The sequence below is a fragment of the Polynucleobacter necessarius genome (assembly GCF_900095185.1).
Lineage (GTDB): Bacteria > Pseudomonadota > Gammaproteobacteria > Burkholderiales > Burkholderiaceae > Polynucleobacter.
This window is the reverse complement of record NZ_LT606948.1, coordinates 1,531,961-1,647,303: the sequence shown is the minus strand read 5'-3', so window position 1 is coordinate 1,647,303 and position 115,343 is coordinate 1,531,961. Positions and strand designations below refer to the sequence as shown.

At 45.3% G+C, this 115,343-nt stretch carries 106 protein-coding genes, 3 tRNA genes and 28 pseudogenes (2 of these 137 running past the window's edge); 101 read left to right on the top strand and 36 right to left on the bottom strand.

Translation table 11 applies throughout. The features are described 5' to 3' along the window. A protein-coding gene (locus tag DXE31_RS09535; RefSeq protein ID WP_114698590.1) for a hypothetical protein crosses the window boundary here: on the top strand, positions 1–214 show its final stretch. 551 nt of this gene lie to the left of the window's left edge; 214 of the gene's 765 nt are visible here — the last part of the coding sequence; its start codon lies beyond the left edge, outside the window; it ends in the stop codon at positions 212–214. A 21-nt stretch (positions 215–235) separates the two neighbouring features. Here the strand turns inward: DXE31_RS09535 and DXE31_RS11805 are convergent, their stop codons facing one another. From DXE31_RS11805 to DXE31_RS09515, 4 genes and pseudogenes are all read right to left on the bottom strand, one after another. Continuing rightward, positions 236–397, bottom strand: a complete 162-nt coding sequence (locus DXE31_RS11805; RefSeq protein WP_231969561.1) for a phage holin family protein — start codon at positions 395–397, stop codon at positions 236–238. Between the two features lie 405 nt (positions 398–802). Then, complete coding sequence (locus DXE31_RS09525) at positions 803–1,024, bottom strand: hypothetical protein (protein WP_114698589.1); 222 nt, start codon at positions 1,022–1,024, stop codon at positions 803–805. Between the two features lie 333 nt (positions 1,025–1,357). Continuing rightward, entirely contained in the window at positions 1,358–1,516 is a 159-nt protein-coding gene (locus DXE31_RS11800) for a hypothetical protein (protein WP_231969516.1), read from the bottom strand. Between the two features lie 28 nt (positions 1,517–1,544). Then, positions 1,545–2,102 (bottom strand): annotated as a pseudogene (locus DXE31_RS09515) (YaeQ family protein). Between the two features lie 124 nt (positions 2,103–2,226). Here DXE31_RS09515 and DXE31_RS09510 point away from each other — a divergent pair. From DXE31_RS09510 to DXE31_RS09495, 5 genes are all read left to right on the top strand, one after another. Beyond that, positions 2,227–3,840 (top strand): NAD(P)/FAD-dependent oxidoreductase, encoded by a 1,614-nt coding sequence (locus DXE31_RS09510; RefSeq protein ID WP_114698588.1) that lies wholly within the window; start codon positions 2,227–2,229, stop codon positions 3,838–3,840. A gap of 325 nt (positions 3,841–4,165) precedes the next feature. Next, a complete protein-coding gene (locus tag DXE31_RS11795) occupies positions 4,166–4,414 on the top strand; it encodes a radical SAM protein (protein WP_231969515.1) in 249 nt (82 codons plus the stop codon). Between the two features lie 9 nt (positions 4,415–4,423). Then, positions 4,424–4,975, top strand: coding sequence for an oxygen-independent coproporphyrinogen III oxidase (locus DXE31_RS11790; protein WP_231969514.1), 552 nt, complete (start codon positions 4,424–4,426; stop codon positions 4,973–4,975). A 106-nt stretch (positions 4,976–5,081) separates the two neighbouring features. Next, on the top strand, positions 5,082–5,276 hold the full coding sequence (locus DXE31_RS11785) for a hypothetical protein (RefSeq protein ID WP_231969513.1): 195 nt from the start codon (positions 5,082–5,084) through the stop codon (positions 5,274–5,276). A gap of 167 nt (positions 5,277–5,443) precedes the next feature. Continuing rightward, a complete protein-coding gene (locus tag DXE31_RS09495; protein ID WP_114698586.1) occupies positions 5,444–6,112 on the top strand; it encodes an OmpW/AlkL family protein in 669 nt (222 codons plus the stop codon). A 41-nt stretch (positions 6,113–6,153) separates the two neighbouring features. On the opposite strand, the gene DXE31_RS10700 is transcribed toward DXE31_RS09495, so the two are convergent. Next, positions 6,154–6,459, bottom strand: coding sequence for a hypothetical protein (locus tag DXE31_RS10700; protein ID WP_231969512.1), 306 nt, complete (start codon positions 6,457–6,459; stop codon positions 6,154–6,156). Positions 6,460–6,823: 364 nt separating this feature from the next. Between DXE31_RS10700 and DXE31_RS09485 the strand changes: the two genes are divergently transcribed. Then, positions 6,824–8,728, top strand: a complete 1,905-nt coding sequence (locus tag DXE31_RS09485; protein ID WP_114698585.1) for an ATP-binding cassette domain-containing protein — start codon at positions 6,824–6,826, stop codon at positions 8,726–8,728. A gap of 59 nt (positions 8,729–8,787) precedes the next feature. On the opposite strand, the gene DXE31_RS09480 is transcribed toward DXE31_RS09485, so the two are convergent. The 5 genes and pseudogenes from DXE31_RS09480 to DXE31_RS09460 all read right to left on the bottom strand — a co-directional run bounded on the left by DXE31_RS09480 (position 8,788) and on the right by DXE31_RS09460 (position 12,419). Beyond that, on the bottom strand, positions 8,788–9,054 hold the full coding sequence (locus DXE31_RS09480) for a chaperone modulator CbpM (RefSeq protein WP_231969511.1): 267 nt from the start codon (positions 9,052–9,054) through the stop codon (positions 8,788–8,790). After that, positions 9,051–10,031: pseudogene (locus DXE31_RS09475) on the bottom strand (DnaJ C-terminal domain-containing protein). The gene DXE31_RS09480 and the pseudogene DXE31_RS09475 overlap by 4 nt, the downstream one beginning before the upstream one ends. Before the next feature lie 78 nt (positions 10,032–10,109). Then, positions 10,110–10,742, bottom strand: a pseudogene (locus DXE31_RS09470) (altronate dehydratase); the annotation flags it as partial. A gap of 55 nt (positions 10,743–10,797) precedes the next feature. After that, positions 10,798–12,072, bottom strand: coding sequence for an NAD(P)/FAD-dependent oxidoreductase (locus tag DXE31_RS09465; RefSeq protein WP_114698584.1), 1,275 nt, complete (start codon positions 12,070–12,072; stop codon positions 10,798–10,800). Positions 12,073–12,086: 14 nt separating this feature from the next. Then, positions 12,087–12,419 carry a c-type cytochrome gene (locus DXE31_RS09460; protein WP_114698700.1) on the bottom strand — a complete coding sequence of 111 codons (333 nt, stop codon included), beginning with the start codon at positions 12,417–12,419 and terminating at the stop codon, positions 12,087–12,089. A 217-nt stretch (positions 12,420–12,636) separates the two neighbouring features. Here DXE31_RS09460 and DXE31_RS09455 point away from each other — a divergent pair, with 217 nt between their 5' ends. The 3 genes from DXE31_RS09455 to DXE31_RS09445 are packed head-to-tail and all read left to right on the top strand — an operon-like array spanning position 12,637 to position 16,201. Continuing rightward, on the top strand, positions 12,637–14,322 hold the full coding sequence (locus tag DXE31_RS09455) for an ArnT family glycosyltransferase (RefSeq protein ID WP_231969510.1): 1,686 nt from the start codon (positions 12,637–12,639) through the stop codon (positions 14,320–14,322). Next, complete coding sequence (locus tag DXE31_RS09450; RefSeq protein WP_114698582.1) at positions 14,319–15,581, top strand: sialidase family protein; 1,263 nt, start codon at positions 14,319–14,321, stop codon at positions 15,579–15,581. Before DXE31_RS09455 ends, DXE31_RS09450 begins: the two co-directional genes overlap by 4 nt. Then, a complete protein-coding gene (locus tag DXE31_RS09445; RefSeq protein ID WP_114698581.1) occupies positions 15,581–16,201 on the top strand; it encodes a hypothetical protein in 621 nt (206 codons plus the stop codon). The genes DXE31_RS09450 and DXE31_RS09445 overlap by 1 nt, the downstream gene beginning before the upstream one ends. Before the next feature lies 1 nt (position 16,202). On the opposite strand, the gene DXE31_RS09440 is transcribed toward DXE31_RS09445, so the two are convergent. The 5 genes and pseudogenes from DXE31_RS09440 to fabI form a co-directional block, all read right to left on the bottom strand. Then, positions 16,203–17,153, bottom strand: a complete 951-nt coding sequence (locus tag DXE31_RS09440) for a tripartite tricarboxylate transporter substrate-binding protein (protein WP_114698699.1) — start codon at positions 17,151–17,153, stop codon at positions 16,203–16,205. Between the two features lie 29 nt (positions 17,154–17,182). Next, positions 17,183–17,428: a hypothetical protein gene (locus DXE31_RS09435; protein WP_114698580.1), complete on the bottom strand. Its 246-nt coding sequence runs from the start codon at positions 17,426–17,428 to the stop codon at positions 17,183–17,185. 57 nt (positions 17,429–17,485) lie between these two features. Next, positions 17,486–18,258, bottom strand: a pseudogene (locus DXE31_RS09430) (HTD2 family dehydratase); the annotation flags it as partial. 31 nt (positions 18,259–18,289) lie between these two features. Further along, positions 18,290–19,618: pseudogene (gene chrA / locus DXE31_RS09425) on the bottom strand (chromate efflux transporter). Further along, positions 19,615–20,400 (bottom strand): enoyl-ACP reductase FabI, encoded by a 786-nt coding sequence (gene fabI, locus DXE31_RS09420; protein ID WP_114698579.1) that lies wholly within the window; start codon positions 20,398–20,400, stop codon positions 19,615–19,617. The pseudogene chrA and the gene fabI overlap by 4 nt, the downstream one beginning before the upstream one ends. A 50-nt stretch (positions 20,401–20,450) precedes the next feature. Here fabI and DXE31_RS09415 point away from each other — a divergent pair, with 50 nt between their 5' ends. The 5 genes from DXE31_RS09415 (at position 20,451) to DXE31_RS09395 (ending at position 26,830) form a co-directional block, all read left to right on the top strand. After that, positions 20,451–22,319 (top strand): extracellular solute-binding protein, encoded by a 1,869-nt coding sequence (locus DXE31_RS09415; RefSeq protein WP_114698578.1) that lies wholly within the window; start codon positions 20,451–20,453, stop codon positions 22,317–22,319. An 11-nt stretch (positions 22,320–22,330) separates the two neighbouring features. Beyond that, entirely contained in the window at positions 22,331–23,395 is a 1,065-nt protein-coding gene (locus DXE31_RS09410; protein ID WP_174222273.1) for a microcin C ABC transporter permease YejB, read from the top strand. Beyond that, positions 23,392–24,417, top strand: a complete 1,026-nt coding sequence (locus DXE31_RS09405; protein ID WP_114698576.1) for an ABC transporter permease — start codon at positions 23,392–23,394, stop codon at positions 24,415–24,417. Before DXE31_RS09410 ends, DXE31_RS09405 begins: the two co-directional genes overlap by 4 nt. Further along, complete coding sequence (locus tag DXE31_RS09400) at positions 24,414–26,051, top strand: ABC transporter ATP-binding protein (protein WP_114698575.1); 1,638 nt, start codon at positions 24,414–24,416, stop codon at positions 26,049–26,051. The genes DXE31_RS09405 and DXE31_RS09400 overlap by 4 nt, the downstream gene beginning before the upstream one ends. 155 nt (positions 26,052–26,206) lie before the next feature. Then, entirely contained in the window at positions 26,207–26,830 is a 624-nt protein-coding gene (locus tag DXE31_RS09395; protein WP_114698574.1) for a C40 family peptidase, read from the top strand. A gap of 10 nt (positions 26,831–26,840) precedes the next feature. On the opposite strand, the pseudogene DXE31_RS09390 reads toward DXE31_RS09395, so the two are convergent. Beyond that, positions 26,841–27,331, bottom strand: a pseudogene (locus DXE31_RS09390) (patatin-like phospholipase family protein); the annotation flags it as partial. A 244-nt stretch (positions 27,332–27,575) separates the two neighbouring features. Here DXE31_RS09390 and scpB point away from each other — a divergent pair. The 23 genes and pseudogenes from scpB to DXE31_RS09270 form a co-directional block, all read left to right on the top strand. Next, positions 27,576–28,295, top strand: coding sequence for an SMC-Scp complex subunit ScpB (gene scpB, locus DXE31_RS09385; protein ID WP_114698573.1), 720 nt, complete (start codon positions 27,576–27,578; stop codon positions 28,293–28,295). A gap of 6 nt (positions 28,296–28,301) precedes the next feature. Then, positions 28,302–30,053, top strand: a complete 1,752-nt coding sequence (locus tag DXE31_RS09380; protein ID WP_114698572.1) for a pseudouridine synthase — start codon at positions 28,302–28,304, stop codon at positions 30,051–30,053. A gap of 172 nt (positions 30,054–30,225) precedes the next feature. Continuing rightward, positions 30,226–30,717 (top strand): ribosome maturation factor RimP, encoded by a 492-nt coding sequence (gene rimP / locus DXE31_RS09375; RefSeq protein ID WP_114698571.1) that lies wholly within the window; start codon positions 30,226–30,228, stop codon positions 30,715–30,717. Beyond that, entirely contained in the window at positions 30,714–32,195 is a 1,482-nt protein-coding gene (gene nusA / locus DXE31_RS09370; RefSeq protein WP_114698570.1) for a transcription termination factor NusA, read from the top strand. The genes rimP and nusA overlap by 4 nt, the downstream gene beginning before the upstream one ends. Positions 32,196–32,208: 13 nt before the next feature. Then, positions 32,209–34,953, top strand: a complete 2,745-nt coding sequence (gene infB / locus DXE31_RS09365; protein ID WP_114698569.1) for a translation initiation factor IF-2 — start codon at positions 32,209–32,211, stop codon at positions 34,951–34,953. A 14-nt stretch (positions 34,954–34,967) separates the two neighbouring features. After that, positions 34,968–35,336, top strand: coding sequence for a 30S ribosome-binding factor RbfA (rbfA, locus tag DXE31_RS09360; RefSeq protein WP_114698568.1), 369 nt, complete (start codon positions 34,968–34,970; stop codon positions 35,334–35,336). A 3-nt stretch (positions 35,337–35,339) separates the two neighbouring features. Then, complete coding sequence (truB, locus tag DXE31_RS09355; RefSeq protein ID WP_114698567.1) at positions 35,340–36,251, top strand: tRNA pseudouridine(55) synthase TruB; 912 nt, start codon at positions 35,340–35,342, stop codon at positions 36,249–36,251. Positions 36,252–36,312: 61 nt separating this feature from the next. Then, on the top strand, positions 36,313–38,130 hold the full coding sequence (typA, locus tag DXE31_RS09350) for a translational GTPase TypA (protein ID WP_114698566.1): 1,818 nt from the start codon (positions 36,313–36,315) through the stop codon (positions 38,128–38,130). Positions 38,131–38,243: 113 nt separating this feature from the next. Then, positions 38,244–40,595, top strand: coding sequence for a Tex family protein (locus tag DXE31_RS09345; RefSeq protein ID WP_114698565.1), 2,352 nt, complete (start codon positions 38,244–38,246; stop codon positions 40,593–40,595). A gap of 94 nt (positions 40,596–40,689) precedes the next feature. Further along, positions 40,690–41,443, top strand: a pseudogene (locus DXE31_RS09340) (tripartite tricarboxylate transporter substrate-binding protein). Between the two features lie 289 nt (positions 41,444–41,732). Next, entirely contained in the window at positions 41,733–41,990 is a 258-nt protein-coding gene (locus DXE31_RS11780; protein WP_231969509.1) for a pseudouridine synthase, read from the top strand. A 649-nt stretch (positions 41,991–42,639) separates the two neighbouring features. Further along, complete coding sequence (locus DXE31_RS10695; protein ID WP_197712229.1) at positions 42,640–42,843, top strand: hypothetical protein; 204 nt, start codon at positions 42,640–42,642, stop codon at positions 42,841–42,843. 25 nt (positions 42,844–42,868) lie between these two features. After that, positions 42,869–43,140, top strand: a pseudogene (locus DXE31_RS09325) (hypothetical protein). A 543-nt stretch (positions 43,141–43,683) separates the two neighbouring features. Then, the gene (locus DXE31_RS09320; RefSeq protein ID WP_162785588.1) at positions 43,684–44,007 is read left to right on the top strand and encodes a hypothetical protein; all 324 of its coding nucleotides are present in this window, start codon (positions 43,684–43,686) and stop codon (positions 44,005–44,007) included. Between the two features lie 28 nt (positions 44,008–44,035). After that, complete coding sequence (locus tag DXE31_RS09315) at positions 44,036–44,437, top strand: diguanylate cyclase domain-containing protein (RefSeq protein WP_114698563.1); 402 nt, start codon at positions 44,036–44,038, stop codon at positions 44,435–44,437. A gap of 48 nt (positions 44,438–44,485) precedes the next feature. Next, positions 44,486–45,562, top strand: a complete 1,077-nt coding sequence (dusA, locus tag DXE31_RS09310) for a tRNA dihydrouridine(20/20a) synthase DusA (protein WP_114698562.1) — start codon at positions 44,486–44,488, stop codon at positions 45,560–45,562. Between the two features lie 54 nt (positions 45,563–45,616). Further along, a tRNA-His gene (locus tag DXE31_RS09305) sits at positions 45,617–45,692 on the top strand. 439 nt (positions 45,693–46,131) lie between these two features. After that, entirely contained in the window at positions 46,132–46,677 is a 546-nt protein-coding gene (locus DXE31_RS09300; protein ID WP_114698561.1) for a diguanylate cyclase domain-containing protein, read from the top strand. Further along, complete coding sequence (locus tag DXE31_RS13075) at positions 46,678–46,845, top strand: diguanylate cyclase domain-containing protein (RefSeq protein WP_114698560.1); 168 nt, start codon at positions 46,678–46,680, stop codon at positions 46,843–46,845. Between the two features lie 100 nt (positions 46,846–46,945). Further along, positions 46,946–47,776, top strand: a complete 831-nt coding sequence (locus DXE31_RS09285) for an HD-GYP domain-containing protein (protein ID WP_162785587.1) — start codon at positions 46,946–46,948, stop codon at positions 47,774–47,776. After that, on the top strand, positions 47,751–48,050 hold the full coding sequence (locus DXE31_RS09280; RefSeq protein WP_114698557.1) for an HD-GYP domain-containing protein: 300 nt from the start codon (positions 47,751–47,753) through the stop codon (positions 48,048–48,050). The genes DXE31_RS09285 and DXE31_RS09280 overlap by 26 nt, the downstream gene beginning before the upstream one ends. After that, on the top strand, positions 48,017–48,427 hold the full coding sequence (locus tag DXE31_RS09275; protein ID WP_114698556.1) for a PAS domain S-box protein: 411 nt from the start codon (positions 48,017–48,019) through the stop codon (positions 48,425–48,427). Before DXE31_RS09280 ends, DXE31_RS09275 begins: the two co-directional genes overlap by 34 nt. A 188-nt stretch (positions 48,428–48,615) precedes the next feature. Beyond that, a pseudogene (locus DXE31_RS09270) lies at positions 48,616–49,525 on the top strand (response regulator); the annotation flags it as partial. 1 nt (position 49,526) lies between these two features. Here the strand turns inward: DXE31_RS09270 and DXE31_RS09265 are convergent. From DXE31_RS09265 to DXE31_RS09210, 12 genes and pseudogenes are all read right to left on the bottom strand, one after another. Continuing rightward, positions 49,527–49,718, bottom strand: a pseudogene (locus DXE31_RS09265) (arginyltransferase); the annotation flags it as partial. A 148-nt stretch (positions 49,719–49,866) separates the two neighbouring features. Then, positions 49,867–50,452: pseudogene (locus DXE31_RS09260) on the bottom strand (leucyl/phenylalanyl-tRNA--protein transferase). An 8-nt stretch (positions 50,453–50,460) separates the two neighbouring features. Further along, a pseudogene (locus DXE31_RS09255) lies at positions 50,461–51,026 on the bottom strand (NUDIX hydrolase). A gap of 108 nt (positions 51,027–51,134) precedes the next feature. Beyond that, positions 51,135–51,287, bottom strand: coding sequence for a hypothetical protein (locus DXE31_RS10690; RefSeq protein ID WP_197712256.1), 153 nt, complete (start codon positions 51,285–51,287; stop codon positions 51,135–51,137). A gap of 39 nt (positions 51,288–51,326) precedes the next feature. Further along, entirely contained in the window at positions 51,327–51,542 is a 216-nt protein-coding gene (locus DXE31_RS10685) for an aminotransferase class IV (protein ID WP_197712228.1), read from the bottom strand. Between the two features lie 173 nt (positions 51,543–51,715). Further along, the gene (locus DXE31_RS09245; RefSeq protein ID WP_231969560.1) at positions 51,716–52,393 is read right to left on the bottom strand and encodes a chorismate-binding protein; all 678 of its coding nucleotides are present in this window, start codon (positions 52,391–52,393) and stop codon (positions 51,716–51,718) included. A 207-nt stretch (positions 52,394–52,600) separates the two neighbouring features. Continuing rightward, on the bottom strand, positions 52,601–52,870 hold the full coding sequence (locus tag DXE31_RS09240; protein WP_114698554.1) for a hypothetical protein: 270 nt from the start codon (positions 52,868–52,870) through the stop codon (positions 52,601–52,603). A gap of 14 nt (positions 52,871–52,884) precedes the next feature. After that, on the bottom strand, positions 52,885–53,469 hold the full coding sequence (locus DXE31_RS09235; RefSeq protein ID WP_114698553.1) for a peptidylprolyl isomerase: 585 nt from the start codon (positions 53,467–53,469) through the stop codon (positions 52,885–52,887). A 114-nt stretch (positions 53,470–53,583) separates the two neighbouring features. After that, positions 53,584–54,554: pseudogene (locus DXE31_RS09230) on the bottom strand (replication-associated recombination protein A); the annotation flags it as partial. 319 nt (positions 54,555–54,873) lie between these two features. Next, a pseudogene (locus DXE31_RS09220) lies at positions 54,874–55,715 on the bottom strand (3-hydroxyacyl-CoA dehydrogenase NAD-binding domain-containing protein). Between the two features lies 1 nt (position 55,716). Then, positions 55,717–56,427, bottom strand: a pseudogene (locus DXE31_RS09215) (glutathione binding-like protein). Between the two features lie 32 nt (positions 56,428–56,459). Continuing rightward, positions 56,460–57,328: pseudogene (locus tag DXE31_RS09210) on the bottom strand (aminotransferase class I/II-fold pyridoxal phosphate-dependent enzyme); the annotation flags it as partial. A 129-nt stretch (positions 57,329–57,457) separates the two neighbouring features. Here DXE31_RS09210 and yaaA point away from each other — a divergent pair. After that, positions 57,458–58,234 carry a peroxide stress protein YaaA gene (yaaA, locus tag DXE31_RS09205; RefSeq protein WP_114698552.1) on the top strand — a complete coding sequence of 259 codons (777 nt, stop codon included), beginning with the start codon at positions 57,458–57,460 and terminating at the stop codon, positions 58,232–58,234. Then, positions 58,234–59,445, top strand: a complete 1,212-nt coding sequence (locus DXE31_RS09200; protein ID WP_114698551.1) for a DUF2863 family protein — start codon at positions 58,234–58,236, stop codon at positions 59,443–59,445. Before yaaA ends, DXE31_RS09200 begins: the two co-directional genes overlap by 1 nt. 70 nt (positions 59,446–59,515) lie before the next feature. On the opposite strand, the gene DXE31_RS09195 is transcribed toward DXE31_RS09200, so the two are convergent. Together DXE31_RS09195 and DXE31_RS09190 are read right to left on the bottom strand one after the other, a co-directional pair. Further along, on the bottom strand, positions 59,516–59,890 hold the full coding sequence (locus DXE31_RS09195) for a hypothetical protein (RefSeq protein ID WP_114698550.1): 375 nt from the start codon (positions 59,888–59,890) through the stop codon (positions 59,516–59,518). A gap of 13 nt (positions 59,891–59,903) precedes the next feature. Further along, positions 59,904–60,893: a malate dehydrogenase gene (locus DXE31_RS09190; RefSeq protein ID WP_114698549.1), complete on the bottom strand. Its 990-nt coding sequence runs from the start codon at positions 60,891–60,893 to the stop codon at positions 59,904–59,906. A 165-nt stretch (positions 60,894–61,058) separates the two neighbouring features. Here DXE31_RS09190 and DXE31_RS09185 point away from each other — a divergent pair, with 165 nt between their 5' ends. The 41 genes and pseudogenes from DXE31_RS09185 to mnmH all read left to right on the top strand — a co-directional run bounded on the left by DXE31_RS09185 (position 61,059) and on the right by mnmH (position 92,119). Next, positions 61,059–61,802 carry a GntR family transcriptional regulator gene (locus tag DXE31_RS09185; RefSeq protein ID WP_415078013.1) on the top strand — a complete coding sequence of 248 codons (744 nt, stop codon included), beginning with the start codon at positions 61,059–61,061 and terminating at the stop codon, positions 61,800–61,802. Between the two features lie 135 nt (positions 61,803–61,937). Next, the gene (gene sdhC, locus DXE31_RS09180) at positions 61,938–62,414 is read left to right on the top strand and encodes a succinate dehydrogenase, cytochrome b556 subunit (protein WP_114698548.1); all 477 of its coding nucleotides are present in this window, start codon (positions 61,938–61,940) and stop codon (positions 62,412–62,414) included. After that, entirely contained in the window at positions 62,381–62,746 is a 366-nt protein-coding gene (gene sdhD, locus DXE31_RS09175) for a succinate dehydrogenase, hydrophobic membrane anchor protein (RefSeq protein WP_114698547.1), read from the top strand. The genes sdhC and sdhD overlap by 34 nt, the downstream gene beginning before the upstream one ends. 4 nt (positions 62,747–62,750) lie before the next feature. After that, positions 62,751–64,529 (top strand): succinate dehydrogenase flavoprotein subunit, encoded by a 1,779-nt coding sequence (sdhA, locus tag DXE31_RS09170; RefSeq protein ID WP_114698546.1) that lies wholly within the window; start codon positions 62,751–62,753, stop codon positions 64,527–64,529. Positions 64,530–64,545: 16 nt separating this feature from the next. Continuing rightward, a complete protein-coding gene (locus DXE31_RS09165; protein ID WP_114698545.1) occupies positions 64,546–65,250 on the top strand; it encodes a succinate dehydrogenase iron-sulfur subunit in 705 nt (234 codons plus the stop codon). Next, complete coding sequence (locus DXE31_RS09160; RefSeq protein WP_114698544.1) at positions 65,247–65,516, top strand: succinate dehydrogenase assembly factor 2; 270 nt, start codon at positions 65,247–65,249, stop codon at positions 65,514–65,516. Before DXE31_RS09165 ends, DXE31_RS09160 begins: the two co-directional genes overlap by 4 nt. 82 nt (positions 65,517–65,598) lie before the next feature. After that, complete coding sequence (gltA, locus tag DXE31_RS09155; protein WP_114698543.1) at positions 65,599–66,912, top strand: citrate synthase; 1,314 nt, start codon at positions 65,599–65,601, stop codon at positions 66,910–66,912. 17 nt (positions 66,913–66,929) lie between these two features. Further along, positions 66,930–68,339 (top strand): 3-isopropylmalate dehydratase large subunit, encoded by a 1,410-nt coding sequence (leuC, locus tag DXE31_RS09150; RefSeq protein WP_114698542.1) that lies wholly within the window; start codon positions 66,930–66,932, stop codon positions 68,337–68,339. Between the two features lie 12 nt (positions 68,340–68,351). Next, positions 68,352–68,558 carry a hypothetical protein gene (locus DXE31_RS09145; RefSeq protein WP_114698541.1) on the top strand — a complete coding sequence of 69 codons (207 nt, stop codon included), beginning with the start codon at positions 68,352–68,354 and terminating at the stop codon, positions 68,556–68,558. 24 nt (positions 68,559–68,582) lie between these two features. Further along, positions 68,583–69,230 carry a 3-isopropylmalate dehydratase small subunit gene (gene leuD, locus DXE31_RS09140; protein WP_114698697.1) on the top strand — a complete coding sequence of 216 codons (648 nt, stop codon included), beginning with the start codon at positions 68,583–68,585 and terminating at the stop codon, positions 69,228–69,230. A gap of 23 nt (positions 69,231–69,253) precedes the next feature. Next, the gene (leuB, locus tag DXE31_RS09135) at positions 69,254–70,324 is read left to right on the top strand and encodes a 3-isopropylmalate dehydrogenase (RefSeq protein ID WP_114698540.1); all 1,071 of its coding nucleotides are present in this window, start codon (positions 69,254–69,256) and stop codon (positions 70,322–70,324) included. Between the two features lie 31 nt (positions 70,325–70,355). Continuing rightward, the gene (gene asd / locus DXE31_RS09130; protein ID WP_114698539.1) at positions 70,356–71,513 is read left to right on the top strand and encodes an aspartate-semialdehyde dehydrogenase; all 1,158 of its coding nucleotides are present in this window, start codon (positions 70,356–70,358) and stop codon (positions 71,511–71,513) included. Between the two features lie 46 nt (positions 71,514–71,559). Then, positions 71,560–72,921 (top strand): FimV/HubP family polar landmark protein, encoded by a 1,362-nt coding sequence (locus DXE31_RS09125; RefSeq protein ID WP_231969506.1) that lies wholly within the window; start codon positions 71,560–71,562, stop codon positions 72,919–72,921. A 3-nt stretch (positions 72,922–72,924) separates the two neighbouring features. Then, positions 72,925–73,764, top strand: a complete 840-nt coding sequence (truA, locus tag DXE31_RS09120) for a tRNA pseudouridine(38-40) synthase TruA (RefSeq protein WP_114698537.1) — start codon at positions 72,925–72,927, stop codon at positions 73,762–73,764. Positions 73,765–73,791: 27 nt separating this feature from the next. Further along, positions 73,792–74,475: a phosphoribosylanthranilate isomerase gene (locus tag DXE31_RS09115; RefSeq protein ID WP_114698536.1), complete on the top strand. Its 684-nt coding sequence runs from the start codon at positions 73,792–73,794 to the stop codon at positions 74,473–74,475. Positions 74,476–74,505: 30 nt separating this feature from the next. Further along, positions 74,506–75,699: a tryptophan synthase subunit beta gene (gene trpB / locus DXE31_RS09110; RefSeq protein ID WP_114698535.1), complete on the top strand. Its 1,194-nt coding sequence runs from the start codon at positions 74,506–74,508 to the stop codon at positions 75,697–75,699. Between the two features lie 54 nt (positions 75,700–75,753). Further along, positions 75,754–76,551, top strand: coding sequence for a tryptophan synthase subunit alpha (gene trpA / locus DXE31_RS09105; RefSeq protein WP_114698534.1), 798 nt, complete (start codon positions 75,754–75,756; stop codon positions 76,549–76,551). Positions 76,552–76,556: 5 nt separating this feature from the next. After that, positions 76,557–77,444: an acetyl-CoA carboxylase, carboxyltransferase subunit beta gene (gene accD, locus DXE31_RS09100; RefSeq protein ID WP_114698533.1), complete on the top strand. Its 888-nt coding sequence runs from the start codon at positions 76,557–76,559 to the stop codon at positions 77,442–77,444. 4 nt (positions 77,445–77,448) lie between these two features. Then, positions 77,449–78,774: a bifunctional tetrahydrofolate synthase/dihydrofolate synthase gene (folC, locus tag DXE31_RS09095; protein WP_174222262.1), complete on the top strand. Its 1,326-nt coding sequence runs from the start codon at positions 77,449–77,451 to the stop codon at positions 78,772–78,774. Between the two features lie 3 nt (positions 78,775–78,777). Beyond that, positions 78,778–79,584, top strand: a complete 807-nt coding sequence (locus DXE31_RS09090; RefSeq protein ID WP_114698532.1) for an SPOR domain-containing protein — start codon at positions 78,778–78,780, stop codon at positions 79,582–79,584. Continuing rightward, positions 79,584–80,150, top strand: a complete 567-nt coding sequence (locus tag DXE31_RS09085; protein WP_114698531.1) for a CvpA family protein — start codon at positions 79,584–79,586, stop codon at positions 80,148–80,150. The genes DXE31_RS09090 and DXE31_RS09085 overlap by 1 nt, the downstream gene beginning before the upstream one ends. A 4-nt stretch (positions 80,151–80,154) precedes the next feature. Beyond that, positions 80,155–81,693 (top strand): amidophosphoribosyltransferase, encoded by a 1,539-nt coding sequence (purF, locus tag DXE31_RS09080; RefSeq protein ID WP_114698530.1) that lies wholly within the window; start codon positions 80,155–80,157, stop codon positions 81,691–81,693. A 167-nt stretch (positions 81,694–81,860) separates the two neighbouring features. After that, a pseudogene (locus DXE31_RS09075) lies at positions 81,861–83,024 on the top strand (O-succinylhomoserine sulfhydrylase). Positions 83,025–83,403: 379 nt separating this feature from the next. After that, a complete protein-coding gene (locus DXE31_RS09065; protein ID WP_197712227.1) occupies positions 83,404–83,556 on the top strand; it encodes a hypothetical protein in 153 nt (50 codons plus the stop codon). A 113-nt stretch (positions 83,557–83,669) separates the two neighbouring features. Next, complete coding sequence (locus tag DXE31_RS10675; protein ID WP_197712226.1) at positions 83,670–83,816, top strand: hypothetical protein; 147 nt, start codon at positions 83,670–83,672, stop codon at positions 83,814–83,816. 160 nt (positions 83,817–83,976) lie between these two features. After that, entirely contained in the window at positions 83,977–84,639 is a 663-nt protein-coding gene (locus DXE31_RS10670; protein WP_197712225.1) for a hypothetical protein, read from the top strand. A 241-nt stretch (positions 84,640–84,880) separates the two neighbouring features. Next, positions 84,881–85,333: a thiosulfate oxidation carrier protein SoxY gene (gene soxY, locus DXE31_RS09050; RefSeq protein ID WP_114698529.1), complete on the top strand. Its 453-nt coding sequence runs from the start codon at positions 84,881–84,883 to the stop codon at positions 85,331–85,333. 60 nt (positions 85,334–85,393) lie between these two features. Then, a complete protein-coding gene (soxZ, locus tag DXE31_RS09045; RefSeq protein ID WP_114698528.1) occupies positions 85,394–85,702 on the top strand; it encodes a thiosulfate oxidation carrier complex protein SoxZ in 309 nt (102 codons plus the stop codon). 35 nt (positions 85,703–85,737) lie between these two features. After that, positions 85,738–86,549 (top strand): annotated as a pseudogene (gene soxA, locus DXE31_RS09040) (sulfur oxidation c-type cytochrome SoxA). 96 nt (positions 86,550–86,645) lie between these two features. Further along, the gene (locus tag DXE31_RS11770) at positions 86,646–86,939 is read left to right on the top strand and encodes a hypothetical protein (protein ID WP_231969505.1); all 294 of its coding nucleotides are present in this window, start codon (positions 86,646–86,648) and stop codon (positions 86,937–86,939) included. Next, entirely contained in the window at positions 86,936–87,178 is a 243-nt protein-coding gene (soxX, locus tag DXE31_RS11765) for a sulfur oxidation c-type cytochrome SoxX (RefSeq protein WP_231969504.1), read from the top strand. The genes DXE31_RS11770 and soxX overlap by 4 nt, the downstream gene beginning before the upstream one ends. Continuing rightward, a pseudogene (locus DXE31_RS09030) lies at positions 87,136–87,456 on the top strand (thiosulfohydrolase SoxB); the annotation flags it as partial. The gene soxX and the pseudogene DXE31_RS09030, both read left to right, overlap by 43 nt. Positions 87,457–87,647: 191 nt before the next feature. Beyond that, positions 87,648–87,920, top strand: a complete 273-nt coding sequence (locus DXE31_RS10665) for a hypothetical protein (protein ID WP_197712224.1) — start codon at positions 87,648–87,650, stop codon at positions 87,918–87,920. Positions 87,921–87,959: 39 nt separating this feature from the next. Further along, on the top strand, positions 87,960–88,271 hold the full coding sequence (locus DXE31_RS09020) for a cytochrome c family protein (RefSeq protein WP_231969503.1): 312 nt from the start codon (positions 87,960–87,962) through the stop codon (positions 88,269–88,271). A 21-nt stretch (positions 88,272–88,292) separates the two neighbouring features. Next, complete coding sequence (locus DXE31_RS09015; RefSeq protein ID WP_114698527.1) at positions 88,293–89,414, top strand: YeeE/YedE family protein; 1,122 nt, start codon at positions 88,293–88,295, stop codon at positions 89,412–89,414. A 24-nt stretch (positions 89,415–89,438) separates the two neighbouring features. Next, positions 89,439–89,875 (top strand): annotated as a pseudogene (locus DXE31_RS09010) (YeeE/YedE family protein). 1 nt (position 89,876) lies between these two features. Next, positions 89,877–90,321 (top strand): annotated as a pseudogene (locus DXE31_RS09005) (DUF6691 family protein). Between the two features lie 30 nt (positions 90,322–90,351). Next, positions 90,352–90,501, top strand: a complete 150-nt coding sequence (locus tag DXE31_RS11760; protein ID WP_231969502.1) for a protein-tyrosine phosphatase family protein — start codon at positions 90,352–90,354, stop codon at positions 90,499–90,501. Continuing rightward, a complete protein-coding gene (locus DXE31_RS12545; protein ID WP_331852041.1) occupies positions 90,447–90,590 on the top strand; it encodes a beta-lactamase hydrolase domain-containing protein in 144 nt (47 codons plus the stop codon). Before DXE31_RS11760 ends, DXE31_RS12545 begins: the two co-directional genes overlap by 55 nt. 29 nt (positions 90,591–90,619) lie before the next feature. Then, positions 90,620–91,039: an acyl-CoA thioesterase gene (locus DXE31_RS08995; protein WP_114698526.1), complete on the top strand. Its 420-nt coding sequence runs from the start codon at positions 90,620–90,622 to the stop codon at positions 91,037–91,039. A gap of 6 nt (positions 91,040–91,045) precedes the next feature. Beyond that, a complete protein-coding gene (mnmH, locus tag DXE31_RS08990) occupies positions 91,046–92,119 on the top strand; it encodes a tRNA 2-selenouridine(34) synthase MnmH (RefSeq protein WP_114698525.1) in 1,074 nt (357 codons plus the stop codon). On the opposite strand, the pseudogene DXE31_RS08985 reads toward mnmH, so the two are convergent. Further along, positions 92,116–92,295: pseudogene (locus DXE31_RS08985) on the bottom strand (acyl-CoA dehydrogenase family protein); the annotation flags it as partial. The gene mnmH and the pseudogene DXE31_RS08985 sit on opposite strands and share 4 nt — an antisense overlap. A gap of 83 nt (positions 92,296–92,378) precedes the next feature. On the opposite strand from DXE31_RS08985, the pseudogene DXE31_RS08980 reads away from it, so the two are divergent. Both DXE31_RS08980 and DXE31_RS08975 read left to right on the top strand, forming a co-directional pair. Further along, positions 92,379–93,091, top strand: a pseudogene (locus tag DXE31_RS08980) (queuosine precursor transporter). Between the two features lie 108 nt (positions 93,092–93,199). After that, on the top strand, positions 93,200–94,807 hold the full coding sequence (locus tag DXE31_RS08975) for an ABC-F family ATPase (protein WP_114698524.1): 1,608 nt from the start codon (positions 93,200–93,202) through the stop codon (positions 94,805–94,807). 1 nt (position 94,808) lies between these two features. On the opposite strand, the pseudogene DXE31_RS08970 reads toward DXE31_RS08975, so the two are convergent. The 4 genes and pseudogenes from DXE31_RS08970 to DXE31_RS08955 all read right to left on the bottom strand — a co-directional run bounded on the left by DXE31_RS08970 (position 94,809) and on the right by DXE31_RS08955 (position 97,774). After that, positions 94,809–95,107: pseudogene (locus DXE31_RS08970) on the bottom strand (DUF1289 domain-containing protein). 42 nt (positions 95,108–95,149) lie between these two features. After that, positions 95,150–95,497, bottom strand: coding sequence for a peptidogalycan biosysnthesis protein (locus tag DXE31_RS13070; protein WP_114698523.1), 348 nt, complete (start codon positions 95,495–95,497; stop codon positions 95,150–95,152). 134 nt (positions 95,498–95,631) lie between these two features. Next, positions 95,632–95,944: pseudogene (locus DXE31_RS08960) on the bottom strand (VOC family protein). 159 nt (positions 95,945–96,103) lie between these two features. Beyond that, on the bottom strand, positions 96,104–97,774 hold the full coding sequence (locus tag DXE31_RS08955) for an electron transfer flavoprotein-ubiquinone oxidoreductase (protein ID WP_114698522.1): 1,671 nt from the start codon (positions 97,772–97,774) through the stop codon (positions 96,104–96,106). 158 nt (positions 97,775–97,932) lie between these two features. Between DXE31_RS08955 and DXE31_RS08950 the strand changes: the two are divergent. The 17 genes and pseudogenes from DXE31_RS08950 (at position 97,933) to DXE31_RS08875 (ending at position 111,677) form a co-directional block, all read left to right on the top strand. Continuing rightward, positions 97,933–98,416: pseudogene (locus DXE31_RS08950) on the top strand (CoA transferase subunit A). Between the two features lie 46 nt (positions 98,417–98,462). Beyond that, positions 98,463–99,109, top strand: a pseudogene (locus DXE31_RS08945) (3-oxoacid CoA-transferase subunit B). Between the two features lie 170 nt (positions 99,110–99,279). Then, entirely contained in the window at positions 99,280–100,377 is a 1,098-nt protein-coding gene (locus DXE31_RS12540) for a cation diffusion facilitator family transporter (RefSeq protein ID WP_331852019.1), read from the top strand. Further along, positions 100,365–100,823, top strand: a complete 459-nt coding sequence (locus DXE31_RS11745) for an alpha/beta hydrolase (RefSeq protein ID WP_231969501.1) — start codon at positions 100,365–100,367, stop codon at positions 100,821–100,823. The genes DXE31_RS12540 and DXE31_RS11745 overlap by 13 nt, the downstream gene beginning before the upstream one ends. Before the next feature lie 104 nt (positions 100,824–100,927). Continuing rightward, on the top strand, positions 100,928–102,958 hold the full coding sequence (locus DXE31_RS08935; protein WP_114698521.1) for a RelA/SpoT family protein: 2,031 nt from the start codon (positions 100,928–100,930) through the stop codon (positions 102,956–102,958). Positions 102,959–102,979: 21 nt separating this feature from the next. After that, a tRNA-Val gene (locus tag DXE31_RS08930) sits at positions 102,980–103,056 on the top strand. A 125-nt stretch (positions 103,057–103,181) separates the two neighbouring features. Further along, the gene (gene thrS, locus DXE31_RS08925) at positions 103,182–105,104 is read left to right on the top strand and encodes a threonine--tRNA ligase (RefSeq protein ID WP_114698520.1); all 1,923 of its coding nucleotides are present in this window, start codon (positions 103,182–103,184) and stop codon (positions 105,102–105,104) included. 57 nt (positions 105,105–105,161) lie between these two features. Further along, positions 105,162–105,671, top strand: a complete 510-nt coding sequence (gene infC / locus DXE31_RS08920; protein WP_114698519.1) for a translation initiation factor IF-3 — start codon at positions 105,162–105,164, stop codon at positions 105,669–105,671. A 140-nt stretch (positions 105,672–105,811) separates the two neighbouring features. Continuing rightward, positions 105,812–106,009: a 50S ribosomal protein L35 gene (gene rpmI / locus DXE31_RS08915; RefSeq protein ID WP_114698518.1), complete on the top strand. Its 198-nt coding sequence runs from the start codon at positions 105,812–105,814 to the stop codon at positions 106,007–106,009. Between the two features lie 25 nt (positions 106,010–106,034). After that, positions 106,035–106,400 (top strand): 50S ribosomal protein L20, encoded by a 366-nt coding sequence (gene rplT, locus DXE31_RS08910; RefSeq protein ID WP_114698517.1) that lies wholly within the window; start codon positions 106,035–106,037, stop codon positions 106,398–106,400. A 26-nt stretch (positions 106,401–106,426) separates the two neighbouring features. Next, positions 106,427–107,473 carry a phenylalanine--tRNA ligase subunit alpha gene (gene pheS / locus DXE31_RS08905; protein WP_114698516.1) on the top strand — a complete coding sequence of 349 codons (1,047 nt, stop codon included), beginning with the start codon at positions 106,427–106,429 and terminating at the stop codon, positions 107,471–107,473. A 31-nt stretch (positions 107,474–107,504) separates the two neighbouring features. Beyond that, positions 107,505–109,961 carry a phenylalanine--tRNA ligase subunit beta gene (gene pheT, locus DXE31_RS08900; protein WP_114698515.1) on the top strand — a complete coding sequence of 819 codons (2,457 nt, stop codon included), beginning with the start codon at positions 107,505–107,507 and terminating at the stop codon, positions 109,959–109,961. A 49-nt stretch (positions 109,962–110,010) separates the two neighbouring features. Next, on the top strand, positions 110,011–110,334 hold the full coding sequence (locus DXE31_RS08895) for an integration host factor subunit alpha (RefSeq protein WP_114698514.1): 324 nt from the start codon (positions 110,011–110,013) through the stop codon (positions 110,332–110,334). 9 nt (positions 110,335–110,343) lie between these two features. Next, positions 110,344–110,600, top strand: a pseudogene (locus DXE31_RS08890) (MerR family transcriptional regulator); the annotation flags it as partial. Positions 110,601–110,682: 82 nt separating this feature from the next. Continuing rightward, positions 110,683–110,759 (top strand) — tRNA-Pro (locus DXE31_RS08885). 37 nt (positions 110,760–110,796) lie between these two features. Beyond that, positions 110,797–111,210, top strand: coding sequence for a PaaI family thioesterase (locus tag DXE31_RS08880; RefSeq protein WP_114698513.1), 414 nt, complete (start codon positions 110,797–110,799; stop codon positions 111,208–111,210). Positions 111,211–111,392: 182 nt separating this feature from the next. Continuing rightward, positions 111,393–111,677, top strand: coding sequence for an H-NS histone family protein (locus DXE31_RS08875; RefSeq protein WP_114698512.1), 285 nt, complete (start codon positions 111,393–111,395; stop codon positions 111,675–111,677). Between the two features lie 79 nt (positions 111,678–111,756). Here DXE31_RS08875 and DXE31_RS10660 read toward each other — a convergent pair whose 3' ends face one another. Next, complete coding sequence (locus DXE31_RS10660; RefSeq protein ID WP_197712223.1) at positions 111,757–111,897, bottom strand: hypothetical protein; 141 nt, start codon at positions 111,895–111,897, stop codon at positions 111,757–111,759. An 802-nt stretch (positions 111,898–112,699) separates the two neighbouring features. Between DXE31_RS10660 and DXE31_RS08865 the strand changes: the two genes are divergently transcribed. Next, on the top strand, positions 112,700–115,343 hold the 5' portion of the coding sequence (locus tag DXE31_RS08865; RefSeq protein ID WP_114698511.1) for a 2-oxoglutarate dehydrogenase E1 component. The gene runs 212 nt beyond the window's last position; 2,644 of the gene's 2,856 nt are visible here — the first part of the coding sequence; its start codon is at positions 112,700–112,702; its stop codon lies off the right edge, out of view.

Here is a 115,343-nt window from a genome sequence, read left to right as displayed (position 1 = left end):
AACGGGGGTAGATCTTGGTGGCTTTGTAAAAGTCGAAGGCACTTTGCAGAACCCTAAAGTGGGCGTAAACAAGACTGGGGTAGTGAACAGCGCAGTCTTAATCGGGTTAGGCTTTTTAACTGGCGGCATTAGTATTGCTGCCGAGAATGCTAAATCACTCGCAACCAAGTCGCAGCCTTGCAAAACTGCGTTGTATTCTTGGTCGGAGATTTAGCCCACGGGCAAGTAGACCCGTTTAAAGGGGTCTAGAAAACGAGCCCGCTGACAAAAAGGCTGAATAGAGAAATAAAATACTGGCAAAGAAAGCTGTCCAGAAGCTAGAGATCGTAAACCCACTGACCACCGCAGAAACCAGTATTAAAACCAAAGCGTTAATTACTAGCAAGAAGAGACCCATAGTCACTACGGTCAGAGGCGGGGTAAAGAGAATGAGCAATAGCTAATGACAATCGCATTAGCAAAACCTAAGAGCGGGGTGGCTATCAAAAACGAGTCACCATTTGCAAAACGTAAGTCGCTAAAGATATAGCTAGCATCCCAAAGGGATAAAGAAGTTAAGCCCCACTGGACTAAAAATCGCGTTAAATTGCTCAAGATTTTCCTTGGTAGTTAATGTCTTGGGCTGTTGCCTTCTGTCTATATTAGCAGTGAATTAATAGTGTGGAAAGATTTCATCTTTGATGACTACCTCCGCTATCTACAGAGCTGCTAGCTTGTTCATTGATGGCTTTGAGTTCCCGATATATAGGAATTCAATTTCTAGGGTTGTAATTCGTTCTTCAGACATGTTGAATTGGCTTTCTTATTCTGAGATCAGTTCAAAGCAACCATCTTCCATTTCCAATTTGGGTCTAATCCAAAAATCATGGGATTGCAAGGACTCGTAAACATAGGCAGGCTCAAGGGTAGCCTCGACATTAGCAAGAAAGATTATTTTATAAAAGCCACCAGACTTGATGTGTCTGAGTTTGTTTCCGGGCTTGAAGAGGCCATCATCTGAATCTGCCATTTCTGGTTTGTTCATGTTTAACAGTATGCTTATCTTCGATACGCTGTCTAAGTAAAATCTGGTGAAAGTAATTTTCACCACAATCTCTATTCTAGAGATATCTCTTCAGCATTAATTATTGGGTTCTCATGCTGTGTAATCTGCTGTAATCAATATCCGTTCTTTAACTGCCTTGCTTCCGAAGCGGAGTACTTCATTGTCCTTGCTGATTCAGGTGTAGGCCTTTGCTGTGAAGGCAAGATCTAAAAAGACTGGGTCATCAGGACCTTGGCATTCCCAAGGTGATGTAACTAGGATTTGGTCATCCAATACTGTTGCAAGAGCAGACCACTGGAGGTATATCTTTTCTTATTCTACTTCATTCAATGAAAATAATGGACGTGCTATTACGTCCGCAAACCCTTCTAAGGCAAGGGGAGTGGCTAATGCCTTGAGTTTGCCTTTGATCAGCTCTTGCAATACAAAGAGATCTAATAAGACATTGGTATCTAAGATAACCACTTGCATGCTTATGAGCCTATTTTCTATTAGCAACTTATGACTGATTGCTACGCCAAACTTCGGGTGTGATGGTGACTTGTCCGTGATCAGAGGAGACATAGGCCTCGCCATCCTGAATGTTCACGTGCAGGGCCATGCTACGCTCTACCAATTTATTGAGTATTGAGTTCATCTGCCTGTTCTGAGGGAATGGAAACTACTTGTAAGTTACGAGCGCGGTTTAATTTATTGTGGCAATACCATCCCACCAGATTTTGCTGGTATGCCCACCGTAGCAATAGACGATCACTTGATCTGCACGACCACAGGCTTTTAGAATACGTCTCTCATCCGGCTGTCCAATTTCGATCCAGAGCTTGAGCGCATCTGTTGGATCTTTGATCCAAAGATCGGGCTCATCGGTATCGCTCAGACCTTTAGTAAAGACTAAATCCTCATGTGCCTGTAAAGCAAAAGCGATGATGCGGATCATCATCCGTTGCTCAGTCTCGGAGGGGTGCTTGGCGATGGTGAGTGAATGACTGCCATAGTAATGACGGTCAGAATCTGCGACATGAAGGTCAGCTTTATGAATAGTTGCGCGTAGGGTCATAACGCATTATCGCCTCTATAAGCCTTTACTCAGCGCTTGCTTGCTCATAACCAGTATTATTGTTTGATCTAGGGCGAGGCTTGAAGCCCAGGAAAGCCTCAAATTACTGTGTATTGTTGATCCCATGATTCGTATTGCTGAACTGCGCCTACCGATTGATCACGCTCCAGAAGCGTTGGAGATGGCGATTTTGAAACGCCTCAATTTGACTGCTCAGGATTTAATTCAGTTTCAGGTATTTAGGCGTAACTACGACGCACGCAAAAACGTTGCTCTTTCATTGATCTACACAATTGATTTATCCGCTAAAAATGAGGATGCCCTTCTTCAGAAATGTGCAGGTGACATTCATATCAGACTATCGCCCGATACGCGTTATCACTTTGTCGCAAAAGCCCCAGAATCCATTGCCAATGGTCAAGCACTTCGTCCGGTAGTGATTGGATTTGGTCCTTGCGGGATATTTGCGGCTTTAGTGCTGGCACAAATGGGTTTTAAACCGATAGTTTTAGAGCGCGGCAAGAAAGTGCGCGAACGTACTCAAGACACATGGGGTTTATGGCGTAAAAATATTTTGAACCCAGAATCGAATGTGCAATTTGGCGAAGGTGGAGCGGGAACTTTTTCTGATGGAAAGTTATATAGCCAGATTAAAGATCCTAAGTTTGATGGCCGTAAAGTTATTGCAGAATTTGTCAAAGCAGGCGCCCCAGAAGAAATTACTTATGTAGCTAAGCCCCATATTGGCACCTTCCGCTTGGTCGGAGTTGTTGAAAAGATGCGTCAGGAAATCATCGACTTAGGTGGTGAAATTCGCTTCACACAAAAAGTGACTGGATTCGATATCCATAATGGACAAATTAGCGGCGTAAAGATTGAAGGTCAGCCCGATCTGCCAGCTAGTCACGTTATTCTCGCGCTTGGGCATAGTGCTCGCGATACCTTTGAAGCTTTGTACCATGCCGGTGTTTATATGGAGGCTAAGCCATTCTCAGTGGGTTTTCGCATAGAGCACCCTCAATCACTCATTGATAGAGTACGTTTAGGTCCCCATGCTGGTAACGAACTGATTGGTGCAGCTGACTACAAGTTGGTTCATCACGCCAAAAATGGTCGCTCTGTTTATAGTTTCTGTATGTGCCCAGGTGGAACGGTAGTAGCTGCTACTTCCGAACCCAATCGAGTAGTCACAAATGGTATGAGTCAGTACTCGCGTAACGAACGTAATGCCAATGCTGGGATTGTTGTTGGCATCACACCTGAGGATTATCCCGGTGGCCCACTGGCAGGTATTGAGTTTCAGAGAGCTATTGAGCTTAAGGCATTTGAATTAGGCGGTAAAACGTATGAGGCGCCAGGACAACTCATTGGCGATTTTCTTGAAGGCAAGCCCTCTACTCAATTTGGAAGCGTGATCCCATCTTATAAGCCAGGTGTGCATTTAACTGATCTAGCAGAAAGTTTGCCTGTTTATGCAATCGAAGCAATACGTGAGGCCATTCCTGCGTTTGAGAAGCAAATTAAGGGCTTCTCGATGAAAGATGCCGTTTTAACTGGCGTGGAGACGCGCACCTCTTCTCCATTGCGAATTACTCGGGGCGCTAATTATCAAAGTTTAAATATTAAAGGCTTGTATCCAGCGGGCGAGGGTGCTGGCTATGCAGGCGGTATCTTGTCTGCAGGGGTTGATGGGATTAAAGTAGCAGAAGCAGTAGCTCTAAACTATTTGACAAAGTAAATTCTCAAGCTTTCCATGAAATCAGAAATTCATAATCCAGTAGTTCAAGAAAAAAAGCACTTTTTCATCCTGAGTTATTGAAGAGGTTGGATATCAACGGGCCACGCTACACCTCTTATCCTAGCGCTGATCGCTTCCATAATCATTTTGCTGAGCTTGATTATTTTGGGGCTCGTGAGCGAGTTGCGACAGTCGATGCACCACTTTCTCTCTATTTTCATTTGCCGTTCTGCCCCAATATTTGTTATTACTGTGACTGTAACAAAATCATCACCAAAGACCATGGCCGTAGCGGCAAATACACATTAAGTATTTAGCCAAAGAAATGGCTATGGTTGTCAAGGCTATTGGCGCTCAGAGAAAAATTCCCATAACGCAGTTGCACTGTGGCGATGGTACGCCGACATTTCTGTCGCATGAGGAAATGATTGAGCTGATGCACCATACTCGCGAATATTTTGACTTGTTGTCTGAGGGTGAGTATTCCATTGAAATTAATCCGCGCCGAGTAACTGAGAAAGATATTGCACTTTTGGCGGATTTAGGATTTAACCGAATCAACTTGGGGGTTTAAGATTTCAATTTGGCAGTGCAAGAAGCAGTTCATCGCGTTCAAACCATTGAAGAAACTCAAGCGGCGGTGATTGACTGGTCAAGAAAATATGACTCTCAATCGAGAAGTGTAGATTTAATTTATGGCTTGCCGAAACAAACCCCAGAAACTTTTAAAGATACTGTCGATGCAGTATTAGCAATGCATCCCGATCGTCTTTTAGTTTATAATTACGCCCATTTGCCACATATTTTTAAGCCACAGCGTCGCATCGCTGAAGCGGATTTACCACCCGCCGCTGATAAATTAGACCTTCTCTCCAATACCATTTCGCGTTTGGGTGAGGCTGGTTATGTTTTCATTGGTATGGAGCATTTTGCTAAGCGAGATGATGAGTTGGCTATTGCTCAAAAGCAGGGAAGGTTGCATCGTAATTTTCAAGGCTACTCCACTCAAGCCGAGTGTGACCTATTGGCTTTTGGTATTTTATCTATAGGTAAGGTTGATGACTGCTACTCGCAAAATATTCGAACTTTGGATGAGTATTACGAGGCGCTGGATGCCGGTCATTTGCCTGTATAAGGGGTATCCAGCTTGATCAAGATGATTTTCTCCGTCGAGCAATGTGATTGGCGAGCTCATGTGCCAATTTGCCCTTGATGCCTAGGCTTTTGCCTCTTCGCATCACATGAATTTTTCAAAGTACTTTGCGGTTGAGCTAGAGGAGCTAAAAAGTCTTAAGGAGGCAGGGCTCTTGGAGTGGGAGGGAGAAAATATCCTTGTTCCTACCAAAGGCAGCCTTCTTGCAAAACGGGTAGTCATGACTTTTGATCGTCACCTCAGACCATCCCAAGCAAAAGGTACTTACTCCAAAGTTTTGTAGCCCAAAACAAAGTCAATTTGATATATATCAAATAAGGCTGGAGATGTTGTTGCATTTTGACAAATACAAATTCTCGTAGTCTATTTAATTTGATTTGAATCAAAACTCTCTTCTGTATCAATTCGAAAATGATCTTATCGAAATTGATAATAAAAAGGGAAACCATCATGCGTATTAAGTCTCTCGTAGCAGCAATGGCTGCAGTAGCATCTTTATCTCCACTTGCAGCTCAAGCTCAAGCTCAAGCTCAAGCTCAAGCTCAAGCTCAAGCTCAAGCCGAAGAAAATCCTTGGATGGTGCGTGTCCGCGCAGTTGATCTCCTTTGGCAGAACGGGCAAATGGGTACTGTTCAGACTGCACATATCAAAGCCAAGAATCAATGGATTCCTGAGTTTGATGTTTCGTATTTCTTCACAAAAAATATTGCAGCCGAATTGGTATTAACCTGGCCACAGCAAGTCAATATAACGGCTACCCCAGGTGACTCTAATGTCGGTAAGATTACTGGTCTCCCCCCATCTCTATTAGCTCAGTATCACTTCACTGATTTGGGTGCATGCAAACCTTATGTAGGTGCCGGTATCAACTACACAATTTTCGGCAACCGTCAAAATTTCTATGGCACCGGTGCTGGCCTTCAAGTTGAACCTTCAAGCGTAGGCTTTGTTGGTCAAATTGGTATGGACTATATGTTTGATAAAAACTGGGGCTTAAACCTAGATGTGAAATATGCAACGATAGCCACAAATGTTCAAACAGTTAGTAATGGTGCAAATATTGGTAAGTTGACGCTAAATCCATGGATGCCAGCTGTTGGTGTGACTTATAAGTTCTAAGATTTCAGTTCTGAGGTTTGAAAATAGGGCCCTTAAGGGCCCTATTTTTTTACCTTTACCATTTGCAGATATTCACTACGCCAGAACATCAATGAGTTGTTTAAAAGTGAGTTCGTTAAAGCTTGCTTTATTAAAGCGATGTAAAGCAAGGTGGACCGGTGGGGCTCTATTCTGCGTTTGGTGTATTGATCCCAATGGGCGAGCTTCCATTCATCACGAGGGTCGCTTCGCTTCACACTCTCCTCAAGGTCAATCCAAGCAATTTGAATCATCGTTTGTGTTGGTAATCCAAGGGCTTGCAGATCAAACATACGACCACTCTGAATTTCCTTGGAGAATGAACCCACTAGGATGACATTTACCCATAGAAGTAAATTTTCCCTCGCAGCCCTGGTATTCCCAATCCCGGAGATTTTCAAGGTAGTAGGGGCTATCACGATCATTGGGATTCGGAGTCGTGAGTTTCATGACTTGAGCACTAAATGCCCCATATGCAGTATCTTTATCGAGGAAAAAGAAATCCTCTCCAGTCTTTTCAACTAATAGGGGTAAAGCTCTTTTGGCCAGAGTGGAGTTACCTGTGCCCGCATATGACCTGCAAAGAGGATTAAGCGGGGTGCAGAGGGGGTTAATTTAAAGACCATACAGAGCTAGTCTCGCAGACATTGAGCAAAATATCTCGTCTTTTGACGACGTGACGATAATGTCGCCATGGCTTTAATCGTACTCACAGATGCAAAACTGGCTTTTGGCCATGTTGACCTCCTCGCAAATACTGCATTTTCCCTAGAATCTGGTGAACGTGTCGGCTTAATTGGCCGCAATGGCACTGGTAAGTCTTCTCTCCTGAAGATCTTGGCGGGGATTGAAACAATGGATGATGGCTTGCTGCAATATCAGCAAGGTCTGCGAATTGCTTATGTTCTCCAGGAGCCCATCTTTGAAGCTGAAGAAACGGTATTTGAAGTGGTTTCAAAAGGCGTTGCTCAAGCAAAGGCCTTGCGCGAAGAGTATGAGGCGTTAAGTGTAGGTGAATGGGATGATGCTTCTCATCATCGTTTGGATGAAGTGCAATCTGAATTAGAGGCTTTGAGTGGTTGGAATTGGGAGCAGCGTGTTCATGAAACCTTGGATCGTTTGCATCTCGATGCAGACGTCAAGATTCATGCACTATCTGGTGGAACTAAAAAGCGAGTTGCTCTCGCGCGTGCTTTGGTGGAAATGCCAGATGTTTTATTGCTTGATGAGCCTACCAATCATCTGGACTTGGATTCGATTGCATGGTTAGAGGAATTGCTTAAGGAGTATCAAGGCTCAGTGATCTTGATTGCCCATGATCGTGCCTTCTTGGACACTGTGTGCACACAAATTGTCGAATTAGATAGGGGTATCTTGCGCAGCTATTCTGGAAACTTCACCCAATACGAGGTTCTAAAAGAGCAAGAAATGAATGCTGAGTCGTTAGCAAATGCCCGAGCAGATAAGCTTTTAGCGCAAGAAGAGGTTTGGATACGCAAAGGTGTCGAAGCACGTCGCACACGAAACGTAGCTCGTATTGCACGATTAGAGAAACTACGTACTAGTCGTGCTGAGCGAAGAGATACCATGGGGCAGGTGAAGTTGGCTGTTTCAGCTGGAGATCGTAGCGGGAAGATTGTCGCTGACCTACAAAACGTCAGTAAAACTTATGATCGTCCGATTGTGAAGGATTTCACGGCAATGATTTTGCGTGGCGATAAGGTGGGTTTATTAGGCCCAAATGGCGCGGGTAAAACAACCTTGCTCAAGTTAATTCTAGGGACGATTGCTCCAGACTCAGGCACTGCAACAATGGGAACACGTGTCGAAGTAGCCTATTTTGATCAGATGCGTGAAGGGTTGGATTTGAATGCTTCATTGGAAGATTACATTAGCCCTGGTAGTGAGTGGATAGCAATCAACGGCAATAAGAGGCACGTCAAAAGTTATTTGAGTGATTTCTTATTCGCGCCTGAAAGAACGAATTCTCCTGTTAGCACCCTATCTGGCGGAGAACGTAATCGTCTATTGTTAGCACGTCTATTTGCTAGGCCAGCAAACGTCTTGGTTTTAGACGAGCCAACCAATGACTTAGATATTGATACCTTGGATCTACTAGAGCAACTTTTACAAGATTACAAAGGCACTGTCTTTTTAGTCAGTCACGACCGATATTTCTTAGATAATGTAGTCACTAGCATTATTGCCAATGAGGGTGATGGCTTTTGGCGAGAGTATGAGGGTGGCTATGAAGATTGGAAGATTCAAAAAGCGAGATCCGACATAATTCGAGCTAGCAATTCCAACACAAAGCCCGCTGAAAAAGTAGAAGTCAAGAGCGAAGTCAAACCTGCGGCAACGACTAGTGTACAAAAGCCCAATGGTAAAGAGCGCCAAGAGTTGGAGGAGCTGCCTGCACTCATTGAGGCGCTAGAAGCAGAGCAGACCGACATTGGTATTGCGATGAGTGATCCTGCTCTTTGTAAGAATGAGCCTGAGTTAGCAGCCAGCATGCAAGCACGCCTGACAGAAATTACGGTGAATTTAGATCAGAAGCTGCAACGTTGGGAACAGCTTCTCACTCGTTCAGAAGCTTGATGCCGCGCTTATTCCTGAGGTAATCGAGCCCGTAGCTGAGCGATTTCATCTAGCAGGTCTCAAGCCAAGGCAACACCAGGCACATTGAGCTCCAAATCATGCGTGAGATGCGCAGCTGTTTTTGCTCTTCTCAGAGAGTCCCCGCTAAAACGCCAATCCTCAGGCGAGGATCCAATAGGGCTTAAGACGCCTTCAGAAACCCAGCTCATAATCAGATCTTCAGGGGTGCGCGATGCGTGAGCAAGCTCAATGATGGTCATGTGCACTTCATTTTCTACAACAGCGCCTTCAATCCAGGTGATATTGGTTTGTGTCATATCCATCATCCCTTCAAGTGAGTTCTTGGGTTGAAATTACAAGCCTTCTCAAAAGTTTGGTAAGCCTCTTTTTGCGCGTCTGTCTCTGCTAGAGGTAGAGCAATCGTTGGAACAACATATAGATCACCAGCCTCTGCGCTCGGAATGCCTTTACCTTTGAGTCGCATCTTACGACCAGCCACAGTACCTGCGGGAATTGTTAATTCCAGAGTGCTGCCAGATGGAGTAGGCGCTTTGACGGTTGTTCCTAGAGCCGCTTCCCAAGGCGCTAGCGGAATATCAATAAATATATCCTTGCCCTCCACTCGATAGAGTGGGTTTAGATGGAAATCAATTTCGAGATATAAATCGCCCGATGGACCCTCCCCAATACCTGGCGCACTTTGCCCTGAAAGACGAAGATTTTGTCCAGCTTTAATTCCCTTCGGAATGCTGACATCTCACTTGCGCTCTTGAGTGCTGACATGGCCGCTCGCATCTTGCACCGGCACATGTAATGCAATAGTTTTCTTGGCTCCGTTGTAGGCGTCAGCCAGATCAATCAAAATTTTGGCGTGATGATCTTGGCCCTTAAAATTCATGCCCTGACGAGAGTGGCTACCTCGACCACCTTGACGATGTTTGCCTCTACCAAAAAGAGATTCAAAGCATTCACTTTGATCACCTTCAAAGCCTCCGCCATAGCCTGGGTGTCCACCGCCAAAACCACCGTCAGAATACGCAAAGCCTTCATTCCAATTGGGAGGAGTGGTGAAGTCTTGCCCGTTCTTCCAATTCTCACCAAAGCGATCGTAAGCAGCCCGTTTTTCGGTGTCCTTAAGAACGACATACGCCTCGCCGATGTGCTTGAACTGCTCTTCTGCGCCAGCTTCTTTGTTGACATCTGGGTGATATTTGCGTGCTAGCTTGCGATAAGCGGACTTAATTTCTGCTTCTGTGGCGGAACGTGGCACGCCGAGTGTTTCGTAGCAATCCCTAAATTTCATAAGCCTGTTTCAGTTTTGTTTCTATCTGGGTTGAGCGAACAAGATGAATTCTACAGTTCTCTTAGCTCATTACACCACAGTGCGAAGAAATAGGTCGAAGAGCCTTTGCCACATTTCTTGGACGGATACCGTGTCATCCAAACTCTCCCCGAAATTGATATCCATATCTTCGGTCAGTCGCTCATACATTGGCGTATTAGTAGTCAATTTGATGCAGGGAGCTGGTTTGGAGCTAAACATAGAGCCACGTCCAGTGGTAAAGGCAATCAGATTGGCTCCCCCTGCGATTTGCCCGGTTGCAGATACCGGATCAAAGCCTGGAGATGGACCGGTCACGCATTTTATGGAGGATCCTAAGGATTTTTCAAAGATTTTCGCCAAGCCACCAATTTGATTGCCTGAACTTACTTGCCCATTAATTTGGACAGCTCGGCCAACCGAGTATTCATTTTTCCACCAGCGGATGCGTTTAATTAACTTTTCGCCGACCGCCTGGCTGACTGCACGGCGGGTGAGAGTGTGTTCAACCCCATAGATCTCAGGAGTCTCCGAAAGGAGACCTGTACCACCATGTTGAGACAAAAGATCAATCGCTGCCTCTAAGGCAGGATTGGCAGTGATAGATGCAAAACCATCTGAGCCACCGCACTGTAAGCCGATGCATAAGTGACTGGCTGACACGGTTTCATGCTGCACTTTATTGGCCTCTGGAAAAAAGAGACCCGAAGGTCTCTTTTTTATTGATGCAGATGCATTTGTTTCATTATTAACCCAAGCTATCTGCCCAAATGTTGTGCGCCCAACCCCATGCGTAAACACCTTCTAATACTGAAGGGGCTGGAGAAAGTCCTCCTGATCCTGGAACAGTTTTGAAGGTCTTTTCAGCCGCGTTGTACTGATGAACGCTGGCTACGTGCACTACTTCTTTAGAATTGACGAAGCTGTAACAGGTATTGGTCAGGACTGGAGCAGGGTTTACTTCCCAACCACTCAGCTCAGCCACGATAGCGGCTGCAGCGATTTTGGCGTGCTGGTTAGCCATATGTGCAGACTTGGGCATTGCAGGGGCAATTTGAATGGCATCACCCAATACATGAATATCTTTACGCGCAGTGGATTCAAAGTTGAGATAGTTGACGTTAACCCAACGACCATTCGAGTTTGCTAAGCCGGTTTTGATAGCGATTTCGCCTGCTGCCATTTGTGGCAAGACATTTAAAACATCTGCTTTCACATCATCCTCAACTTCGAGTTTGAGTGTTTTTGTTTTGACATCAACGCCAACAACATTGCTCTTTGGTCGATATTCGATAATCCCAGAATACTGTTCAGCCCATACCTTCTTAAATAATGCACCCTTAGAAATAACGTCTTGGTTGGCATCCAGAATGATGACCTGGCTAGTTGGATTATTTTGTTTCAGGTAATTGGCAACCTGACATGCGCGCTCATATGGTCCAGGGGGGCAGCGGTAGGGCGCTTCTGGAATGCTGATGGCAAAAGTGCCACCGGTACGCATGGCAGCGATTTGTTTATGTAGTGCGACCGTTTCTAGACCTGCCTTCCATGTTTGGAGGGTAATACCATCTTTGTTTGCTTGAGCAAGACCGTCGATGCTTTTGAAGTTGAGTGATACGCCTGGCGATACAACTGCTTTGTCGTAACGCAAGGTCTTGCCAGAAGCAAGTTTGACAGTTTTCTTCTCTGGAGCAATGCTGGCAACACTATCTTGAATAATCTTGATCCCATGACGCTTGCTGAGTGCGTCATATGGAGAGGTGATCTCCGCTAAATTACGTGATCCACCAATTACCAGGTTAGACATCGGGCAAGAGATAAAAGAAGCATTAGGCTCTATCAGTGTGACCTTTGCCGTGTTGTTTGAAAATAAGCGCAGATACTTAGCAGCTGTAGCGCCACCGTATCCTCCGCCAATGACGATAATTTCTGCTTTTTGTAAATTAGCACGCGCTTGTCCAGAGAAACCAGCGAGTAGGCCAATCGCTGCTGCGCTCTGGCCAATAAATTGTCTACGATCCATGATGGTCTTCCTTATTATTTCTTGCCAAGTTGATTAGCGATGATTTCAAGTTGCTCGTCTGTGTAGCCTTTGGCTAACTGGGGCATGATGGTGCCCTCACGTGCACCTGATTTAAATGCCTTCAACTGAGCGAGCATTTGTTCGCTTGTGAGGATGTTAATTAATGGCATTCCACCATCAACTACTCCTTTGCCATCTGTGCCATGGCAATTGGCGCAGGTGGCGGCAAGACCACGTTTGTATAAATTACTGGCATCCGCATGTTGGGCAACAGCAGCGCCACTCCATTGGCTAATGCCAAGGTAGATAGAGGCTAGGATTGCGGGTTTTAAATACCTTGCTCGCATGTGGTTTATCTCCATTCTGATAATTTCTCAGTCATTAGTTACAAAATGATTCATCAACATCTTAATCAAGCAAACTCTGAAAGGTGATAACCAATCCAGAGTCATTTTTCATAAGCTCATGCAAAATCTGGGCATAGGCAGTTTTACTGGGAATTCCTATAAGACCTATTAAACTATTGTTATGCGAGTTTCATTTTCTTACCGTTCTGCGATATTGATGCTGCTTTTAGGTGTATTGACCTATCTTTATGGCTTAGATAGTCGATTTGTGCCTAAAAACGGTGATGAGTATCCCTACATGCATATTGTGCGGATGACGGCAGATTCTGGAGAATGGCTGCCGCTTCAATCTGACATGGACGGCATTCAAAATACCAAGCCTCCACTTATTTTCTGGCAAGGGATAGCCAGTACACATTGGGGCTCGGATTGGACCTTAGCTAGTCTGCGTTGGCCCAATGTTTTATATACCGCCCTGACCGCCTTTTTCTTATTTTTGGCCGTACGCTGTTTTAGCGGCAAAACGCAAACTGGCGCTTTAGCGGCATTCATCTGGCTCTCCTTTTTTGCGACTTATCGATACGGTCGCCCATTTTTGGCTGACCCCCCAGAAGTGTTTTGGATATCGCTGCCATTTTTGGCGCTTCTATATTGGGGCAGGAGTGCATTTGAATCGAAATTCTTTTTCCCGCTCGTTGCCGGTATTTGTTTAGGTTTTGCATTATTTGCAAAATCTTTTGCATACATAGTCCCGGCTTCGTTTGCTCTGGCCTTATATTACTGGCGCTGGCGTCAGTGGAGTATTCCTCAATTACTGAGAAGGGATTTCTATAAATTAATCTTGATTGCTTTGCTGGCACTTGGCATTTTTAGTTTATGGTTCGCTTTAGACCCCCATCCAGAAGTCGTCTGGAAAGAATTTGTTTTGGGCGAAAACGCTGGCAAATTTGCCGCTCGCCAATCTAGTTACTTATCAGATTTGCTAAGTGGTGGTGACAGCATTTGGTTGCTGTTACTCGCTACCGTTGGTAATGCAGGCTTTTTTAGTTTTGTGCTGATCTCATGCTTGATTCAGAGCTGGCGTGGACGTCGCTTCCTCAGTTTAGAACAAACACTTTTGTTGTTATTGATCGGCGCATTTTTGATTGTGTTTAGTTTGCCAAGTCAGCGCTCGGGTCGATATCTATTGCCGGTCATGCCTGCATTTGCTGCGCTGATCGCTTTGTACTGGAAAAAATTGCCTTTATGGGGATTTCGCATTGCCTTGTTATTGCAATTGTTAGTCTTATCGCTACTAACTTGGATGGGACTGAATCTTCAGCTTTCACTATTGATGAACGATGCTGGCACTTGGACTTATTCCTATGGCCATTGGATTCCTATGGCCATAGGAATTATCATGGTCTTGCTTGGATTATTGAAGAAAGACTTCACTAAGACGATTGCATTAGCAGCGTGCTTTCTGGTTTATTGCGGTTTAACTAGCAGCCTTGCTCCGTTGGAAGGCAATTTAGGTCGCTACTCTACGCAGACCATCACTCAACTGCAGGGCAAGGATGTTTGGATACCTTGCGACTATCGCGCTAAGGATGAAGAATATCGTCTACTCTTGCCTGGTGCGAAGCTGCACGGTTATTTGGCAAAAGATGCTGCTGATATTTCTGGGTTAACAAAAGCCTATCCACTAGTAGCGGTACATGCACCATTGGGTGTTGCTCCCGAGCTCTGTGATTCTTGTCAAATTGTTGGTAGACGAATGGAAATGAGGGCGCGCCACACTAATGATGAAATTCAAGAGATGTTGGCTGGACCAATCGGTAAGCATTTGTTTGTTACTGAGTACCTGATTTCTACGCCTGTAGCAAATCCAGACGTATCCAACCTGAAGGATGTTTGTAGATGAGTCGTGTCCTTGCTCTTTGTTTTTTATTGCTTGCCGCAGTATTTGGTTTCTTGCATATTGATAGCCGTCCAGTTTGGGCGCCATTTGCCACTTCTACTCACTCTACAGTTGATCTGGAGATCGAAGAAGAATCCATACTCAAACCTAAGGCATCTAGCAAAGCAGCTATTCCAGCACCACAAGCCGCTTGGCTGCCTGATACTGGTGCCCCCTCGGTACACGCCGCTTCACTGATTGCTTTAAAAGATGGTGCCATTCGATCTTTTTGGTTTGCAGGTAGTCGTGAGGGTGCTGCAGATGTCTCCATCTACAGCTCTGTTTATGATCCGAAATCTGCTCATTGGAGTGCGCCGACTGTAGTGATGGATCGTATTAGTGCTGAGAGGGGACTCTTGCGATATATAGCGAAACTTGGAAATCCTGTTCCAACTAGATTGGCGGATGGAAAGTTGCAATTACTCTTTGTGACCGTTTCTATTGGTGGTTGGGCAGGAAGTTCGATTTCTGCGGTGACATCAGATGATGAGGGCTTAACTTGGAGTAATCCGCAGCGTTTCATTACTTCGCCGTTTCTGAACTTAAGCACGCTTGTCAAGTCTCGGGCTATACAGTTTGCAGATGGACGCCTTGGAATACCTGCCTATCATGAGTGGATAGGGCGTTTTGGCGAGCTCATCAGAGTGGATGCAGACAGAGTGATTGATAAGCGCCGAATGAGTTCCGGACGTAGTGCGATACAACCACTTGTCTTTGTTAATGATGCACAAGATGCTAGCGCCTATTTTCGACAAGCACGAAGTGCAGGCCTGCCCAAGCAAATACTTGTGAGTCGTACTCAAAATGCCGGTCAAAGTTGGGAAATTGTAGAGGACTTAGCCATTGCTAATCCAAATTCTGCAGTGACTGGCTTGATTCTAAAAAGTGGTGCACGTATTTTGGTGCTCAATAATATTGAAGCCGGTCGTTATCGACTCGCCTTGATCATGAATGATCCTCAATCTGGTCAGTGGCGCACCATTGAGTTGTTAGAAAATGATGAGGCGCTGCCAGATGCGCAACGCAAGGAATTCTCTTATCCTTACTTAATTACTGTTGATGGTGATGATGCTCATCTGGTGTATACCTGGGATCGCAAAAAGATTTGTCATCGGTATTTTCCAGGCCCATGGCTGCAGCATTCTCTCAGCGAGATTCAATCGCAAATTCAAGCTCACACTCAAGCAAAAGAAGCTGATGTACCAAATCAGGAGGCGCGATAATGAATTCGGTAATGCAATCTTTGCCTTTGATCGAGTTATCCATTTCTTGTGGAGTAGTTGGAATATGGGTTTTACAAAAATTCTCTTCCAATCCTTTGTCATTCATGGTCAAAGTGTTACTCTTAATATTCATCAGCAACGTTTTATTTTGGCCACTAGGCTTGGGCATGGAGTTGCCTCTGATAGCGTATGTTCGTGGCGTTACTGGAGATCTGAGCGTGGTCTTAACCTTGCTGCTTTGGAGCTCAGTATTGCCCTCTAGTAAACCAATGCCCACTGCATTTAGATTTTCCGTGGTTTTTATTGCCATCTGCTTTTATCCCTTTGCTTTGGGTATTGGGATGATTGATCCCTATGCTTGGGGATATGGGTCGATTACTTTCTTGATCGCAGTTCTGTTTTATGCGTTGGTATGTGGCTTGCTAAATTGGACTAAAGGTGTTTGGGTTATTGCGATAGCCATCATTGCATGGTCAGCTCAATGGCATGAATCGGCCAATCTCTGGGATTATCTGCTTGATCCATTCTTGGCGATCTGGGCGTTGGCCGCTTTTATTGATGTGCTTTTCAGAAGGCGTCGTGATAAAGCTCGCTCTGGATACTTGTTCAGACCGGGTTAATTCAATCCACGATGATCCTGTAGGATGGCACAATAAAAAAGCTAGCAGAAGCTGGCTTTTTTATGATTGCTACGAATTTAAGGCCATGAGAGGTCATCTTGTCAGCAGATACGATGCCAATGTTGGCATCCTTTAGGCGTTTTTTCACGTCTGGCTTTGGAACGCCCTTTGGGGTGTACATGCTATGCCAAACTTTTACTTCAAAACCTTTGAGGCCCTGTTCATCCAATGTTGGAACATTCGGAATGGCTGGTAGACGCTTTAAAGTTGTTGTGCCGTAAGTCTTAACACGACCATCCTTGATGTAAGGAATAGTTTGTGTGGTTTGATCGCACAAAAGGTCAACTTGACCACCTAGCAAATCAGTGAGAGCCGGGCCTGTTCCTTTATAAGGAATGTTGGTTAACTTCACGCCCATACGATTTTGGAAAAGTAATCCGCATAGCTGTGATACTGCTCCTGGACCAGCATTTGCCATGGTGACTTTAGAGTCATTAGCGCGAATGTAGGCTTTCAACTCTTTAAAATTGTTAGCTGGCAAATCTTTTTTGCCCAGCAACACCATAGGTACGTCGGCGACCTGACCAATATATTCAAAGTTGGTCATTGGGTTATACGGTAGTTTGTCATAAAGCGCATTCGCAGTAGCCAGTCCCATATGATGCCAGTAGATGGTGTAATCGTCAGGCGCTGCTCTTGCAACTTTAGTGCTAGCAATCGTACCGCCAGCACCTGGAATGTTTTCAACAACAACAGTTTGACCAAGAGCTTGACCCATTGGCACAGCAATAAGCCGCGCAAGAGAGTCAGTTGGACCGCCCGCAGCGAAAGGATCGATGAGTGAAATCGATTTAGTAGGCCAATCTTTTTGAGCTTTGGCGCTGGTGCTGAGAAGTGCACCAGCGGTTAATGCTGCAGCAATTCCTGAAAATAAGAACTTCTTCTTTTTCATGTTGATCTCCATATTGTTGTTATGTGGGCTCATAAAACTACTGGTCGGTCAATCATGCGTCCATCGAGTTTTACAGCACCTCCTTTGGAGGTCTTATCAGCCGCGATGACCCGTTGTGCCCAAGCAATTTCGGCTTCCGTGGGCGGAAAGGCATTGATAACAATATTGACTTGTTTCGGATGGATGCGCAGCTTTCCACCAAAACCCATGCGCTTTGCTCGCTCTGCATCATCGGTAATACGGCTCAACATCATCCGTGGATGGTGTAACCCCATCAACAGGAGGGGCAATTTGAGCCAGACGTGATGCCAAGACTATTTGATAGCGGGCCGTCTGAAGTTCGTTCGGTCTCTGGACGATCGCACACCATCCCTAGACTCAAAACTCTTCAACTTGCAGCCAGAAATAGATTGACGGACTAAATCGACAAGTAGCGTAGCAATTAAGTGGCCATGAACAATCAGTCCAGGGTAGCCCTCTACTTCGGTGACATATTTGCGATCGTAGCGAATACGGTGTCCATTAAAGGTGAGGAGCGCTGAATAGCGGAACAGCAATACATCATCGGGTGTGATGGTTTTGCTCCATTTGGCATCAGTGGGCGCAGGCGTGGGAGCAACCGGTTTGTCATCTGGACCTGGTGCGTCATGATAAACAATGTCATGTTCTTCAATAATGGCCAAGCCATCTTGGTTAGAGATCTGGTGATTGACTAATACAAAAATCAAATCACCGGTGCGACCTGCTGTATGAGTAATCGATTTAATCGTAGAGACGCGTTCAATCTCATCACCCACAGAAAGTGATTTGAGCCATTCAAGACGGCTACCTGCCCACATGCGACGAGGTAATGGAACTGGCGGTAGAAAGCCGCCGCGCTTTGGGTGACCATCAGGACCAATTTTTGATTCACGTGCGTGGGGAAAAAATACAACTAGTGCCAGAGCTCGGGTAAGAAAGAGCCTTTGCTAGGTGCTAGATCATCACCACGGTCCATGGTTGCCGACAGGGCGCGCACTGGTGTAGCAGTCACGGTATCTTGAAAAGACTCAGATTTGCCGAGCCATTCTTGGAGATGGGTAATAGTTTGAGGTTCGATTCGCATGTTTTCTATTATGCCAATCTTGTAAAAAATCTCACCCTATCAATATCGAGATGTAATACAGGAGCAATCCAGCTAAGGCCGACCCACCTAGAACTGAGAGCACGCCTTTTTAAAATTTGAACAGGGCTAAACCAGCTAGTGCGCAAATAATGATCGATATCCAGGAAATCGATCCGCCAAAGCCTCTTGGAAAAAATACGTGATACGCCAAAAAGAGGCCGAGGTTGGCAATGACGCCCACCACAGCCGCAGTGATTGCAGTTAGCGAGGCAGTGAATCCTAGCCTTTTCATGTGTAGACTCAATTAAAGGACCACCTACTAATATCAAAAAGAAGGATGGCAAGAACGTAAATCAAGTGGCGACGTATGCACCCAGAACACCAAACCAAAATGGATTATTATTGCCAATTAAGTGTTGAATATGTCCTGTAAGATAACCTACAACAGCAACCACCATGATGAGCGGTCCCGGAGTAGTTTCTCCAAGAGCTAAGCCGTCAATCATCTGGCTAGCGCTTAGTCAATGAAAGTGCTCGACTGCACCTTGATTACACATAGGGCAGAACTGCATAGGCGCCGCCACAGGTCAGAAATGCGGCTTTAGTAAAGAACTAGCCCAATTGTGGGAATAGGTTCTTCCAGCCAAAAATAAAGGTGAGCAAGCCAATTGGCACAAGCCAGAAACAGGCGACAACACAACTGAGGCGAATCGTTTTGGAATAGCTAAATTTTGTGTGCTCTTGTGCTGGCGTGTGATCATCAATTATCGCTGGAACATATTCTTTTATTTCTTTGCTGGAGTGTGCACCAGTTTGCTGAAAATATTCCGAATACTTTTTGCCGCCCCAATATCCAATGGCACCCGCAATTAGCACAATGTGATTGGAAAAGCGAGATTCAGAATAAAGATGGCCAGAAACGATCCAAACGCAATCCACCGGAGCGTCTGATTATGAATCGTGCGTTTACCGATCCGAACAGCTGCATGTAACAGAATCGCCGTGACAGCAGGTTTAATACCAAAAAAGATAGCGGCAGACTTGTCTATAGGTAATGTACACCCCAGAAGAGGCCAACCAAAATGAAGGGTGACGGAAGAATAAATAAAGTACCCGCTAGGATGCCGCCCCATGTGCGATACATCAGCCAACCAATATAGGTTACTAATTGTTGGGCTTCTTCTGGCCCAGGTAGACGCATGCAATAGTTGAGCGCATGTAAAAAGCGCCGCCCAGAAATCCAGTGACGCTTTTCAACCAACTCTTGGTGCAGAACCGCAATTTGTCCTGCGGGGCCACCAAAGCTGATGACACCCAGTTTGGCCCAAAACTTCAGAGTCTCACTCAGTGGAACATTCAAGCTTCATCCATACCGCCAACTACGTGGCTAAAGCCATTGTCAACGTAGATGATTTCCGCAGTGATACCGTTTGCTAGATCCGATAACAAGAAAGCTGCGGTGTTACCAACATCATCAATCGTTACGTTGCGACGTAGTGGAGCAGTTTGCTCGACCGATTCCAAGATCTTACTAAACCCTTTAATGCCTGAGGCTGCCAAAGTTTTAATTGGACCAGCAGATATGCCGTTTGCGCGAATACCCTTCGGACCAACAGAACCAGCAAGGTAGCGAACTGACGCCTCAAGAGACGCTTTAGCTAAACCCATGGTGTTGTAGTTCGGAACATTTTTCATCGCACCTAAATAGGTAAGAGTCAACAATGAGGATTTATCACGCAACATCGGTAGCGCCTCTTTTGCCATTGCTGGGAAGCTATATGCAGAAATATCGTGAGCAATTTTGAAGCCCTCACGAGATAGTCCCTCAAGAAAATCTCCAGCAATCGCTTCGCGTGGAGCAAAGCCAATAGCATGTACAAAGCCATCAAACTGAGGCCATGATTTGGCTAAATCCTTAAAAAGAGCGCTGATCTGCTCATCGCTACCGACATCACAGTCAAAAATCAGTTCGGTGCTGAATTCTTTTGCAAAATCGACAATACGATCCTTAAAGCGCTTACCCACATAGGTAAAGGCTAATTCCGCTCCCTCGCGGTGACAGGCCTTGGCAATACCATAGGCGATAGAACGGTTAGAGAGGAGGCCGGTAATGAGGATTTTTTTGCCGGAGAGAAAGCCCATGTTATGTCCTTTGCTTCAAATATGATTAGTTATCTATAATTGTTGCATATATGCCCAGCCTAAAACCCATTCTTAACATTGCCTCTTTCTTGCTTGTCGCCTTGCTGCTGGGGCTCGAAGCCAATACGGCTTTAGCGGGACAAGGCATTGCACAGTACGGTAAGCCTAGATATCCAGACGGATTTACCCATTTTGACTACGTTAATCCGAACGCTCCTAAGGGTGGAACCTTAGTACTGCCAAATCCGGGCCAAAGAACAAGTTTCGATAAATTCAACCCATTTACCCTGAGAGGTATCACCGCTCCAGGCATTGATTTGATGTTCGAATCCTTAGCGGAAGGAAGTGCCGATGAAGTTTCTAGTATTTATGGTTTGTTAGCTGATGATATTCAAGTCGCAAAAGACCGAAAATCTGTGACCTTTCACATTCGTTCCGAGGCAAAGTTTTCAGATGGTAGTCCAGTATTGGCCGCTGACGTGAAGCACAGCTTTGATACCTTAATGAGTGGCAAAGCACATCCCCGTTACAAGACAACCTTTGCAGATATTAAAGAAGCAGTAGTTCTATCTGAACGAGTGGTTCGATTTGATTTTAAAAATGACAATGCAGAACTTCCCATTTTGGCGGGAACATTCCCGGTGTTCTCGCGTAACTGGGGCAAACGTCCTGACGGAACAATTATTCCATTTGAGAAGCTTGCCTTTGAAGCGCCTTTGGCCAGCGGACCTTATTTAATTGAATCTTTTAAAGCTGGAAAATCGATTCTTTATAAGAAGAATCCCGCTTACTGGGCCGATCAGCTGAGTAAGCCTTTAAATATTCGGGTAGGTTTTTATAACTTTGATCGTGTGCTCTACAAGCTCTACAGTGATGATGCCGTTCGTCTAGAAGCCTTTAAGGCAGGGGAGTTTGATGCACTCGTGGAGTATCGCGCCAAGATCTGGGCCAAGGGATATGTTGGCCCTAAATTCGATCAAGGCATCCTTTTAAAGAAAGCATTTTTGAATCACAACGGCGCTGGCATGCAAGGCTTTGCCATGAATATTCGTCGCCCCCTTTTTAAAGACCCTCGTGTACGCGAAGCATTAGGATATGCGCTTGATTTTGAATGGCTCAACCGCCAAATCTTTTTTGATCAATACAGTCGTATCAATAGTTACTTTACCAATAGCGATTTGAGTGCGAACTTTAATGGTCCTCGAAAGCCTACTGAAAGCGAATTGAAGTTACTGAAACCACTCAAAGAAAAATATCCACAATGGGTTCCAGATGCTGTCTTTGGCCCTATGCCAGCAGCACCCTCTACCAATCCACCCGGAAGTCTGCGTCAGAATTTAAAAAAAGCGCGTGAATTGTTCATGCATGCTGGCTGGCAGTACCGCGATGGTGCATTACGCAATGAAAAAGGTGAGCCTTTCCGCTTTGAGATTGTAGAGAATGGCGGCTTTTTCTTAAGGGTGATCTCAGGATATGTTCGCAACCTAGAAAAGCTCGGCGTTCAGGTTGATATTCGCACCAGCGACTTTGCATTACATCAAAAGCGCATGAACGAATATGATTTCGATATGACTACCGTTCGCTTTCAAGACTCGCAGAATCCCGGCAATGAACTCTGGGATCGTTTTGGTAGCGAAGCAGCTAAAGAAAAAGGTTCAGATAATTTAATCGGGGTGCAGTCTCCAGTGGTAGATGCTTTGATCGAAGAAATTACCAAAGCGCAAAATCGCGAACAGTTAAGAACGGCTACCAGGGCTCTCGACCGAGTCTTGTGGAATAGTTACTATGTGGCGCCCCAGTGGTATAACCCAACGCATTGTGTTGCATTCCGTCATGAGATGCGCTACCCAGAGCCGCCTTTGTATTACTCGGCCGAACTTTGGATCATGCAAAACTGGTGGAAAGAAGAGGCTACATAATGCAAGGTCAAATGCGCGCCTACATTCTGAAACGCTTACTCTTGATGATTCCAACCATCTTGGGCGTTCTCACACTTACTTTTGCGGTGGTGCAATTTGTGCCTGGTGGTCCTGTGGAACAAATGGTTCTGGAATTAAAAGGTAAGGGTGACGCTGCAATTGGTGGGGCTGAGTCTTCGGGGGCGGGAGCAACGTATCGCGGTCGCCAGGGAGTGGATGCCCAGCGACTCGAAGAAGTAAAAGCTTTGTATGGTTTTGATAAGCCGCCGCTCGAACGCTACTTCATGATGTTGAGTCGTTTTGCAAGATTCGATTTAGGTCAAAGCTATTACCAGCATGAGAGCGTTTGGAGTCTGGTCGTTTCTAAATTGCCGGTATCGATCAGTATTGGCTTGTGGACATTCTTCATTACGTACTTAGTTTCCATTCCATTGGGAATTGCTAAGGCAGTGCGAGATGGTTCTCGTTTCGATGCCATCACAAGTAGCATCATTCTGGTCGGGTATGCGATCCCAGGTTTTGTACTGGGAGTTTTATTGCTTGTAATCTTTGGCGGTGGCAGTTTTTTGCAGATCTTTCCGCTAAGAGGTTTGACATCCGACGACTGGAATGAATTAAGTCTGATGGGCAAGGTGATGGATTATCTGTGGCATCTGGTTTTGCCAATTACTGCCTCTGTGCTGGGTAGTTTTGCCGTGGTAACGATGTTGACGAAGAATTCTTTCCTCGAAGAGCTTCGCAAGCAGTATGTTTTGACTGCCCGTGCCAAGGGCCTCACCGAGAAACAAGTATTGTGGAAATACGTTTTCCGCAATGCGCTCTTGCCACTTGTAACCGGTTTTCCAGCAGCCTTTATTGGCGCATTTTTTACTGGATCGCTGTTGATTGAAACACTCTTCTCATTAGACGGTCTTGGTTTGCTGTCCTATGAGTCGGTGATGCGCCGCGATTACCCCGTCGTTTTTGGCACCCTATATCTGTTTACTTTTATTGGCTTGTTTACCAAGTTAATTTCAGATCTTTGCTACGTTTACATAGACCCACGCATTCAGTTTGGTGCGGGAGGAGGCTCATGAATCGTTGGCAACGATTTAAAAATAGTCGTGCCGGCTACGCGAGCCTGTGGATTTTTTTAGTGCTCTTCGGGCTATCTCTCTGCGCAGAGCTGATTGCGAATGACAAACCACTAGTAGTGTGCTACGAAGGTAAGACTTATTTTCCAATTGTAAAAAGTCAACCCGAAACGGTTTTTGGCGGAGACTTTGCTACACCAACGGATTTTTTGGATCCCGATATACGTCATAACATCACTAGTAACGGCAATTGGGCCATTTATCCTCCAATTCATTACAGCTACGAGACGCTCAATTACTTCTCCAAAGTACCCAATCCAGCGCCACCATCGGCCGAGAACTGGCTTGGTACGGATGATCGCGGGCGTGATGTATTGGCTCGTCTGATTTATGGTTTTCGTTTGTCTATTCTCTTTGGATTAGCGTTAACCTTTGTTGGGGTAAGTGTTGGCATTATCACCGGATCTCTGATGGGATTTTTTGGTGGAAAGTTTGATTTGATTTCTCAACGCCTCATCGAAATTTGGTCGGCAATGCCCGAGTTGTACTTGCTGATTATTTTTGCTTCGATCTTTAACCCTAGTGTGGCGCTATTAATTATTTTGTTGGCAGCTTTCGGGTGGATGGGGCTTTCCGATTATGTTCGAGCTGAATTTTTCCGCAATCGTGCGCTCGAGTATGTCCGTGCCGCACGAGCATTAGGACTCACTAATGTACAAATTATGTGGCGTCACATTTTGCCTAACAGTCTCACGCCAGTAATTACCTTTTTGCCATTTCGCATGAGTGCAGCGATTTTGTCTTTAACAAGCTTGGACTTTTTAGGCTTGGGTGTTCCTCCTGGTACCCCTAGTTTGGGTGAATTGCTCTCCCAGGGTAGAAGTAATCTTGATGCTTGGTGGATCTCTTTATCCACCTTCGTAGGTTTGGTGGCCACATTACTGCTTTTGACCTTCATGGGTGAGGCGCTACGTAATGTCTTTGATTCGCGCAAGGCAGGCTTGATGAGCGGAGGGCGCTCATGAGTTTGATGCGTTATGAGAATCTCTGTATCTCATTTGGAGCGGGGCGACGCGAAAAATTTGCTGTGAATCATCTCGATTTAGAGATTGGCGTTGGTGAACGCGTTGCCTTAGTTGGAGAGTCGGGCTCAGGTAAGACTTTGACAGCCTTGGCGCCATTACGCCTCGAACCAGAGGGGACTAAGGTATCTGGCAAGATACTGTGGAATCAAAAAGATGGGAAGGGTGAAATTGATTTGCGTTCCTTGCCCATAGAAGATATTCGTGAAATCCGTGGCCGAAAAATTGCAATGGTGTTCCAGGAGCCTATGACAGCCTTGAACCCCTTGTTTACTGTTGGCAATCAAATTATTGAAGCTGTACAGATCTATCAGCCGCTTATCTCTAAAGTAGATGCAATCGATGCCGTGATTGATTTGCTACGCAAGACAGGCATTCCCGAGCCTGAGAGACGCTTTTATTCTTATCCACATCAGCTCTCTGGCGGTCAAAGACAGCGTGCCATGATTGCCATGGCGTTAGCCTGTAAGCCTCGCTTGCTTATTGCGGATGAACCAACGACTGCTTTGGATGTGAGTTTGCGTTTGCAAATTTTGGAGCTGCTCAAAGAATTACAAGAAGAATCAAAAAATGATGGTGGCATGGGTATTCTTCTGATTACTCATGACCTCAATTTGGTAAAGCATTTTGCGCAACGTGTAGCGGTGTTAAATCAAGGTATTTTGATGGAGGCTGGAATCACCAAACAGGTATTTGATCATCCTACTGATCCTTACACTCGTGCTCTTGTGAATAGTGAGCCGGTTCGTAGCTTAGCGCCAGTCATGCCCTTGGCACCAGTGCTCCTGAAGACCGAAGAACTCTCCGTTGCCTATCCTAGTTCAGAGTCGGTATCTTGGTTTAAAAAAGCACCACCTCATAAGGTTCTAAAGAAGGTGAGTTTTGCGTTAAAGCAAGGCCAAACTATAGGTGTGATTGGCGAGTCAGGCTCTGGTAAGACAACCCTTGGCATGGCGGTACTTGGGTTATTGGGTGATTCTGCTGCAGAGGTAAGTGGAACTGTTGATGTACTCGGAAGTAATTGGCAAAAACTGAAACCGATTGAACGTCGTGTGATGCGTTCGAGTTTGCAAGTCATCTTTCAGGATCCATTTGGATCGCTATCACCACGTATGAATATCCTACAACTTGTTTCCGAAGGTTTGGGTGTACATTTTCCAAAATTCTCTTCGCAGGAGCGTGAGTCTCGCGTAGTCGATATGTTGAAAGAGGTGGGGCTTGATCGTTCAGCATTACAGCGCTATCCCCATGAATTTTCTGGTGGCCAGCGCCAAAGGATTGCTATTGCGCGTGCTTTAATTTTGCGTCCACAGATTTTGGTATTGGATGAACCCACTTCTGCATTAGATGTGTCTATTCAGAAACAGGTACTCGCTTTATTGTCGGAATTGCAGAAGAAGTACAACTTGACCTATCTCATGATTAGCCATGATTTAGCGGTGATTCGGGCAATGTCTCATGAGGTGATGGTTCTTAAGGGAGGCAAGGTCGTCGAGTTTGGTGATACAGAAACCTTGATAAAGCATCCCCGCCAAACTTACACAAAAGAACTTTTTGCAGCCGCAGAACTGACGTAGTTGTCCTTAAATCCCCTCAGCTAATGAGGCTAAATTGGTGCATCTGCCCCGATAGGAGTAAAATAAAGCTTTATAAACAAGAACTTATAATAATATTGAAGATTTGGTAAATGAAAGTTTCTTTGTTAAACTGAGCCGATGTCATTGAAAAAACAATGCTCCTACATCTCTTAGGTCTTAGCCTAAGTGTTTTCATTTGCGTAAGCGCTCAAGCTTCAGATTCTGCAGCATCGGCGGACTCTGCCCTTCCAAAAGAGAGTATGTTCCAAGCAGGTAAGTCATACATTTTTCGCGTTTCTGATCGTTTAGCAGATACCGTGACTGGTAAATCAGAAGATTTAATTAACCGTGCGATGGAAGTGATTGGCGTGCGTTATCGCTGGGATACGGAGTTGCCGCAATCAGGATTAGATGGCAGCGGTTTTGTGGGTTACGTTTTTAAAGACAAACTGGGATTCTTGTTGCCATGTAAATCGACCCAGATGAGCCGTGTTGGTAAGCCAATTACCCGTGAAGAGTTGCAACCAGGTGACCTCGTGTTTTTCAATACGATGCGTTTAACCTTTTCTCATGTTGGCATCTATGTAGGCGACAACAAGTTCATTCATTCACCATCAAAAGGGACGAATGTTCGTGTCGATGATCTCGGCAGTCTTTATTGGGATAAACGCTTCGATGGTGCACGTCGTTTAGACAGTAGCGATAATTTGAATGACGCCGAACGACAAGAGCTTCTTAACGAAGTAAAAAATCTCAAGCGTAAGTCACAGAGTCTTTAGTGTCGTGCCTTTAAGGGCCTTTTAGTTTTTCCATTATCAACACACCAATTGCTCCTGTGTTGCGACTTCGCCAGCAAGGATTGCAGCGTTTCTGGATCTAAAATCACCGCTACTCATTTGTTTTAAATGCGGCTGAATCACAAGGTCAGCACTTTTTAATTCGTACTGATTGATGCTCCGTTGCATGATGGAGATGGTTTGTTGCAAGACACCCAGTGTGCCGCTGGCATCTTGAAGCACTGGTTCAAAAGAGATATTGACTGCAATAACTAACGTTGCCTCCATCTGTCTTGCATAACTGACCGGCACAGGGGCGACTAATCCCCCATCTACATATTCTTTTCCGCTAATGACTTCTGGCTGAAACACTCCTGGTACCCTGCAAGAGGGACGTACTGCCAAACTGGTATTACCGGTTCTAAATAAAACGCCTTTGCCAGATTGAAGTTCAGTGGCAACAATTCCCAAAGGGATGCGCATTTGTTCAATCAATTTGTTTTGCTATGGAATCTGGGGGCTTGGGCATCGAGAAGGGGGAATTAGTGGAATTCATCGGTATGTGGCTATTGTATTGAGCCTACCTTATAATGTGGACAAGGCGAACGAAAAGGACTTCGTTTCAGCGCGGGCATATCCCAAGAAGAACTGATGAGATAGATTGTCCGTAGTAGCTTAAGAACACCAAACCCATTACTAAATACATTTTTAAAACCTAATCAGGATTATTCCTGTCAGCCCGAATTTTATGGATGATCACAATAAGCGCGTAATCGAAACAGCCCTTCTATGTGCGCAGGGGCCACTCACCGTAGCTGAGTTGGCTCGCCTATTTGTTGAGGACATCACTACAGCAGATATTGATGAGGCACTCGTTGAATTGCAACGCGCCTGGGATGATAAGGGCATGGAGTTGGTGCATATCGCAACGGGCTGGCGTTTTCAGAGTTGTTTGTCGATGCGCGAGTATCTTGATCGTATTTCTCCAGAGAAGCCACCAAAATATTCTCGTGCTGTCATGGAAACGCTGGCAATCATCGCTTATCGCCAACCTGTGACCCGTGGTGAGATTGAAGAAATTCGTGGCGTTGCTGTAAGTACCAATGTGATGAAGCAGTTAGAAGATCGTGGCTGGGTAGAAGTGATTGGTCATAAAGAAACAATTGGCCGTCCGGGTTTATACGCCACCACTAAGCAATTTTTGGATGATCTCAGTCTGACTAATCTACAAAGCTTACCAATCTTAGAGGATGCGGCGCCTATGGCTGCTGCTGAGCAATTGGGACAAGCGGTAATGGAGTTTGATCCATTCGCAACTGTAGAGACAGTGTTGATCGATGGTGAAGTCGAAGAAATTGAAATTGCTGCAGAAAATACGGTGGAAGTAGACGCAGCTGAAGTAGTTGCGGAAGAAGGAACCGATGAAGTTACTCCTGAGTTTGATAACAAATCAGACGAAACAAAATAATTATTAATGACAAGCTCTAACGAAAACGATGCATCCCCGGTAGTTAATCCATCGGCAAATCCCACAGACTCTGACGTTGCGGTATCTCAACCGGATAGCCAGCAAGTCGAGGGTGGGGAGCGCGGAGAACGAGGCAATCATCGTCCTCGCCGTCAAGGCTCTGGTAAGCACTCATTTAACAAGAAGCGTCCATTTAATAAAGCTCGACCACGCCGCGAGGGTGGTGAGTCCAATGGTCCGCGAGAAGGTGGCAACCAGCAAGGTAATAACCAAGCTTCTAAATTAGCTCCTAACCCTGCGGAGAGCGAGGCCTTATTTGCTGCAGTAGTGTCGGGTGAGTTTGATGCTGCTCTTGATGCGCCTGAAGTTGAAAAAGTTAAAAACCACGATGGTGTGAATGAAAGCGAGATCTCTCATCAGACGGGTGCAGAGCGACGTGCACAACGTTCACGCGAAGACGAAGATCCAGATGCGCCAACTGAAGATGAAGTCAGTAGTTTGCAATTTGCTAACGTTGATAATTTGCCATTGAGTTTGCGTGATGAAGTATGGTCAGACCTTGATGGTTTGGATGACGATGCTGATGACGAAGATACGGTTAAGTTGCATAAAGTACTGGGTGATGTTGGCATGGGTTCACGTCGTGATATGGAAAACTTGATCATTCAAGGACGTGTTTCAGTAAATGGTTTACCTGCACACGTTGGTCAACGTGTTGGCCCAACAGATCAAGTTCGTATTAACGGTAAGCCAGTTCATCGCAAGATTCAGACTAAGCCACCCCGCGTCATCATGTATCACAAGCCTGCTGGCGAGATCGTGAGCCAGTCAGATCCAGAGGGTCGTCCAACGGTGTTCGATCGTTTGCCTAAGCCGCGTCAAGGACGTTGGATTGCAGTGGGCCGCTTAGATTTTAATACTGAAGGTTTATTGCTCTTTACCACTTCTGGTGAGTTAGCAAATCGCTTAATGCATCCACGTTACGGTGTCGAACGTGAATACGCTGTCCGCATACTGGGCGAGTTGAGTCAAGATAATATGGCGCAATTAAAAACCGGCATTACGCTTGATGATGGCCAAGCCAAATTTTTACGCTTGGCAATGGGTGGGGGTGATGGTGCGAACCGTTGGTACCACGTTGCTTTAACCGAAGGTCGTAATCGCGAAGTGCGTCGCATGTTTGAAGCGGTAGGTCATACCGTATCTCGCTTAATACGAACTCGCTATGACATTTTCTTATTGCCTCCTCGCTTAAGACGCGGCAAGTGGGAAGAAATTGAAGCAGGCGGTATCTATAACTTGATGAAGTCTGCTGGCTTAAAAATGCCACAGCCACAAGACAAAAGTCGCAGTCCAAATCCCAACCATCGGGATCGTCGTCCTATTGGAGATGATTTTCAGCCGGATCCAATGCAAACCTCGGTTTCTTATTGGGGGTCTCGTGATGCTTTAACCCTAGCTAGTGGGCATAACGGCCTAACTCATCAGGGTAGGGGTGGAAAACCAGGCGGAGGCGGCTCAGGTGATGGGCACGGTCCGTTCCGTGGTCGTGCTCAGGGTGGCAGATCAGGACAAGGTGGTCAGGGCGGCCAAGGCCAAAACCGCAATAAAGGCAAAAAAGTGCATCATGGCCAGTCTGCTTTTGTGACAGGAAACCCGCAAAGCCCCGGACATGCTCCTAAAAGAGGAGCACCAAAAGGGCACAAACCGTTCAATAAAGGATCTGGAAAACTGCGAAATCCAGGCGAAAGTTTCTGATTTGTATCGGTTTTATGCCAAATAGGCTATAATTTTAGTCTTACAGCAGGGTTTTTCTGTTAATAGTTTTTACCGACTGTTGTTGCGAGCAAGGTAAGTCGACTTGTTCTGAATTTCGAGAATATGGGCTTTGAAGCCCATTTTTTTTGCCATTTTGGTATGAAGGGGTGATGTGAAGGATCAGCAGATCATTTCTGCAGAGCTGGAAAACTTGCGTTACACGCTAGTCGATATCGAGCGTGAAGCTGGAGGTTTGCTGCGCGTCACAATTGCAAACCCCGATTATGAACGCTTGATTACGGTTATGGATTGCGAAAAGGTTAGCCATCAGTTGAGCTACGCCTTGCCCGTTGAACATATTCCTTACGAGCGCTTAGAAATTCCCTCTCTAGGATTGGATTGTCCAGTAAAAACTGCCGCTGATTTTGAGCGTTTTGCTGGAATGCAAGTTGATTTGAAATTACGTGTTGCTGTTGGTAACCGTAAGAATTTTCGTGGTGAGTTACAAGGTTTGTTGAGCGGTGAGTTGAATTCACCCGATGCAAAGTTTGGTTTGGTATTTGAGGGCGGGGATGGTCAGCCTTCTCAATTGGAGTTCTCTTTAGCCGAGGTCGATAAGACTCGGTCGGTCCCTGTTATTGATTTCAAAGGAAGACAGTCATGAGCCGAGAAGTTCTCATGTTGGCAGACGCGCTAGCGCGTGAAAAGAACGTTGTTCAAGCGATCGTATTCGAAGCATTGGAGATGGCTTTAGCCTCTGCAACTAAGAAGCGCTACGCTACAGAAGACGTGGATATCCGCGTTTCGATTGATCGCGACACTGGTAAATACGAAACCTTCCGCCGTTGGTTGGTTGTTCCCAATGAAGCAGGTTTGCAAGAGCCGGATAAAGAGATTCTGCAATTTGAAGCTCAAGAGCAAATACCGGATATGGAAGTTGGCGACTACATTGAAGAGCAAATCGAATCTTTGGCCTTTGGTCGTATTGGCGCCCAAGCTGCTAAGCAAGTCATTTTGCAACGCATTCGTGATGCTGAGCGCGAGCAAATTTTGAATGACTACCTCAAGCGTGACGAGAAAGTCATGACAGGTACAGTGAAGCGTGCTGACAAGAATGGTCTGATTATTGAATCAGGTCGCGTAGAGGCATTGCTGCGTCGCGATCAAATGATTCCAAAAGAGAACTTACGTTCAGGTGACCGTGTACGTGCATATATTCTTAAGGTAGATCGTGAAGCGCGTGGCCCACAAATTGAGCTTTCTCGTACCTGTCCACACTTCTTGATCAAATTGTTTGAGAACGAAGTTCCAGAGATGGAGCAGGGCTTATTAGAGATTAAAGGCGCTGCTCGTGATCCTGGTATCCGCGCCAAAATCGCTGTGATTACTTATGACAAGCGGATTGACCCAATTGGTACTTGCGTTGGTGTGCGCGGTACGCGCGTAACTGCAGTGCGTAATGAAGTTGCTGGCGAAGCCGTAGATATCGTCTTATGGTCTGAAGATCCAGCGCAGTTTGTGATTGGTGCTTTGGCTCCTGCTCAAGTCTCTTCGATTGTAGTTGATGAAGAGCGTCACGCGATGGATGTCGTCGTTGACGAAGAGAACTTGGCAATTGCTATCGGTCGTAGCGGTCAAAACGTTCGCTTAGCGAGCGATTTGACAGGCTGGCAGATCAACATCATGACTCCTGAAGAGTCTGCTGAGAAAACTGAAAAAGAAGCCTCCTCGGTGCGCCAGTTGTTTATGGATAAGTTGGACGTTGACCAAGAAGTGGCTGATATTTTGATTGAAGAAGGCTTCAATGCATTGGAGGAAGTGGCGTATGTTCCGCTTTCTGAAATGTTAGAAATTGATTCTTTCGATGAAGATACCGTTAACGAGTTGCGTACTCGTGCGCGTGATTCTTTGTTAACAATGGAATTGGCAAAAGAAGAGCGTATTGGTGAAGTTGCACAAGACTTGCGCTCCTTAGAAGGCATGACCCCAGAACTGATTGCCAAGCTTGCTGACAATCAAGTTCATACCCGTGACGACCTCGCAGAACGGGCTGTTGATGAGTTAGTTGAGGCGACACAAATTGACGAAGAAACTGCGAAAACGCTCATCATGAAAGCGCGCGCACATTGGTTTACTTCATGAGAGGAAGTAGTGCATGGCAACAACAGTAAAAGTACTCGCTAAGGAACTGAAAAGAACTGCGACTGACCTCTTGGAGCAATTGAAGGCAGCCGGAATCGATAAAGTCTCTGAAGACGACAGTATTACCGAAAAGGACAAAATTGTTCTGCTTGAACATTTACAAAAGGCGCATGGTAGCCCTGATACGGGCGCGCGTAAAAAAATTACCTTCATTAAGCGTGAGAGCTCAGAGATTCGACAAGCTGACTCTACTGGCCGTACTCGTACGGTACAAGTAGAAGTTCGTAAGAAGCGTGTTTTGGTGAATGCTGGTGACAAAGTTCCTGAAGAAACTCCTGCTGTAGTAGCTAAATCAGCAGCACCTGCTGCACCAGCAAAGCCTGTTATCTCCGAAAAAGAGTTAGAGAAACGCGCAGCGGAAGCAACACGTCAAGCAGAGTTGTTGGCTCGTCAAGAAGCGGAAATGAAAGCTGCTGAAGAGGCGCGTCAAAAAGAGGCGGCTACTCCAGCGCCTGCAAAAGCGCTTGCGCCAGCAGCTGCAGCCGTAGCTGCTGAGAAAAAAGCTAAGACTGATACAGCAGCGAAGGATTTAGGGGCAAGCAAAGAAAGCGAATTAGCAGATATTCGTTCACGTCGCGCGGCTGCTGAAGCAGAGGCTTTAGCAATTCGTGACATGATGAGTGCTCCTGCACGTGTTTTAAAGGCTCCAAGTGAAGTGGCTGCCGAAGAAGCGAAAAAAGGCACCTTGCATAAACCTGCAAAGGCGGAAGGTGCTGAAGATAAGAAGAAATCAGCTGCCAAGGTAGGCGGTAAAACAATTAAATCTTCTGAGACTTCCTCTACTTGGCAAGAAGAAGGTGCCAAGAAGCCTGGCGGCTTGAAGACTCGTGGCGATACTTCTGGTGGTGTCGGTGGTTGGCGTTCTGGTGGCGGTCGTAAGAAGCAACGCCAACTTGCGGAAGCGAATGTCGATACGAACTTCCAAGTCCCTACTGAGCCAGTGGTGCGTGATGTTCATGTTCCAGAAACCATCACAGTTGCCGAGTTAGCACATGCAATGGCGGTCAAGAGTGCAGAAGTGATTAAGTTGCTGATGGGTATGGGTCAGATGGTCTCTATCAATCAAGTGCTTGATCAAGATACTGCAATGATCATCGTTGAAGAAATGGGTCATAAAGCACATGCGGCCAAGCTAGATGATCCAGCTTTAGATTTGGGTACAGACGGTCAAGATGCAGAATTATTGCCACGTCCTCCAGTAGTGACAGTAATGGGTCACGTTGATCACGGTAAAACCTCTTTGCTGGATAAGATTCGTGCTGCAAAAGTTGCCACTGGTGAAGCTGGCGGTATTACTCAGCACATTGGTGCGTACCACGTGGAAACCCCGCGCGGCATGATTACCTTCTTAGATACTCCAGGTCATGAGGCCTTTACGGCTATGCGTGCCCGTGGAGCTAAGGCAACCGATATTGTGATCTTGGTGGTGGCTGCAGATGACGGCGTTATGCCGCAAACGAAGGAGGCGATTCACCACGCCATCGCTGGTGGTGTTCCTTTAGTTGTGGCAATCAATAAGATTGATAAACCTGAGGCGAATTCTGAGCGCGTTAAAACGGAATTGGTTGCAGAGCAAGTTGTTCCTGAGGAATACGGTGGTGATGTGCCCTTTATTCCTGTTTCTGCAAAGACTGGTGAAGGTATCGATGTCTTACTTGAGAACGTACTTTTACAGGCTGAAATTCTAGAGCTGAAAGCACCGAAAGATGCTCTTGCTCAAGGCTTAGTTATTGAAGCGCGTTTGGATAAAGGTAAAGGTCCGGTTGCAACAGTATTAGTTCAATCCGGTACGCTCAAGCGTGGTGACATGCTCTTAGCGGGTTCTACTTTTGGTCGTGTGCGCGCGATGATGGATGAGAACGGTAAGCCTTGTAATGAAGCTGGTCCGTCTATTCCTGTGGAAATTCAAGGTTGGTCAGAAGTTCCTGCGGCTGGTGAAGTGGTACAAGTTGTTCCAGATGAACGTAAGGCTCGTGAGATTGCATTGTTCCGTCAAGGTAAGTTCCGCGATGTGAAGTTGGCTAAACAGCAGGCAGTCAAACTTGAAAATATGATGGAAAACATGGGTGACGGCGCAATTGAAGCCAAATTGTTGCCACTCATCATCAAAGCAGACGTTCAAGGTTCACAAGAGGCCTTATCTCAGTCGCTCATGAAGCTCTCTACGCCAGAGGTGAAGGTGCAAATCGTTCACGCTGCTGTGGGTGGCATTACTGAAACCGACGTGAACTTAGCTGTTGTCTCCAAAGCCGTGATCATTGGCTTTAATTCTCGCGCGGATGCTGCTGCCCGTAAGTTCGCTGAAAACAATGGTGTGGATATTCGTTATCACAACATTATTTATGACGCAGTCGATGAAGTGAAGTTGGCTTTGAGTGGCATGTTGACTCCAGATAAGAAAGAAGAAATTACGGGTCTCGTAGAGATCCGTCAGGTCTTCTTGGTATCTAAAGTTGGCGCGATTGCAGGTTGCTTAGTGGTTGACGGTATTGTGAAGCGGACTTCAAGCGTGCGTCTCTTACGTGACAACGTGGTTATTTGGTCTGGCGAATTGGATTCTCTGAAACGCTTTAAAGATGATGCCAAAGAAGTGCGTGCTGGTGTTGAGTGCGGCTTATCATTAAAAGGCTACAACGATATCAAAGAGGGCGATCAGCTCGAGGTGTACGAAGTGACAGAAGTAGCTCGTTCACTCTAAGCGGTTTAAGAAACATGCATAAAACTAGCCCGCATCGTAACCAGCGTCTCGCCGATCAAATTCAGCGGGACCTGGCCGAACTGATTCCCCGTGCATTGCGTGGACCGAGTTTGGGTTTGATTACCTTGCAAAGTATTGAGCTCACCCCCGATCTTGCACACGCTAAAGTATTCTTTACTGTTTTAGGTGCGGAGCCTGCGCATGCTCTCAAAGCGTTGCAAGAAAAAGCAGGCTATTTACATTCACTTTTGTTTAAGTGTTTGCATATTTATACTGTGCCTACCTTGCATTTTCACTATGACAGCTCTGTTGAGCATGGCATAGAGATGTCTAAGTTGATCGATCGGGCTGTCGAGAGCGATCATAAAGACGAGTCTATGTAATTCATGGCTAATCGAATCGACGGCGTTGTGCTGCTAGACAAACCTGCTGGAATGAGTTCTCAGGGAGCAGTGACCGCTGTCAAGCGTGCTTTTAATGCTGAGAAGGCGGGCCACACTGGCACCCTAGATCCTATGGCTACCGGTTTATTACCAATTTGTTTGGGTGAAGCTACGAAGTATTCTCAAGGTTTGCTTGAAGTCGATAAGACCTATATCGCGAGAGTGAGGTTTGGCTCACGCACAGATACGGGTGATGCAGAAGGGCAGATTATTGAGGAATTGCCTTTACCTGTATTTACTAGCGATTCTGAAATCAAGGTAGCACTGGATGCGCTACTTCCTAAATTTACTGGAGCGATTTCACAGGTGCCACCAATGTATTCGGCGCTCAAGCGGGACGGTAAGCCTCTATATGAATATGCCCGCGCTGGTGTTGAGTTAGAACGTACCCCGCGTGATATTGCAATCCACGCTATTCGCTGGACAGAGATGCAGTGGCCTGAAGCCACTTTAGAGGTGAGCTGCAGTAAAGGTACCTATATTCGTGTACTAGCAGAAGATATTGGTAATGCTCTAGGCTGCGGTGCTCATTCAGTTGGTTTGCGCCGTACCGAAGTGGGGCACTTAAATCTAGAACAGTCGTTTACGATTGAATCGATTCAAAACGGTCTACAAAATACGGTTGACTATCTTTTGCCGGTTGATGCACTTTTGCAAACCTTGCCACACCTCACAGTAGATGAGCAGCAAGCAAAACGTCTTGAGATGGGTCAACGGGTACCACTCAGCTTGCCTTCCATTGAGGCATTGGTTCGCATTTATCGTGCTACCGCTGCTCCACATAACTTTATTGGCATTGCTGATTGGCACTCCGGAGTGTTGCATCCCAAGCGTTTGATTTCACAGACTCATTAAAGAAACAGCATATCAAATAATATTCATAACCCTTGTATATCTTTAACCTTAGAAGCTTCACATGACTAAACGCGCACTTCGTAACATCGCCATCATCGCCCACGTTGACCATGGTAAAACTACCTTGGTTGACCAACTCTTGCGCCAATCTGGCACATTCCGTTCCAATGAAAAAATGACAGAACGCGTCATGGACTCAAACGAGTTGGAAAAAGAGCGTGGCATTACTATTTTGTCTAAGAACTGTGCGGTTGAATATGACGGCACTCATATCAACATCGTTGATACCCCAGGACATGCTGACTTCGGCGGAGAAGTAGAGCGCGTGCTGTCGATGGTTGACGGTGTATTACTCCTAGTGGATGCAGTTGAAGGCCCAATGCCGCAAACCCGTTTCGTGACTAAAAAAGCTTTGGCTTTGGGTTTAAAGCCTATTGTGGTGATTAATAAAGTTGACCGTCCAGGCGCGCGTACTGATTATGTAATCAATGCCACATTTGAATTGTTTGATAAGCTAGGTGCTGCTGAAGAGCAGTTAGATTTCCCAGTGGTGTATGCCTCAGGATTAAATGGTTACGCTGGCATGACTGATGATGTGCGCGAAGGTGACATGCGTCCATTGTTTGACACCGTACTTAAACACGTTCCAGTGCGTGATGACAACCCAGAGGGTCCGCTGCAGTTGCAAATTACTTCGATTGAATACAGCACCTATGTCGGCAAGATTGGTGTCGGTCGTGTTAATCGCGGCACTGTGAAGCCTGGCATGGAAGTGGTGTTTATGGATGGTCCTGAGGGTGCTAAACGTAAGGGCCGCATCAATCAAGTCTTGAAGTTCCGTGGCCTAGAGCGTGAGTTGGTTGATGAGGCCCAAGCGGGTGACATCGCGCTCATTAACGGTATTGAAGACTTGGCAATTGGTACAACCGTTTGTGCTCCAGAGACTCCAGAAGCTCTGCCAATGCTCAAGATTGATGAGCCTACTTTGACCATGAACTTCATGGTGAACACTAGCCCATTGGCAGGTCGTGAAGGTAAGTTTGTTACCAGCCGTCAGATTCGTGAGCGTCTTGATCGTGAATTAAAGGCCAATATGGCTCTGCGCGTTAAAGATACAGATGATGACACCGTATTCGAAGTGTCTGGTCGCGGTGAATTGCATCTCACCATCTTGGTCGAAACCATGCGTCGCGAGGGTTATGAGTTAGCAGTTTCTCGTCCACGCGTGGTTTTCCATGAAGAGAATGGCGTGAAGATGGAGCCATACGAGAGCTTAACCGTTGACGTTGAAGATACGACTCAAGGTGCCGTAATGGAAGACTTGGGTAAGCGTAAAGGTGAATTACTCGATATGGTGAGCGATGGTAAGGGTCGTACTCGTCTCGAGTACCGTATTCCAGCGCGCGGTCTGATTGGTTTCCAAGGTGACTTCATGACCATGACCCGCGGTAATGGCTTGATGAGCCACACCTTTGACTCTTATGCACCAGCAAAAGATGGTATTTTAGGTGAGCGTCATAACGGCGTATTAATTAGCCAAGATGATGGTGAGGCTGTTGCTTATGCGTTGTGGAAGTTGCAAGACCGTGGCCGGATGTTTGTGAACCCTGGCGATCCTTTATACGAAGGAATGGTGATTGGTATTCATAGCCGCGACAATGATTTGGTTGTGAATCCGATTAAAGGCAAGCAATTAACGAACGTTCGTGCCTCTGGTACAGACGAAGCAGTGCGTTTGGTCACACCAATTGCGATGAACTTGGAATACGCTGTTGAATTTATCGATGATGATGAATTGGTTGAGGTAACACCGAAGAGTATTCGTATTCGTAAGCGCTATCTCAAGGAGCATGAGCGTAAAAAAGCCTCACGCGAATAAGTCAATTCAAAAAACACCACAAAAGTCACCTCCGGGTGGCTTTTGTTCTTCATTGAAATCAAAAGTTAAAAAAGTAGAAATAGCAATACACCTGAAACTCAAAGTACAAATTCATGTTGCCATCGATCGAACAACGTCTTGCCCAAGAACTTGCTGCCAAGCCTGCTCAAGTAGCTGTAGCCATTGCTTTAATGGATGAGGGGGCTACCGTGCCCTTTATTGCCCGTTATCGCAAAGAAGCTACTGGTGGCTTAGATGATTCTCAGTTGCGTTTGCTTGAGGAGCGGCTGAGCTATTTGCGTGAGTTAGAGGATCGTCGTAAAATGATTGTGGCTTCGATTGAAGAGCAGGGCAAGATGACGCCAGAGTTGCTGAAAGCGATTATGTTTGCGGAAGATCAAACTCGTCTTGAAGACCTTTATCTTCCATACAAGTCCAAGAGAAGAACCAAGGCGCAAATAGCCTTGGAAGCGGGCTTAGAGCCTTTGGCAAATGATTTGTTAGCTAATCCTAGCTTGAGCCCAGAGGTTGAAGCTGCGAAATACATCAAAGATGCATTTAAAACTGAGCAAGGTGATAACGCTGGTGTGCCAGATATTAAGGCTGCCTTAGAGGGCGCTAGACAAATCTTGATGGAGCGTTTTTCAGAAGATGCGACTTTAGTGCAGTCGCTGAGGACCTACCTCCAAGATCATGGTGTTGTCGAGTCAAAGGTGATTGCTGGAAAAGAGCAAGAGGGCGAGAAGTTTGCTGACTACTTTGACTATTCTGAGTCAATTAAAGCGATCCCATCACATCGTGCCTTAGCCTTATTTAGAGGTCGTCGTGAACAGATCCTGCTGGTGAATTTACGCTTAGATGCTGAAGAAGAAAAACCAAAGTGGGATTCCTTTCATAACCCGTGTGAAAGTCGTATTGCCCATCATTTTAAGATCAAGAATGAGGGTTTGGCAGCGGATGCTTGGCTGGCTGACACAGTAAGGTGGACCTGGAGAATTAAGTGCTCATTACATTTAGAGTCTGAGCTTATGACTGCCCTTCGTAAGCGTTCAGAGATTGAGGCCAGCAATGTATTTGCTCGCAACTTGAAAGATCTCCTATTGTCAGCTCCGGCCGGACCTAGAGTCACTATTGGCTTGGATCCTGGAATGCGCACTGGTGTAAAAGTGGCGGTAGTTGATGCAACTGGAAAAGTCGTTGATACCGCTGTGATTTACCCCCATCAACCGAAGAATGATTGGGCTGGTTCATTGCATACCTTAGCTAGGTTGGCTGAAAAACACGATGCCACTTTAATCTCGATTGGTAATGGCACCGCCTCACGTGAGACTGATAAGTTGGCTCAAGAGCTAATCAAAGCAAGACCAGAACTTCAGCTCACCAAAATTGTGGTTTCTGAAGCAGGTGCATCGGTGTATTCCGCCTCTGAATACGCTTCAAAAGAATTGCCAGGAATAGACGTTTCTTTACGTGGTGCGGTGTCGATTGCGCGTCGCTTACAAGATCCGCTTGCCGAGCTAGTTAAGATCGACCCAAAATCGATTGGAGTGGGTCAATACCAGCACGATGTAATGCAGACCCAGTTAGCAAAATCGCTAGTAGCGGTTGTAGAAGATTGTGTAAACGCAGTAGGTGTTGATGTGAATACTGCTTCTGCGCCTTTGTTGGCTCGGGTTTCCGGGCTTAACTCTACAGTGGCCGAGGGTATTGTGGCTTACCGCGACAGCAAGGGAGCATTTAAATCCAGAGTGGAACTGAAAAGTGTTCCACGTCTTGGTGCAAAAACTTATGAACAATCTGCAGGATTCTTGCGCATTATGGATGGTGATGATCCTTTAGATGCTTCAGCAGTTCATCCAGAATCTTACCCGTTAGTGGAAAAGATCTTGAGAGATATCAAGAAGGGTGTCAAAGAAGTGATTGGCGACGCTAATTTACTGCAGTCACTTTCCCCAGAAAAATATGCTGATGGCCAGTTTGGCGTGCCGACTGTCACCGATATCATTAAAGAATTGGAAAAACCTGGTCGCGATCCTCGTCCAGAATTTACGACGGCGACCTTTAAGGATGGCGTTGAAAAGATCAGTGATCTCAAAACCGACATGATTTTGGAAGGCGTTATTACAAACGTTGCTGCATTTGGTGCTTTTGTCGATATTGGTGTACACCAAGATGGCTTGGTCCATATATCTGCGTTATCGAATACCTTTGTAAAAGATCCTCATACCGTAGTCAAAGCAGGGCAGGTTGTTAAGGTCAAGGTACTAGAGGTTGACGAAAAGCGTAAGCGCATAGCGCTGACTATGCGCTTAACAGATGAGGTGTCTAAGGCTAGTTCTAAACCCAGCCACAGAACCCCTAATCGCCCTAAAACAATGGAAACCGGAAGGTCGCAAGAGGACAGGCGTATAGGCCCTCAAATGCATAATGCGATGGCCGCAGCCTTTGGCAAGTTGAAAAAGTAGTACTTTATTTTTGGAATTTTAATTACTTCAGGTATAAATTCTCTAAACCAGTAGGCTGTATGTTTCATGACGAAAGGCATGGATTACTGTGAAAATCTCCCAATCAATTTTCTGTATTGCAGCAATTTCGCTTTGTGTGTTCGGTGTCAGTATTTCTGCTGCAAAAGCGGCTGAGTACCCAGGCGATAGGCCGATCACTTTGGTGGTGCCGTTTGCAGCTGGTGGCCCTACTGACAAAGTTGCGCGTGAACTGGTGCTGGCAAAATGGGTAGGCAACTCAAAGGTCACATTATTGTGGATAACGCTCCAGGAGCGGGTGGCACGATTGGTGCCAAGAAGGTGATTAACTCAAAGAACGATGGTTATACATTGTTGATTCACCACATTGGTATGTCTACTGCGCCAGCCCTGTAAACGATTATGAATATGTTGGTCAAGTAGCAGACGTCTTGGTAGGCAACAAAGATTTACCACCAAAGAACGTTCAAGAATTACTGCCGTACATGAAAGCAAACGCTAGCAAAATTGCTAATGCTGGTATTGGGTCTGCAAGCCACTTCATTCGATAAGAATCCGACTCTCAATGAGCAGAGCTTGAAAAACTTTGAAATTAAAGTCTGGCATGGTGTTTATACGCTCAAAGGCACGCCTAAAGCAGAGATAGATAAGTTAGCTAAGGCTTTGCAAGGCGCTATTCAAGATCCTTTATATAAACAGCACATGGCTGAATTGGGTGTTGAGATCCCAAGACAAGCCAATGCAACTCCAGAGGGCTTGAAAAACACCTCAAAGCACAAATTGATTTGTGGACTCCTATTATTAAATCTGCTGGAATATATGTAGATTGAGTATTTCCAACTTCACCGTATGAACAAGAGCCGCCCTCGTGCGGTTTTTGTTTTTTCATAATCTAAAATAGACACTAAGCAAGATTTGCTTGTAGGGATTTATGAAAGTTAATTCAGAGGGAGTTTCAGCAGCGCGGGTGTATTTGCCTGCTGATCAGGTTCATTCAAATTTACGATCTTTTTTGTCGCGCAGTTTCCTCATATTCAATCAAGTGAGTGGTCAGATCACTTTAGGAGTGACCTTGTTTGAGATTCAGAGGGGCGCGCCCTAAATGAAAACGATCCTTACTTGCCCAATACGGCTTTGATGTATTTCAGGAGATTGGCTAGAGAGCCTGAGATCCCGTTTGAAGAGCAGATTTTGTATCAAGACGAACATATATTGGTGGCTGATAAACCCCACTTTTTACCTGTTACTCCTAGCGGGCTCTACCTCCATCAAACTTTATTTAATCGTCTTAAGAAAAAAACAGGTATTCAGACGCTCAGACCCATTCATCGAATAGATCGTGATACTGCCGGCTTGATACTATTAAGCTTCCAATGACTTACCAAAGTCGCTTCGAGGAATCAGAGCATTTCTTGCAAATGCGAGAAGTAGAAGGTGAGCCTAACTCGGCTACCTTGATTGAGATTGAGCAAGTGCAGGAATGCTGGGCTCAATATAAGCTGTGACCCCCAGGTAGTGGTAAAAAGCATCAGTTACGCTGCGATCTCAATGCCTTGGGTAGTCCTATTCAGAACGACCAGATCTACCCAATTCTGACGCCATATCAGGAATACACCCTGAATTTTGCAAAACCACTGCAATTGCTTGCTCAAGAGATTGTATTTGAAGATCCGCTTACCCATGAATCACGTGCATTTAGAAGTCAGAAAGAATTAGCTCTTTAGAGACTTTCAATACGATCGAATACAAACAAACGATCTATTTGACTTAAATCCAGCTCTCTGAGCCCAAGATGATTTGTTAGGAGCATTCTGAAGGAGTGATCAACATTACTCACGGGAAAACTATGTCATTAAATCATGTAGTAATTTAGATCGATCATCAAGAAGCGCACGTAATGTTTCTGAGTAAATCTGCAAGTGAAGCAGAAATCATTCGCAGTAAATCTAGCTATCAGCATTTGTATCACAAAGGCGGTGCAGTAGGTAGTGGAAAGCTATCCTTGGATGCAAAATAATTACATTCAGTGATTCATGCTGTAAATGAGTCAAAAGAAATATTGATATTAGGTCCTAGATCGGCAAAATTGGAGCTGATTAAGCACGCTCACCATCATGACGCTCAGATTGCAGCAAAAATTGTTGGAGTGGAAACAGTGGATCATCCAAGCGATAAAGAAATTCTTGCCTATGCACGCAAGTTTTTCTATAAAGTAGATCAAATGCTGTAAATAATGACTTGATAGGACTATGCATATGACTAAAGAGACTAGAGAAACTCACGAAGCATTAGGACCAGATGGCCTCCCTGGACATGATTACTTTTTGGATGCTGTTTTAATCACATAGATGAAGCGGTAGAAAGTAATTCGATAGCTACAAGTGCTGCTAAAGGAATCATCTTTAGCCTAGTGGAAACCTTGGGGGTGATGGTTGGAGACCCTGATTTGCCTGCTCACCTCAAGTCTGGCTATATGGGTGCACTGGACCTTGCAGTGGAGCTGGAGGCGAAGTTATCCAAGAAGTAATCTCTTTTAGGGTGAATGCAGCAAGGGCAACTACGGTTGCTCTTATTTTTTGAGGATTATTTATATTTGTAGTGGACTTAGTATGAATTTACTAAAGCCATATTTTTGATGGCCTATGAATATTGGCTTTTAAGCTAATACCTATCGTCCAGCAGAAGAATAATGAGTATAAATATACTAAATCAGAATTAATGGAGAAATTAGCGAGTATTAGATAAATACTCCCCACTTAACGGCCTTACCATCAGAACTAGTGTTTATTAATAGTTGTTGTAGCACTACTACAAACATTATTAAAATAACGCTATTAAACGAAAACTTTAATTAGTCAATATGAATAAAAATATAAAAGTTTTCAAACTACTTGTTGGCACTGTATTTCTTTTTCAAAAAGCCCTAGTTGAAGCAAGCTGCTTAGGGGATAAAACCACAGTCTTCCTTCCTATAATAAGGTTTACATAGTTCCTCAGCTCACAGCCACCCAAATTTATACACGCTGGGCTCCTGTCTTAGAGCGGGTTGGAAAAGAATCAAAGGAATGTTTTGGGCTGGATTCGAATGGAGAGATTCCTAAATCAGAGCGACGAGATACTCACTAATCTGCGTTTGAATCTTTTATTTTCGGTATTTATATTATTTCTGGGTCTATTGGGCATTGTTTTTATGTTGCTTTTAAGAGCAAAGCAAAAGACTCAAGAGGAAGAGTTGCGTTTGCTAAACGACAATTTGGTATTGCATGACGTCGCTCATCACGCTATCTTAACCAAGCTGCCCAATCGCCTTGCATTAAATGATTTCTTAGAAAGCGCCATTGCAAGCGCAAACCTCAACTTAGACCTCTTGTGGCGGTTTGTTGTGTGGATTTAGATGGCTTTAAAGGTGTCAACGATCGCATGTGGGCCACCAATCGGGAGACAATCTCCTCATTGCGGCAGCAGGGCGCATGAAAAAGGCTATTCGGGAGAATGACACGGTCATTCGCATAGGAGGCGACGAGTTTGTGCTTATTCTGAGTGGATTTAAAAGCAAAGAAGAACTGATTGTTTTGCTAAATCGTATTTTAGAAATGTTAGCCACTCCTTTTATGTTTGAGGGACAACGGGTATCCCTTAGCGCCAGTTGTGGTGCCACCATTTTTCCGGAAGATGATTCATCTATTTCAGATCTCATAACACATGCAGATGCTGCAATGTATGTTGCCAAAGCAAAAGGCAAGAATACTTGGGTAATACATGCCAACCAAGACAATGGCAATAAGACTGCAGGGCTTGTATCTCTGCGAAATACTCTAAAATAGCCCACATTATTCGCTCCTAAGGGCACTCTGAAAGAGTCCGTCGATTTCATGATAAAGAAACGTTTGGCTGTTGCTCCAATGATGGAGTGGACAGATCGCCATTGCCGTTCATTTCATCGCACACTAACAAAAGATGCCGTGCTCTACACCGAAATGGTTACTACAGGAGCCCTGTTGCATGGAGATGTTCCCCGTCATTTAGATTATTCGCAGGATCAACATCCTGTTGTTCTCCAATTGAGCGGCAGTGAACCCAGTGATCTCGCAAAAGCAGCCGAATTAGCACAGGAGTGGGGCTATGATGAGATCGATCTGAATTGTGGTTGTCCATCTGAGCGCGTGCAGCGAGGCGCCTTTGGTGCTTGCTTGATGGCAGAGCCTCTGCTGGTAGCCGATTGTATTCAGGCAATGAAAGCTGCAGTGAATATTCCGATCTCGGTAAAGCATCGCCTGGGATTGGGTGCTATGGATGCGGCAAATTCAGAGACGGATTATCAATTTGCACTGAACTTTATTTTGGCAGTTGTAGACGCTGGTGCAAGTCAGGTAACTATTCATGCACGCAATGCTGTACTCAAAGGCTTATCGCCCAAAGAGAATCGCAGTCAGCCTCCATTGCATTATGAAGTAGCTGCAAAACTTCGTTTGGATGCGCAGAAGCAATTCCCCCATCTTAAGGTCTTACTCAATGGCGGACTAGAAACTAACGAGCAAATTGCTGGCCATTGGAATGATTTTGATGGGTTTATGGTGGGCAGAGCGGCGTATCATTTTCCGGCTCACTTGCTCAGTTGGGATGACATGATCAATACCAATGGTGATGCAGTTGGCTATCTCTTTAGTGAGACTGAGTGGCACCGTATTCAGATTGCTTTAGTTAAGCAAGTACAAGCTTGGTTTGATGAGTGCCAGTCTAAAGGTCAGCCTTTTTATATTGGTGCTTTCACGAGACATATCTTAGGGTTGGCGCATAGTAGGGCAGGCTCTCGATATTGGCGCCAGAGACTCTCAGATCATCACGCGTTGGCCAAGGTGCAGAGCAAGGCAGCAATTGCCGATTTCTTTTTAGACGCAAGTCTTTGCCTTGGTGACTGGGCTGCGTTTGAGCTGGAAACTGCAGATTAAGGCTGTTTTGGCAGGTTTTTGCCCAAAAAGGCTATAATTTTTCTTTCTACAATGGCGGACGTAGCTCAGTTGGTAGAGTCCCAGATTGTGATTCTGGTTGTCGCGGGTTCGAGCCCCGTCGTTCGCCCCACCAAAACCTCAAAAGACTTCGCGGCTAGATATTTAGACTTTACTATTTTTTCTAGCGCCACGTGCTGATTCTGCCGCGGCATTTGACATTCTGACAGCAGCAGTCGATGCTGCGTTTGCATTAATGCTTCATTGGTGAAGCGTATGGCAGTTTGGAGAATATTCTCCAATAGCTGTTCAATGTCCTTCTCGCTGGAGAGGGAGATGCCAATACTTAACAATTCGTGTAGGACCGTTTTTTGGTTCAAGGTAACTTAATTCAATGAAATAGATGCTTGTGACTATCTCTATCAGTTGCTACTAAGTGTTTAGTAGATAAATACTCCTTTTGCTAGTAATATATTCTCAGCAATTCTGAAAAAGCGGTAAAGATCGTTCATCAATTCGCACCCGAGTTAAGCGCTGAGAAAATCGAATTTAAAGTTCCCCGCATCAATACTTTGTTACGGTCTGACTTGGTGCCAGTCGGTTATATGAATGAGGGCCGCTGGAAACATGCAGTCGAGATACATCAAGAAGCTGGCGCACTTCCATCTACTTTTGATTTGACTGGCTTTCTTTATGAGTTCAATCCCTTAAAAGATTTGAAATGGGCATGCAACGGCCTTACCATCAGTACCGCTATTCTTTTCATTTCTTTGGCATTCTTGTATTACAACGTGCGATTAAATCGTCGCTTGAAATATTCTCTAGAGCGTGTAAACCATCTTTCACAACACGATTCTCTGACAGACTTGCCGAACCGCATTTTATTTGCTGATCGCTTACAAAGCGACTATTTTGAAAGCAAGACGCGACAGGAAACTATTAGCATTGCTCTTCATCGATATAGATCACTTAAGTCAATTAATGATGGTTATGGGCACCAAGAGGGGAATGAGTTTGTGGTTCTTTTAGAGGGTTTCCCCAATGCATCCGGAGCTTTAGAGGTTGCCAAGAAAATTCAGGCCTCAGTATCTACCCCCATTTCTCATGGAGGTGCTTGAATTTCAACTACGGCGGGTATTGGAGTTGCTTTTTATCCAGAAGACGCTCACACTGACGATGAATTAATGAAATGCGCAGATTTAGCCATGTATGAAACCAAACAGTCGGGGCGGAATCAAATTTCTTTCTATTTCACGGCGCTTTCTCAAAAAGCGAAACAGTTCTAATGCAAATAGCAAATTTACTTTTCTATTTATCGTTTGGCATTGTTGTATTGCTGATGTATTTTGGCGTTCACAACCGCTCTGATAGCGGTGTTCGCTCAAGATGCTGGCCTATCTCACTTTGTTTAATCGCCTTAGCGAGTTTTGCATTCGTATTGACTGGATTTACCCCGATTATTTTCCTTTCCATTGCAAATGTCAGTTCTATTTCATTACCGCAGTAGTTGGGGGAATTGCTCTTCTGGGTCTAGTGGAGACGCTACTGACTTCGAGTGAAGGTAAACGTCTGCAGTTTAATGTGCTCAAAACTGCGTTCATATTGCAATTTGGATTGTTGGTAGTTCGTGCGCTGAATACGACTTATGGACTATTGACCTCAATAATTTATCAAGAGGATGTATTGGAGGCAGTCTTGAGATGTATGGTGATGGGCTCTACGCTGCTGATCTTCATCTCCATTAATAATATTTTGTTTGAAAACGTATTAGGCCTTGAGCGCAAGAAAGCCATTGATTCCGAGTTAAAGATGCTTTCTAGTTTAAATGCGCTCGCTATGGCTAGAGATCATGAAACTGGTGCACATATTGCGCACACTCAAGAGTATGTCAGATGCCTTGCCAATCGTATTAAAAGTCAGGGGAATGATGTCGAAGAACTCTCTGATTATGCGATTGAAAACATGTATAAGGCTGCACCATTACATGGTGTCGGCAAGGTCGGGATTCCAGATGGAATACTCTACAAACGGGGGTCGCTTACTGAAGAGGAGCGGAGGGTCATGAAAACCCACACCTTGATTGGCGAGAACGTGCTGGCTTCAGCAAAATCTCAGTTACCCAATCTTCTGGGAAGGGATGTGATTGATATGGCTATTGATATTGATCGTTGGTTTTTCCAACACGTCATTCATGCGGTTCGCTGGTGCCCAGCATGAACAATGGGATGGTGGCGGATACCCGCATGGCTTAAAGGGCGATGCAATTCCTCTGAGTGCAGGAAGTATGGCTCTAGCTGATATGTATGATGCTTTGAATAAGGCAGGCTGGGATTATGACAAAGCTGTTGCAGAGATTCTCGGAAAGCGCGGAAGTCATTTTGATCCTGTAGTCGTGGAGGCTTTTGCGGCCGAAAGAGGTCGCTTTCAAGTCATTGCGCAGCGCCATTGCGCGATTCAATGGTGGAAGACAAGCCTTTCGTTGACTCCGTAGAATCTAGTGACCATAAACTTCGTTGTTCTGAAGAGAAGTTTGAGTTCTTGTTTGAGCATTCACCAAGTGGTATGGCTATGGTGGACTTCTTGACGGGTGACTTTGTTGAAGTCAATGGCTCTTTATTGGAAAGTACCCAATACTCTAAAGAAGAGTTCCTCAAACTCTCATTCTGGGATATCACTCCCAAAGAATATCAAGCCCAGGAAAAGCAGCAACTAGAAGATCTGCGTACCAAAGGTTCTTTTGGTCCCAATCGCAAGGAGTACATTCGTAAAGACGGCACCCGTTTTCCAATCTCGATTCGGGGTTTCATCATTACAGATGTAGATAGCTGCAAAGTGGTTTGGGGAATCATCGAGGATTTATCAAAGTAATCCTAGGGCATCTCAGGGTGGCTCGATCAGCAGTCCGATAATTGAGTCCGATAATCAATGCGATGAATTTGGTTATCTCGCCCACTAAAATCCCTCTGGGCTAGCTCTAAAACAGTAGTTTTATACTATTCCCTATAGTGGTGCCCCGAGTAGTTTTATGGTCAACCATTGGTTATGATCAAAGCTCAATGAATGACGTGTTGGAAAAACCAACGATCTTAGTGGTGGATGATTCTCCAGAGACTCTTTCTCTGATTTCTGGTTTGCTCAAAGATTTATACAAGCTTAAAGTCGCCAACAATGGTGATCAAACCATCAAGATTGCTCATGGTGAAAAGAAGTCAGATTTAATTTTATTGGACGTCATGATGCCCGGTTTGTCGGGATATGACGTTTGCGAAGTTAAAGGTGGATCCTACTACCCGCGATATCCCGATTATTTTGCTCACTGCAATGACTGGAGCAGATGATGAGCAGAAGGGTCTGGAGTTGGGCAGGGCAGATTATATTACTAAGCCCATTAGTCAGCCGATCGTTCTAGCTAGAGTCAACACCCAGTTGCAAAAGAAAGCTGCAGCTGCCTTTCTGTGTGACCAGAATACTTATCTTGAAAAAGAAGTAGCAGAGAGAACTAAAGAGGTTATAGCGATTTAGGATGTCACAATTTTGTCGATGGCCTCTTTGACTGAAACACGCGACTCGGACACAGGCAATCATATGCGCCGAACTCAATACTACGTTTTAGCATTAGCTAAAGTATTGCAGTCCCACCCACGTTTTTCCGACTATCTCATAGAACAAAATATCAAGATGCTATTTAAGTCGGCGCCATTGCACAACATCGGGAAGGTGGGTATTCCCGATCGAATGTTGCTCAAGCCTGGCAAATTAGATCCCGAAGAATTTGAGATCATGAAATCCCACACAACGCTGGGCCGTGATGCCTTAGCAAATGCAGAAAAATCTTTAGGTACAGATGTCGATTTTTTAAAAATGGCTAAAGAGATTGCGTATTCCCATCAAGAAAAATAGGATGGATCTGGATATTCAGAGGGGGTAGGTGGTGATGATATTCCGATCTCTGCGCGCTTGATGGCTAAGGACGGTAGATATATAAACCGCTGCGTCTGAAGCCTGCATTCAATAAGTCGCCGTAAACATCGGCATGAATCAGATGAGATGGTGTGGCCACTTGTGACCGAGCCATTCTGTTGGGCAGATAGCTGCAGGCGTAAGAAGCCGTTGCATAAAATTGTAGGGTTGTGAAAGGAAGTTCTTTAAGCTGGGTTATAGCCAGTGGTGCAAGATGGTTTTATCAAAAAGTCCAATATCTCTTAATGTTGGTTTGATTTATAGAAATTTGCAGTTGCTCTAGAAAATCGCCTCTAGAGATGGGGCTTGCACCTAGAGATTTGAGGTGGGCGGTCTCCTGTTGGCAGTCAATCAATGGCCACTTGATTTTGCAGGCACCAGGCACTGAGCGCAGACAATGCAATTTTAGAAGCATTTGGCTTGCGACTAAACATGGATTCGCCAAATACCATTCCGCCAACAGCAACACAGTAAAGACCCCCAGTCAATTGACCATCTTCTATGAGTGCAATACTGTGGATTACCTTGATCATGAAGTGCGGTATAGGTAGCCATAATCTCATGGGTGATCCAGGTGCCATCCTGATCTTTCCAAATTCTGGTCGCACATGAGCGTATTACAGCTCTAAAATCTACATCTACCAGTAACTGCGAGGTACCGTTTTGGCAAAACATGCGAATGATTTTTTGTAGAGACTCACTGAATTTAAATTTAGCGGGCTTTAACACCATTTTGGGATCAGGTGACCACCATGGTGCTGGCTGATTGTCGGAATATTGGGGGAAGATACCTTGCTGGTATGCGTGAGCTAGTTGTTCGGCGTAAATTCTTTCGCTAACTGCAATCAACCCGGGAACGCTAGGATCTGGATCGGGTTCGAGCAAGGGGTTTGGAAAAGTGTCATGAGGTCCTAACCAAACAATCTGACCCATAGTCGCTCCTAAATTCTTTCGGAAGGTAAAACATCGCGACTGCGCACATGGAAGTCTTTACCAGACTCTAAATTACCAGCCGCACAATCAGCAAAATACCATTCCAGTGTTTGCTTTACTGTAGGAAAAGCTAACTCATCCCAAGAAATCTCATGCTCATGAAAGAGGGTCACTTCAAGACTCTCTTCCCCAGCGGAAAATTCTGGGCTAGACATGGTTGCTAAATAAAAGAGATGTACTTGCTCAGCATGTGGCACATTCAAGACTGAAGATAGTAGACCAATCTCAACGATAGTCCCAGCCTCTTCAGGAGTCTCGCGGGCTGCACCGTGACTCCTTGTGTGCTCTCACCCACTTCCATAAAACCTGCAGGTAAAGTCTAATAGCCGTGACGCGGAGCAGTGGCGCGACGACACAGCAATACCTGATTCCGAAATACAGGAATGCTAACTACAACATTACGCGGATTTTGATAATGGACACTGCCACAGGCTTCGCAGACATGACGTTCACGTGAATCATCCGCTGGAATCTTCCTCGTGAATACAGCGGCACAATTTGGAGAAAACTTCATGAAAACTTTCTAAAAATGGGCTGTGATGGCACCGCGTAAGGCATTGCTAATGCATAATCTCATCTTCCATTGAAACATCTTTAATAGCCAGGTTGGCTTCGCGGGCATTTAAAGCACGATCAGCCAGCAGGGATGCAGCACACGCATCACCCCCGGTAAAAGACCAGCCGAGACAGGAGGTGTCAGCCACTCAGCGCTACCTTGAGGTTTAACAAAAATGCTAGTGCGACCTCCTTCAGTAACTAGACCTTTTTCGTTGATAAAGAGGGCATCAAAACCCCCTAATTGAACTGCCTGTTTCTAAGCTTGATCGTAAATGGAACGGTTGCTAGTTTTATGACGCAGTAGGCCGTTACCTGAAAACATCGTGACGTCTCCAGCCAGAATATCTCGAGCCCAGAATATTTTGACGGGTTCTTGGGTTTCATGAATCACGGCGTTTGCAACAGAAAGCTCCCCGCTAGCGGAGAGCTCCAGCCTTAATCGATGAAAAAGATGTTGATCAAGAGTGGGCATGAGCTTGTTATCAAATTTTTAGCCAGTGACGCGTCAAAAGGAATGTGTAGCGCTAAAGCAGAGGCTTGCATACGTTCAAGATGGGCGTGAAGTCTCAGTGGCGCTCACCTTTGTGCACAGCAATCGTTTCAAATAATCCGATTGCACTAGGTCAGTTCATCAAAAAGGCAGAGTTAATGCGACATTCTCGCCATTCCTGAGGGGCATCTGAGTCGTTGGTAATGCCTCTGCACCCATTCCCAAAAAAATTGTGACGCAGGAGCATCTAGATCTTGACTAATTTCTACTGTGCGAATAGGTACGCTGAAAACAAAATTACTATTTGGATCCAACCAACCTAAAGCCCCACAGTAGTAGCCACAATCCTCAGACTCAAGCTCTTGAATAATTTCTATACTACGTTTTTTTGGTGCGCCGGTTACTGAGCCACATGGAAAAATAGCATTAAAGATTTCAAATAGATCCACATCAGTTCTGATCTGACCTTGTACGGTAGCGGTCATTTGCAATACGTCACCATGCCTTGCAACTTCCAATAAATTAGGAACAGTAACCATACTTGGTAAAGAAATTCGACTTAGATCATTGTGTAAGAGATCAACAATCATGACATTCTCAGCTTGATTCTTGGGATCTTCCGAGAGATCAGCTGCTTTCCCTAATACGGCACTGGCAGCGCCATTCATAGGCATTGTTTTTAATAGATTGCCATTACGGGCAATAAAGAGTTCGGATGATTGAGATAATACAAAATGCCCCACATGTTCTATGTAGGCACCAACTCGTCCAGGCTGGTGAGCACGTAAGCGACTATAAAGTGCCAGAGGAGCTCCATAAGTATTCCCATGAATGCGATCAGTATGATTTATCTGGTAAGCATCACCACTACGAACATGGTGCTATATGGATTCAACATCAGCGCAGAAATGATCCTCTGATAGGGATTCATAGATATTCATTACGCCCGCGTGTTTTTGAGACTCTTCCAGAGCTTCCAATCGTTTTGCAATGTGGTGGTCTACATCTTGTTTGGATAACTTTTTGCAGTTTAGAAAAGACTATGCCTCAATCAGGGGATGAGGGCTATGCGCAGTATTGAGGCGTTGCGACAATTTATGAAACAGCCTGCCGAGTTCATAAGCAAATGCTGCAACGACAAATTCGCCTCTAGTAAGTGCAGCAGAAATCTCATCAAAGCAATTTTGAATTGCTACTACATTTTGTGAAATAACCACGTTGGGCAAAACGCTCCAATAATTCAGCGTATTGTCATAGAGGCGACTAGTGGGGGAAGCTGCATTACTTTGCGCATCGTCGAGCAAAATCATCGTAGCTTTCCTTGTCAGTTCTTTTGCTTCAGAATAGATGCGGCTTCAATGGTTACGGCTGTGCTTGGAACATCAGCCATGCTACCCATGCGTGGTGCGGGTGCAACCATAGTTGGCACTTTACGAATGGCATCAATCGTTTGTGAACCAGAGATGACCTTGCCAAATACGGTATAGCCATTGCCCATTGAGTTGGGGAAGTCTAGGGCAGTATTGTGATTGACATTAATAAAGAACTGGGATGTAGCCGAATCAAGATCGGAGGTACGGGCCATTGCAATCGTGTAGCGATTATTCTTTAAGCCATTTTGCGCTTCAGATACCACAGGTGGATTGGTTGGCTTCTGTACCAAATCAGCTGTAAAACCACCACCCTGGATCATGAAGCCATCAATGACGCGATGAAAGATCGTGCCGTTATAAAAACCACTCTTGACGTAATTTAAAAAGTTGGCGGTAGTCTTTGGCGCTTTAACATCATCCAGTTCAACCACAAAATTACCCATGGTGGTTTTGAACTCTACCTTCGGGCCTGCTAAAGCGGCTTGGCTGGCAAAGCAACTAATGATCAGTACAAGAGACGCAAAAATCTTACACATTAGCACTCCTTCAATAGGATTAATTAGATTGACTTGATTGTATTGCTCAATCTAAACCGATGAAAAGTGGCTGGAATCTTTGCGCTCATATTACTTCATAACCCATCTGATGCATTATTTCTTTTTGTGCTCTTTATCGAGCTTATGTAAGAACACTAATTTCTCTTTAATTTGCGTTTCTAGGCCGCGCTCAACTGGTTCATACCAATGCGGTGCTGTCATACCATCAGGAAGATAATTTTCACCCGCCGCATAACCATGGGGTTCATCATAAGCATAGCGATATTCTTTGCCGTGACCCAAATCTTTCATGAGTTTTGTGGGCGCATTGCGAAGATGGTTGGGTACAGGGCCTAGATTGATCTTGAGCCACATAGGCACGAGCCGCATTGTAGACGTTGTAACTTGCATTCCTTTTAGAGGCGACCGCTAAGATAAACCACTGCCTGACCAAGCGCAAGTTCGCCCTCAGGAGAGCCAAGTCTTTCATAGGTCTGGTTGTGTGCTGCATCGTTGGCTAATTGCATGGCTCTTGGATCCGCTAATCCAATGTCTTCCCACGCGATGCGGATAATTCGTCTAGCTAAATACCGAGTATCAGCACCTCCGTCTAGCATGCGACAAAACCAATATAAGGCTGCGTCTGGATTTGAGCCTCGAACCGATTTATGTAAGGCAGAGATTTGGTCGTAGAAGTAGTCGTCACCTTTATCAAACCGATGCGCCTGGGCGCTAAGTGCATTCTCAATAAAGGCTTGATCGACATTCTTCACTTCTGTGTTTGGTATCAGAGCCGCATGACGAACCTGTTCAATTAAATTAAGAAGACGTCTTGCGTCACCATCTGCATTTGAGATTCAGGAATCAATTGCTGCTGAATCAAAGTGCACTTCGGACATTGCATGTTCTTGCGCTCGATGAAAGAGTTGTTTGAGCTCTGCGGGATTGAGAGACTTTACAACATAAACTTGAGCGCGGGATAGTAAAGCTGCGTTCACTTCGAGCGAGGGATTCTCGGTAGTAGCTCCAATCAATATAAATAAACCTGATTCGATGTGAGGAAGCAAGGCATCCTGTTGACTCTTATATGTAGATATGCAGCGCTAACCATGCCACCAATGCTGGTATGACGCCCCCCCAAATCCAAGCATTCCGATCAACCCAGCGGTCTCCAACCGGACCTTTGCCAAGTTGAGTGTAAATTACCGCCCCAATGCAATGCTCCCATAAAGGATGTGATGACAGCGCCATATCCTGCCAATGATTAAGCGCTTAATAATTGATTGGTGTAGGCGCCAATTGCACCATGAGGGCTAATCCAATGAATGGAATGAGGCCGGCGTAGCCAAGTTTACGAACAAGAGGTGGAATAGGGTTCACGATTCAATTACAAGAATGGTTAAATCATTTATCGTAGGTATATACGCTACGACCTGTTTTGCGTCCAAGGTATCCAGCGGCAACCATTTTACGCAGCAGTGGGCAGGGGTGGTATTTAGAATTACTGAAGTTATCGCAATAGACTTACATGATCGCTAAACAAGTATCCAAGCCAATTCGATCTGCCAAAGCAAATGGGCCAATCGGTTGATTGCAGCCCAATTTCATACCGGCATCAACATCTTCTGGGCTTGCAAGCCCTTCAGATAAAACGAAAAATGCTTCGTTACTCATTGGCAACAAAATACGATTCACTACAAATCCTGGAGAGTTTTTAACGGTAATCGGCTCTTTGCCATGTTAATAATGGCAGCATGTGTAACATCACTAGTTTGTAAGCCACAAATCACTTTCACTAGCGCCATGAGGGGCGGGGATTAAAGAAGTGCATCCCAATAAAGCGCGCTGGATTTGCATCTAGTGCAGCTAATTTAGTCATAGATCAGGATGAGGTATTAGGCGCAATGATGGTATCTTTGCTCACAATCTCATCCACTTGCTGCAAGATTTTTTCTTTGATTGCCTGCTTCTCGGTAGCAGCCTCAATAACCAGACTTAAACCTTTGAAATCATCATACGAGATGCTGCCTTTAATGCGCTTGAGTGCAGCTTCTTTTGCTTCGATAGTTAATGTTTCTTTGTTACCAGGCGATCCAAATTTTTGCTACTTTGATCTAAGCCATGTTGTACAGCTGCTTCATTCATATCTACCATCACTACATCCAAGCCAGCAACCGCACATACTTGTGCAATTCTATTGCCCATTGTGCCTGTGCGCCAATGACACCTACTGATTGAATGCTCATCTTATTTCCTCTTCTGATACTGGGTTGAACCAAATAACTGCTCTCTCGCCTTGTCGTCATGCAAAGGTTTGCGTAAAGCTGTTAATACTTCGCAACCCCGCTTTACCACTGGTCGTGCTTCAATTTTTTCAAACCACCATTTGAAATGTGGATACTGCTTAATATTGATACCTTGATTTTTCCAATTCCGAGTCCATGGATAAATCGCAATATCAGCAATCGAATACCCTTTGCCTGCTATGTAGGGATTATCTTTCAGTTGGCCGTCCAGTCCTCCATAAATGCGTTTGGCTTCATTGGTATGGCGGTTGATGGGCATAGTCAATCTTCTCTGAGGCGTAGAGTCGGAAATGGTGATTTTGTCCAAGCATCGCTCCTAAACCGCCCATTTGGAACATGAGCCACTGAAGTATTTCATACTTTCCGGGCAAGCATCTTGAGGTAAAAATTTGCCCGTCTTACCGGCCAAATAGAGCAGAATCGCACCGGATTCAAAAAGACTCATGGGTTTTCCATCTGGGCCATTGGGATCAACAATTGCCGGCATCTTATTGTTTGGACTGATTTTTAAAACCTTAGGGGCAAATTGATCTCCAGCGCCAATATCAACTGGGTGAGCGACCCAATCCTGATCAAGGCGATAGCCACATTCTTCAAGCATGATATGAACCTTGTGGCCATTCAGTGTTGGCCAACTGTACACATCAATCACGTTATGAGTTTTAAGGCTTGCCATTTTGTCCTCTATATAATTTGTAAACGTTCTAATGCATTTGCGAGAGTGTGTTCTTGTTTAGCAAAACAAAAACGAACCACACCAGACTCGGTAGCTTGTTCATAAAAAACAGAAACGGGAATAGCGGCGATACCAATTTCGGTAGTGAGCCATTTGCAAAACTCAGCTTCACTCAGTTCTGCTTGAGGAATATCTCACTTTGAATAATCAACGCACTGAAAATACGTTCCTGGAGAAGGTGGCAATTTAAATTGTATTTTGTCTAACCCGGTCCTAAAAAATCTCGCTTCTCCTGATAAAACTCTGGAAGAGTTAAGTAATGCTTCGCATCGGATAAGTAATGAGCAAGCCCATACTGCATTGGGGTATTCACAGTAAACACATTGAACTGGTGGACTTTCCTGCACTCGTCGGTTAACTTGAATGGCGCTGCAACATAACCCACTTTCGTGCCTATCACATGCTAGGTCTTACCGAAGCTCCTTTCTGCCAGCTCGGGATGAGAGGAGACGCTATGGTGTTGTGCTCCGTCATGCACCATATGTTCATAGACCTCATCACTCAAAATCAAAGCGTTGGAATCTCTTACAAGGTTAGCTAAACGATCTAGAGCTGCTCTATGCCAAACCATACCAGTTGGGTTGTGTGGTGTATTGATAATGAGTAAGCTCGTATGAGGATTAATGTTCTTGGCCAAGGCGTCTCATGGAATTTCATAGGAGGTTACTTGTCTGGAATCATCACGCATTGCTTGTAGAGAAATCGTAATGGCTTGCCCCCCAGCTAATTCGATTGATGGACGATAGCCATCGTATGTGGGTTCGATCCTGATCACTTCGTCACCAGGGCTAACGCAAGCTAGTATGGTAGTCAGAATTTGGTAGTTGACTTGGGAAAGAAGGGCTAGCTAAAGAACTTATAAAGGGGTGGGTCAGAAGTCTGTCAATTAATGTGGATCTATTCAGTAGTCGCTAGAATGGTAAAAAATATATAAACAAATTGTGCCATGCTGATCGTTCTTTCACCTGCTAAATCCTTGGATTACAAGACCCCTGTTAAGGTTAAGGCTCCAACCTTGCCTGAGTTTGTCACCGAGTCGGCTAAGTTGATTGCTGAGCTCAAGAGGCTCGCCCCACAGGACATCGCCAAATTAATGGGTTTGTCGGATCAATTGGCCGCGCTAAACGTTGGGCGCTATCGGGATTGGTCCAAGAAATTCACAGAGGCAAATAGCAAGCCGGCAATTTATGCCTTTGATGGGGATCTCTACGATGGATTTGACGTTAAAACTCTGGATGCAAAGTCTGTTCAGTTTGCTCAAGACCATATTCGCATATTGTCCGGTCTCTATGGCGCACTAAAGCCCTTGGATTTAATGCAGCCTTATCGCCTTGAGATGGGCACTTCTTTTAAAAATGTCAGAGGAAAAGATCTCTATGCATTTTGGGGAAGTCGTGTGCTCGATTCAATTAAGAAGATTCTGGAAAAGCAAAAGAAGCCTGTGCTCCTTAATTTGGCTTCAGAGGAGTACTTTAAGGTGCTTCAACCGAAGGAATTAAATTGCCCCATTGTTTCCCCGGTTTTCCAGGGTGCTAAGGATGGCAAGTACAAGATTATTTCCTTTTATGCCAAGCGCGCTCGCGGTCTAATGGCTCGTTATGTTGTGGAGAATCGTATTACCGATCCAGCGGATTTAAAAAGTTTTAACTTGGATGGTTACAAATATTATGCGGCTGACTCTAAGCCAGAGAAGCCAGTATTTAGAAGGACAGAGAGAAAATAATGGCTGTTCACCGGACCAAAGGATTGCAACGGAGTTCTCCCGAGGTGAAGAAGCTAGTGGCTGATGCCATTTCATTGGCTGCTTCTGGCAGTCAAATTGAAGATCGCTTTTGGGAAGAGCGTTTGAATGCGCGTCTGATGCGCTTGCTGAAAAGTCAAAATCAAAATGTGATTGATGCGGCCTTGGATCAAACCTTTCGTATAAATACTGTTGCATTTGAGGTGCTTGCTGATATTGCAGAAACACTGGCAGAATCAATGAAGGTTGAGGATGAGGGGCAAGAATGGGACGTATTGTTGCTCGCAATGCCTATCGTGGCGCATACACGATATCAGATACCTTCAGAACCATTGCCAGTAAATATGGTCGAATCTACGGCACAGGCTATACATAGTCTTATTGCTGCCACCGATACTCGCCTAGCAATTGTGCCGTGGCTTTACAGTATTGATCAGATGCCGCATTCGCACTGTCAAACCCGTATTTTGACAGAAGCGCTGGCAAGTGCAGCGATCTCAGGAAAAGACGTTAAGCTTGAATTACGTGACATGTCAGAGACAATTGCTGTATTGGCGGACCCTCGCTTTATCATTGCTGCATTGAGTGCCCCAAGTGGTTCACCCATTTTCAAATGGCAAGAGGAGTCGCCCGCAAGACAAGAGCGGGGCGTGAGTCTCATCGGTTGGCAGAATGCAATGCAAGATCCGATTGCATCTTTATTGCCTGGTTGCGAGTTTGAGCTTCTGCTACCAGAGGCTTATTTTACGAACTGCCGTCTCGCAGACAAGCATGTCCGTCCTTTGAGTATCCGTGCAGCGGTTAATTTCTTAGAGAGCGCTCTGGGCATTCTTCCGGCGGGATTATCTTGTGTAGTGGGCGCCTTTGGGCAAGAGCAGGCAGACGAGTACCGTATTTCATTTAGCGCAAAAGGATCTGCTGAGGTGATGTATGGCGTGATTTGGCCGCTTTATGATCGTGAGAGCGTAGCTAGCGATGCTTTGAATGATTTATCGGATGATGAGAGTCCGATTAAGAAAATATGTGATGCTTTGCATGATGCTGGTGTAGAGGATGTATTCCGTCACGCAATGCTATTTGATCCTGAGTTCTGTGATGACTGTGGAGCTCCGCTATGTCCGGATCGCTCGGGTGAGGCAGTACATGCTGAGATGCCGGGTGACGCTCCATCTCAGCAGCCTTTGTTCCATTAAACAACATTCAAGCTACATAACAAAAAAGCCGAGACACTCTTGGCTTTTTTGTTTAATGCAAGTTCAGCAATTAATTCGGCACAAAGGGTTCTGCATCAGCAAATAGGTGTGGCAATTTACCAGTTTTCATCTCTGCTGTTTGGCAGAAATCGGCAAGTCGTACACCAGCCTTGATGTTAAAAAGCATGGCTTTATTGCCGAGTACCACAAGGTCAAAACCTGAGTTCATATTCTTGTAACGCAAGCTTCCGGGTAAGGAGGTTTGACGTTCCAAGTCATAGGTTTTTGATTCCCAAATGAGTCGAGCTTTTTCAGTTGTACCGATAGTTTGAAACTGCTTGCTATCCTGACAGGTCCAAGTAAATGCTTCTTCACTAGCACTCACATTTGCAGCGCCTAGTAGGCTTGCAAGTGTTACGCTAATGGCGAGAAGATTTTTTTTCATGTGCTAACTTTCCTTATGAGAGCAAGTGCTTAACGCCAGCTTGTTCTTCGAGCAATTCATTCAATGTATGCGTCATGCGCTCACGAGAGAAGTCATCAATCTCTAAACCTTCGATCATTTTATATTCGCTGTTTTCGCAAACTACTGGGAAGCCGTAAATCACTTCCGTAGGGATGCCATATTCACCTTTCGATGGAATGCCCATGGTCACCCATTTACCGTTAGTACCAAGCACCCAGTCATGAATATGATCAATTGCAGCATTCGCTGCAGAGGCTGCAGATGAAAGACCGCGAGCTTCAATAATCGCTGCACCACGTTTTCCAACCGTAGGAATGAATACATCCTTGTTCCAGGCTGGATCGTTAATTGCATCTTTTACAGACTTGCCATCGATTGTTGCAAAACGATAGTCAGGGTACATCGTAGGGCTATGGTTGCCCCATACAACTAACTTCTCGATATCAGCAACGGGTTTGTTCAACTTGCTTGCCAATTGTGAAAGGGCACGGTTGTGATCAAGGCGCAACATGGCAGTGAAGTTCTTAGCGGGAATATCTGGCGCAGATTTCATAGCGATGTAAGCATTGGTGTTTGCAGGGTTACCAACTACTAATACTTTGACGGTTTGCTTAGCAACTGCGTTCAAGGCTTTGCCTTGAGCTGTAAAAATTTGTGCATTTGCAGAAAGCAAATCCTTACGCTCCATGCCAGGACCGCGTGGGCGTGCGCCAACTAACAAGGCGACATCGATGTCTTTAAAGGCTGTCATTGGGTCAGAGTGGGCAGACATTCCAGCCAAGAGTGGGAATGCGCAGTCTTCTAACTCCGTCATGACGCCAGCTAAGGCTTTCTGCGCTTTTTCATCTGGAATCTCAAGTAATTGGAGGATTACGGGCTGATCTTTGCCTAAAAGGTCGCCATTGGCGATGCGGAATAAGAGGGAATATCCGATTTGACCGGCTGCACCGGTTACGGCGACACGCATTGGGGCTTTTGCCATTGCTTATAACTCCAGAGGAAGGTTAAGAGGGTTGATTAAGAGGGTTAAGTAACAAAAACGTTTCTATTATCTATTTAAGCGTAGGGAATTTAGCTTTACACTATTTAATGATGTCTTATATAAGACTAGAATAAAGCTAATTTTATCTAATTGACGCGGTTTGGAGTGAGTTTGCCTGATATAACTTTGCCTGTTGCCTCATTTAGCCCACTGTACAAGCAGATTAAGGCGATGATTTTGGCTAGTTTGCAAGCCTCAGAATGGCTTCCAGGGGAGGCTATTCCTAGCGAAATGGAGCTCGCTGCCCGTTATGCGGTCAGCCAGGGCACGGTTCGTAAGGCAATTGATGAGCTAGCAGCGCAAAATCTATTGGTGCGTCGACAAGGCAAGGGGACTTTTGTTGCCACTCATCAAGAAGATGAGTGGCAGTACCGGTTTTTACGCTTGGCTCCTGATATAGGAGAAAAATTCCACCTGACGAATCAATTTTTGTCTTGTGAAAAGATTAAGGCTACTGCATACACTGCTCAATTGCTTAAATTAAAGGCAGGTGATCCTCTGATTCATATTGATCGAGTTCAGAGTTTCGCTGGAAAACCCATTGTTTTTGAAGAGATTTTTTTGCCTGGCGTACGTTTCAAAGGTCTTAATCTAGACGCACTCAATGCTTGGCATGGACCCATGTATGCATTTTATGAAGAGCAATACGCTACCCATATGGTGTGTGCTGAAGAAAAAATTAAGGCAGTTGTTGCCGATGAAGTGCTAGCCAAGCATCTTCATCTGACCCAGGGTGCGCCACTTCTTTCAGTTGAGCGAGTTGCCTTGACCTACGGGAATAAACCAGTAGAAATTCGTCACGCAAAATACGACACTTCAGAGCGGCATTATGAGAATAAATTGCACTAAGTTTTCAGTGAGTGAAATCAGTAAAAACCTCCTTTAAACACTAAAAAATCCCCACCACCCCTATGGTTTCCAATAGAATAAGTTGCGACACAATATATGTCACACAGAAACTCCACCGAAAGATAGAGATTACCGATGGTTGATGCACAACAAAATGTAAAAAAAGATAGGCCGATTTACAAAAACATTGGTCTGGCCCAATTGGTTAAATACCGTCTTCCTTGGGCAGGTAGGGTGTCGATTCTTCACCGCATCAGTGGGGCAGCGTTATTTTTATTGCTGCCTTTTATCTTGTACCTCTTTGATCAGAGCCTTGCCTCTGAATTGAGCTATCAAAAATTCCAAGCCTTCATGAGCAATATTTTGGTAAAGATTATTTGCCTTGGTTTGATCTGGAGTTTCTTGCACCACTTTTGTGCCGGTATGCGCTATCTCCTACTTGATTTAGAAATCGGTATCGAGAAGTCTGAAGCAAATCGTTCCGCTATTTTTGTGTTGTTTACTGGCTTGGCATTGACTGCCGTCGTCGGTCTTAAGTTATTCGGCGTGTACTCAGCCACATCATCTAAGGAAATTTCATGCCTATTTATCAAATTGGACCAAAACGCTTAGTTGTAGGCGCTCATTACGGCCTCAAAGAGTGGATTATTCAACGTGTTACTGCAATCGTGATGGTGATATTTACGATTGTTTTGTTGATTGACTATTGCATCACTGGTAGCGCCACCTATGAAGGTTGGTCAGGCTTGTTTAGCGGTCAAGTTATGAAGTTGTTAACTCTTTTGGCTTTCCTCAGCTTGTTCTATCACGCATGGATTGGTGTGCGTGATATCTGGATGGATTACATCAAGCCCGTCAGCATTCGTTTGACACTTCAAGTGTTGACCGTTTTGTATCTCGCAGCATGTGCGGCTTACGCCATTCAAATTTTGTGGAAAGTGTAATTCGATGACTGCAATTAAAAAATCATTGCCACGCCGCCGTTTTGACGCGGTAATTATTGGAGCAGGTGGTTCAGGTATGCGCGCATCATTGCAGTTGGCTGAAGCCGGCTTGAATGTTGCTGTTTTGACTAAGGTATTCCCAACGCGTTCACATACTGTTGCAGCGCAAGGGGGTATAGGTGCTTCATTGGGCAATATGAGTGAAGACAATTGGCACTATCACTTCTATGACACCGTCAAAGGAGCAGACTGGTTGGGCGACCAAGACGTGATCGAATTTATGTGCCGTGAAGCTCCAAAAGTCGTTTATGAGTTAGAGCACTTTGGTATGCCGTTTGACCGTAATCCCGATGGCACGATTTACCAGCGTCCATTCGGCGGTCATACGGCGAACTATGGTGAGAAGCCTGTTCAACGCGCATGCGCTGCAGCAGACCGAACTGGTCATGCGATGTTGCACACTTTGTATCAGCGCAACGTTCGTGCCAAGACTAATTTCTTTGTTGAGTGGTTGGCTCTTGATCTCATTCAGGATGAGGAAGGCGATGTAGTTGGTGTAACCGCTCTCGAAATGGAAACAGGTCAAGTCTATATCTTAGAAGCCAAGATTGTGCTCCTAGCAACTGGCGGTGCAGGTCGTATTTGGGATGCATCTACTAATGCATTTATTAATACCGGTGACGGTATGGGTTTAGCTGCTCGAGCAGGCATTCCATTAGAAGACATGGAGTTTTGGCAGTTCCACCCAACTGGTGTAGCTGGCGCGGGTGTCTTGTTAACTGAAGGTTGCCGTGGTGAGGGCGGTATCTTGCGCAATAAGGATGGCGAGCGCTTCATGGAGCGTTATGCGCCAACTTTGAAAGATTTAGCGCCACGTGACTTCGTATCACGCTCAATGGACCAAGAAATTAAAGAAGGGCGTGGTTGTGGTCCCAATGGTGACTATGTGGTACTCGATTTGACTCACATCGGCGCCGACACCATCATGAAACGTTTGCCTTCGGTTTATGAAATCGGCATTAACTTTGCGAACGTTGATGTGACCAAAGAGCCAATTCCAGCAGTACCAACCATTCACTATCAGATGGGTGGCATCCCAACCAATATCAATGCTCAAGTGGTTGTGCCAGCTAATGGCAAACATAACGAGGTCATTAATGGCTTGTATGCAATTGGTGAGTGCTCATGCGTTTCTGTTCATGGTGCAAACCGTTTGGGTACTAATTCATTGCTCGATCTCTTAGTGTTTGGTCGTGCGGCGGGTAACCACATCGTTAGTCTTGATCTGAAGAATCGTGAATTCAAGCCATTGCCTGCGAATGCTGGTGAACAAACATTGGAGCGTATTGCGAAGTTGGATAACTCCACTTCTGGTGAGTACGCGCAAGACGTTGCCAATGACATTCGTAAGTGCATGCAGAAATATGCTGGTGTATTCCGCAATCAAGAGTTGATGGACGAAGGGGTTCGTCAAATGGCTAAATTGACAGAGCGCGCCAAGCACTTATGGGTTAAAGATAAGTCTGAGATTTTCAATACGGCCCGTATTGAAGCCTTAGAAGTGGCTAACTTAGTTGAGACTGCAAACGCAACGATGTACTCGGCTGCAGCTCGCAAAGAAAGTCGTGGTGCTCACTCGCACGATGATCACCCGCATCGTGATGATGACAACTGGATGAAACATACTCTTTGGTATAGCGAAGGCAATCGTTTGGACTACAAACCTGTCCAACTGAAACCATTGACCGTTGAATCAGTTCCTCCAAAAGAACGTACTTTCTAAGCAAGAGAGATAGAAGATGAGTGATATCCGTATATTCGAAATTTACCGCTACGATCCAGATGTCGATGCTGCCCCGCGCATGCAACGTTATGAGTTAGAGCTCACGGGTGAGTGTATGTTGTTAGATGCTTTGATTTCTTTGAAGCGGCAAGATGAAACGATTTCGTATCGTCGCTCATGCCGCGAGGGTGTGTGTGGTTCAGATGCAATGAACATCAACGGTAAAAATGGCTTGGCTTGTTTAATCAATATGTTGACTTTGCCAAAAGTCATTACATTGCGTCCATTGCCAGGTTTGCCTGTTGTCCGCGACTTGATTGTGGATATGACACTCTTCTTTAAGCAATATTTGTCGATTAAGCCTTACTTGGTTAATGAGACTCCAGCCCCTGAAAAAGAGCGTCTTCAGAGTCCTGAAGAGCGTGAAGAGTTAAATGGCTTGTATGAGTGCATCTTGTGTGCCGCATGCTCTACTTCTTGCCCATCATTCTGGTGGAATCCAGACAAGTTTGTTGGCCCTGCTGGCTTGTTGCAAGCCTATCGTTTTGTTGCGGATAGCCGCGATCAAGAAACAGCGCAGCGCTTGGACAATCTTGAGGATCCATACCGCTTGTTCCGTTGTCATACCATCATGAATTGCGTTGACGTGTGTCCTAAGCACTTGAATCCAACCAAGGCAATTGGCAAGATCAAGGAGTTGATGGTTCGTAGAGCAGTATGACCCTCGGTAATGCGGAGTTATATCGCTTAAAGAGTGATGCTCGAAGGGGTTTGCTAGAGAACGATCTAATTCTGCAACGGTTTTTTGAGCGTTATAGCGCTCAGTTGAGCCTAGAGGATGGAAAAGTATTAAGTCTATTGTTGGCTTTGGATGACAATGATTTAATGGATTTACTGATTGGCCGTAAGGATTTTGTGGCAAGCTTGGAGAAAGAGATGCAAACAGTCTCCTTCAAGACGGTTTTACAAAAGCTGAGAGCGAAGTAATTCAGTGTTTTGGTGTAGTTGCTTCAGAGAAGTAAAAACGAATAGTGTATTAATCATAATTTTGAATGACTAAGGATTAGAAATGATTGAATCGGACATCAAGGCAAAACTCTCGTTTTCGGATGGCACACCAGATATTGATCTGCCAATTTACAAAGGGACAGTTGGTCCTGACGTAATCGACATTCGTAAGCTTTATGGTCAGACTGGTAAGTTCACTTACGATTCAGGCTTTCTGTCTACTGCGTCTTGCAACAGCAAAATTACTTATATCGACGGTGATAAGGGTGAGTTGCTCTACCGCGGTTACCCCATTGAAGATTTAGCAAACAATTGTGATTTCTTGGAAGTTTGTTACCTCCTGATTAATGGAGAATTGCCAAACGCTAAAGAGAAGAAAGATTTCGATGAAATGGTGATGCATCACACCATGGTTCATGAGCAAATGCAATTCTTCTTGCGCGGCTTCCGTCGTGATGCTCATCCAATGTCTGTATTGACTGGTTTGGTTGGTGCAATGACTGCGTTCTATCATGATGAAATCGATTACAGCGACCCGCATGCACGCGAGGTGGCACAGATTCGTTTGATCGCGAAAATGCCGACTTTAGTTGCGATGTCCTACAAGTATTCTGTCGGCCAACCCTTTATTTACCCAGATAATTCCTTGTCCTACACTGCTAACTTTATGCGCATGATGTTTGCAACACCATGTGAGTCATATAAAGTCAATCCAGTGTTGGTTCGTGCCTTAGATCGCATCTTTATTCTGCATGCAGACCACGAACAAAATGCATCGACTTCAACAGTACGCTTATGCGGCTCTTCTGGCACAAATCCGTTTGCTGCAATTTCTGCCGGTATTGCATGTCTCTGGGGTCCTGCCCACGGAGGTGCAAATGAAGCTTGCTTAGAGATGTTGAATGAGATTCAGGCTCAAGGCGGAGTTGATAAGATTGGCGAGTTCATCGCTCAAGTAAAAGATAAGAATTCCAGTGTTCGCTTGATGGGCTTCGGTCATCGCGTTTACAAGAACTTTGACCCTCGTGCGAAGTTAATGCGTGAAACCTGTCACGAAGTATTGGCAGAGCTTGGCCTCCAAGACGATCCGTTGTTCAAGCTTGCGATGACACTCGAGAAAATTGCTCTAGAAGATGAGTATTTCGTTAGTCGTAAGCTTTATCCAAACGTCGATTTCTACTCTGGTATCGTCCAGCGTGCACTTGGCATTCCAACAGAAATGTTTACCTGTATTTTTGCCTTGGCAAGAACAGTTGGGTGGATTGCTCAGTGGGAAGAAATGATCACTGATCCTGAGTACAAGATTGGTCGTCCGCGTCAGTTATACGTTGGCGAAACAACGCGTAAGGCTCTAAATATTAGAGTTCGTAAATAAGGTTCTGAAGGTCACTCATGTCTCGTACGCTTTATGACAAATTGTGGGATGACCACGTTATTTACTCTGAAGGGGATGGCACAGCCACGATTTATATTGATCGACAGTTGCTTCATGAGGTAACTAGCCCTCAAGCATTTGAAGGGCTCAATATAGCTGGCCGTCCTGTTTGGCGCATTTCTGCAAATTTGGCAGTATCTGATCACAACGTTCCAACGACCGACCGATCAGAGGGTATTTCTGACCCTATCTCGAAGTTGCAAGTTGATACCTTGGATCAAAATTGTGACGCATTTGGCATCACACAATACAAAATGAATGATGCCCGTCAGGGTATTGTTCACGTTATTGGACCAGAGCAGGGTGCTACCTTGCCAGGCATGACTGTAGTGTGTGGTGATTCCCATACCAGCACACACGGCGCCTTTGGTGCCTGGGCATTTGGGATCGGAACTTCCGAAGTAGAGCATGTACTCGCAACCCAGACTTTGCTGATGAAGAAGAGTAAAAATATGTTGGTGTCGGTTGATGGTCGTCTGCAGCCGGGCTCTACTGCTAAGGATATTGTGCTTGCCGTAATTGGCAAAGTCGGTACTGCTGGTGGTACCGGCTACACCATTGAGTTTGCTGGCGAAGCGATTCGCAACCTTTCGATGGAAGGTCGCATGACGCTTTGTAATATGGCGATTGAGGCTGGTGCCCGTTCCGGTTTGGTAGCTGTTGATGAAACTACTATTGAATATATTCAAGGTCGCCCATATACGCCTAAAGGCGCTGCAATGTTACAAGCGTTGCAATATTGGAGGGCCTTACATTCTGACCCAGATGCAAAATTTGATGCTGTGGTGAAATTATGCGCAGAGGAAATTGCGCCGCAGGTAACTTGGGGTACATCACCAGAAATGGTGCTAGCAATCAGCGAGCGCGTTCCTGATCCAGACAAAGAACGCGATCCAAACAAGCGCTCAGCCATGGAGCGTGCGTTGCAGTATATGAATTTGAGCCCCAATACCCCTATCAGCAGCATCTCTGTGGATAAAGTATTTATTGGCTCTTGTACAAATAGCCGCATTGAAGATATTCGTGCTGCTGCCAAAGTTGTCGACCGTCTCGGAAAAAAAGTAGCTGCCAATGTGAAGTTGGCTCTCGTAGTACCGGGCTCTGGTTTAGTAAAGGCTCAAGCAGAGCGTGAAGGCTTGGATCGTATTTTTAAGGTCGCTGGTTTTGAATGGCGCGAACCAGGTTGCTCTATGTGTTTGGCGATGAATGCTGATCGTTTGGAGCCAGGAGAGCGCTGCGCCTCTACTTCAAATCGTAATTTTGAAGGTCGCCAAGGAAATGGCGGTCGTACTCACTTAGTGAGTCCAGCAATGGCTGCTGCTGCTGCGATTGAAGGACACTTTGTTGATGTTCGTAAGATTTCATAAAGGTAAAGCATCATGAAATTTTCTTCTTCATCACTCATTGCTCGATTAGTAATTGTTGGAATTACTGGTTTAGTTATTTCTGCCTGCAGTAGCACAATGGAAGGCATGGGAAAGGCTTGGCAAAATCTTGGTACATCAATGGGTGGATCTAATACAACCCAGCAAAACAATCAGTCGCAAACCAAGGGTAAGGATGTGGTTGTTATCCCGGTACAGTAATCTATGAAAGCTAAAGTCAGAATCATGGAAAAATTTACGGTATACAAAGGTTTAGTTGCTCCGCTGAATCGCGAGAACGTGGATACCGATGCGCTTATTCCAAAGCAGTTTTTAAAATCGATTAAGAAGACTGGCTTTGGCCAAAATCTTTTTGATGAGTGGCGTTATTTAGATCGTGGTGAGCCAGGTAAAGACTGCAGTACTCGCCCAGCGAATCCTGACTTTGTTCTCAATCAATCACGTTATCAGGGTGCTGGCATTTTGCTAGCTCGTAAAAACTTTGGTTGCGGTAGCTCTCGTGAGCATGCTCCTTGGGCACTCGATCAATACGGCTTTAGAGCGATCATTGCCCCAAGTTTTGCGGATATCTTCTTTAATAACTGCTTTAAGAACGGTCTGTTACCAATCGTATTGACTGAAATGCAGGTAGATCACCTATTTAATGAAACGATGGCCTTTAATGGTTATCAGCTCACGATTGAGCTGGAGGCTCAGCAGGTCATTACCCCAGATGGCACCTCATATAGCTTCGAGGTGGCGCCGTTTAGAAAATATTGCCTTTTGAACGGTTTAGACGATATTGGCTTAACTCTGCAACATGCAGATAAAATTAAGGCTTATGAAGCCGAGCGCATTCTCAAAATGCCTTGGCTTGCGACACAATTGCCGTAATTTTGTTGATTTAAAGGCCTTTCATGAAAATTGCAGTCCTCCCGGGTGATGGGATCGGCCCGGAAATCGTTGCTCAAGCTGTTCGAGTACTTCAAGCCCTGGGCCCTAAATTTGATTTAGAGGAGGCCCCGGTGGGGGTTGCTGCTTACGATATCGCGGGACATCCATTGCCACCAGCAACATTAGAACTTGCTAAAAAAGCAGATGCCATTTTATTCGGTGCTGTGGGTGACTGGAAGTACGACTCACTTGCTCGCGAACTGCGTCCTGAGCAAGCCATTCTTGGTTTGCGTAAGCACCTCGAGCTGTTTGTAAACTTTAGACCAGCAATATGCTATTCAGAGTTAACTGCTGCATCGAGCTTAAAGCCTGAAATCATTGATGGCTTGGATATTTTGATTGTGCGTGAGCTCAATGGCGATATTTATTTTGGTCAGCCTCGTGGCATGCGCACTTCGGAATTACCATTATTTAAAGGTGCGCGCGAGGGTTATGACACCATGCATTACAGCGAGCCTGAAGTTGAACGCATTGGGTGTGTAGCTTTTGAAGCAGCACGCAAGCGCGGTAAAAAAGTCTGCAGCGTAGATAAAGCGAACGTTTTGGAGACTTCACAGCTCTGGCGCGAAGTCATGATTCGTGTTTCTCAAGATTATCCGGATGTTGAGTTATCACATATGTATGTGGATAACGCCGCGATGCAATTAGTAAAAGCGCCTAAGGCATTTGATGTTGTAGTGACTGGTAATCTGTTTGGCGATATCTTGTCTGATGAGGCGGCGATGTTGACTGGCTCCATCGGTATGCTGCCATCAGCATCTTTAGATAAAAATAACAAAGGTCTTTATGAGCCCAGTCATGGCTCTGCACCGGATATTGCTGGAGAAGGTATTGCCAATCCACTAGCAACCATATTGTCTGCAGCAATGATGTTGCGTTATTCCTTGGGAATGCCTGCAGAAGCAGATCGTATTGAAAAAGCAGTGCAGAATGTATTGGCACAGGGTTTGCGTACAGCTGATATTTATACCGAAGGCACGACAAAAGTCTCTACGGTAGAAATGGGTGATGCAGTTGTGGCATCGCTTGCATAAAACAAACATATTTACTGCATAGTTAAATATCATGGCAAATTCAAAAACATCTTTGGTTGGTTTAGTTGGCTGGCGCGGTATGGTTGGCAGCGTTCTCATGGAGAGAATGTTGGCCGAAAAAGATTTTGATCTGATTGAGCCAGTATTTTTTAGTACCAGTCAAGCTGGTGGAGAAGTGCCCTTACTAAATGGACAAAAAGTCACTAAAAGTGCAAGTTCCTTGCAGGATGCTAATGACATAAAAGCACTTTCACGCTGCGACATCATCATCACCTGCCAAGGTGGTGATTACACCAACGATATTTTCCCTAAGTCGCGCGCTGCCGGCTGGAATGGTCATTGGATAGATGCAGCTAGTGCATTACGTATGAAAGATGATGCCGTCTTGATACTGGATCCAGTTAATCGTCCTGTGATTGAGAAGGCATTAGCTTCAGGCGGCAAGAATTGGATCGGCGCCAACTGTGCTGTTAGCTTAATGATGATTGCGATGGGCGGTTTGGTTAAGGCGGACATGGTTGAGTGGATTAGCGCTATGACTTACCAAGCAGCCTCTGGCGCTGGCGCCCAAAATATGCGTGAGTTATTACTACAGATGGGTTCTTTGCGTGATAGCGTTGCGGCTGAATTAGCTGATCCAACTTCCTGGATTTTGGAGATCGACCGTAAAGTGACCGAGACTTTACGCTCGTCTGATTTTCCAAAGAAAAATTTCCGTAACATTGCTTTGGCAGGTAGCTTGATTCCATGGATCGATGTACCCGTTGATAACGGTCAAACAAAGGAAGAGTGGAAGGGTGGCGCTGAGTTTAATAAGATTTTGGGTCGTCCTGCTTTTCGCACGCCTGGTAGCATTCCAGTCGACGGCTTATGTGTGCGCGTAGGCGCAATGCGTTGTCATTCACAAGGTTTGACAGTGAAGCTGAAAAAGGATGTTCTTCTTCAAGACATCGAGGCAATTTTGGCTGCTGACAATCAGTGGGTTAAGGTTGTGCCAAATGATCGTGAGACTACCGAGCGCGACTTATCTCCTGCGGCTGTGAGTGGTACTTTGACAGTGTCTATCGGTCGGTTGCATAAGTTAGCAATGGGTCCAGAGTACTTGGGTGCATTTACAGTTGGCGACCAGTTGTTATGGGGTGCCGCAGAGCCTTTGCGCCGCATGCTTCGAATTTTGCTTGAGAAGTAATTCTGCTTTTATGTATCGCATAAGCCAGCTGGGATTTTTAAAGCTATTGAGCTTTGCGCTTCTTAGCTGGTCTGCCCTAGCTGGGGCTATTTCCTTAGGCACTCCGCAGTTACAGTCTCGTCCTGGTGAGCCACTCCGAGTGGAGATTCCGATTCGTATTGGAGTCGATGAGCAGAATGCTTTAGGTAGCTTGCATGTAGCTATGCCCAGTCAAGCTTCCTATGAACGTTTGGGGATCTCACACAAAATATTGGATTTTAATCCACAGGTAATGGTGTATCGCAATCGCCAAGAGCAATTAATGGCATTAGTAGAAACAGTGAATTCTGTCCCGATTACTGATGATCCCTTCTTGGATGTATTGGTTAATCTGAATTGGTCTAGCGGTAGTCTCACCAAGACATTCACCTTATTATTGGGAGATGTTCAGAAAATTATCGTTAAACCAGGCCAGTCTGTGTCTGAAATTGTTGCCATCATGGCGTCTCAGCTAGATAGCGCAACTTTCAATCAAACGATGATGGCTTTGTACAAAGCCAATCCAGATGCTTTTGCAAGCGGAAGTATTAATCGCCTAGCTGCTGGCGCTGAGTTAACGAAACCCAGTCAAGCCCTACTACGTTCCATTAGTCCTGCAGAAGCAAACCAGTTTGTTGCCGAAGCCAATAAACAGTGGCTCCAAGAGCATGGTGAGAGAGGTAGTTCTGTAGACTCTTCTAAATCTAATAATTCTAAAACAACAGAGGCATCACTCAAGGACCGATTAAAGATCGGTTCAAGTGCTAAGGGCAATGAGCAAGAACGTCGCTACACGGAGGAGCTTGTTGCGCAGGAAAAAATGCTTGACCAAACCAAGGCGCGTGTTGCTGAATTAGAAAAGAATATCGCTGATTTACCAAAACTCTTAGATAAGTCAAAAGAGAAAAAAGCAATACAGGACAACTTTGGTTTAGGCGGTTTTGGACCAGCTATCTTGGTGATAAGTTTGATTGCTTTAACAGGTCTTTTGCTCTGGGGATTAGCGCGCAACGCCCGCCGTAGTCAAATACCAACTTTTGCGGCATCAACAGAATCTATCGCTAAAAATAATGATCGTGCAGAGAAGCCTATAGCAGGCTCGCATTATGAAATGCCGGAGCGCGCTAAAGCGTTGTTAGAGGGTATTGATCTTGATCTTTCACAGCCTGCGAAAGTATCTTTACCGCCAATAATTGCACCCGCGGTAAACCCTTTAGCAGATACCTTGCGAGTCAAGGTCAATTTGGCTCGTGCCTATATCACCATCGAAGATTTTTCTGCTGCTAAAAAATCAATTGAAGAAGTGCTGCGTATTAGCAACTCTGTTGATCCAGAAATTACTATTGAAGCACAGGGTTTGTTGGCAGAAATCTCGCATCGCAATACTTAAATCATGCGCATTGCCTTTGGCCTTCAATATGACGGAAGTCCCTACTGTGGCTGGCAAACACAAGTTAATCACAAAACAGTACAGAATGAGCTTGAGAGTGCGATTGCTGCTTTTGTCGGAAAACAGGCGACTGCACAGCTCCCAATACATACGATTAGCGCGGGCAGAACGGATGCGGGTGTACATGCCTTAGGGCAGGTGGTTCACTTTGATACCAAAGTTGAGCGAGAGGATTTTTCATGGGTAAGGGGGGTGAATTCATTTTTGCCTCCATCCATAGTCGTGAATTGGGCAAAGCCAGTTCCTGAAGAATTTAGTGCACGCTTTTCTGTATATGAGCGTGAATATATTTATGCACTTCAAGCAGGGCCTTGTCGTTCGCCGATGTCTCACTCGCGTGCGGGTTATTTCATGTTGCCGCCAAATCTGTGGCTCAATGTTGAGGCCATGAAGCAGTCTGCTAAATACTTAATTGGCGAACACGATTTCAGTTCATTTAGATCCTCGGAATGTCAAAGTAAGACGCCGATTAAAACGATTTATTCGATTGAAATCATTTCGCAACAGCCCTGGCTATATTTCAGAATACGGGGGAATGCCTTTTTACAGCACATGATCCGCAATATCATCGGTTGTTTTTTGCAGATCGGCCATGGAAAGCAACAGCCTGAATGGATGGCGGAAGTATTGGCTGCCCAAAATCGACAAATTGCCGCACCCACTTTTATGGCTGATGGCCTCTATTTGACCAAAATCAGCTATCCCGAAGAATTTGCTATTCCACAGCCTTGGCTGGATAACTCTTGGCTACCAGACGAGCTTATCGGTAAGCAAAAGAAATAAAAGCCCCCAAGACCTTATCATTAATCTATGGGCTTACTGACATACTCTCCTGGACGAACGCGGGTCAAAATCTGTGGTTTAAGGACCTCGGCCGACATAGATGCAGCAGTTGCTGCAGGCGTTGATGCAGTCGGCTTTGTCTTTTACCCACCCAGTGTGAGGGCTGTCACCCCCAATATCGCTGCCCAGCTCATTTCTAGGCTCCCAGCAGGGGTGGATGCGGTTGGATTAGTAGTGAACGCTTCCGATGAGCAATTTGCAGCCATACGCGCTGCAGCATCGATCACTTTATGGCAATTTCATGGGGATGAGACCCCAGAGCGCTGTGCAGAGCTTGCAGCAGGCGAGCAGCTCTGGGTGAAGGCTGCCCGTGTGGGCGAAGGATTCGCTTTTGATGAATTTTCCATACAATATAGGGATGCAAACGCTTTTCTGCTGGATGCCCTCGTTGAGGGTTATGGTGGCGGAGGCGTTCCGTTTGATTGGCAAGGAATTCCACCACAGACATGGGGAAGCGAAAACGCGCCTCGGGTCGTTTTGAGTGGTGGGTTGAACACGCACAACGTGGGCGAGGCGATTGCTCGTCTACATCCTTGCGCGGTTGACGTCAGTAGCGGCGTTGAAAGTAGCAGGGGCGTGAAAGATCCTGCGCTCATGACTCAATTTATTCAAGCAGTGCGCGCAGCGGATGCGAAAGCATCATCCCAATAATTTGCTGTAATCAAATCAAAAGAGGTAGCTATGTATGAAAAGCCAGATGCTCGAGGACACTTTGGTCCCTATGGTGGCGTGTTTGTTTCAGAGACATTGATGTATGCGTTGGATGAGCTGAAAGAAGCTTATGCTAAATATCAATACGACCCAGAATTCATCGAGGAGTTTCATTACGAACTAAAACACTTTGTTGGTAGACCAACTCCGGTTTATCACGCTAAACGTTGGAGCGAGATGTTGGGTGGTGCGCAGATTTATCTCAAGCGTGAAGATTTAAATCATACTGGCGCGCACAAGATTAACAACGTCATTGGCCAGGCAATGTTGGCTAAGCGTGTGGGTAAGCCTCGCATCATCGCTGAGACTGGCGCTGGCCAGCACGGCGTTGCTACTGCGACGATTTGTGCCCGTTTTGGCTTAGATTGCATGGTTTATCAAGGTTCAGTTGACGTTGCTCGTCAAGCTCAAAACGTGTTCCGTATGAAGTTGCTCGGCGCCAAAGTTGTTCCAGTTGAGTCTGGTACTAAAACCTTAAAAGATGCGCTAAATGAAGCAATGCGTGATTGGGTAACCAATGTAGATAATACTTTCTACATTATTGGTACTGTTGCAGGTCCACATCCTTATCCGATGATGGTTCGTGACTTCCAAAGCGTGATTGGTGAAGAGTGCAAAGTACAGATGCCAGAGTTGACCGGTCGTCAACCGGACTTTGTTTTAGCGTGTGTTGGTGGTGGCTCAAACGCGATGGGGATTTTTTATCCTTACATTGATACTCCAGAAGTGAAATTGGTTGGTGTTGAAGCTGCAGGGCATGGTCTTGGTAGTGGATTGCATTCTGCTGCGCTTTGCGTGGGTAAACCTGGTGTGCTTCACGGCAACCGTACTTATTTGCTTCAAGATGAAAATGGTCAAATCTCCGACACCCATTCTGTCTCTGCAGGCATGGACTATCCAGGAGTGGGCCCTGAGCACGCCTGGTTAAAAGATTCCGGCCGTGCAGACTATGTTGCAATTACTGACGAGGAAGCGTTGCAAGCGTTTCATGATTGCTGTCGGATTGAGGGCATCATTCCTGCGCTTGAGTCGTCGCATGCAATTGCTTACGCCTGCAAGCTAGCAAAGATCTTGCCAAAAGACAAAACAATCTTAGTTAATCTCTCGGGTCGTGGCGATAAAGATATGCATACCGTCGCTCAGGCCACTGGCTCTGAAGGTTAAGTCAATCGCAAGAGCGAAATGAATAATAAAAAATAAGATCAGAAATAAACATTTATGTCAAAAATCACCGCACTCTTTAAGGAGTTAAAAGCTTCAGGTAAAAAGGGATTAATTCCGTTTATTACTGCTGGCGATCCTGAGCCAAAGCAAACTGTTGAATTGATGCATGCATTAGTTCGTGGTGGTGCTAGTATTATCGAATTAGGGGTGCCATTCTCAGATCCAATGGCTGATGGCCCAGTGATTCAAAGATCCTCTGAACGTGCTTTAACTCAAGGAGTTACTCTGCACAGTTGCTTAGAGATGGTAAAAGAGTTTCGCAAGCAAGACGCCACCACTCCGGTCGTGCTGATGGGTTATGCAAATCCCGTAGAGCAAATGGGAACAGAGCGCTTCGCAAATGATGCAAAAGCAGCAGGGGTTGATGGTGTTTTAGTAGTCGATTATCCTCCTGAAGAATGTGAAGATTTTGCTGCTCGTATGCGGGTTGCTGGAATTGACGCGATTTTCTTATTGGCACCAACTTCTTCCCATAATCGTATTAAGGAGGCAGCCAAAATAGCTTCTGCTTATATCTACTATGTTTCTATGCGTGGAGTGACTGGCGCATCCCATCTTAATACCCAGGATGTAGCTAGCATCATCCCTAAAATTCGCGAAGAAACTGATATTCCAATTGCTGTTGGCTTCGGAATCAGCGATGCAGCCAGTGCCAAGGCTGTATCTGCCAGTGCTGATGCTGTCGTGATTGGCAGTCGAATTCTTCGTCTTTTGGAGGATGCACTCCCTGACCAAGCGGTACAATCGCTTGAAACCTTCATTCGTGAGATTCGTGACGCATTGGATAGTTAAAACTAATGAGCTGGATAGATAAATTACTCCCACCCCAAATTCAACACACTGATCCTGCGAATCGCAAGTCGGTTCCTGAGGGATTGTGGGTTAAATGCCCAGGTTGCGAAACTGTTCTCTACAGTACTGATATTGAAGCGAACTTATCGGTTTGTCCTAAGTGCAACCATCACATGCGTATAGGTGCGCGTCAGCGTTTAGACAGTTTATTAGATGAAAAAGGTCGCTATGAAATTGGTGCTGACATCTATCCAACCGATCCCTTAAAGTTTAAAGACTTAAAAAAATACCCTGCTCGTATTAAGGAGGCCAACGATGCTTCTGGTGAGTCTGAAGCCTTAATTGTCATGGGTGGCAAGATTGAAACGATTTCAGTAGTTGCTGCCTGTTTTGAATTTCAATACATGGGCGGCTCAATGGGTTCCGTAGTGGGTGAGCGCTTTGCTCGCGGCGTACAAGAAGCGATTGATAAGCACTGTGCTTATATCTGCGTTACTGCTACGGGTGGTGCCCGTATGCAAGAGAGTTTGCTCTCGCTATTTCAGATGGCTAAGACTAACTCTATGTTGACTCTGTTAGCCAAAAAAGGCTTGCCCTATATCAGCGTATTGACCGACCCAACCATGGGCGGCATCTCCGCTAGTTTTGCCTTCATGGGCGATGTGGTGATGGCTGAACCAAAAGCATTGATTGGTTTTGCTGGCCCGCGCGTGATTGAGCAAACAGTGCGTGAGAAATTGCCAGGGGGATTTCAGCGCTCAGAGTTCTTGATGCAAAAGGGCGGTATTGACATGATTGTCGACCGTCGTCGGATGCGTGGCGAAATCGCTCGTCTGCTTGCTTTGTTGCAAAAGCTTCCTGAACCTGCAATTGCGGGTAGCGCAGCCGTTTAAGCGCTTGAGCTTAGCACATCAAGCCCCCATACTATTTTCTAGCCTCGAGGTGTGGCTTAGCCACCTCGAAACTGCGCACCCCGTTGGAATTGACATGGGGCTTGAGCGTATCAACCGCGTGAAGGCGGCTTTAAATCTCCATTTTGATTCTCCCGTAATCACTGTTGCTGGTACTAATGGCAAGGGATCCACCTGCGCTTTCTTGGAGAGTATTTTGCTGGCCTCTGGGTACCGAGTGGGTTGTCATACTTCGCCACATTTACTGAAATTTAATGAACGTGCTCGCATTAATGGTGAAGACGTGAAAGACGGTATCTTGCTTGAACACTTCGCTGCTGTAGAAAAAGCGCGAGTCAGCTTGGTTGATGCACCGACCTTAACCTATTTTGAATTCACCACTTTAGCAATCATGCATTTATTTTCTAACTCCAATTTGGATGCTGTGGTGTTGGAAGTAGGTATGGGGGGGCGTCTTGATGCTGTCAATATTGTTGATGCTGATTGCGCCATTGTTACCAGTATCGATATTGATCATGCTGATTTCTTGGGTGGAACACGTGAGGCTATTGGCCTTGAGAAGGCTGGAATCTTCCGTCCTGATCATATTGCAGTTTGCGGCGACCCTGTGCCACCACAATCTTTAATTGATCATGCAGAAAAGCTAGGCTGCGATCTTTGGTTACAAGGTCGTGATTACAACTTTCAAGTTGACAAGCAACAGTGGGGCTGGGCAGGCCGCAATAAGCGTTTTAGTGGTCTAGACTATCCTGCGCTGCGAGGTGCTAATCAAATATTGAATGCTTCTGCAGCTGTAGCGGCCTTAATGGCGCTTCATCAACGCCTACCTGTGAGCGCTCAAGATATTCGCAATGGCTTTGCTTTGGTAGAATTGCCCGGCCGTTTTCAAGTTCTCCCTGGCCAGCCTACAGTTGTCTTGGATGTTGCCCACAATCCCCATGCCGCAGCCACTTTGGCTCAGAGGCTCGATCAGATGGGTTACTACCCGTATACCTATGCGATTTTTGGCGCTATGGCTGACAAAGACATTGAAGGCGTTATTAAACCCCTCCTCGACATTGTGGACTTTTGGTTTTGTGCTGATTTACCGACTCCTAGGGCTGCCACAGGAAAGGCCTTGGCTGAGAAGCTTGAGGTGATGGGTGTGAAGCCGAAAAATGGGGCTGATGGAGGTATTGAAATCTTTGAAAATCCTGCATTAGCCTATCAAAAAGCGCTATCTCAGGCGGGTGAGGGTGATAGAATTGTGACCTTCGGATCCTTTTATACAGTTGCAGGCGTAATGACTTACCGAAACAACCAGGTTCATTGATCCATGATTCGTTTACCAAGCTTTTTTAAGCGCAAAACCCAGTCTGATGACCTTGATCTAGGTTTAAGAAGGGGAGCTTATACCGCCAATCGAGCAGCTCCACGGAGTTTTCAGCGCGCAGCTGAGGCTGAGGAGCTTGCCCTCACTGAAGATCCTGAACAACAAAGAGCTCGTCATCGCCTAATCGGTGCTGCTGCTTTAGTCCTGATTGCCGTAGTTGGTCTGCCGCGTATTTTGGATAGCAAGCCAAAGTCTTCACCAAACGATATTGCAGTGAATATTGTCACCAGCCTACCCATCCCTGGGTCCGAAGCAAGGCCTGAGGAAAAGCCTAAAGCCGAAGTGGTAACAGAGCCTGCTAAAGAAGTGCCAAAAGTTGCTGTGGTTCCTGAAGCAAAGGTGGACTCGAAGGCTGAGACCAAGCCTGAAATAAAGATTGAATCCAAACCAACAACACCGACTGTTAATAAATCTGGCGCCTTGGGCCTAGCTGCTGGAGAAGAGGTGGTTGCTGCTCCCGCAAGCCCAAAGGCAGATGATGCGCAAAAATCTGCCCCTGCAAATAGATCTGGTAAGTATGTTATCCAGATTGGCGCGTTCGCATCAGAAGAACGTACTAAGGGTTGGATCGCAACACTCAAAGAACAAAAGATACCAAACTACGTACTAAATAAAACGGGTACAGATGGAGCGAAGTTATATGTTCTGCGTGCAGGACCATACTCCGATAAAGATGCAGCAGAGGCTGCCGAAAAGAAAATTAAGGCGATGGGGCTTTTACCAAGACTCGTCGAATCCGGTAAGCAGTAATGGACTACTTATCCACCCTCAAGCTAACATCGGTGGATTATTTCACCCTAGTGGTGCTCCTAGTATCAGCATTCGTTGGCATATCACGCGGTCTCTTGAAAGAGGTGCTTGCATTGGCAAGCTGGTTTGTTGCTGCATGGGTTGCCTATCACTACAGTAATTATCTCTCTACTGAATGGCTTTCAACATTTCATTTGGATGAGCTACTCAGTCTAGGCGTCAGTTTCATCATTTTGTTTGTACTGACGCTGATTGTCTGTGGTTTATTTGGTGGTGTCGTACAAAAAATTATCCTATCAGTTGGACTAAGCTTGACAGACCGTTTCTTAGGTTTAATATTCGGGGTAATGCGAGGTGGTTTGGTGGTGGTTGTGGTTGCTACTTTAGCTGCCCTCACACCGATTCCGCAGAGTATGGCTTGGAAAAATGCAATCACCAGACCAGCCATTGATATGGCAACTGGTTTAATCAAAGGTTGGCTCCCTGCTGACTGGGCTAAGCGATTGGGTGATGCAAGCCCAAAAGTTAACCCTACTATTACTCCTAAATTAACAATAGGAATCTAGAGATATGTGCGGCGTCGTCGGAACCATTTCCCACTCACCAGTAAATCAACTTCTCTATGATGCATTGTTGCTTTTGCAGCATCGTGGTCAGGATGCTGCAGGTATTGCAACGATGAATGGTAATTCGTTCACGATGCATAAAGCTAACGGTTTAGTTCGAGATGTCTTTAGAACTCGAAATATGCGTAGCTTGGTTGGCAAGGCTGGTATCGGTCAGGTTCGCTATCCTACCGCTGGATCTGCAAGTAGCGAAGAAGAGGCGCAACCGTTTTATGTGAGTGCGCCCTACGGCATTATTTTGGCGCATAACGGTAATTTGACAAATGCACCAAGTCTTCGTGTAGAGATGGCTTACCGCGATCGTCGTCATATCAATACCAGTTCCGATACTGAAGTGCTATTAAACGTATTAGCCGATGAGTTGCAAAAAGAAACGAATAGCGCAGCACTTGAGGAGGGTGCCATGTTCAATGCCGTGACAGGGGTGACTAGTCGTGTCAAAGGCTCATATGCGGTAGTTTCTTTAATTGCGGGTTATGGCTTATTAGCGTTTCGTGATCAATACGGCATTCGCCCTTTATGTGTTGGCCGTATTGATACTCCGCAAGGCCCAGAGTGGATGATTGCTTCGGAGTCCGTTGCTCTTGAAGGTCTTGGATTTACGTTCGTGCGCGATGTGAATCCTGGCGAAGCTATTTACATTGATCTGGATGGTAATTTTTATTCACGTCAGTGCGTGCCGAATGCAGTTCTCACACCATGCATATTTGAGTATGTATACATGGCTAGACCAGACTCTATGATTGATGGAGTGACGGTGTACAACGTACGTATGCGAATGGGTGATTACTTGGCCGAGAAGATTCGCAAAGAGACTAATGTCGACGAGATCGATGTGGTGATGCCAATTCCTGATTCAAGTCGTCCGGCTGCGATGCAAGTAGCAAAAAATTTGGGGGTAGATTACCGTGAGGGATTCTTTAAGAATCGCTATATTGGTCGAACCTTTATCATGCCTGGGCAAACAGTGCGTAAAAAGTCTGTTCGTCAAAAACTAAACGCGATGCGCATTGAATTCAAAGATAAGACAGTGTTGATCGTGGATGATTCAATCGTACGTGGCACGACTTCCTTTGAGATTGTGCAGATGGCCCGTGAATCTGGTGCTAAAAAAGTGATATTTGCATCAGCAGCGCCGCCTGTCCGTTTCCCGAACGTCTATGGTATTGATATGCCGACTCGTAGCGAGTTGGTTGCTTATGGTCGTGCCGCTGAAGAAATTAACAAGATGATTGGCGCGGACCAATTGATTTACCAAAGTGTTGAGGATATGAAGCAGGCTGTGCGTGACATCAATCCGGACATCAAGCACTTTGAAGCATCTTGCTTTGATGGTAATTACATTACATGCGATATTACCGAGTCCTATCTTGATGCTTTGGAAGCTGCCAGAGATACCTCAGCAGCTAAGGCGGATCGACAGAGAGATTCAAGCGACTTTGCCCACTCACAATTGCACCTGCATTTGGCTACCGAAGACTAAAAAGCGACAAGAATTTGCCTCGTCGGAGGCAAATTCTCAATTCGGTCTCAAAATAGCATGATGAAGAGTAAAACTATACGTAAAATACTCGATTTTTCCAAGCTTGCGCTGGAGACCTTGGCAGTGCGCGCTGGTACACGTCGTACTGCCGTCGAGCAAAGCCTCGTTTGGTTCATGAGTTTGAAAACAGCTTTCTTTCCACCCAATACCAAGAGCATTCAGAAGCGATGTTTCTGACTTCAAGCTTTTGTTTTGATAGCGCTGAGTGAGCGGCTGATGATTTTGCTCATGCTGACCAAGGTTTTATTTATTTTCGCTTTACTAATCCAACAGCGAGCATGTTCCAAGATCGTTTGACTGTCCTTGAGGGTGGCGAAGCATGTATTGCAACTGCCTCTCTGGCATGTCTGCTATTTTGACAATGGCAATAGCGCATTTGCAATCTGGCGACCACGTTGTATGTTCACGTTCAGTATTTGGTGTAACGATTCAGTTATTTACTAATATTTTGGGTCGTTTTGGTATTACGACAACCTCTGTTGACTTGTCTGATACCAAGTCATGGCAAGCTGCTGTCTAGCCCAATACCAAACTCTTTTATTGAGAGACGCCTTTTAATCCATTCGCTGAGATTGCGGATATCAAAGCAATTTCGACGATTGCCAAGAAGGCAGGAGCTTTATTTGCAGTCGATAACTGCTTCTGTACACCTGCATTGCAAAAATGCATTAACACTCGGTGCTGACGTGGTAATTCATTCGGCGACAAAGTATTTAGATGGACAGGGTAGAGTGGTAGGCGGCGCAATCGTGGGTAGCAAAGACTTCGTCATGGGCAAAGTATTTCCATGCGTACGTACTGCAGGCCCCACGCTTTTAGCATTTAATGCATGGGTGTTTCTAAAAGGTTTAGAGATTTTGAAGCAACAAAGTCAGAATGCGCTTGCCTTGGCTCAATGGCTAGAAAAGCAATCTGGGGTGGAGCGCGTATACCATCCAGGACTCAAATCTCACCCTCAGCATGCATGAGCAATGCGCCGACAAAAAGAGGGCGGGGTGATTTTATCTTTCACTCTAAAGGGTGGAAAGAAAGCTGTTTTCAAACTCATGAACCAAACGAGGCTTTGCTCGATTACAGCGAACTTGGGTGATACCCGTACGACGATTACGCATCCAGCCACAACAACGCATTGCCGTGTTCTACCAGAAGCTCGTAAAGCGGCAGGAATTACGGATGGCTTGGTACGCATTGCCGTTGAACTTGAAAACATCAACGACTTGAAGAATGATCTTCTTGGTGGACTCAAACAATCATCAAGTACACCAAGATAAGCCCATGGGTTTTTTGTGATGCCACGCAGTTCTGGAATGAGCGCTTTGATCAAGCAGAGTTTATCATTGGTAAGGAGCCCAATGAGCATATTGTTGAAATAAAAAACCACATGACCGCTCGGCAGGTCTGAGAGCAATGGAGAGGCGCCAGTGAGCTCGTTTGTTTCGAACCAGGTCTGCCCATTGCATTCAATCTTTCCACTTTGAGCATGATTTAGGCCAGCGATTGTCCTTAATGCGGTTGTTTTGCCACTCCCTAATGGGCCAACACAACACTAGTAGGGCCTGTGCAACGCACCTGCAGCACATTCAATATTGAGCTGCAGTGGGTTAGGGGTGGCTTGAAAGAGCTTTACTTTTAACATTAAGCTCTCCGTTGATGCGCATTGTTAGGGTGGCGACCAAAGACCTCATCGCTAGTATTTTATTAAGACGTCAAGAAGGACTGATAGTGTACTACTCGATTGCGGATAACGCAACAGTAGAGATGTGTCAGACAGTTTGCGTCAAGATTGCTGCAGACATACATTAAGTTCGAGAAACTCTCTTTTGATTATATCTCTGCGGTTGAAAAGCCGCTCAATAGGGCTCGTCTTGTTAAGGCACCAAAACACTTCATTTCTCAAGATTTGATAGCCAATATAAATGAGAATGGCCTCGATCAATCCCGCCGTGGTTTTTTTGCGTAAAGGATTTCTATCAGCTGTCGGCGGAGCGACTGCTAGCATAGCGGCACCAATGGCATTTGCCGCAGGCGAGGGCGATCCAGTTATTTTGGAGAAACAAGAATAGCAGACCACTCTTGGAAAGAATGGTGCCACCATGCCTTATGGCGTACCTTCTATTTATGAAGCAAATTTAATTCGCCGTGAATCACCGGGCTTAACACGTGTTTCTGCAGCTTCAGTTGCCTTCACGCCTTTACAAGGTTTATTTAGAACCATCACTCCAAATGGTCTGCACTTCGAACGCCATCATCAGTGTTGGTACAACCTTAGGTCGGGTTGCCTCATTAGCGGATATGAAGCAACCGCAACGCACAATATTGATGAAAGTTCCAACGGTCTCTACGTTGGGGGATTACATCTATCGTGCTATGCCATGGAATACGCCTCGATCGCTAACCCCAGATGAAACTTATGCACTGATAGCTTTTATTTTGAGTACCGGCGACATCGTCCCGGATCGCTTTGTATTGAGTAACACCAATATTGCTGATGTGCAGTCCAAAATGCCGAATCGTAATGGCATGACTAGAAAGCATAGTTTCTGGGATGTCAAAGGCAAGCCGGATGTTAATGACTCTGCTTGTATGAAGAATTGTGTTGCCGTTGTCCAGATTGGCTCAACCTTGCCTGACTTTTCGCGTGATGCGCACGGTAACATTGCCGAGCAAAATCGGATGTATGGCCCTTATCGTGGAGTAGATACTACTAAGCCACCGATTTCAAAACTCCCTGGATCCTCTGGCGATGGTCTAGCCCATGCAAAAGACACTCATTCTAGTGCGCCAAAAGGTCCTGCAGCTTTATTTAAGAATGAAAACTGCTCAGCTCTTGTCATGCGCCAAATGCGAAAAGTTAATTGGACCATCGATAGCCGATATCGCCAATAAATATCAAGGGCAGAGTAGGGCAGTGGATAAATTGATGACTAAGGTAAACAATGGCGGTGCCGGAGTTTGGGGCGCTATTCCAATGCCAGAACAGGCGCAGTGATCTGATGCCGATCGTAAAACTCTAGTTGAGTGGATGCTATCAGGAGGTAAATAAGGGGCGCTTAGGGAAATAACAGCATGTTTTACTGGAAAGTAGATAATATATTCATAGCATGAGATCAATAAAGAAGGAGTTTGTATGAATCAGCAGCGACGCAGTTTATTGAAATATTCAGCCGTATTTGGCTTGATGGCTTCTGCGGGTCTTATTAGCGTAGCCCAAGCTCAAGAGTGGAATAAAGCCGCTTTTGAAGGCAAAAGCCTTGATGATGTATTTAAGGTCTTAGGTGCAGGTAGTCCAGACAAGTCTGGCGCAGTTACTTTGAATGCTCCTGACATTGCAGAAAATGGTGCGGTTGTACCTGTTGGTATTAGAACCACTCTTAAAGCGGAACAAATGGCAATCTTGGTTGAGAAAAACCCAAGTGCCTTAGCTGCGCAATTTTTTATTCCTGCTGGCACAGAGCCGTTTGTTACTACACGTATCAAGATGGGTCAGACCTCCAACGTATACGCCTTGGTAAAAGCTGATGGCAAATGGAGTATGGCCGTAAAGGAAGTAAAAGTAACTTTAGGCGGTTGCGGCGGTTAATCACTCCCAATCAAGCTAAATACCATTAGCTAATTACTTACTAGACTACAAGAGGAAAATATGGCTGATCCAATGCGCGTTAGAGCTGCCGAGAACGGTCGAATAGTAGATGTAAAAATTTTGATGAAACATGATATGGAATCTGGTCAGCGCAAAGATGCATCCGGAAAAACCATTCCAGCATGGTGCATCAGCACAATTAATGTCAAAGCAAATGGTAAAGATGTATTGAATGGTCAGTTTGGCCCTGCGGTTTCAAAGGACCCATTCTTGAACTTTAAATACAAAGGCGCTAAAGGCGACAAGATTGTTGTTAGCTGGGTCGATAGTAAAGGTGATAAGCGTACTGACGAAGCAACTGCTTCTTAATCTTTACTATCTCATGAGTTTCGAAAGGGTTGCATATGCAGCGTAAATTCAGTTTAGTAGGGCTAGCCTCAGGAATGATGGTTGCTTTATTGACGATTTCATCTTCTGTACCGGCACAAAAAAGTGCGACAGACGATATTGTCAAATATCGCGAGATGATCGCTGATGGTAATTTTTCGGAGTTATATGAGGCTGCAGGTGAAGATTTGTGGAAAAAACCTGCAGGTCCCAAGAATGCAACTCTGGAGAAATGTGACTTAGGCTTAGGGCCTGGAGTTATTAAAGGCGCAGTTGCCGCGTTACTTTAAAGATACCAACAAAGTTCAAGATCTTGAATCCTGTTTAATGACTTGTATGCAGGCTTTACAAGGGCGCGATCTCCAAGAAATGCTTGATGCTCCTTTTTAAAATGGTCCTAAAAAGGATATGGAGGCGATTGTTGCCGATGTAGTCACTGCATCTAAAGGTGACAAAATTAAGGTAAGCACTGCACATCCAAAAGAAAAAGAAATGTATGAGCTTGGTAAGCGTGCATTCTTCTTTCAAGGTGGGCCAATCGATTTCTCCTGCGCATCCTGTCATGGTGACAACGGAAAGCGGATTCGTTTGCAAGAGTTAACCAATCTAACTGAGCAAAAGGGTGCTGCATTAGGTTGGGGTTATTGGCCTGCCTATCGCGTCTCGCGTGGACAATCCTGGACTATGCAGCAGCGTTTAAATGATTGTTATCGTCAGCAACGCTTCCCATTCCCCATATATATGGCTCTGATGTAACCATAGCTTGGTCCATGTATATGGCAAAGACTGCTATGGTGGTAGTGTAGAGACCCCTGGATTAAAGCGTTAAGAGATAGAGATTATGATCATGAAAATTACTAACATCAAACAACTCTTAACTGTATCTGGATGGGTTCTTGCCTCATGCTTGCTTTAGAACTCAGCCATGGCACAGCAAAAGAATGATCCAAAGTTTAATAAGATGATGACCGATAGCTTTAAAGCTGAAGGTATCGCAGGATTAGATCGTATGCAGCAAGATGAAACTCAAAAGTTTTGCTCTGATCCCGTGTTTGTGAATGGCAAACAGGGTGAAAAAATGCGTGACAAGATTCAGAAAATCAATATGGCGTCCATCAAGCAGCCATTAGATGGAAAAATTGGTGACTGGAAAAAGAATGAGGTCATTGCACAAAGCGGTCGCAGTGCAACTTGGACTGATAAGGCTGATACCGTGTGATTAGAGGCGGTTGCTATAACTGTCACCAGATTGATGCCAAAGAGATCTCTGATGGAAATATCGGACCGTCATTGACTGGTTACGGAACACTGCGTGGTTATTCACAAGAGGTTGTTACTTACACTTGGAATCATATTAACAACTCCAAAGCGTATAACACCTGCAGCAATATGCCACGTTTTGCTCACGGCCTTTTGTATCTCGACGTGGCAACTTCAACGGTAGCTTTGACCAGCTGATCTTGGATGGCCTCATGGCTCAGAAGAATGTCGAGATTACATTCTCACCAGGCTTTCGCTGGGGAAAAAGCCTATTCCCTAGTCACACAATCAGGTGTGCGACCCTACTGGATCAAACGGCACTTACTTATCCATACACTACAGTGACCAATATGAGTGGTGAAACCATCAAGACTATTCTTGAGGACGTGGCGGACAACTTATTTAATCTAGATCCTTATTACCAATCGGGTGGTGACATGGTTCGCGTTGGCGGCATGCAATACACGATTGATCCCGCACGTCTGGGTCGATCACAAAACATTATTAACTGTGTTGGTGGGATCAATTTCTTTGTAAGCCGAGTGGGGCCTGCACACGCTCCTGAAGATCTTATGGTGCATGTGCCGTCTGAAAAGGTGCTTTTTGCTGGAGATTTGATATTCAGAGGTCGCACCCATTTGTTGGAAATGCGGATAGCAAAGGGTGGTTGATCGCCTTGGATGAGATTGAAAAATTAAATCCGAAGCATGGGAATGATTCGGTCAAGCCAGCCGAAGATATCGCATTCACTAGAAATTACCTCAAATATTTGCGTGAATCGATGACTCAGGTAGCGGTTAATTTAGATCCATGTGAGAAGGCTTATTTGCAAACAAATTGGTCAGAATACGAGGGAATGCCCATCTTTAGGGCTGCAAAACGCATGAATGCCTACTATCCATCCGGGTTGAATAGGGCAAATTTGGTCTTTGGGCCTTAAAATAGAGAATTAATGCTAAATCCTTGATTTGTAACGAAAATGACTTTTCTCAGATCTTTCTTGGTTATGTTCGCTTTCTTATTGATGGCGACGCCCTTATTCGCTGCGCCAGACTTGGCGAATGGTGAGACCATAGATCAACAAAAATGTTATGCCTGCTATGCAAAGAAAACGGGTTTTGGTAATGGCGACATGATTTACACCCGCTCTAATAGCAAGGTTAAATCTTTAGCCAACCTCAAGAGGATGGCGTCTATGTGCAATTCGGAACTCCGCCTTGATCTCTTCCCAGAGGACGAAGCGGACGTTACTGCTTTGCTCAATCAACAACTTTATAAATTTAAACCTTAATTTTTTCAAGATACAGTTGCTATGGATGTTGTAGATATCAGTTCGTTAAGTAAATCAGTTCTTTGGGCTACTTTTGCCATTACTTTTTTCCTTGGCGCAGTTATGCAAAAAACTGGGTTCTGCAGCATGGGTGCAGTTTCCGATATTTTCATCATGTCCAGTTGGGATCGTTTGAAGCAGTGGTTCTTAGCTATTGGAGTTGCCATTAGCGGTTTTACATTGATGTCCTACTTCGGACTCATTGATCCTTTGAAAAGTTTTTATACGGGTAGCAAATTTTTATGGCTTTCTACTACCGTTGGAAGCATCTTGTTTGGTCTCGGTATGGTTTTAGCATCAGGTTGCGGCAGTAAAACCTTGATTCGTATTGGTGGTGGCAATTTAAAGTCCATCGTAGTTTTTATGGTGCTGGGTTTAATGTCTTACATGACAATGCGTGGCTTTTTGGGTGTCATTCGGATTAATGCTTTGGATACCTTTTTCATTGCGTTTAATACCCCCCAAGATTTACCCAGTCTTTTAAGCGCCTCTCTTGGTGTTGCGCGTCCTACTTTGCATCTGGTTATGGGCCTTATTATTGGCTTTGCTTTTATTGCTTACGCTTTGGCTAGCAAAGCTTTTTGGACCACTGAAAATCTATTTGCAGGCATTGCTGTTGGATTAGCAATCTGTGCTGTGTGGTGGGTCTCTGGTAACATAGGATATATTGCTGAAAACCCAAACACTCTTGAGGAAGTCTTTTTGGTTACGAATTCTGGGCGCATGGAAAGTTTATCTTTCGTAGCTCCTTATGCTTATTCCCTTGACTGGTTGATTATGTATAGCGATACATCCAAAGCATTAACCATTGGTATCATCGCTGTTTTAGGAATGATCTTGGGTTCTACTGCTGTATCTATTGCAACTAAATCATTTCGCTGGGAGTCGTTTCGCAATACTGAAGATACCGCTAATCATTTGGTTGGTGCTGCATTAATGGGCTTTGGTGGTGTTACTGCCTTAGGCTGTACAGTAGGTCAGGGCTTAAGTGGTATTTCCACGCTTGCGCTTGGATCACTCGTTGCTCTTCCAGGATTTATTTTTGGCGCTTACTTAGGGTTGCGTTACCTGCAAATGCGTCTTGCCCCTAATCCCTGCAGTTAATTTCAATACTACTGGGTTCAAACTATGCAAATTGACTGGATGACTTTTATCCCGGTGCCTTCATTGCTGGGCGGGATGATTCTGGGTGTTGCCGCTGCTCTATATGTTTTGTTGCATGGACGTATTTTAGGAATCAGTGGGATAGTCTCAGGGCTTCTGCATCCGAGACTAAGTGATTCTGCTTGGCGTGTGAGCTTGGTTTTGGGATTAATCACGGCGCCAGTTTTGGCTGCTTTATTTTTTTTGGAATGTTTCCTATCATTCGGATTGAGTCAGACTGGATAGTTATTGTCATTGCTGGTCTTTTAGTAGGCTTTGGTGCTCAATACGGCTCTGGCTGCACCAGAGGTCATGGCATCTGCGGTCTCTGCTTATCACCTCGGTCACTCGTAGCTACGCTCTCATTTATGGGCGCAGGTTTTCTGACGGTTTATGTGACTCGTCATTTGATTGGAATCTGAGATGAGAAAGCATTTTGGGCTACTCAGCCAGTACGCAATTGGAGTCCTGTTTGGTTGGGGATTAATCATTTCAGGCATGAGTAATCCCCAGAAAGTGCTGGGATTCTTGGATTTGACTGGTAATTGGGATCCGTCTTTGATGTTTGTGATGATGAGTGCTGTGATTGTTGGTCTAGGTGGTTTCTATTTGGTGAGAAAGCGTTCCCAGGCCTTTTTTGGCGGAGCCTTACACATTCCAACGCGACGTGATAGCTCCAAGCCTCTCGTTATTGGCAGTATCATCTTTGGTGTGGGCTTGGGGAATAGCAGGTATTTGTCCTGGTCCTGCTTTGGTTGCTATGGATGCAGGTCATATGAAAGCCCTGGTATTTGTGGCCGCCATGCTGATAGGTATGGAAATCTGCGAACGCTTTTTTACTGCCCACAAGGTTAAGTCCAACCCCTGAGCTGAAATTGCCAAGCAGGGCTATAAAAGCATGATCAACAATCGTTCTGATGGTGAGGGTGGCCCTGATCAACCTAGTAATGCATCCATCCAAGCGGATGGCAGAAAAGCTGGGGCTGAACTTATATATATCTTCCCGATGTTCCAGGTGCATTTACTCCTGCACAAGTTCAAGAGATAGCGTGTCTCTTAAAAACATTACCGGAACCTGTTTTAGCATTTTGCCGCTCAGGAGCTCGTTCAACTAATTTATATCACCTTGCCCTGTAAGGTGGTTAAGTAAAGGTATATCTAAATTCATGCGTATAACTATTCCTGACGAACGAAAGCTTGTTCATGAAATGAACATGCCCATTCGTTGGGGGGATATGGATGCCTATGGGCATGTAAACAATACTGTTTACTTTCGGTATATGGACCGGGTGCGATGTGAGTGGATTACTTCATTGGGTTATGAGGTTGCCCCTGGTCGTGAGTCAATGTTGATGAGTACTGGCTTTTGTAATTTTTATCAGCAACTCGCTGTTCCAGGCGAATTGATTTTACAAACATCGATTGGTGCGGTGGGTAGAACTAGTCTGGATGTTTATACCAGCATGGCATTAACTACAACACCAGACGTAGAGGCAGCAATTGGTGGCGCAACAATGATGTGGGTTGATCTCACATCTAATAAATCCGCACCATGGCCCGAGCATGTTCTACAACAGTTGCCCTAGATCAACGTGCAACCTAACAAGCCTCATCTCTTAAATTCAGAACATTTTCTCTCAGAGCTTGATAGCTTTGATGACGTGATTGATGTCAGGTCGCCTGCTGAATTTACTTTGGACCATCTCCCCGGAGCGATGAATTTTCCAGTGCTTAGTAATGATGAGCGTATAACCATCGGCACTTTATATAAACAAGAATCCCCGTTTGTTGCAAAAAAGCTGGGTGCCGCACTAGTCTCGCGCAATATTGCTAACCACCTTGAAAATCATTTCTTAGAAAAGCCGCGTGAATGGCGGCCTTTGATTTACTGTTGGCGTGGCGGCGAGCGAAGTGGTGCTTTTACTCATATTCTTAATCGAATCGGTTGGAAAGCCAAGCAGTTAGAGGGAGGGTATCAAGGTTTTCGTCGGACGGTGATTGATGGTCTGGACCGCGCCGCAGATCAATTTTCTTTTCAGGTAATTTGTGGGATGACCGGAAGCGGAAAAACTAGGGTTCTTCAAGAAGTAGGCGCTTTAGGTGCCCAGATTTTGGATTTGGAAGGTTTGGCCGTTCATCGTGGCTCTGTTTTGGGCAATGAACCCAACATTGAGCAGCCATCACAAAAGAGATTTGAAACTGCGCTTTGGGGTGTCTTGCGTTTACTCGATCCCGCAAGACCAGTTTATGTTGAGTCTGAAAGTAAAAAAGTTGGTGTATTGCATATACCCGATGCTTTAATGGAGAAAATTCGTAACGGCACTTGTATTGAGCTGCGATCTTCTGCTCAAACACGTGTCTCTTGGTTAATTCGTGAGTACCAGCACTTCTTAACAGATACTGAGAATTTCAAGAGTAAGTTAGCCTTGTTAACAGCTCACTATGGAAAGCTTCAGATTGCCAAATGGAATGAGGCAATTGATGCAGGGAGGTTTCCAGAATTAGTAGAGGAATTATTGGTAAAGCATTACGATCCCTCATACCAATCATCAATTGAACGTAATTTCCCGCAATACCAGGTCGAGCATTTTGTACAACTTGAAAATGATAGTGATCAGGCCTTTGCCGCAGCAGCAAAGGCCATTAAAGGAAAACTAGGCTCTTAGCTACATGCCTGAATGTCGGTTTGGGCACGTCCCAGAATCAGAGCATAAATATCATGGGTTCCTTCGTAGGTATTCACCACCTCTAAGTTCAGCATGTGACGAACTACGCCATATTCGTCAGAGATGCCATTGCCGCCATGCATATCTCGTGCCATTCGTGCAATCTCGAGAGATTCGGTTTTAGCGTGATTTTGATCTGCATTCAGCGGATTTTCGGGAATGCAGAAATTCTGTTTTTATTATCCATTTTTCTGAGCTTATGGACTCCCCAAGACGTCACCATCGCTATTACGACCTGATTCTGGCTGCCTTTGTGGTGGTTTTATTGTGTGCGAACTTTATCGGCACTGGTAAGGCGGCAGCAGTAGATTTGCCTTACTTCGGCAATGTGACTTTCAGAGCCGGAATTCTATTCTTCCTAATTGTCTATTTCTGTGGTGGCATCCTCACTGAAGTTTATGGTTATGCCTATGATCGCAGGGCAGTGTGGGCTGGCTTGGCCGCCTTAGCATTTGCAGCTGTAATGTCGCAGATTGTCATTTCCTTGCCAGTTGTTGCTCAAGGCGACTATATGGCTAACTATCAGCAGGGACTTGAAACCGTCTTTGGAAACTCCTCGTGAATTGCCTTTCAATGTTCTCATTTTGGTGCGGCAGTCTGACCAATAGTTTTGTTCTGGCAAAGATGAAAATTTGAACCAAAGGACGTTTTCTATGGATGCGTACCATTGGATCTACAGCGGTAGGTGAGATGGTCGACGCTTCCTTCTTCTATATGTTGGTTTTTTATGGCATCTGACTAACCCACGAAGTAATTCAGGTGGCGTTGGCGCAATATGTTTTAAAGACCTCATGGGAAGTCATAACAACTCCCATGACCTATTATTGGGTGGTAAATTTCCTTAAACGTAAGGAAAACGGGGATTTTTATGATATCCACACGAATTTCACGCCATTTAGGGTCAAAGTCTGATTGGGTCTTGGGCTTCTGCCATTTATTGTGCTAAAGCCGTTAAAATATTGGTCTTTACCCTTAATGGGGTATTCATTGATTTCAATTTCAGAAAGTTAGAAAACATTCGTGCTGTCAGCATCTAATATCACCATGCAGTTTGGGGCGAAGCCTTTATTTGAAAATATTTCCGTGAAGTTTGGCGGGGGCAAACGTTATGGCCTCATTGGCGCAAATGGCTGTGGCAAATCTACCTTCATGAAAATCCTCGGTGGCGAACTTGAGTCAACCAGTGGTAATGTGAGTTTGGATCCTGGCATTCGATTGGGAAAATTGCGCCAAGATCAATTTGCCTATGAGGATGTGCGCGTTTTAGATGTGGTGATGATGGGCCATGAAGAGATGTGGCATGCCGCAGCTGAACGCGATGCGATCTACGCTAACCCAGACGCATCTGATGAAGACTATATGAAAGCGGCAGAGCTCGAAGGTAAGTATGCCGAATACGGTGGCTATACCGCAGAAGCCAAAGCAGGAGAGTTGTTATTAGGTATTGGCATTCCCATTGAGCAACACAATGGTCCGATGAGTAACGTAGCACCGGGTTGGAAGCTTCGTGTATTGCTTGCTCAGGCTTTATTTTCAGACCCAGATGTATTGCTGCTTGATGAGCCAACAAATAACTTAGATATTCATTCGATTCATTGGTTGGAAGACATCCTGAATGAAATTAAGAGCACGATCGTTATTATTTCTCACGATCGTCACTTCCTGAATGAAGTCTGTACGCATATGGCGGATATGGACTATGGAATCTTGAAGGTCTATCCAGGTAATTATGACTCCTACATGCTTGCTTCTGTACAAGCGCGTACTCAACAGCTTAGCAATAACGCTAAAGCCAAAGAAAAAATTGCTGAATTACAGGCTTTCGTCGCTCGATTCTCTGCTAATGCCTCTAAGGCAAAGCAAGCCACATCACGTCAACGCCAGTTAGAAAAAATTGAGGTTGTTGAGGTGAAGCCTTCTTCCCGTCAAAACCCGTTTATTCGTTTTGAGTATGAGAAGAAACTTCACAACATGGCGGTAGAGTGCAACGCACTAACCAAAGCCTATGATCGCGTCATTTTCAAAAACTTTAAGCTGGGCGTGCGTGCTGGCGAGAAGATCGCCATCATCGGCCAAAACGGTGCTGGTAAAACTACGCTCCTCAAAACCATATTGAGTAAGCGCTTTGAAGGTATTGCTGCTGATAGTGGTGATGTGAAATGGGCTGAGAATGCGAATGTTGGCGTAATGCCCCAAGACAATACTGAGATGTTTGCCAAAGATGAAGTACTCATGGATTGGATGAACAACTGGCGTAACCCAGGAGATGATGATCAAGTCATTCGCGGCACTCTGGGACGCCTTTTATTTTCTGGTGATGACATCGGTAAATCCGTTAAAGTTCTCTCCGGTGGTGAAAAGGGGCGCATGATTTGGGGCAAGCTAATGCTTCAAAAATATAATGTGCTAGCGATGGACGAACCCACCAATCATATGGATATGGAGTCGATTGAAAGTTTACAAATTGCTCTTGAGAAATATGATGGTACTTTGATATTTGTTTCGCATGACCGCGAGTTCGTATCTGCACTTGCTAATCGCATCTTAGAGGTGAAGATGGATGGTACGGTGGTTGATTACTCTGGTACATATGAGGAATATTTGCGTAGCCAGGAATTGAATGGCTAATTTAAGGCTGTATGCTCAGCTTAAACAAAATAACTCTAAACTTATTTTCTTTGGCTTGTCGCTGAAAGCGATTTGTAGTGCCTTCTGCGCGGATACGCTTCCATACCGAAGTTTTTTTCTTCATCAGAAAAATACCCAATTACTGACTTCACCAAGGGTTCGCCCACAGCCCTGACAAACATCATCGTAGAGTGTTGTACAGACTCCAATACCAGGAGAGTCAGAATCATCTTCTTCAGTGGAAAGAGAATGTGAACCGTCTTGCGAAGTAGTTTGGGGGTTATCGTTGCCTGAATTCATGACCGCGCTTTAGTCGATTTCAAGGGACTGTGCTCTTCAAGTTCATTGACATACGCGCCAATCCCTTGATGTTCTCGATCTACAAAGTGCTGCACTGCTTTTGCAAAGCGGGGGCGGCAATAAAGTGGACTGATTGAATAGTGGTAGGTAACAAACCGCGCGCCATCTGTTTGACAATGTGATGAGGTGCAAGTTATCAAGCGTACGCTGCGCCGATAGTTTAAAGAATACCTCATTCAGATAGTGGCGGGAATGATGCTCAAAATACGTATTTTCATAACACCGATAAAAGAACTCCCAATCGTTTGCTGTTGAAGATGCGCCGGGTATATAATGAAATCGAATTAACTCCCGGGCAACTATTTTACGTTCGCGCTTGCGGCGTTTCATGGTAAGGGCAGCTAAGCATTATTCAAAATGCTAATAATTACGATTGTGCCAATGGAACTGTACAGAGTCGCGCAACGTACAACCATATAAACGATCGAGAATTTCTAGTTGAAATGCATCGGACTTAGCCACGATCAACGCTGAATAAGCTCTATTTTGTAGCCATCAGGATCGGTAATAAATGCAATGATCGTATCGCCGCCCGCCCACGGGGCCAGCCTCATGGGTAACGTTTCCGCCAGCCGCCTTAATCTTGTCACAGGCAGCGTAGGCATCAGTAACGCCAATGGCAATATGACCGGTAGGCGTACCCATTTCATAGGAATGAACGCCATGGTTATAGGTGAGTTCAATCGCAGCCTGACCATCAGCATTGCCTTTGTCGTAACCAACGAATGCGAGCGAATATTTTTGCTCTGGACGTTCAGTAGTACGCAGAAGATTCATGCCTAATACCTTGGTGTCAAAATCAATCGAGCGATTTCAATCGCCGACGCGCAGCATGGTGTGTAGGATTATCATGGTGATAAATATAACGCTATTTATCGATTCTTGTTGTCAAAGAAAAACCTCGGCATAAAACCGAGGCCTTGTGAGATGTGCTGCTTACATCGAAGCGTAATTGGGACCGCCACCGCCTTCTGGAGTAATCCAGATAATATTTTGACTTGGGTCTTTGATATCGCAGGTCTTACAGTGCACACAGTTCTGTGAGTTGATTTGCAAACGGGGTTTACCCTCTGTTTCAATATATTCATAGACACCGGCAGGGCAGTAGAGTTGCTCGGGTCCCGCATAAGTTTTGAGATTGACGTCCACTGGAATAGATGTATTCTTAAGAGTTAAGTGAACAGGCTGATTCTCAGCGTGGTTCGTATTGGAGATACAGACTGACGACAGTCGATCAAACGTAATCTTGCCGTCTGGTTTTGGATAGTTAATCGGTTGATGTTGAGTTGCTGGCTCTAAGCACTCATGATCGGCATGCTTGAGATGAACTGTCCACGGTATATTGCCACCCAATATTTTTTGTTCCAATCCAACCATGAGCGTTCCGAGGTAAAGCCCTTTTGACATCCATGGTTTAAAGTTACGTGCTTGATTGAGTTCAGTATGCAGCCAGCTATGTTGGAATGCAGCAGAATAGGCCGTAGGAACATCTGCAGAGCGACTTTCATTGATAGCGGCTACTACGGCTTCGGCAGCCAGCATACCTGTCTTAATAGCGGCGTGACTACCCTTGATACGAGATGCGTTGAGGAAACCAGCATCGCATCCAATGAGAGCACCGCCTGGAAAGGCCGGTGTAGGAAGACTATTAAGCCCACCAGCAGTCAGCGCTCTTGCGCCGTAAGAAATCCGCTTACCACCTTCGAATATTTCCCGAATTTTCGGATGCAGCTTGTAGCGCTGGAACTCTTCAAAAGGGGAGAGGTAAGGGTTCTTATAGGAAAGTCCCACAACTAAGCCAACAGCAACCTTGTTATCATCAAGGTGATAGAGAAAGGAGCCTCCATAGGTATCACTCTCCAAAGGCCAGCCTGCAGTGTGCACAACTAAACCAGGTTTACTTTTCGAAGGCTCCACTTCCCAGAGTTCCTTAATGCCAATGCCATAGCTTTGGGGGTCGGAATCTAGGTCTAGGGTAAATTTAGAAATCAGTTGTTTGCCAAGGTGTCCGCGGGCGCCCTCAGCAAAGAGGGTGTACTTACCACGCAGTGCCATCCCCAACTGAAATTGTTCAGTCGGCTTACCTTTTTTATCTAAACCCATTGAACCAGTGATCACACCACACACGGCTCCTTTTTCATTGTACAAGATGTCTGCGGCAGGAAAGCCTGGAAAAATTTCAACACCCAGAGCCTCGGCTTGTTGACCTAACCAACGAGCCACATTTGCAAGGCTGACAATATAGTTGCCCTCATTTTTAAAACAGTGGGGAAGCAACCAATTAGGAATTTGATAAGAATGGTCGCTGGTTAAAAACAGAAATTGATCTTGTGTAACTGGAGTATCGAGCGGGGCACCTAATTCTTTCCAGTTTGGAAATAGTTCAGTTAGGGCTTTAGGATCCATGACGGCACCAGAAAGAATGTGGGCGCCAATCTCTGAGCCTTTTTCAAGGATGCAGACACTCAGCTCTTTGCTAGAGGCGCTTGCTAATTGCTTGGCTTTAATTGCGGCAGTCAAGCCTGCTGGACCGGCCCCAACAATAACTAAGTCATACTCCATCGAGTCTCTGGGTCCAAATTGCTCCACAAGCTCTGCAGCATTCATTCAATTTCTCCGAAATTTCTTAAAAAGAGGGCATTTAAGCCCTCATAGTTTAGTTCTAACTGTCAAAAACCGATTTAGTGCCAAGACCACCTAGTTCATGAGCTCTGAAGCGTTATGATTGCTTTTTTACGTATTTTGGCGATATTAGGACAAAAGTTATGAAGAAAACTGATCCATCGGCAGTGGATGCCTTGCGGGATATCTGAAAAGACGGACAAAAATTAGCTGTAGGAGGTTTTGGCCTTTGCGGAATTCCAGAGGCTTTGAATTGGGCATTTTGTTCAATTCTCGCCAAGTGAAAAAGATGGTTGCCTCTTATGTTGCTGAAGGTAAAGAGGAAAAAGAATTGGATGGTGAGAAATACATCATGGAGCGTTCAATCGTTTCAGATATCTCCCTAGTAAAAACCTGGAAAGCTGATAAGTCAGGTAATTTGGTTTATCGCTACACCGCACGCAATTTCAATCCAGTGGTGGCAATGGCAGGCAAGATTACTGTTGCAGAAGTTAAAGAAATTATTGAGAACGGCAAACTGCATCCTGATGAGATTCATACGCCTGGAATCTATGTGCATTGCCTAGTGCTTCATAAGACGCCTGAAAAGAGCGGATTGAGCAGCGCACTTTGTCTGCAAAAGTGTAATTTCCCGAATTGTAAAGTTATATACAGAATATTTAGAGAGATCGACATGCCTTGGAATAGATATGAGATGGCAGTACGTGCTGCTAAAGAATTAAAAGATGGTTACTACGTAAATTTGGGTATTGGAATGCCAACCCTAGTTGCCAATCATGTGCCTAAAGATATGGAAGTATGGCTTCAATCCGAAAATGGTTTATTGGGAATTGGCCCCTTTCCCACCGAGGAAACAATTGACGCTGACTTAATTAATGCTGGTAAGCAGACGATCACAACTTTGCCAGGTTCTTCTATTTTTTCTTCAGCCGATTCATTTGGCATGATTCGGAGTGGAAAAATTAATATTGGGATTTTGGGTGCTATGCAAGTAAGTGAGCACCGGGATTTGGCCAGCTGGATGATTCCAGGACAAATGGTTAAAGGGGCGGTGCAATGGACTTAGTAGCCGGTGTTAAGCATGTGGTAGTTTTGATGGAGCACATGGCTAAGAAAAAAGATAGTACCGAAGAGCTCAAAATTTTGTCGAAGTGTACTTTGCCACTAACAGGTGTCGGCGTGATCAATCAGATCATCACTGATTTATGCGTGCTGGATATCACCCCAAAAGGTTTAAAGTTGACAGAGCTAGCCCCAGGCGTAACTAAAGAAGAGGTGATTGCTAAGACAGGCACCCCTGTCGACACAACGGGTTTCTAACCATCGTCATGATTTAATAGAATAATGGGTTCACTATGTCGGGTGCCCATGATTTTCATTCGCAATCTTTAGATCCCCAGAAAAATTCTGGGGTTGACCCTTCGCTCCATGCCCATAAAAAGGGCGCTGCAAAGCATACACATAGCAAGCAAGTCTCAAATCAGAACCTGTTGCTGATTGCTCTAGTCCTGACATTGGGGTTTTCTAGTGTTGAAGGTGCTGCCGCTTATTTTGCCAATTCCCTTGTGTTGATATCGGATGCCGGCCATATGGTGACCGATGCAGCAGCCCTGGGTTTAGCTTTATTGGCGCAAATTATTTCTCGTCGCCCACCATCACCAAAGCATTCTTTTGGATTTGGTCGCGCAGAGGATCTCGCTGCTTTTGTGAATAGTATTGCTATGCTTGCCTTGGTTATTTGGATTGTGGTTGAGGCAATTAGTCGCTTCTATGACCCTCACAAAGTCGATGGTCTTGCTGTAACTATTGTTGTTGCTATTGGCTTGGTCATGAATATCATTGTGGCCTGGGTACTCTCGCGTGACAAAAAGAGAGTGAACACTCGTGCTGCGTTAGTCCATGTAATGGGCGACTTACTCGGATCAATTGCATCCTTGATGGCCGGTGTGGCGATTCAATTGACTGGTTGGATGCCGATTGACGCAATCCTCTCAATACTGGTCTCGCTGTTGATTCTCAAATCCACTATTTCTATTCTTCGTGAGTCCTATCATTTCCTAATGGAGGGCATCCCACTCCATATTGAGATTGCCAAAATGCAAGAGTGGCCCGAGATTATGTCCAGAATTAATACCATGCTTCTCAACAAGCATGGTATTGATCACGTGACGTTACAGCCTGAAGAATATGGTGGAGTTCATGAACATACGCATGATGAAGAAAGTCATGATGAGCTACGTTCATTACTAGTGATACATCAAGGTGATACTTTCTTTGTTGATTGTGTTAGCGAAGACGTCTCTCATCGGATGGCTTATCACGCTTGGGGTAATCCAAATAATCCCAAAGTCTTGCTATGCGTTCATGGCTTAACCAGACGGGGTAGCCACTGTAAAACATTGGCTGAAGCGATGTGTAAAGACTATTACGTTGTATGCTCTGACGTAGTAGGGCGAGGTGACTCTGATCGCTTAGCAAATCCAATGCTGTACGCTGTTCCGCAATATGTATCTGATATGGCAGAGTTAATCCACAAGCTAGGTGTGGATCTCAGGTGGATTGGTTCGGTACATCTATGGGCGGTTTAATAGGCATGGTCTATGCCGCAATGCCAAACTCACCAATACGTCGAATGTTAATAAATGATGCTGGACCTAAGATTGAGCCTGAAGCTTTAAAACGCTTGGGTTCATACGACGTCGGGCAGCCATTCGCTTTTGCCGATCGTGCTGACGCGCTTAAACGTTTAAATGAGATTTGCGCCACTTTTGGAGAGTACACCACGCCGGAGGAGGCATGGGAAGTCTATAACGGCCCCATGCTTGTGCAGAAGGATGGCCAATGGATCATGCATTACGACCCTAATATTTCCGTTCCTTTTGCGTCAGTAAATTCCATCATGGCTAAAGCGGGAGAGATGGCTATGTGGCATGCCTGTAAGCAAATTCATATTCCGATGATAATCGGACGAGGCGGTAATTCTGACTTACTTTCGGCTGCTACCGTTGCAGAAATGTCTAAGGTTAATCCTTAGGCACGCAGTATTGAGATTCCAAATGTTGGGTCATGCTCCAGCTTTTGTTAAACAAGAGCAAATTGATTTGGCAAAAGAGTTCTTCAGCTACTTTTTAATTGCCAATGGCAAACACTCCCAGCAATTTAGATAAGACGCCATACATCATTGATGCTTGGTATGCTGAGCCAGCAGAATTGCATGCTGCTGGCGTACTGCATATTTTGCAATCCCTGAATCTTGATGAGGCAACATTGATAGCGGCGAGTAATATTGCTTGTACACATGGTAAAGAAGCGCTCATCAAGCTCATTGGCGATGAGCCAGCTAAATTACTTATTGGCTATCGTGGCTTACGTCAAGCGCAATCTAAACTAGTCCGCGCTGACGGTGGTTTAAGTGTTTCCGGTCAAGAGGAAATGTTGCGCAAAATGCTCCTAGCATTTGGTGATGATTTGCGGGTAGTTCTACTTTATCTCGCTTCTCGCTTGGAGACTCTACGCTGGATATCTCAAGAAAAAGTATCAATGCCAGTTGCTTGGGCGCAAGAAATTCTGAACATTGACGCCTCATTAGCAAATCGTTTGGGTATCTGGCAAATGAAATGGGAGATGGAGGACTTAGCGTTTCGCGCACTTTCACCGCAAATTTATCGCGACATCGTCAAAATGTTGGATGCTAAGCGAATTGAACGTCAAGGCTTTATTGAGCGAATTGTTTTACAGTTGCAGGAAGAATTAAAGACTGCACAAATCGATGGCGAAGTAATTGGGCGACCAAAGCACATCTACAGCATTTGGAAAAAGATGCAAGGCAAGTCACTAGACTTCGCCAATTTATACGATGTGCGCGCATTTCGTGTCTTGGTGTCAGACGTAAAATCTTGTTACACCGTTTTAGGCATTGTTCATAATGTCTGGCAGCCATTGTCAAGAGAATTTGATGACTACATTGCTCGGCCTAAGCCCAATGGATATCAGTCCTTACATACCGTAGTCATGAATGAGGACGGCACCGCTTTTGAAATTCAGGTACGTACGCATGAAATGCACCAGCAGGCAGAGTATGGTCTAGCAGCTCACTGGCGCTATAAAGAGGGTGCTTATGTGGGCATGGCCACACCACCGAATCCCACAAAGTTGAGTAAGCCAAATGTCAATCATCAACAGGGTACGCATAGCGCAGAGGTTGCTTACGAGAGACAGATTGCTTGGGCACGTCAACTCATCTCCTGGAAAGAAGACGCATGGGAGCAACTCAAACATCACGAGATTGATTGCCATATTTATGTCCTTACTCCATTAGGGAAGGTAATTTCTTTAGAGAAAGGTTCAACCCCAATCGATTTTGCCTACGCTGTACATACCAACTTAGGTCATCGCTGTAGAGGCGCCCGTCTAGACGGCGCTATGGTGCCGCTAGATACCGCATTAAAAAATGGCCAAACCGTAGAAATCATTGCTGTCAAGCATGGTGGGCCATCAAGAGATTGGATTAGCCCTGATAAACATTACGTTCGCTCACCAAGAGCTCGTCAGAGGGTGCGCGCTTGGTTTAATGCGCTCGATGATGAAGAGGCTGGTCAATCAAAAGCAGTAGATCAAAAAGCCGATGTCGGCGCAGAATTAAAAGTACCAACTACACCTGCTGAAATTGTTTTACGTCAAAGTAGTCAAAAAACGGGACGAAGCGGAGATGTGTTAGTTGTGGGTGTTGATTCATTACTCACACAACTAGCGCGCTGCTGCCGACCAGTTCCTCCTGATGCCATTTCGGGATTTGTGACGCAAGGAAGAGGAGTTTCAATTCATCGTCGTTCATGTAAAACGTTTAGGGGTCTATTGGAGAGAGCGCCAGAGCGTGTGATTCAAACAGCTTGGTCTGCCTCAGTTGCAGAGGCAACTGTCAATCCAGAGCAAAAACGGGTTTTTCCAGCTGACTTAGTTGTTACCGGCTTGGACCGACCTGAGTTAATGCGTGAGCTTTTTGAGATTCTGACCCGACAAGGTGTTCATGTCATCGACCTGCGAAAATCTGCCAAAAAAGGTCTTGCACAGATACTGTTTACTATTGAGATCAAAGATTCGGAAGTGCTCAGGATTGTGAAACACTGCCTAGAAGAGGTTAAGGGGGTCACCCATGTGCGCCGCCGATGATAAAATGGAAGCCTATATTATAGGCTCGTAGCTCAGCTGGTTAGAGCACCACCTTGACATGGTGGGGGTTGTTGGTTCGAGTCCAATCGAGCCTACCAATGAATAAGGCCCCAAAGGAACTCCGTTTGGAGAACCAAAGAGGCGCGGATGCCCCAAAGCTACCGCGCTTTCTTTTTGGGAAGAGCTGTACAGAATGTAGTTCGGTAAAGAAGATGGGGTCATCATGCTTGTAGTTACTCTGCCCGATGGATCAAAACGTGAGTTTGAGGCGCCAGTGCGCGTTGCGGATGTGGCTCAAAGTATCGGTAGTGGTCTTGCGAAGGCTGCCTTAGGCGGCATCGTAGATGGCAAGATGGTCGATACCAGTTTTGTGATCGATAAAGACAGTCAACTGGCCATGATTACTGATAAAAGTCCAGAAGCATTGGGGATTGTTCGGCACTCTACAGCGCATTTATTAGCTTATGCAGTTAAAGAATTATTTCCAGAAGCACAAGTGACGATTGGTCCAGTAGTAGAAAATGGTTTTTACTACGACTTCTCTTATCACCGTCCATTTACACCTGATGACTTGATCGCTCTCGACAAGAAAATGATTGAGCTCGCTAAAAAAGATGAGCCAGTCGTGCGTAGAGTTATGCCAAGAGATGACGCCGTGAAGTTATTTAAAGATCAAGGCGAAAATTACAAGGCAGAACTTATTGCGAGTATTCCGCATGGCGAAGATGTTTCGCTATACGCCGAAGGTAAGTTCACTGATTTATGCCGTGGTCCACATGTTCCGTCTACTGGAAAGCTGAAGGTATTTAAGCTCATGAAGCTTGCTGGGGCCTACTGGCGAGGTGATAGTAAGAATGAGATGCTGCAGCGTATATACGGTACTGCATGGTTGTGTAAAGAGGATCAAGATGCCTATTTGCATAGGCTCGAAGAATCCGAGAAGCGCGATCATCGCCGCCTTGGTAAGCAGCTTGATTTATTTCATTTTCAAGAAGAGGCGCCAGGATTAATTTTCTGGCATCCAAAAGGTTGGTCTATTTGGCAAGAGGTTGAGCAATGCATGCGTCGCGTGTATCAACAAGAAGGCTATCAAGAAGTGAAGGCGCCACAGATTTTGGATCGCGGTCTTTGGGAAAAATCGGGTCACTGGGAAAATTACAAAGAGACTATGTTCACGACCGAGTCGGAGAATCGTGCTTATGCATTAAAGCCGATGAATTGTCCTGGCCACGTACAAATTTATAACTCTGGTCTGCATAGTTATCGTGAATTGCCATTACGTTTTGGTGAGTTTGGTCAATGTCATCGTAACGAGCCATCAGGTGCACTGCATGGCTTAATGCGTGTGCGTGGTTTTACACAAGACGATGGCCATATTTTCTGTACTGAAGATCAAATTCAATCTGAAGTTGCTGCTTTTGATAAAGCGGTGCGTGCGGTATATCAAGATTTTGGCTTTGCTGAGGTGGCTGTGAAACTGGCCTTGCGCCCAGCCAAGCGAGTAGGCGATGATGCCATTTGGAATAAAGCAGAAGAGGCTCTCCGAGGGGCACTTAAGGTTTCTGGGCAAGAATGGGAAGAGTTGCCAGGTGAAGGTGCTTTTTATGGTCCCAAGATCGAATATCACCTAAAAGACTCCATTGAGCGAACTTGGCAGTGTGGAACTATTCAGGTGGATTTTTCAATGCCAGCGCGCTTGCGTGCGGAATATGTTGCTGAAGACAATAGCCGCAAGACCCCTGTGATGCTTCATAGGGCTATTGTGGGCTCCTTAGAGCGTTTTATCGGTATTTTGATCGAAAATCACGCTGGAAATATGCCTGTTTGGCTTGCTCCGATCCAGGCCGTAGTCCTCAATATCTCTGGAAATTCTGCTGCGTATGCACAAAAAGTGCAGCAATTGCTGAAAAAACAAGGGTTTAGAGTGGAAGCAGATTTGCGGAACGAGAAAATTACGTATAAAATACGCGAGCACGCATTACAGAAGATCCCATTTTTGCTTGTTGTAGGGGGTAAAGAATCTGAAAGTAATACGGTAGCCGTTCGTGCCCGTGGCGGAGTGGATTTAGGTGTAATGCCTCTAACTGCCTTCGTTGCCCGACTACAGCAGGATATATCCCAGAAAGTCGGACCCGAGTCTAGCTAGGGTTGGAACGGTTTTTATTGTTTTTTTAAAGGAATTAAGAAGATCGCTACTGAAAAATTGCAACGCATTAACCGGGAAATTACTGCTCCTGAAGTGCGTTTGATTGGAATGGATGGTGAGTCCATCGGTGTAGTTAAGTTGAGTGAAGCCTTGACTGCGGCAGAAGAGAAGGAAACCGATTTGGTTGAAATTGCTCCGACGGCTGTACCACCTGTTGTCCGGATCATGGACTTTGGCAAATTCAAATACCAAGAGGCTAAGCGGATGCATGAAGCAAAGCTGAAGCAAAAGGTAATTCAGGTGAAGGAAGTGAAATTCCGACTTGCTACTGATGATGGTGACTACGGTGTGAAGCTACGCAATCTAATCCGCTTTTTGGAAGATGGCGATAAGACAAAGATTACACTGCGGCTTCGGGGTCGTGAAATGGCCCACCAAGAAATCGGAGTCAGAATGTTGGAGCGTTTAAAGTTGGATCTTGCTGAGTACGGTCAAGTTGAACAGTTTCCAAAGATGGAGGGCCGCCAGATGGTGATGGTATTAGCCCCCATTCGTAAGGCTAAGTAACTAGGTTCTACCTAGTTCTTATGCAGGGAGACGATCTTAGTGAATAACTGAGAACGCTGGTAGTTTGAAGTGCTTCTGGGTACAGGAAGAGTAACCGTCGGTTACCACCTATGTTGCACAAGTAATTGAAGGGGTGCTTTATGCCCAAGATGAAGAGCAAGAGTAGCGCTAAAAAGCGCTTCACAGTTCGCGCAGGCGGAACGATTAAACGAGGTCAGGCATTCAAACGCCATATCCTCACTAAGAAGACCACAAAGAATAAGCGTCATTTACGTAGTTCCACAGAAGTTGCGAAGTCTGACGTGAAGTCAATTCGCTCCATGCTTCCTTACGCTTAACCTCAGACTAGATTAGGAGAATTCAATGTCAAGAGTCAAACGTGGGGTTACAGCAAGAGCCCGTCATAAAAAAATTATCGATGCCGCAACAGGTTACCGCGGTCGTCGTAAAAATGTATTCCGTATTGCTAAGCAAGCGGTTATGCGTGCTGGTCAGTATGCATACCGTGACCGTCGCAACAAGAAACGTGTATTCCGTGCTTTATGGATCGCGCGTATCAATGCAGCAGTTCGTCAGCATGATATGACCTATAGCGTATTTATGAATGGCATGAAGAAAGCTGCAATCGAACTCGATCGCAAAGTGCTTTCTGATATGGCCATTGCTGACAAAGCGGCTTTTGCTGCTTTGGTTGCGCGGATCAAATCCGTAGTAAACGCTGCAGCTTAATCTTAGTTTTTTTAAATTAAGCTGCGATGGTTTCTCTCGACCACATTGTCGAGGATGCGAAACGTGACTTCTCGAGAGCTGCCGATTCGGCAGCTCTCGAGGACGCGAAAGCCAAGTATCTCGGTAAGTCAGGTGTTCTCACTGAGCGTTTAAAAGCGCTCGGTGGAATGTCGCCTGAAGAGCGCAAGAGTGCTGGCGCCCAAATTAATCAAATCAAAACCCAAGTTGAGACTGCATTACAAGAGCGTCGCCAAGCGTTGGCAGATGCTGTGTTAATGCAGCGTCTTACAGCTGAGTCTATCGATGTTTCCTTGCCTGGCCGTGGTCAAACGGTAGGTAGTTTGCATCCTGTAATGCGTACCTGGGAGCGGGTTGAGGAGATATTCCGCTCAATTGGTTTTGATGTAGCAGATGGCCCTGAAATTGAAACCGATTGGTTTAATTTCACAGCCTTGAACAGCCCTGAAAATCATCCTGCACGTTCCATGCAGGATACCTTTTATGTTGATGGCAAAGATTCGCATGAAAAGCCTTTGTTATTGCGGACGCATACTAGCCCAATTCAAGTTCGTTATGCCAGTGAGCATGTCAAGAAATTCGCTAATGCTGATGTGATGCCGCCAATCAAAGTAATTGCCCCAGGTAGAACCTATCGCGTGGATAGTGATGCTACGCACTCACCCATGTTTCATCAAGTTGAAGGATTATGGATTGCTGAATCCGTCTCCTTTGCTGACTTGAAAGGCGTATATACCGATTTCTTGAAAACATTTTTTGAGACAAATGAATTACAAGTGCGGTTCCGCCCATCCTATTTCCCGTTTACCGAGCCTTCTGCTGAGATAGATATGGCCTTTGGTGGTGGCAAACTTGCTGGTCGTTGGTTGGAGATCTCTGGTGCGGGTCAAGTGCACCCGAATGTGCTACGCAATATGGGCATTGATCCAGAGCGTTACACTGGCTTTGCCTTTGGCTCTGGTCTAGAGCGCTTAACCATGTTGCGCTATGGAGTGGATGATTTACGACTATTTTTTGAAAATGATCTTCGTTTTTTAGCCCAGTTTCCTGCGTAACCAACACATCATTCGAATTTTATAAAGCGCTATGCAATTTTCTGAATCTTGGCTTCGTCAGTATGTAAACCCATCACTAGATAGTGATGCGCTTGGTCATGGAATGACAATGGCTGGTTTAGAGGTTGAGGCGCAGCACTCAGTTGCGCCGGCATTTACCAAGATTGTGATTGCGCAGATTTTGTCTGCAGAACAGCATCTAGATGCCGATCGTTTGCGCGTATGTAAAGTGGATGCAGGTACTGGTCAAGAATTGCAAATCGTCTGCGGTGCGCCAAATGCGCGTCCTGGAATTAAGATTCCATGCGCATTGGTTGGTGCTGAACTCCCTCCGGCAGAAGTTGGAGGTAAACCTTTTATGATCAAAGTAGGTAAATTGCGTGGCGTTGAAAGTCAGGGTATGTTGTGCTCTGGACGAGAGCTGGGTCTAGGTGATGATCACGAGGGTATTCTTGAGTTGCCTGCTGATGCACCTATTGGGCAAGATATCCGTGAATATTTAAATCTTGATGATCAAATTTTTGTCATCAAGCTAACGCCTAATAAAGCCGATTGCCTCTCATTGATTGGCATGGCAAGAGAAGTAGCTGCCATTACTGGCGCTCCACTTTGTGCACCTACGTGGACTCCACCTGCAGTTACCATTCAAGATAAGCGTAAAGTGACTGTCGAGAGTATTGATCTCTGTGGCCGCTTTGCGGGTCGCATTATCCGTGGTGTTAACCCTCAAGCTAAAACTCCAGATTGGATTCTTAAGCGTTTATGTAATGCTGGTCAAAGCAGTGTTTCTGTTCTAGTGGATCTTTCTCACTACGTCATGTTAGAAATGGGGCAACCAACACACATATTTGATATTGACAAATTGAACGGTGATATCGTCGTTCGTTGGGCCCAAGAAGGCGAAACACTTGAGTTATTGAATGGTCAAACAGTAACTTTGCGAGGTTTAGACACGGCTGGTAAGTTGCAAGATGCGGGGGTAGTTGCCGATCAGAATGGTCCTGTGGCATTAGCTGGCATTATGGGCGGAAATCATTGTGCAGTGTCTGATGATACGAAAAATATCTTTGTGGAAGCGGCTTATTGGCTGCCTTCTGCAATTCAGGGTCGTGCCCGTCGCTTTAATTTCAGTACTGATGCTGCACATCGCTTTGAGCGGGGTGTAGATCCACAACATACCGTTAATTGCTTGGAATATCTTAGCGCTTTGATTATTGAGGTCTGCGGAGGTCAGGCTGGACCAGTAGATGATCAAATCCTCAATATTCCGGCTCGTAAACCAGTGAATATGCGTTTGGGTAGAGCAGAAAAAGTAATTGGTGTTCCGCTGACCAATGAAATTGTTGTTGATGGCTTTAAACGCCTTGGGTTCGAATTTGAACAAGAGGGCGATGTATTCACAGTAACCCCACCAAGCTATCGTTTTGACATCGAAATCGAAGCAGATTTGATTGAAGAAGTGGCGCGGATGTATGGCTTCGAAAATATTCCAGATCAACCGCCAGTTGCTTCGTTAAAAATGAGCGCAAAAGCAGAAGCAAAACGCGGCATTCATTTGTTGCGTCAGCGTTTTGCCTTGCAAGGCTATCAAGAGGCAGTGAACTTTGGTTTCACCGATCTGGAGGGGGAGCAACGTCTCGCCGGTGCAAAAGAGCAGGATCTGATTAAGGTTCTCAACCCAATTGCTAGTCAGTACGGCGTCATGCGCGGCAACCTATGGGGCGGCTTACTTGGTAATTTGAAGGCGAATTTAAATCGTGGAGCAGGGCGTGTACGCTTATTCGAGGCTGGGCGCGTATTTAAGCGTGATGCAGATGCATCTGAAGAGGCTGGTAAGGTTGCTGGTTTTCATCAACCCCAAAAGATTGGGGGATTGGCTTACGGTTTGTTTGTGCCAGAGCAATGGACTAATGTAAACCGCGCAGTTGATTTCTTTGATGTGAAGGGTGATCTCGAGCGTGTTTTAGATCCGCTACATTTTGTGACTGACGCCGCTCAACATCCAGCGCTTCATCCTGGTCGATCTGCCCAAGTGATTCTGAAAGCAGAAAAAAATAATATTGCAATCGGTTGGATTGGAGAATTGCATCCTGGTTTGCAGCAAGCCTATGAATTGCCTCAAGCACCTGTTTTATTTGAGTTAGATTTAGAACCAATTCGTGAGTTAGGTCTTCCTGTGTCTGAGGAGTTAAGTAAATTCCCCGCGGTGCAACGTGATTTAGCTCTGGTGGTGAAGCAAAATGTTTCTGCACAATCTCTGTTGGATGTAATGGCGGCAAGCAAGCAGAGCTTTGTACGTAATATCGAACTGTTTGATGAATTCAAATCCAGGGCAGGATCAAGCGCTATGGCTGATGATGAGAAGAGTCTGGCATTCCGTGTGACCCTCTTGAATACGCAAGAAACATTGCAGGATGCCCAAATTGATGCAGTAATGACTGCTTTATTGGCTGCCGTTGAGAAAAAGTGCGCAGCTCGCCTGCGCTAGGTTTAGTATTAGATATAAATCAAATAAATAGTTACAGAAGAGACTTGCAATGACTGAATTGATTTCTAATGACACCGTTACTAAAAATGAGTTATCTGAAGCTCTGTTTGATCGGGTTGGCCTGAATAAGCGTGAAGCCAAAGATATGATTGATGCTTTTTTTGATCGTATTGGCCAGTCTCTGAAGTCTGGATTCGAGGTGAAGATTTCTGGTTTTGGTACTTTCCAGTTGCGTAATAAATCGGCTCGTCCTGGCCGAAATCTAAAGACAGGTCAAATGATTCCGATTGCAGCTCGACGTGTGGTGACATTTCATGCCAGTCAAAAGCTTAAAGATGTAGTGGAGTCATATGCTCGAGAAAACCGAGTTTGATGCTAGCTTCTGAGCTCTCAACTTCTGCCAAACCCACCCAAACGCTACTTCACCATTGGTGAGGTAGCTGATCTATGTGGTGTGCGCTCACACGTTTTGTGCGTTATTGGGAGCAGGAGCTCTCTCAGCTGAGCCCTCAGAAAAGACGCAGCAACCGCCGCTACTATCAGCATCACGAGGTAGTTTTAATACGCAAAATTTGCTCTCTTTTATACGAAGAGGGCTTTACCATCAGCGGGGCTCGAAACCGTCTCGAGGAAGCGCGTGGCAATCTACGTCTGCGCGATGAATTGCAGGCTGTTCTGCAGATTCTCTCCAAATAGTTACTGATACAATTTTGTCTTTCGTCGGGGCGTAGCGCAGACTGGTAGCGTACATGCATGGGGTGCATGTGGTCGGAGGTTCAAATCCTCTCGCCCCGACCATTCAAAACCCCCTGGTAATACTCACATCTCTTATTCCATGACAAGTACTGACAAATCAATTGAATATTTTGGCCTCAAGATTCCTTTTTTAGCGCATTTGGGTGTTGTCCCAGAATATGCAAAAGATGGCAAGTCTCGCATTAGACTTGAAATCAGACCCGAATATGAGAATAGCTTTGGTATTGCTCATGGAGGCGTCATCATGACCCTATTGGATTTCGCGATGGGTGCTGCTGCCAGAAGCACAGCTGATGTCCCGTTGGGGGCTATGACGATCGGTATGACGGTGAGCTTCTTGCGTCCAAGTATCGGCAAAATTGCAGTTGAGGGTAGTATTTTGAAGCCAGGAAAAACCATTAACTATTGCGAGGCCATAGTTTTAAATGAATCCGGGGAGCTAACCGCTAAATCTAGTGGGACTTTTATGTTGAGAAAATTGAATGCACCTTAAATAAGCATTATATTTATAAAGATTATGTATTTAATGTAGTTAATATATATAGATTAATTAAAAAAGGTTAATATCCAGATCCAATATATTGCTTGAAATATTAAGTTATATATAATAACCTGCCAATATGTTATATAAATGACGTATTTATAACAACTTAATATTCCGAGAGTGAAAACAATATGCCTTCTTATAAAGAGCTTGCAGCCCAACGCGAGCAGTTGGATAAACAGATTAAAGAAGCAATTGCCCACGAAAAGGCTGACGGAATCGCCAAGGCAAAATTCATTATTGAGCAATATCACCTTACTGCAGCAGATTTATTTAGCCGTAAAGCAGGAACTAAAAGTACTGGCGGTAAAGTGGCGCCCAAGTATCGCAATCCATCAACTGGTGAAACTTGGACAGGACGCGGTAAAGCTCCCAAGTGGATCGAAGGCAGAGATCGAAGCAACTATTTGATCTAACCCTCATTTAACTCTGTTTTATCAACAAAGTCGCTCAATAGCGGCAATTTTGATATCCCAAGAGTGCTTTAATTCAAATTTATGCCCATTTTCTGGCTAAAGCCTCAACAAAGAGTGGCTCTAGTAGGTCATGGCGTTTGCCATTGGGCCAAGCATCCTCAGAATCAGGGCTGGTTGCAGGGTAGCCAATAATTAAAGGGTTTAAATCAATTATTTTCATCAACCAGCGCAACTATCCCAGGGTAAAACTTAATAAAACCCTCATCTACTAGTATAGGAATATGATGTGTTTCCTTGTTTCTGCTCAAATAATGAATGAGGTGAACTTGCGCTACTGGAGGAATGAGGGCATCTAAAAAGATCAGATCAGGTGCTATTGACACTGCGTTCATTAGCACCCTTAAGGCTGTCTACTGCCATTTCCATATCTACCTTAAGTGCCAATCGGCGATAGATTCGATTAATTCCTGGTCATTTTCAGACCTTCTAAATATGCCAATAGCCACACAGTTCTGGGTAGTCTTTTGTCTCATTGCCCTCTTTCTGCGCTGTAATTGCTGCTCCAAAGAGCTGGCCAATATTCGCCGATGACCTCCGCGGGTTTTCCAAGCGATTAACTCGTCTCACTCAACCATTTTTTGAACGGTGCCCAAGGAAACCTGCAGAATCTTGGCGCTTTGACGAGTACTGAGATATTCTGTTTCGGGGGTAATTGATTTCATATTTCCCTTAATTTCATTTAAGGGTTTGAAGATTTAGAGAATAAAAATCAAAATCATTTGAATCTGTCGGCATACCTTTAAAGCGGGGTAGGCAAGTTCTTATTCATGCTCCCCGAGTAGGGAGATACCCCCGAAAACCCCAAAATCAGGGAAAGCCCTTTATCTATCAATGGCCATTCGTGTTAAATTACTGTTGTAGTAACAGTATTTGCACAGATCAATCCGTAAATCGGTACAGCCGTGGAGCGGATGGTTTTAACCACAGTTTTTATTCGGGAAACCCGATGAAAGGTGAGCATCATGATGCAGGACCAAAGAGATAATTCGTATCTCTTTGGCGGAAACGCCCCCTATATAGAAGAACTCTACGAATCTTACTTGCACGATTCAGCTTCTGTTGCTGATCATTGGCGAGATTATTTCGACAGCCTGAAACAGGCTCCTGCGGTTGATGGCTCATCAGGAACGGATATTGCGCATGGACCCAATGTTGCCTCTTTTGCTGAGCGCGCCAAGCAAGGCCCCATCAGAACGATTTCTGATTTGGCTGACTCTGAGATGGGTCGCAAACGGGTTGCTGTTCAGCAATTAATTGCTGCTTACCGTAACGTTGGCAACCGCTGGGCAAATTTAGATCCATTGAAACGTACAGGGTGTCAGGACATTCCTGAGTTGGATCCGGCTTTTTATGGCTTTACTGATGGCGATATGGATATCGCCTTCAATACCAGTAATACATTCTTTGGTAAGAACGAAATGTCTTTGCGCGATTTGCTGCAAGCATTGCGTGAAACTTATTGCGGGACAATTGGCGCAGAATATATGTTCATCGCCGATCAAAAGATTAAGAAATGGTGGCAAGAGAAGTTAGAGTCCATCCGTTCAAGACCCGCATTTAACGTTGAGAAAAAACGTCAAATTCTAGATCGCGTGACAGCTGCTGAGGGCTTAGAACGCTATCTTCAAGCGAAGTACGTTGGTCAAAAACGCTTCTCCTTAGAGGGGGGCGAAAGTTTTATAGCTTGCATGGATGAAGTAATTCATCAGGCGGGTGCTAAAGGCGTTCAGGAGATCGTCATTGGTATGGCTCACCGCGGTCGATTAAATGTTTTAGTAAATACTTTAGGAAAAATGCCGAAAGATTTATTTGCAGAGTTTGAGCACAAAGGCCCTGAAACTCTGCCTGCTGGTGACGTGAAGTATCACCAAGGTTTTTCTAGCGATATTTCTACTCCTAGTGGCCCGGTTCATGTGTCCTTAGCATTTAATCCTTCCCATTTAGAAATTGTGAATCCGGTAGTGGAAGGTTCTGCGCGTGCTCGTATGGATCGTCGCGGGGATGTTTTGGGTCAACAGGTTTTACCTGTTCTTGTTCATGGCGATGCTGCGATTGCTGGTCAGGGTGTGATGCAAGAAACCTTGGCTATGGCTGAGGTTAGGGGTTATTCGACAGGTGGCACTTTGCACATTGTGATCAATAACCAAATTGGCTTTACGACATCCGACCCACGCGATTTGCGTTCGAGCTTGTACTGTACAGATATCATGAAAATCATCGATGCGCCAGTACTGCATGTAAATGGTGATGATCCAGAGGCCGTTGTGTTAGTCACTCAGTTGGCAATTGAATTTTGCTCTCAGTTCCACAAAGATGTGGCCATTGATATTGTTTGTTTTAGAAGGTTGGGTCATAACGAGCAAGACACTCCATCGATGACTCAACCTTTGATGTACAAAATCATCGCTGCCCATCCTGGCACACGCAAGCTCTATGCTGACAAGTTAGAGACTGAGAAGTCATTGCCCGCTGGAACTGGCGATGAAATGGTCAAGGCCTACAGAGCCGCAATGGACGCAGGTATCCAGACTTCAGATCCGGTGCTCAGTAACTACAAGGGCAAGTTTGCAGTTGATTGGTCCCCATTCCTGAATAAGAAATGGACAGATGAGGCAGATACAGCCATACCTTTGGCTGAATGGAAACGCCTTGCCGCACGGATCTCTACTCCCCGTGATGGCTTTAAAGTTCACCCATTGGTTGAAAAGGTCTTGAATGACCGTGCCGCCATGGGTCGCGGAGAAGTCAATGTTGACTGGGGTATGGGCGAGCATATGGCTTTTGCATCCCTACTTGCTAGTGGATATCCTGTAAGGCTATCAGGTGAAGACAGTGGTCGCGGAACTTTTACGCATCGTCACGCAGTTCTCCATAACCAAAATCGTGAAAAGTGGGATACCGGAATTTACATTCCATTGCGCCATGTTGCTAAGGATCAAGCGCCATTCTTAGTGATTGACTCGATTCTCTCCGAAGAAGCGGTTCTGGGTTTTGAATATGGCTATGCTTCTGTAGAGCCAAATACATTAACTATTTGGGAGGCGCAGTTCGGCGATTTTGCCAATGGTGCCCAGGTAGTTATTGATCAATTCATTGCCTCAGGTGAAGTGAAGTGGGGTCGCGCTAATGGATTGGTGATGATGTTGCCTCACGGATACGAAGGTCAGGGTCCAGAGCACTCTTCAGCACGTTTGGAGCGCTTCATGCAGTTATGTGCAGATACCAATATGCAAGTCATTCAGCCGACCTCTGCCTCACAGATCTTTCACGTTCTGCGTCGTCAAATGATTCGTCAGTTCCGTAAGCCGTTAATTTTGATGACACCGAAATCCTTGCTTCGTAACAAAGAAGCGGCATCCCCTCTATCTGAGTTTACTAAGGGTGGATTCAAGACGGTATTAGGTGAACGTGATGAATTAATTGATGCTGGCCAAGTTACTCGACTTGTAATGTGCTCTGGTAAGGTCTATTACGACTTGGTAAAACAACGCACCGAGAAGAAGATTGGCGATCTTGCCATCATTCGCTTGGAGCAGTTGTATCCGTTCCCACACAAAGCATTAACTGCCGAATTGAAAAAATATCCAAAACTGGAAGAGATTGTTT

What these genes read in the sequence shown, in the direction of transcription:
- DXE31_RS11805 (WP_231969561.1), bottom strand. Translation starts at nt 397, where the DNA reads ATGGGTCTCTTCTTGCTAGTAATTAACGCTTTGGTTTTAATACTGGTT.
- DXE31_RS09525 (WP_114698589.1), bottom strand. Translation starts at nt 1,024, where the DNA reads ATGAACAAACCAGAAATGGCAGATTCAGATGATGGCCTCTTCAAGCCC.
- DXE31_RS11800 (WP_231969516.1), bottom strand. Translation starts at nt 1,516, where the DNA reads ATGCAAGTGGTTATCTTAGATACCAATGTCTTATTAGATCTCTTTGTA.
- DXE31_RS09510 (WP_114698588.1), top strand. Translation starts at nt 2,227, where the DNA reads ATGATTCGTATTGCTGAACTGCGCCTACCGATTGATCACGCTCCAGAA.
- DXE31_RS11795 (WP_231969515.1), top strand. Translation starts at nt 4,166, where the DNA reads ATGGCTATGGTTGTCAAGGCTATTGGCGCTCAGAGAAAAATTCCCATA.
- DXE31_RS11785 (WP_231969513.1), top strand. Translation starts at nt 5,082, where the DNA reads ATGAATTTTTCAAAGTACTTTGCGGTTGAGCTAGAGGAGCTAAAAAGT.
- DXE31_RS09495 (WP_114698586.1), top strand. Translation starts at nt 5,444, where the DNA reads ATGCGTATTAAGTCTCTCGTAGCAGCAATGGCTGCAGTAGCATCTTTA.
- DXE31_RS09485 (WP_114698585.1), top strand. Translation starts at nt 6,824, where the DNA reads ATGGCTTTAATCGTACTCACAGATGCAAAACTGGCTTTTGGCCATGTT.
- DXE31_RS09480 (WP_231969511.1), bottom strand. Translation starts at nt 9,054, where the DNA reads ATGATGGATATGACACAAACCAATATCACCTGGATTGAAGGCGCTGTT.
- DXE31_RS09465 (WP_114698584.1), bottom strand. Translation starts at nt 12,072, where the DNA reads ATGGATCGTAGACAATTTATTGGCCAGAGCGCAGCAGCGATTGGCCTA.
- DXE31_RS09460 (WP_114698700.1), bottom strand. Translation starts at nt 12,419, where the DNA reads ATGCGAGCAAGGTATTTAAAACCCGCAATCCTAGCCTCTATCTACCTT.
- DXE31_RS09455 (WP_231969510.1), top strand. Translation starts at nt 12,637, where the DNA reads ATGCTGCTTTTAGGTGTATTGACCTATCTTTATGGCTTAGATAGTCGA.
- DXE31_RS09450 (WP_114698582.1), top strand. Translation starts at nt 14,319, where the DNA reads ATGAGTCGTGTCCTTGCTCTTTGTTTTTTATTGCTTGCCGCAGTATTT.
- DXE31_RS09445 (WP_114698581.1), top strand. Translation starts at nt 15,581, where the DNA reads ATGAATTCGGTAATGCAATCTTTGCCTTTGATCGAGTTATCCATTTCT.
- DXE31_RS09440 (WP_114698699.1), bottom strand. Translation starts at nt 17,153, where the DNA reads ATGAAAAAGAAGAAGTTCTTATTTTCAGGAATTGCTGCAGCATTAACC.
- DXE31_RS09435 (WP_114698580.1), bottom strand. Translation starts at nt 17,428, where the DNA reads ATGGGGTTACACCATCCACGGATGATGTTGAGCCGTATTACCGATGAT.
- fabI (WP_114698579.1), bottom strand. Translation starts at nt 20,400, where the DNA reads ATGGGCTTTCTCTCCGGCAAAAAAATCCTCATTACCGGCCTCCTCTCT.
- DXE31_RS09415 (WP_114698578.1), top strand. Translation starts at nt 20,451, where the DNA reads ATGCCCAGCCTAAAACCCATTCTTAACATTGCCTCTTTCTTGCTTGTC.
- DXE31_RS09410 (WP_174222273.1), top strand. Translation starts at nt 22,331, where the DNA reads ATGCGCGCCTACATTCTGAAACGCTTACTCTTGATGATTCCAACCATC.
- DXE31_RS09405 (WP_114698576.1), top strand. Translation starts at nt 23,392, where the DNA reads ATGAATCGTTGGCAACGATTTAAAAATAGTCGTGCCGGCTACGCGAGC.
- DXE31_RS09400 (WP_114698575.1), top strand. Translation starts at nt 24,414, where the DNA reads ATGAGTTTGATGCGTTATGAGAATCTCTGTATCTCATTTGGAGCGGGG.
- DXE31_RS09395 (WP_114698574.1), top strand. Translation starts at nt 26,207, where the DNA reads ATGCTCCTACATCTCTTAGGTCTTAGCCTAAGTGTTTTCATTTGCGTA.
- scpB (WP_114698573.1), top strand. Translation starts at nt 27,576, where the DNA reads ATGGATGATCACAATAAGCGCGTAATCGAAACAGCCCTTCTATGTGCG.
- DXE31_RS09380 (WP_114698572.1), top strand. Translation starts at nt 28,302, where the DNA reads ATGACAAGCTCTAACGAAAACGATGCATCCCCGGTAGTTAATCCATCG.
- nusA (WP_114698570.1), top strand. Translation starts at nt 30,714, where the DNA reads ATGAGCCGAGAAGTTCTCATGTTGGCAGACGCGCTAGCGCGTGAAAAG.
- infB (WP_114698569.1), top strand. Translation starts at nt 32,209, where the DNA reads ATGGCAACAACAGTAAAAGTACTCGCTAAGGAACTGAAAAGAACTGCG.
- rbfA (WP_114698568.1), top strand. Translation starts at nt 34,968, where the DNA reads ATGCATAAAACTAGCCCGCATCGTAACCAGCGTCTCGCCGATCAAATT.
- truB (WP_114698567.1), top strand. Translation starts at nt 35,340, where the DNA reads ATGGCTAATCGAATCGACGGCGTTGTGCTGCTAGACAAACCTGCTGGA.
- typA (WP_114698566.1), top strand. Translation starts at nt 36,313, where the DNA reads ATGACTAAACGCGCACTTCGTAACATCGCCATCATCGCCCACGTTGAC.
- DXE31_RS09345 (WP_114698565.1), top strand. Translation starts at nt 38,244, where the DNA reads ATGTTGCCATCGATCGAACAACGTCTTGCCCAAGAACTTGCTGCCAAG.
- dusA (WP_114698562.1), top strand. Translation starts at nt 44,486, where the DNA reads ATGATAAAGAAACGTTTGGCTGTTGCTCCAATGATGGAGTGGACAGAT.
- DXE31_RS09285 (WP_162785587.1), top strand. Translation starts at nt 46,946, where the DNA reads ATGCTGGCCTATCTCACTTTGTTTAATCGCCTTAGCGAGTTTTGCATT.
- DXE31_RS09280 (WP_114698557.1), top strand. Translation starts at nt 47,751, where the DNA reads ATGCGGTTCGCTGGTGCCCAGCATGAACAATGGGATGGTGGCGGATAC.
- DXE31_RS09275 (WP_114698556.1), top strand. Translation starts at nt 48,017, where the DNA reads ATGGTGGAAGACAAGCCTTTCGTTGACTCCGTAGAATCTAGTGACCAT.
- DXE31_RS10685 (WP_197712228.1), bottom strand. Translation starts at nt 51,542, where the DNA reads ATGCCCACTCTTGATCAACATCTTTTTCATCGATTAAGGCTGGAGCTC.
- DXE31_RS09240 (WP_114698554.1), bottom strand. Translation starts at nt 52,870, where the DNA reads ATGATTTTGCTCGACGATGCGCAAAGTAATGCAGCTTCCCCCACTAGT.
- DXE31_RS09235 (WP_114698553.1), bottom strand. Translation starts at nt 53,469, where the DNA reads ATGTGTAAGATTTTTGCGTCTCTTGTACTGATCATTAGTTGCTTTGCC.
- yaaA (WP_114698552.1), top strand. Translation starts at nt 57,458, where the DNA reads ATGCTGATCGTTCTTTCACCTGCTAAATCCTTGGATTACAAGACCCCT.
- DXE31_RS09200 (WP_114698551.1), top strand. Translation starts at nt 58,234, where the DNA reads ATGGCTGTTCACCGGACCAAAGGATTGCAACGGAGTTCTCCCGAGGTG.
- DXE31_RS09195 (WP_114698550.1), bottom strand. Translation starts at nt 59,890, where the DNA reads ATGAAAAAAAATCTTCTCGCCATTAGCGTAACACTTGCAAGCCTACTA.
- DXE31_RS09190 (WP_114698549.1), bottom strand. Translation starts at nt 60,893, where the DNA reads ATGGCAAAAGCCCCAATGCGTGTCGCCGTAACCGGTGCAGCCGGTCAA.
- sdhC (WP_114698548.1), top strand. Translation starts at nt 61,938, where the DNA reads ATGGTTGATGCACAACAAAATGTAAAAAAAGATAGGCCGATTTACAAA.
- sdhD (WP_114698547.1), top strand. Translation starts at nt 62,381, where the DNA reads ATGCCTATTTATCAAATTGGACCAAAACGCTTAGTTGTAGGCGCTCAT.
- sdhA (WP_114698546.1), top strand. Translation starts at nt 62,751, where the DNA reads ATGACTGCAATTAAAAAATCATTGCCACGCCGCCGTTTTGACGCGGTA.
- DXE31_RS09165 (WP_114698545.1), top strand. Translation starts at nt 64,546, where the DNA reads ATGAGTGATATCCGTATATTCGAAATTTACCGCTACGATCCAGATGTC.
- DXE31_RS09160 (WP_114698544.1), top strand. Translation starts at nt 65,247, where the DNA reads ATGACCCTCGGTAATGCGGAGTTATATCGCTTAAAGAGTGATGCTCGA.
- gltA (WP_114698543.1), top strand. Translation starts at nt 65,599, where the DNA reads ATGATTGAATCGGACATCAAGGCAAAACTCTCGTTTTCGGATGGCACA.
- leuC (WP_114698542.1), top strand. Translation starts at nt 66,930, where the DNA reads ATGTCTCGTACGCTTTATGACAAATTGTGGGATGACCACGTTATTTAC.
- DXE31_RS09145 (WP_114698541.1), top strand. Translation starts at nt 68,352, where the DNA reads ATGAAATTTTCTTCTTCATCACTCATTGCTCGATTAGTAATTGTTGGA.
- leuD (WP_114698697.1), top strand. Translation starts at nt 68,583, where the DNA reads ATGGAAAAATTTACGGTATACAAAGGTTTAGTTGCTCCGCTGAATCGC.
- leuB (WP_114698540.1), top strand. Translation starts at nt 69,254, where the DNA reads ATGAAAATTGCAGTCCTCCCGGGTGATGGGATCGGCCCGGAAATCGTT.
- asd (WP_114698539.1), top strand. Translation starts at nt 70,356, where the DNA reads ATGGCAAATTCAAAAACATCTTTGGTTGGTTTAGTTGGCTGGCGCGGT.
- truA (WP_114698537.1), top strand. Translation starts at nt 72,925, where the DNA reads ATGCGCATTGCCTTTGGCCTTCAATATGACGGAAGTCCCTACTGTGGC.
- DXE31_RS09115 (WP_114698536.1), top strand. Translation starts at nt 73,792, where the DNA reads ATGGGCTTACTGACATACTCTCCTGGACGAACGCGGGTCAAAATCTGT.
- trpB (WP_114698535.1), top strand. Translation starts at nt 74,506, where the DNA reads ATGTATGAAAAGCCAGATGCTCGAGGACACTTTGGTCCCTATGGTGGC.
- trpA (WP_114698534.1), top strand. Translation starts at nt 75,754, where the DNA reads ATGTCAAAAATCACCGCACTCTTTAAGGAGTTAAAAGCTTCAGGTAAA.
- accD (WP_114698533.1), top strand. Translation starts at nt 76,557, where the DNA reads ATGAGCTGGATAGATAAATTACTCCCACCCCAAATTCAACACACTGAT.
- DXE31_RS09090 (WP_114698532.1), top strand. Translation starts at nt 78,778, where the DNA reads ATGATTCGTTTACCAAGCTTTTTTAAGCGCAAAACCCAGTCTGATGAC.
- DXE31_RS09085 (WP_114698531.1), top strand. Translation starts at nt 79,584, where the DNA reads ATGGACTACTTATCCACCCTCAAGCTAACATCGGTGGATTATTTCACC.
- purF (WP_114698530.1), top strand. Translation starts at nt 80,155, where the DNA reads ATGTGCGGCGTCGTCGGAACCATTTCCCACTCACCAGTAAATCAACTT.
- DXE31_RS09065 (WP_197712227.1), top strand. Translation starts at nt 83,404, where the DNA reads ATGCGCATTGTTAGGGTGGCGACCAAAGACCTCATCGCTAGTATTTTA.
- DXE31_RS10675 (WP_197712226.1), top strand. Translation starts at nt 83,670, where the DNA reads ATGAGAATGGCCTCGATCAATCCCGCCGTGGTTTTTTTGCGTAAAGGA.
- DXE31_RS10670 (WP_197712225.1), top strand. Translation starts at nt 83,977, where the DNA reads ATGGTCTGCACTTCGAACGCCATCATCAGTGTTGGTACAACCTTAGGT.
- soxY (WP_114698529.1), top strand. Translation starts at nt 84,881, where the DNA reads ATGAATCAGCAGCGACGCAGTTTATTGAAATATTCAGCCGTATTTGGC.
- soxZ (WP_114698528.1), top strand. Translation starts at nt 85,394, where the DNA reads ATGGCTGATCCAATGCGCGTTAGAGCTGCCGAGAACGGTCGAATAGTA.
- DXE31_RS11770 (WP_231969505.1), top strand. Translation starts at nt 86,646, where the DNA reads ATGGCACAGCAAAAGAATGATCCAAAGTTTAATAAGATGATGACCGAT.
- DXE31_RS09020 (WP_231969503.1), top strand. Translation starts at nt 87,960, where the DNA reads ATGACTTTTCTCAGATCTTTCTTGGTTATGTTCGCTTTCTTATTGATG.
- DXE31_RS09015 (WP_114698527.1), top strand. Translation starts at nt 88,293, where the DNA reads ATGGATGTTGTAGATATCAGTTCGTTAAGTAAATCAGTTCTTTGGGCT.
- DXE31_RS11760 (WP_231969502.1), top strand. Translation starts at nt 90,352, where the DNA reads ATGATCAACAATCGTTCTGATGGTGAGGGTGGCCCTGATCAACCTAGT.
- DXE31_RS08995 (WP_114698526.1), top strand. Translation starts at nt 90,620, where the DNA reads ATGCGTATAACTATTCCTGACGAACGAAAGCTTGTTCATGAAATGAAC.
- DXE31_RS13070 (WP_114698523.1), bottom strand. Translation starts at nt 95,497, where the DNA reads ATGAAACGCCGCAAGCGCGAACGTAAAATAGTTGCCCGGGAGTTAATT.
- DXE31_RS08955 (WP_114698522.1), bottom strand. Translation starts at nt 97,774, where the DNA reads ATGAATGCTGCAGAGCTTGTGGAGCAATTTGGACCCAGAGACTCGATG.
- DXE31_RS11745 (WP_231969501.1), top strand. Translation starts at nt 100,365, where the DNA reads ATGGGCGGTTTAATAGGCATGGTCTATGCCGCAATGCCAAACTCACCA.
- DXE31_RS08935 (WP_114698521.1), top strand. Translation starts at nt 100,928, where the DNA reads ATGGCAAACACTCCCAGCAATTTAGATAAGACGCCATACATCATTGAT.
- thrS (WP_114698520.1), top strand. Translation starts at nt 103,182, where the DNA reads ATGCTTGTAGTTACTCTGCCCGATGGATCAAAACGTGAGTTTGAGGCG.
- rpmI (WP_114698518.1), top strand. Translation starts at nt 105,812, where the DNA reads ATGCCCAAGATGAAGAGCAAGAGTAGCGCTAAAAAGCGCTTCACAGTT.
- rplT (WP_114698517.1), top strand. Translation starts at nt 106,035, where the DNA reads ATGTCAAGAGTCAAACGTGGGGTTACAGCAAGAGCCCGTCATAAAAAA.
- pheS (WP_114698516.1), top strand. Translation starts at nt 106,427, where the DNA reads ATGGTTTCTCTCGACCACATTGTCGAGGATGCGAAACGTGACTTCTCG.
- pheT (WP_114698515.1), top strand. Translation starts at nt 107,505, where the DNA reads ATGCAATTTTCTGAATCTTGGCTTCGTCAGTATGTAAACCCATCACTA.
- DXE31_RS08895 (WP_114698514.1), top strand. Translation starts at nt 110,011, where the DNA reads ATGACTGAATTGATTTCTAATGACACCGTTACTAAAAATGAGTTATCT.
- DXE31_RS08880 (WP_114698513.1), top strand. Translation starts at nt 110,797, where the DNA reads ATGACAAGTACTGACAAATCAATTGAATATTTTGGCCTCAAGATTCCT.
- DXE31_RS08875 (WP_114698512.1), top strand. Translation starts at nt 111,393, where the DNA reads ATGCCTTCTTATAAAGAGCTTGCAGCCCAACGCGAGCAGTTGGATAAA.
- DXE31_RS10660 (WP_197712223.1), bottom strand. Translation starts at nt 111,897, where the DNA reads ATGAAAATAATTGATTTAAACCCTTTAATTATTGGCTACCCTGCAACC.